At 32.6% G+C, this 115,343-nt stretch carries 100 protein-coding genes (2 of these 100 running past the window's edge); 44 read left to right on the forward strand and 56 right to left on the reverse strand.

Annotated features, from left to right (window positions below; genetic code table 11):
- From hisB to CDH49_RS12215, 16 genes are all read right to left on the reverse strand, one after another.
- Positions 1-230, reverse strand: partial view of a bifunctional histidinol-phosphatase/imidazoleglycerol-phosphate dehydratase HisB gene (hisB, locus tag CDH49_RS12140; RefSeq protein WP_100615800.1) — the start only. It extends 904 nt beyond the left edge of the window; only the first 230 of its 1,134 coding nucleotides appear in the window; the start codon lies at positions 228-230; the stop codon falls past the left edge of the window.
- Between the two features lie 41 nt (positions 231-271).
- Positions 272-592: a GIY-YIG nuclease family protein gene (locus CDH49_RS12145; protein WP_239970652.1), complete on the reverse strand. Its 321-nt coding sequence runs from the start codon at positions 590-592 to the stop codon at positions 272-274.
- A gap of 2 nt (positions 593-594) precedes the next feature.
- Positions 595-1,638: a histidinol-phosphate transaminase gene (hisC, locus tag CDH49_RS12150; protein WP_100615801.1), complete on the reverse strand. Its 1,044-nt coding sequence runs from the start codon at positions 1,636-1,638 to the stop codon at positions 595-597.
- A 110-nt stretch (positions 1,639-1,748) separates the two neighbouring features.
- A complete protein-coding gene (hisD, locus tag CDH49_RS12155) occupies positions 1,749-3,029 on the reverse strand; it encodes a histidinol dehydrogenase (RefSeq protein WP_100615802.1) in 1,281 nt (426 codons plus the stop codon).
- A 2-nt stretch (positions 3,030-3,031) separates the two neighbouring features.
- Positions 3,032-3,466, reverse strand: coding sequence for a GNAT family N-acetyltransferase (locus CDH49_RS12160; RefSeq protein WP_100615925.1), 435 nt, complete (start codon positions 3,464-3,466; stop codon positions 3,032-3,034).
- Between the two features lie 10 nt (positions 3,467-3,476).
- Positions 3,477-4,334, reverse strand: coding sequence for an ATP phosphoribosyltransferase (hisG, locus tag CDH49_RS12165; RefSeq protein ID WP_100615803.1), 858 nt, complete (start codon positions 4,332-4,334; stop codon positions 3,477-3,479).
- A 262-nt stretch (positions 4,335-4,596) separates the two neighbouring features.
- A complete protein-coding gene (locus tag CDH49_RS12170; RefSeq protein ID WP_100615804.1) occupies positions 4,597-5,412 on the reverse strand; it encodes a prohibitin family protein in 816 nt (271 codons plus the stop codon).
- A gap of 11 nt (positions 5,413-5,423) precedes the next feature.
- A complete protein-coding gene (locus tag CDH49_RS12175) occupies positions 5,424-7,457 on the reverse strand; it encodes a vWA domain-containing protein (protein ID WP_100615805.1) in 2,034 nt (677 codons plus the stop codon).
- A gap of 20 nt (positions 7,458-7,477) precedes the next feature.
- Positions 7,478-8,224 carry a 3-oxoacyl-[acyl-carrier-protein] reductase gene (fabG, locus tag CDH49_RS12180; protein ID WP_100615806.1) on the reverse strand — a complete coding sequence of 249 codons (747 nt, stop codon included), beginning with the start codon at positions 8,222-8,224 and terminating at the stop codon, positions 7,478-7,480.
- Positions 8,225-8,329: 105 nt separating this feature from the next.
- Positions 8,330-9,202 carry a succinate--CoA ligase subunit alpha gene (gene sucD, locus CDH49_RS12185; protein WP_100611567.1) on the reverse strand — a complete coding sequence of 291 codons (873 nt, stop codon included), beginning with the start codon at positions 9,200-9,202 and terminating at the stop codon, positions 8,330-8,332.
- A gap of 62 nt (positions 9,203-9,264) precedes the next feature.
- Positions 9,265-10,209 carry a UDP-3-O-(3-hydroxymyristoyl)glucosamine N-acyltransferase gene (locus CDH49_RS12190; protein WP_100615807.1) on the reverse strand — a complete coding sequence of 315 codons (945 nt, stop codon included), beginning with the start codon at positions 10,207-10,209 and terminating at the stop codon, positions 9,265-9,267.
- Between the two features lie 65 nt (positions 10,210-10,274).
- Positions 10,275-10,841: an elongation factor P gene (efp, locus tag CDH49_RS12195; protein WP_100615808.1), complete on the reverse strand. Its 567-nt coding sequence runs from the start codon at positions 10,839-10,841 to the stop codon at positions 10,275-10,277.
- Between the two features lie 4 nt (positions 10,842-10,845).
- A complete protein-coding gene (gene lpxA / locus CDH49_RS12200; protein ID WP_100615809.1) occupies positions 10,846-11,631 on the reverse strand; it encodes an acyl-ACP--UDP-N-acetylglucosamine O-acyltransferase in 786 nt (261 codons plus the stop codon).
- 51 nt (positions 11,632-11,682) lie between these two features.
- Entirely contained in the window at positions 11,683-13,089 is a 1,407-nt protein-coding gene (locus tag CDH49_RS12205) for a bifunctional UDP-3-O-[3-hydroxymyristoyl] N-acetylglucosamine deacetylase/3-hydroxyacyl-ACP dehydratase (protein WP_100615810.1), read from the reverse strand.
- Positions 13,076-14,104 carry a UDP-3-O-(3-hydroxymyristoyl)glucosamine N-acyltransferase gene (gene lpxD, locus CDH49_RS12210; RefSeq protein ID WP_100615811.1) on the reverse strand — a complete coding sequence of 343 codons (1,029 nt, stop codon included), beginning with the start codon at positions 14,102-14,104 and terminating at the stop codon, positions 13,076-13,078. The genes CDH49_RS12205 and lpxD overlap by 14 nt, the downstream gene beginning before the upstream one ends.
- A gap of 58 nt (positions 14,105-14,162) precedes the next feature.
- Complete coding sequence (locus CDH49_RS12215) at positions 14,163-15,389, reverse strand: HD domain-containing protein (RefSeq protein ID WP_100615812.1); 1,227 nt, start codon at positions 15,387-15,389, stop codon at positions 14,163-14,165.
- A gap of 36 nt (positions 15,390-15,425) precedes the next feature.
- Here CDH49_RS12215 and porX point away from each other — a divergent pair, with 36 nt between their 5' ends.
- The 3 genes from porX (at position 15,426) to CDH49_RS12230 (ending at position 18,289) form a co-directional block, all read left to right on the forward strand.
- Positions 15,426-16,979 carry a T9SS response regulator signal transducer PorX gene (gene porX, locus CDH49_RS12220; protein WP_100615813.1) on the forward strand — a complete coding sequence of 518 codons (1,554 nt, stop codon included), beginning with the start codon at positions 15,426-15,428 and terminating at the stop codon, positions 16,977-16,979.
- A gap of 90 nt (positions 16,980-17,069) precedes the next feature.
- A complete protein-coding gene (gene tsaE, locus CDH49_RS12225) occupies positions 17,070-17,519 on the forward strand; it encodes a tRNA (adenosine(37)-N6)-threonylcarbamoyltransferase complex ATPase subunit type 1 TsaE (RefSeq protein ID WP_100615814.1) in 450 nt (149 codons plus the stop codon).
- A 236-nt stretch (positions 17,520-17,755) separates the two neighbouring features.
- On the forward strand, positions 17,756-18,289 hold the full coding sequence (locus tag CDH49_RS12230; protein WP_239970654.1) for a hypothetical protein: 534 nt from the start codon (positions 17,756-17,758) through the stop codon (positions 18,287-18,289).
- Here the strand turns inward: CDH49_RS12230 and CDH49_RS12235 are convergent.
- Positions 18,286-20,724 carry an outer membrane beta-barrel family protein gene (locus CDH49_RS12235; RefSeq protein ID WP_100615815.1) on the reverse strand — a complete coding sequence of 813 codons (2,439 nt, stop codon included), beginning with the start codon at positions 20,722-20,724 and terminating at the stop codon, positions 18,286-18,288. The two genes, CDH49_RS12230 and CDH49_RS12235, sit on opposite strands and share 4 nt — an antisense overlap.
- Positions 20,725-20,894: 170 nt before the next feature.
- On the opposite strand from CDH49_RS12235, the gene CDH49_RS12240 reads away from it, so the two are divergent.
- Genes CDH49_RS12240 through CDH49_RS12250 form a run of 3 tightly spaced genes read left to right on the forward strand, consistent with a single transcriptional unit; the run spans position 20,895 to position 23,087 of the window.
- Positions 20,895-22,094 (forward strand): alanine dehydrogenase, encoded by a 1,200-nt coding sequence (locus CDH49_RS12240; RefSeq protein WP_100615816.1) that lies wholly within the window; start codon positions 20,895-20,897, stop codon positions 22,092-22,094.
- A 28-nt stretch (positions 22,095-22,122) separates the two neighbouring features.
- Positions 22,123-22,497, forward strand: coding sequence for a DUF4258 domain-containing protein (locus tag CDH49_RS12245; protein WP_100615817.1), 375 nt, complete (start codon positions 22,123-22,125; stop codon positions 22,495-22,497).
- Positions 22,494-23,087, forward strand: a complete 594-nt coding sequence (locus CDH49_RS12250; protein WP_100615818.1) for a sugar transferase — start codon at positions 22,494-22,496, stop codon at positions 23,085-23,087. The genes CDH49_RS12245 and CDH49_RS12250 overlap by 4 nt, the downstream gene beginning before the upstream one ends.
- A 6-nt stretch (positions 23,088-23,093) precedes the next feature.
- Here CDH49_RS12250 and CDH49_RS12255 read toward each other — a convergent pair whose 3' ends face one another.
- Positions 23,094-24,272, reverse strand: coding sequence for a proline dehydrogenase family protein (locus CDH49_RS12255; protein ID WP_100615819.1), 1,179 nt, complete (start codon positions 24,270-24,272; stop codon positions 23,094-23,096).
- Positions 24,273-24,406: 134 nt separating this feature from the next.
- Between CDH49_RS12255 and aroB the strand changes: the two genes are divergently transcribed.
- Together aroB and CDH49_RS12265 are read left to right on the forward strand one after the other, a co-directional pair.
- Complete coding sequence (gene aroB / locus CDH49_RS12260) at positions 24,407-25,474, forward strand: 3-dehydroquinate synthase (protein WP_100615820.1); 1,068 nt, start codon at positions 24,407-24,409, stop codon at positions 25,472-25,474.
- Between the two features lie 163 nt (positions 25,475-25,637).
- Positions 25,638-26,384, forward strand: coding sequence for a tyrosine-protein phosphatase (locus CDH49_RS12265; protein ID WP_100615821.1), 747 nt, complete (start codon positions 25,638-25,640; stop codon positions 26,382-26,384).
- On the opposite strand, the gene CDH49_RS12270 is transcribed toward CDH49_RS12265, so the two are convergent.
- From CDH49_RS12270 to CDH49_RS12290, 5 genes are all read right to left on the reverse strand, one after another.
- Positions 26,381-28,792 (reverse strand): GumC family protein, encoded by a 2,412-nt coding sequence (locus CDH49_RS12270; protein ID WP_100615822.1) that lies wholly within the window; start codon positions 28,790-28,792, stop codon positions 26,381-26,383. The two genes, CDH49_RS12265 and CDH49_RS12270, sit on opposite strands and share 4 nt — an antisense overlap.
- 13 nt (positions 28,793-28,805) lie before the next feature.
- Positions 28,806-29,585, reverse strand: a complete 780-nt coding sequence (locus CDH49_RS12275; protein ID WP_100615823.1) for a polysaccharide biosynthesis/export family protein — start codon at positions 29,583-29,585, stop codon at positions 28,806-28,808.
- Positions 29,586-29,625: 40 nt separating this feature from the next.
- Positions 29,626-31,569 (reverse strand): nucleoside-diphosphate sugar epimerase/dehydratase, encoded by a 1,944-nt coding sequence (locus CDH49_RS12280; RefSeq protein WP_100615824.1) that lies wholly within the window; start codon positions 31,567-31,569, stop codon positions 29,626-29,628.
- Positions 31,566-32,696, reverse strand: a complete 1,131-nt coding sequence (locus tag CDH49_RS12285) for an aminotransferase class I/II-fold pyridoxal phosphate-dependent enzyme (protein WP_100615825.1) — start codon at positions 32,694-32,696, stop codon at positions 31,566-31,568. Before CDH49_RS12285 ends, CDH49_RS12280 begins: the two co-directional genes overlap by 4 nt.
- Positions 32,697-33,250: 554 nt before the next feature.
- Positions 33,251-34,765, reverse strand: a complete 1,515-nt coding sequence (locus tag CDH49_RS12290) for a hypothetical protein (protein ID WP_157805310.1) — start codon at positions 34,763-34,765, stop codon at positions 33,251-33,253.
- Positions 34,766-35,313: 548 nt separating this feature from the next.
- Here CDH49_RS12290 and CDH49_RS12295 point away from each other — a divergent pair.
- The 16 genes from CDH49_RS12295 (at position 35,314) to CDH49_RS12370 (ending at position 55,022) form a co-directional block, all read left to right on the forward strand.
- Complete coding sequence (locus CDH49_RS12295; protein WP_100615827.1) at positions 35,314-36,333, forward strand: NAD-dependent epimerase; 1,020 nt, start codon at positions 35,314-35,316, stop codon at positions 36,331-36,333.
- 1,080 nt (positions 36,334-37,413) lie between these two features.
- Positions 37,414-38,409, forward strand: a complete 996-nt coding sequence (locus CDH49_RS12300; protein ID WP_100615828.1) for an SDR family oxidoreductase — start codon at positions 37,414-37,416, stop codon at positions 38,407-38,409.
- Positions 38,410-38,415: 6 nt separating this feature from the next.
- A complete protein-coding gene (locus CDH49_RS12305) occupies positions 38,416-39,795 on the forward strand; it encodes a nucleotide sugar dehydrogenase (RefSeq protein WP_100615829.1) in 1,380 nt (459 codons plus the stop codon).
- A gap of 7 nt (positions 39,796-39,802) precedes the next feature.
- On the forward strand, positions 39,803-41,083 hold the full coding sequence (locus CDH49_RS12310; protein WP_100615830.1) for a nucleotide sugar dehydrogenase: 1,281 nt from the start codon (positions 39,803-39,805) through the stop codon (positions 41,081-41,083).
- A 91-nt stretch (positions 41,084-41,174) separates the two neighbouring features.
- Positions 41,175-42,725 carry a lipopolysaccharide biosynthesis protein gene (locus tag CDH49_RS12315; RefSeq protein WP_100615831.1) on the forward strand — a complete coding sequence of 517 codons (1,551 nt, stop codon included), beginning with the start codon at positions 41,175-41,177 and terminating at the stop codon, positions 42,723-42,725.
- Positions 42,726-42,736: 11 nt separating this feature from the next.
- Entirely contained in the window at positions 42,737-43,840 is a 1,104-nt protein-coding gene (locus CDH49_RS12320) for a glycosyltransferase family 4 protein (RefSeq protein ID WP_100615832.1), read from the forward strand.
- Positions 43,841-43,848: 8 nt separating this feature from the next.
- Positions 43,849-44,943: an O-antigen ligase family protein gene (locus CDH49_RS12325; RefSeq protein ID WP_100615833.1), complete on the forward strand. Its 1,095-nt coding sequence runs from the start codon at positions 43,849-43,851 to the stop codon at positions 44,941-44,943.
- An 8-nt stretch (positions 44,944-44,951) separates the two neighbouring features.
- Entirely contained in the window at positions 44,952-45,533 is a 582-nt protein-coding gene (locus tag CDH49_RS12330) for a serine O-acetyltransferase (protein ID WP_100615834.1), read from the forward strand.
- Complete coding sequence (locus CDH49_RS12335; RefSeq protein ID WP_100615835.1) at positions 45,526-46,467, forward strand: ATP-grasp fold amidoligase family protein; 942 nt, start codon at positions 45,526-45,528, stop codon at positions 46,465-46,467. Before CDH49_RS12330 ends, CDH49_RS12335 begins: the two co-directional genes overlap by 8 nt.
- 27 nt (positions 46,468-46,494) lie before the next feature.
- Positions 46,495-47,577: a glycosyltransferase gene (locus tag CDH49_RS12340; RefSeq protein ID WP_100615836.1), complete on the forward strand. Its 1,083-nt coding sequence runs from the start codon at positions 46,495-46,497 to the stop codon at positions 47,575-47,577.
- A gap of 20 nt (positions 47,578-47,597) precedes the next feature.
- Complete coding sequence (locus CDH49_RS12345; protein ID WP_100615837.1) at positions 47,598-48,746, forward strand: glycosyltransferase; 1,149 nt, start codon at positions 47,598-47,600, stop codon at positions 48,744-48,746.
- Positions 48,747-48,748: 2 nt separating this feature from the next.
- On the forward strand, positions 48,749-50,653 hold the full coding sequence (gene asnB / locus CDH49_RS12350; protein WP_100615838.1) for an asparagine synthase (glutamine-hydrolyzing): 1,905 nt from the start codon (positions 48,749-48,751) through the stop codon (positions 50,651-50,653).
- 1 nt (position 50,654) lies between these two features.
- On the forward strand, positions 50,655-51,791 hold the full coding sequence (locus tag CDH49_RS12355) for a glycosyltransferase family 4 protein (protein WP_100615839.1): 1,137 nt from the start codon (positions 50,655-50,657) through the stop codon (positions 51,789-51,791).
- Positions 51,792-52,106: 315 nt separating this feature from the next.
- The gene (locus CDH49_RS12360) at positions 52,107-52,721 is read left to right on the forward strand and encodes a sugar transferase (RefSeq protein ID WP_100615840.1); all 615 of its coding nucleotides are present in this window, start codon (positions 52,107-52,109) and stop codon (positions 52,719-52,721) included.
- Complete coding sequence (locus CDH49_RS12365) at positions 52,714-53,784, forward strand: hypothetical protein (RefSeq protein WP_100615841.1); 1,071 nt, start codon at positions 52,714-52,716, stop codon at positions 53,782-53,784. The genes CDH49_RS12360 and CDH49_RS12365 overlap by 8 nt, the downstream gene beginning before the upstream one ends.
- Positions 53,781-55,022: a GNAT family N-acetyltransferase gene (locus tag CDH49_RS12370; RefSeq protein WP_100615842.1), complete on the forward strand. Its 1,242-nt coding sequence runs from the start codon at positions 53,781-53,783 to the stop codon at positions 55,020-55,022. Before CDH49_RS12365 ends, CDH49_RS12370 begins: the two co-directional genes overlap by 4 nt.
- A gap of 34 nt (positions 55,023-55,056) precedes the next feature.
- Here the strand turns inward: CDH49_RS12370 and CDH49_RS12375 are convergent, their stop codons facing one another.
- From CDH49_RS12375 to CDH49_RS12405, 7 genes are all read right to left on the reverse strand, one after another.
- Positions 55,057-56,148 (reverse strand): GNAT family N-acetyltransferase, encoded by a 1,092-nt coding sequence (locus tag CDH49_RS12375; RefSeq protein ID WP_100615843.1) that lies wholly within the window; start codon positions 56,146-56,148, stop codon positions 55,057-55,059.
- 19 nt (positions 56,149-56,167) lie between these two features.
- The gene (locus CDH49_RS12380; RefSeq protein WP_157805311.1) at positions 56,168-56,836 is read right to left on the reverse strand and encodes an HAD family hydrolase; all 669 of its coding nucleotides are present in this window, start codon (positions 56,834-56,836) and stop codon (positions 56,168-56,170) included.
- Positions 56,808-57,791, reverse strand: coding sequence for an ATP-grasp domain-containing protein (locus CDH49_RS12385; RefSeq protein ID WP_100615845.1), 984 nt, complete (start codon positions 57,789-57,791; stop codon positions 56,808-56,810). The genes CDH49_RS12380 and CDH49_RS12385 overlap by 29 nt, the downstream gene beginning before the upstream one ends.
- A 62-nt stretch (positions 57,792-57,853) precedes the next feature.
- Positions 57,854-58,813 (reverse strand): hypothetical protein, encoded by a 960-nt coding sequence (locus CDH49_RS12390; protein ID WP_100615846.1) that lies wholly within the window; start codon positions 58,811-58,813, stop codon positions 57,854-57,856.
- Positions 58,814-58,818: 5 nt separating this feature from the next.
- A complete protein-coding gene (locus CDH49_RS12395; RefSeq protein ID WP_100615847.1) occupies positions 58,819-60,270 on the reverse strand; it encodes an MBOAT family O-acyltransferase in 1,452 nt (483 codons plus the stop codon).
- 176 nt (positions 60,271-60,446) lie between these two features.
- The gene (locus CDH49_RS12400) at positions 60,447-60,926 is read right to left on the reverse strand and encodes an Lrp/AsnC family transcriptional regulator (RefSeq protein WP_100611527.1); all 480 of its coding nucleotides are present in this window, start codon (positions 60,924-60,926) and stop codon (positions 60,447-60,449) included.
- Positions 60,927-60,996: 70 nt separating this feature from the next.
- Positions 60,997-62,148, reverse strand: a complete 1,152-nt coding sequence (locus tag CDH49_RS12405) for a M14 family metallopeptidase (protein ID WP_100615848.1) — start codon at positions 62,146-62,148, stop codon at positions 60,997-60,999.
- A gap of 290 nt (positions 62,149-62,438) precedes the next feature.
- On the opposite strand from CDH49_RS12405, the gene CDH49_RS12410 reads away from it, so the two are divergent.
- Both CDH49_RS12410 and CDH49_RS12415 read left to right on the forward strand, forming a co-directional pair.
- The gene (locus tag CDH49_RS12410) at positions 62,439-62,813 is read left to right on the forward strand and encodes a helix-turn-helix domain-containing protein (RefSeq protein ID WP_100615849.1); all 375 of its coding nucleotides are present in this window, start codon (positions 62,439-62,441) and stop codon (positions 62,811-62,813) included.
- A 43-nt stretch (positions 62,814-62,856) separates the two neighbouring features.
- Entirely contained in the window at positions 62,857-63,228 is a 372-nt protein-coding gene (locus CDH49_RS12415) for a DNA topoisomerase IV (RefSeq protein ID WP_100615850.1), read from the forward strand.
- Here the strand turns inward: CDH49_RS12415 and CDH49_RS12420 are convergent.
- Positions 63,225-63,725, reverse strand: coding sequence for a hydrolase (locus CDH49_RS12420; RefSeq protein ID WP_100615851.1), 501 nt, complete (start codon positions 63,723-63,725; stop codon positions 63,225-63,227). The genes CDH49_RS12415 and CDH49_RS12420 overlap by 4 nt on opposite strands.
- A 9-nt stretch (positions 63,726-63,734) precedes the next feature.
- A complete protein-coding gene (locus CDH49_RS12425; RefSeq protein WP_100615852.1) occupies positions 63,735-64,496 on the reverse strand; it encodes an MBL fold metallo-hydrolase in 762 nt (253 codons plus the stop codon).
- Positions 64,497-64,703: 207 nt separating this feature from the next.
- Here CDH49_RS12425 and CDH49_RS12430 point away from each other — a divergent pair, with 207 nt between their 5' ends.
- A complete protein-coding gene (locus tag CDH49_RS12430) occupies positions 64,704-66,182 on the forward strand; it encodes a nicotinate-nucleotide adenylyltransferase (protein ID WP_100615853.1) in 1,479 nt (492 codons plus the stop codon).
- A gap of 29 nt (positions 66,183-66,211) precedes the next feature.
- Here the strand turns inward: CDH49_RS12430 and bcp are convergent, their stop codons facing one another.
- Complete coding sequence (bcp, locus tag CDH49_RS12435) at positions 66,212-66,664, reverse strand: thioredoxin-dependent thiol peroxidase (protein ID WP_100615854.1); 453 nt, start codon at positions 66,662-66,664, stop codon at positions 66,212-66,214.
- 35 nt (positions 66,665-66,699) lie between these two features.
- Between bcp and CDH49_RS12440 the strand changes: the two genes are divergently transcribed.
- On the forward strand, positions 66,700-67,380 hold the full coding sequence (locus CDH49_RS12440; protein WP_100615855.1) for an endonuclease III domain-containing protein: 681 nt from the start codon (positions 66,700-66,702) through the stop codon (positions 67,378-67,380).
- Positions 67,381-67,411: 31 nt separating this feature from the next.
- On the opposite strand, the gene CDH49_RS15750 is transcribed toward CDH49_RS12440, so the two are convergent.
- Together CDH49_RS15750 and CDH49_RS12445 are read right to left on the reverse strand one after the other, a co-directional pair.
- Entirely contained in the window at positions 67,412-67,558 is a 147-nt protein-coding gene (locus tag CDH49_RS15750; RefSeq protein ID WP_193434736.1) for a hypothetical protein, read from the reverse strand.
- 63 nt (positions 67,559-67,621) lie between these two features.
- On the reverse strand, positions 67,622-68,206 hold the full coding sequence (locus CDH49_RS12445; protein ID WP_100615856.1) for an RNA polymerase sigma factor: 585 nt from the start codon (positions 68,204-68,206) through the stop codon (positions 67,622-67,624).
- Between the two features lie 239 nt (positions 68,207-68,445).
- On the opposite strand from CDH49_RS12445, the gene uvrA reads away from it, so the two are divergent.
- Positions 68,446-71,232, forward strand: a complete 2,787-nt coding sequence (gene uvrA / locus CDH49_RS12450; RefSeq protein ID WP_100615857.1) for an excinuclease ABC subunit UvrA — start codon at positions 68,446-68,448, stop codon at positions 71,230-71,232.
- A gap of 5 nt (positions 71,233-71,237) precedes the next feature.
- Here the strand turns inward: uvrA and CDH49_RS12455 are convergent, their stop codons facing one another.
- From CDH49_RS12455 to CDH49_RS12465, 3 genes are all read right to left on the reverse strand, one after another.
- Positions 71,238-72,263: a DUF3667 domain-containing protein gene (locus CDH49_RS12455; protein ID WP_100615858.1), complete on the reverse strand. Its 1,026-nt coding sequence runs from the start codon at positions 72,261-72,263 to the stop codon at positions 71,238-71,240.
- 191 nt (positions 72,264-72,454) lie between these two features.
- Positions 72,455-73,531 carry an SMP-30/gluconolactonase/LRE family protein gene (locus tag CDH49_RS12460; protein WP_100615859.1) on the reverse strand — a complete coding sequence of 359 codons (1,077 nt, stop codon included), beginning with the start codon at positions 73,529-73,531 and terminating at the stop codon, positions 72,455-72,457.
- 467 nt (positions 73,532-73,998) lie between these two features.
- The gene (locus CDH49_RS12465) at positions 73,999-75,468 is read right to left on the reverse strand and encodes a potassium/proton antiporter (protein WP_100615860.1); all 1,470 of its coding nucleotides are present in this window, start codon (positions 75,466-75,468) and stop codon (positions 73,999-74,001) included.
- A 301-nt stretch (positions 75,469-75,769) separates the two neighbouring features.
- Here CDH49_RS12465 and CDH49_RS12470 point away from each other — a divergent pair, with 301 nt between their 5' ends.
- A complete protein-coding gene (locus CDH49_RS12470) occupies positions 75,770-77,017 on the forward strand; it encodes a hypothetical protein (RefSeq protein WP_100615861.1) in 1,248 nt (415 codons plus the stop codon).
- Between the two features lie 71 nt (positions 77,018-77,088).
- Here CDH49_RS12470 and CDH49_RS12475 read toward each other — a convergent pair whose 3' ends face one another.
- The 4 genes from CDH49_RS12475 to CDH49_RS12490 form a co-directional block, all read right to left on the reverse strand.
- Positions 77,089-78,549 (reverse strand): MATE family efflux transporter, encoded by a 1,461-nt coding sequence (locus tag CDH49_RS12475; RefSeq protein ID WP_100615862.1) that lies wholly within the window; start codon positions 78,547-78,549, stop codon positions 77,089-77,091.
- 2 nt (positions 78,550-78,551) lie between these two features.
- Entirely contained in the window at positions 78,552-79,841 is a 1,290-nt protein-coding gene (locus CDH49_RS12480; RefSeq protein ID WP_100615863.1) for a glycosyltransferase family 4 protein, read from the reverse strand.
- A gap of 61 nt (positions 79,842-79,902) precedes the next feature.
- Entirely contained in the window at positions 79,903-82,311 is a 2,409-nt protein-coding gene (locus CDH49_RS12485; protein WP_100615864.1) for a YfhO family protein, read from the reverse strand.
- Positions 82,312-82,339: 28 nt separating this feature from the next.
- Positions 82,340-82,621, reverse strand: a complete 282-nt coding sequence (locus tag CDH49_RS12490) for a DUF4834 family protein (RefSeq protein ID WP_100615927.1) — start codon at positions 82,619-82,621, stop codon at positions 82,340-82,342.
- Between the two features lie 144 nt (positions 82,622-82,765).
- Here CDH49_RS12490 and CDH49_RS12495 point away from each other — a divergent pair, with 144 nt between their 5' ends.
- The gene (locus CDH49_RS12495; RefSeq protein WP_100615865.1) at positions 82,766-83,821 is read left to right on the forward strand and encodes a transporter; all 1,056 of its coding nucleotides are present in this window, start codon (positions 82,766-82,768) and stop codon (positions 83,819-83,821) included.
- Between the two features lie 20 nt (positions 83,822-83,841).
- Entirely contained in the window at positions 83,842-84,960 is a 1,119-nt protein-coding gene (locus CDH49_RS12500) for a GTP cyclohydrolase (protein WP_100615866.1), read from the forward strand.
- Positions 84,961-85,006: 46 nt separating this feature from the next.
- Here the strand turns inward: CDH49_RS12500 and CDH49_RS12505 are convergent, their stop codons facing one another.
- The 3 genes from CDH49_RS12505 to CDH49_RS12515 form a co-directional block, all read right to left on the reverse strand.
- The gene (locus CDH49_RS12505; protein WP_100615867.1) at positions 85,007-86,266 is read right to left on the reverse strand and encodes an aminotransferase class I/II-fold pyridoxal phosphate-dependent enzyme; all 1,260 of its coding nucleotides are present in this window, start codon (positions 86,264-86,266) and stop codon (positions 85,007-85,009) included.
- 217 nt (positions 86,267-86,483) lie between these two features.
- Positions 86,484-87,524, reverse strand: coding sequence for a PLP-dependent cysteine synthase family protein (locus tag CDH49_RS12510; protein WP_100615868.1), 1,041 nt, complete (start codon positions 87,522-87,524; stop codon positions 86,484-86,486).
- An 80-nt stretch (positions 87,525-87,604) separates the two neighbouring features.
- Positions 87,605-89,665, reverse strand: coding sequence for a S9 family peptidase (locus CDH49_RS12515; RefSeq protein ID WP_100615869.1), 2,061 nt, complete (start codon positions 89,663-89,665; stop codon positions 87,605-87,607).
- An 85-nt stretch (positions 89,666-89,750) separates the two neighbouring features.
- Here CDH49_RS12515 and CDH49_RS12520 point away from each other — a divergent pair, with 85 nt between their 5' ends.
- Both CDH49_RS12520 and CDH49_RS12525 read left to right on the forward strand, forming a co-directional pair.
- Positions 89,751-90,074, forward strand: coding sequence for a YbaB/EbfC family nucleoid-associated protein (locus CDH49_RS12520; RefSeq protein ID WP_100615870.1), 324 nt, complete (start codon positions 89,751-89,753; stop codon positions 90,072-90,074).
- A gap of 190 nt (positions 90,075-90,264) precedes the next feature.
- Positions 90,265-92,784 (forward strand): TonB-dependent receptor domain-containing protein, encoded by a 2,520-nt coding sequence (locus CDH49_RS12525; RefSeq protein ID WP_100615871.1) that lies wholly within the window; start codon positions 90,265-90,267, stop codon positions 92,782-92,784.
- Between the two features lie 78 nt (positions 92,785-92,862).
- Here CDH49_RS12525 and CDH49_RS15755 read toward each other — a convergent pair whose 3' ends face one another.
- On the reverse strand, positions 92,863-93,036 hold the full coding sequence (locus tag CDH49_RS15755; RefSeq protein WP_193434737.1) for a hypothetical protein: 174 nt from the start codon (positions 93,034-93,036) through the stop codon (positions 92,863-92,865).
- A gap of 98 nt (positions 93,037-93,134) precedes the next feature.
- Positions 93,135-93,776 (reverse strand): peroxiredoxin, encoded by a 642-nt coding sequence (locus CDH49_RS12530; RefSeq protein ID WP_100615872.1) that lies wholly within the window; start codon positions 93,774-93,776, stop codon positions 93,135-93,137.
- A gap of 208 nt (positions 93,777-93,984) precedes the next feature.
- Between CDH49_RS12530 and fumC the strand changes: the two genes are divergently transcribed.
- Positions 93,985-95,382 (forward strand): class II fumarate hydratase, encoded by a 1,398-nt coding sequence (gene fumC, locus CDH49_RS12535; RefSeq protein ID WP_100615873.1) that lies wholly within the window; start codon positions 93,985-93,987, stop codon positions 95,380-95,382.
- 140 nt (positions 95,383-95,522) lie between these two features.
- Here the strand turns inward: fumC and CDH49_RS12540 are convergent, their stop codons facing one another.
- The 4 genes from CDH49_RS12540 to gyrA all read right to left on the reverse strand — a co-directional run bounded on the left by CDH49_RS12540 (position 95,523) and on the right by gyrA (position 101,163).
- Positions 95,523-96,098: a Crp/Fnr family transcriptional regulator gene (locus CDH49_RS12540; protein WP_157805312.1), complete on the reverse strand. Its 576-nt coding sequence runs from the start codon at positions 96,096-96,098 to the stop codon at positions 95,523-95,525.
- Positions 96,099-96,247: 149 nt separating this feature from the next.
- Positions 96,248-97,132, reverse strand: a complete 885-nt coding sequence (locus CDH49_RS12545) for a chromosome partitioning protein ParA (protein ID WP_100615875.1) — start codon at positions 97,130-97,132, stop codon at positions 96,248-96,250.
- A gap of 204 nt (positions 97,133-97,336) precedes the next feature.
- Positions 97,337-98,587: a tetratricopeptide repeat protein gene (locus CDH49_RS12550; RefSeq protein ID WP_100615876.1), complete on the reverse strand. Its 1,251-nt coding sequence runs from the start codon at positions 98,585-98,587 to the stop codon at positions 97,337-97,339.
- A gap of 20 nt (positions 98,588-98,607) precedes the next feature.
- On the reverse strand, positions 98,608-101,163 hold the full coding sequence (gyrA, locus tag CDH49_RS12555; protein ID WP_100615877.1) for a DNA gyrase subunit A: 2,556 nt from the start codon (positions 101,161-101,163) through the stop codon (positions 98,608-98,610).
- Positions 101,164-101,423: 260 nt separating this feature from the next.
- Here gyrA and CDH49_RS12560 point away from each other — a divergent pair, with 260 nt between their 5' ends.
- From CDH49_RS12560 to CDH49_RS12585, 6 genes are all read left to right on the forward strand, one after another.
- On the forward strand, positions 101,424-103,973 hold the full coding sequence (locus tag CDH49_RS12560) for an ATP-dependent Clp protease ATP-binding subunit (protein ID WP_100615878.1): 2,550 nt from the start codon (positions 101,424-101,426) through the stop codon (positions 103,971-103,973).
- A 119-nt stretch (positions 103,974-104,092) separates the two neighbouring features.
- Positions 104,093-104,668, forward strand: coding sequence for an RNA polymerase sigma factor (locus tag CDH49_RS12565; protein ID WP_100615879.1), 576 nt, complete (start codon positions 104,093-104,095; stop codon positions 104,666-104,668).
- Positions 104,655-105,227 (forward strand): hypothetical protein, encoded by a 573-nt coding sequence (locus CDH49_RS12570; protein ID WP_239970656.1) that lies wholly within the window; start codon positions 104,655-104,657, stop codon positions 105,225-105,227. Before CDH49_RS12565 ends, CDH49_RS12570 begins: the two co-directional genes overlap by 14 nt.
- Positions 105,205-106,290, forward strand: a complete 1,086-nt coding sequence (locus CDH49_RS12575; protein ID WP_100615880.1) for a hypothetical protein — start codon at positions 105,205-105,207, stop codon at positions 106,288-106,290. The genes CDH49_RS12570 and CDH49_RS12575 overlap by 23 nt, the downstream gene beginning before the upstream one ends.
- A gap of 33 nt (positions 106,291-106,323) precedes the next feature.
- A complete protein-coding gene (locus CDH49_RS12580) occupies positions 106,324-107,061 on the forward strand; it encodes a head GIN domain-containing protein (RefSeq protein WP_100615881.1) in 738 nt (245 codons plus the stop codon).
- A gap of 11 nt (positions 107,062-107,072) precedes the next feature.
- On the forward strand, positions 107,073-108,107 hold the full coding sequence (locus CDH49_RS12585) for a DUF2268 domain-containing putative Zn-dependent protease (RefSeq protein ID WP_204524825.1): 1,035 nt from the start codon (positions 107,073-107,075) through the stop codon (positions 108,105-108,107).
- Between the two features lie 111 nt (positions 108,108-108,218).
- On the opposite strand, the gene CDH49_RS12590 is transcribed toward CDH49_RS12585, so the two are convergent.
- Complete coding sequence (locus CDH49_RS12590) at positions 108,219-109,610, reverse strand: MFS transporter (protein WP_100615882.1); 1,392 nt, start codon at positions 109,608-109,610, stop codon at positions 108,219-108,221.
- A 57-nt stretch (positions 109,611-109,667) separates the two neighbouring features.
- Entirely contained in the window at positions 109,668-110,498 is an 831-nt protein-coding gene (locus CDH49_RS12595; protein ID WP_100615883.1) for a M48 family metallopeptidase, read from the reverse strand.
- Positions 110,499-110,660: 162 nt separating this feature from the next.
- Here CDH49_RS12595 and msrB (CDH49_RS12600) point away from each other — a divergent pair, with 162 nt between their 5' ends.
- Positions 110,661-111,137, forward strand: coding sequence for a peptide-methionine (R)-S-oxide reductase MsrB (gene msrB / locus CDH49_RS12600; protein WP_100615884.1), 477 nt, complete (start codon positions 110,661-110,663; stop codon positions 111,135-111,137).
- Positions 111,134-111,535, forward strand: a complete 402-nt coding sequence (gene msrB, locus CDH49_RS12605) for a peptide-methionine (R)-S-oxide reductase MsrB (protein WP_100615885.1) — start codon at positions 111,134-111,136, stop codon at positions 111,533-111,535. Before msrB (CDH49_RS12600) ends, msrB (CDH49_RS12605) begins: the two co-directional genes overlap by 4 nt.
- Positions 111,536-111,546: 11 nt before the next feature.
- Here msrB (CDH49_RS12605) and CDH49_RS12610 read toward each other — a convergent pair whose 3' ends face one another.
- Positions 111,547-112,830, reverse strand: a complete 1,284-nt coding sequence (locus CDH49_RS12610; RefSeq protein ID WP_100615886.1) for an NAD(P)/FAD-dependent oxidoreductase — start codon at positions 112,828-112,830, stop codon at positions 111,547-111,549.
- A 106-nt stretch (positions 112,831-112,936) separates the two neighbouring features.
- On the opposite strand from CDH49_RS12610, the gene lpdA reads away from it, so the two are divergent.
- Entirely contained in the window at positions 112,937-114,313 is a 1,377-nt protein-coding gene (gene lpdA / locus CDH49_RS12615; RefSeq protein ID WP_100615887.1) for a dihydrolipoyl dehydrogenase, read from the forward strand.
- A 144-nt stretch (positions 114,314-114,457) separates the two neighbouring features.
- Here lpdA and aroQ read toward each other — a convergent pair whose 3' ends face one another.
- Both aroQ and CDH49_RS12625 read right to left on the reverse strand, forming a co-directional pair.
- A complete protein-coding gene (gene aroQ / locus CDH49_RS12620) occupies positions 114,458-114,874 on the reverse strand; it encodes a type II 3-dehydroquinate dehydratase (RefSeq protein ID WP_100615888.1) in 417 nt (138 codons plus the stop codon).
- A gap of 79 nt (positions 114,875-114,953) precedes the next feature.
- On the reverse strand, positions 114,954-115,343 hold the 3' portion of the coding sequence (locus tag CDH49_RS12625; protein ID WP_100615889.1) for a porin family protein. It continues 168 nt past the right edge of the window; the window shows 390 of its 558 coding nt (coding positions 169-558); its start codon lies off the right edge, out of view — the gene reads right to left on this strand; the stop codon is at positions 114,954-114,956.

Genomic DNA, 115,343 nt, shown 5'->3' on the forward strand with positions numbered 1-115,343 from the left:
TTTATGATGAAATTATGAACGGGCCAAAATGTATTTTCAGGAAAAGAAGAAGTTCCCAAACCATCTTGATTGGTAATCATAACAATCTCGTAGTCTAGTTCCTTAGCGATTTTGCCTAAATATTGAAATACTTTAGGGTAAAATTCCAATTTTTCGAAAGAGTCGATTTGCTCATCGCCTGGCTCTTTGATGATGGTGCCATCTCTGTCTATAAACAATACTTTTTTCATATAACTTTAGTTATATGTCCTGAATTTATTTCAGGACCTTTTTAATTTAATATTAATGTCTCTAATTTAGGATTGGTTTCTTTAACTAAATTCCATTTCCAGTCCTTATGCCAATTTTTTAATTGCTTTTCACGAGATTTAGCAACTTTCATTTCTTCAAATTCCTCATAATAAACTAAATCAACTACATTGTACTTTTTGGTAAATACCGCTCCTGTTCCTTTTTGGTGTTGGCTAATTCTTTTCTGCAAATTATCAGTATAGCCAATGTATAATACACTTCTATTTTTATTTGTTAATATGTAACAATAACATTTTTTCATTGATAATAATTCTTCTTTAATTAGAAGTTCCTGAAACAAGTTCAGGATTTCGAAATTAATAAAAGGGTTTTTATTAATTTCTCATTTTCTTCAGATGTACCCACTGTAAAACGTAAACAGTTTTCACAACCTACTTGCGTCGTTCTATTTCTAATCACAATTCCTTTTTCAATAAGCTGATTATAACGTTTGTTGGCATCATCTACTTTTGCCAAAATGAAATTGGCATCCGAAGGATATATTTTTGAAACAAACGTAATGCTTTTTAACTCAGTCATTAATTTAGTTCGTTCCTTTAAAATATCATGGATTTGATTGGAAGCTAAATCCTTTATACTTAGCAATTCAATGGCTTTTTTCTGAGTTAGCTCATTAATATTATAAGGCGGTTTAATCGTATTCAAAACAGTAATGATTTCTGCCGAAGCATAACAAATACCTAAGCGAATCCCGGCCATGGCATAGGCTTTCGATAAGGTTTGCGTGACGACTAAATTCGGAAATTCATCCAATCTGCTAAGCCAACTGGCTTCATTTGAAAAATCAATATAAGCTTCATCAATAACCACCAATCCTTTAAATTCGGTAATAAGCTTTTCTATTTTAGAACTTTCAAAACTATTAGCAGTTGGATTGTTTGGCGAACACAGAAATAGAATTTTACTTTTTGCATTGGCTGCATTTAAAATCTGATTGACTTTCGGCTGAAATGTGTCATCCAAATCAACTTTAACAATATCTATCGCATTCAAATTTGCCAAAACTTCATACATACCATACGTTGGCGGCAAAATGATGACGTTATCTTGATTTGGCTCACAAAATGCCCTGAAAATCAAATCTAAAACTTCGTCGCTGCCGTTTCCTAAAAGGATGTTTTTAGCAGAAATATTTTTTATTTTTGAAAGAATATCTTTTAATTTTCCTTGTTGTGGATCTGGGTAACGATTGACGCCGTTTTCAAACGGATTTTCATTGGCATCTAAAAATACCATATCAGCAGGCACGCCTTGAAATTCATCCCGCGCAGATGAATAAGGTTTTAGTGCTTTAATTGTTGGCCGTATTAAGTCTTGTATGTTCATTTTTTTTTGTCACACTGAATTCATTTCAGTGTCTCATTAATTTTTATTTGTGATGCTGAAACAACCCTTCGACTGCGCTCAGGGTGACATCTTCGGCATTAAAAGTTACTTTATAAATCCTTCAATCGTATCGTTACCGCATTTTTGTGTGCTTGTAAGCCTTCTGCTTCAGCCATCAACTCAATAGCATTTCCTATATTCTTTAATCCTTCTTTTGATATTTTCTGAAACGTCATGCTCTTTAAAAAGCTATCTAAGTTCACTCCAGAATAGGCTTTTGAAAATCCATTGGTTGGTAAGGTATGATTGGTTCCAGAGGCATAATCACCAGCACTTTCTGGGGTATAATTACCTATAAAAATAGACCCTGCGTTAGCAATACCATTCACATAAAAATCATCATTTTTTGTACAGATGATAAAATGTTCTGGACCGTATTCGTTTATCAATTCCAAAGCGATATCCTCACTTTCAACATAAATCAGTTTAGAATTCGCTATAGATTTCTCAGCAATCGCTTTACGCGGAAGCAATTCCAATTGTTTTTCAATTTCTTGTGAAACATTTTTGATGACACCCATAGAGGTTGAAACCAAAATAACCTGACTATCAGTACCATGCTCGGCTTGGCTTAATAAATCGGAAGCCACATAAGCTGCGTTGGCGGTTTCATCAGCAACGACTAACAACTCACTAGGGCCTGCAGGCATATCGATAGCGACGCCATATTTTGTTGCCAATTGTTTTGCAACCGTAACAAATTGATTGCCCGGACCGAAAATTTTATAGACTTTAGGAATCGATTCCGTGCCAAAAGTCAGTGCTGCAATTGCCTGAATACCTCCAACTTTAATAATTTTAGTAACCCCACAAAGTTGTGCCGTATATAAAATTTCTGGAGCAATGTTACCCTGTTTATTTGGTGGTGAGCATAATACAATCTCTTTACAGCCTGCAATTTGTGCGGGAACAGCTAACATCAACACCGTAGAAAATAACGGTGCTGTACCTCCTGGAATGTATAAACCGACCTTTTCAATAGGACGTTTTTCTTGCCAACAGCTAACACCTTCAGTAGTTTCTAAGGAAATTCTAGTTGTTTTTTGAGCTGCATGAAAGGCTACAATATTCAACTTTGCTAAGTCTATGGCATTCTTCAACGCATCTGAAACCAAAGTTGACGCTTCTTGAAGTTCTTCAGGAGTCACTAAATTGGAATCTAACTTTACGCCATCAAAACGTTCAGTGTATTTTTTAACGGCTAAATCCCCATCTGAACGCACTTCATTAAAAACAACATTGACCGTAGCTTCAATATCATCTACTGTTTGTGTTGGTCGTTTTAATATGTCGGTCCAAGTTGTTTTACTCGGATTATCAATTATTTGCATCTTTAAAATTTTTTAATCATGTGATGTCCTAAAGCATTAAAGCCTTGCGATTCCCAAAACATCTTGCCTTTTATATTTTTTGCATAGCAATTTACTTCTAAGCCCTCACAGCCAATCTGTTTAGCGTAGTCAAATAACCATTGCATCATTAGATTACCAATGCCCTTACTACGGTATTCGGGTTTAACATAAACATTGTCTGGTTCTAAATGCTTTCCTGCATAAAGTTTATTTAATAACCAAAATCCGCAGATTCCTAGTAATTCATTTTCACGATAGACCCCGATACATTGGTAATTACCCATAGATAACATATCATCAAGGCGTTCTTTCAAGATTTGATATTCAAATCTTCCTTCATTAAGTAAAACCACGAGAGGAAGAATAGTTTCCATTTTTTCATAAGAAATCAACTCTATTTCAAACTCTGCTTTCACTAAACAACTATTACAAAACCATTTTTTCAATAGGACACACCAAAATGCCTTGAGCCCCATTCTTTTTTAACTCGTCTATCACGTTCCAGAATTCATTTTTACTGATTACGGAATGTACAGAACTCCACCCTGCTTCCGCTAATGGCAAAACCGTTGGACTTTTCATACCCGGCAATACATTAATAATGTCTTGTATTCTGTCATTAGGCGCATTCAACAATATGTATTTAGATTGGCGTCCTTTTAAAACGGATTGAATCCTGAACTGAATCGTGTCTAAAATAGCTTGTTTTTCTTCACTTAATACTGGTGAAACGGCCAATACGGCTTCAGATTTTAAAATGGTTTCAACTTCTTTTAAATTGTTTTTGAATAAGGTGCTTCCGCTTGAAACGATATCGCAAATGGCATCCGCTAGCCCAATATTAGGAGCAATTTCAACAGAACCATTAATGATATGAAGCTGAGCGTTAATCCCATTGTTATCTAAATAATTTTGAACGGTATTTGGATATGATGTTGCAATACGTTTTCCATCCAAATCCTTGATACTATTATATTTCATAGACTTTGGAACTGCAATACAAACCTTGCATGAAGAAAACCCTAATTTTTCGGCGATTGTGATACCTTCCCCTTTTTCTATTAAAATATTTTCTCCAATTATGGCCGCATCAACTACACCGTCTTTTAAATATTGAGGAATGTCGCCATTTCTCAAATAAAACACTTCTACAGGAAACCCCTTGGCAGATGCTTTCAATTGATCTTTTCCATTATCGATATACACACCGATATCTTTTAAAATATCCATAGATTCGTCGTGTAAACGACCCGCTTTTTGAACTGCAATTCTTAATTTACTCATTGTCTTGTTTTTATGAGTTTGAAACAATCTAGTTGGCAATAAAATTAAAAAACCCGCTTGATTGTCTCAAACGGGTTTAAAAAATATGTTGAATTTATTCAATACATCTTCAGTTCGCTTGAGTGCAAATTTGAAAATGATGGTGATGTGCTTGAATAAATGTCATGTTTTATTAATTATGTGCAAATATCTATAAATTAAGTTTAAAATTCCAAATAATTTCAACAAAACTTAATTATGGAAACTATTTAAGTCTAAAAAACTATTGATTTCCTAAAATAATAGGCAACCCGCTATCGCCCGAACCTATTACAATGACTTTACTATTGGGAGATTCCGCTAATTTCATGGTGGCATCAATACCTTTATCTTGTAAAATTTTATCCGTTAAAGAGGCACTTAATATTCTGTTGGATTCTGCTTTTCCTTGAGCTTCAATAATTACTTTTTCTGCTTCTTTAGCCGCTGTTACCAATCTAAACTCATATTCCAATGATTCCTGTTCTTGTTTTAATTTGCGTTCAATGGCATCTTTAATTGTTGGAGGTAACGTCACATCTCGAACTAAAACTTCATTTAATTGGATATATTGATCCTCAACTATTTTCTTTGTTTCTTCAAATATTTCTTGCTGGATGGCATCTCTTTTACTGGAATACAATTGTTCGGGCGTATAACGACCAACAACGCTACGGGCGGCAGAACGTATAGCTGGAAGCAGTACACGTTCTTTATACATTTCGCTCTTTTCTTGATGTAATTTCCCTAAATTCTTAAAATCCGGTTGAAACCAAACAGATGCTTCCAATTTTATATCCAGTCCATTTGATGACAACACATTCATCTTCTCAAGTATTTCTTGTTGGCGCACTTCATAAACAATAACTTTATTCCAAGGTGCTACAATATGAAATCCTTCACCTAAAGGTGGTTTATCCGTTACAACACCATTGTCAAAAGTTTTATAAAGTACCCCGGCTTCACCAGAACCTATGGTTACTGCTGATTTTGCCAATACTATGATAAGTATGATTATAGTGATTATTACAGGTATGGTCACTTTAGGTAATTTTTCCATTATATTTTAGTTTAAATTAATCCGTTATATTTCCTTAAAAACCATTCGATAGTCAGAGTTAAGGCTATTAGAAGGAGTAGATATTTCCAATCTATCAAAGGTATGGTATTTTTATTGCTTTTTTGGATTGCTACAAAACGATTATCGTTTAATAAATCATTTACCAAGGTATTGGTATCATCAATAAAATAACTTTTTCCGTCACTATTATTGGCTAAACGTTGCAGTTTCGTTACATCGGCATTTAAGAATTGCTGCTCAACATCGTATTCTAAAATTTGAAAACTCCCTGATTGTGATATGTTTTCATTTTTCGCATATACTTTAAAGGTGTATTCTGAAGGAGATAAATTACTTAAATCGACTTGGTAATTATTATTTTTTAAAATTAAAGGAAAACTTTTTTCTTTATTTGAAATAGTGTCTTTTACTGAAATGGTAAGTGTTTCACGAGCATCAAATTCAAAGTTTTTGTCAAAGAATTGCGCTTTGATAATAATATTTCCTGTGCCATTATAGAAGGATTCGTAATCTACATTAAGTCTGTTTCTCTTTTTATTCGAAGCTAAATATTGAACCAGCTTTCCAATAAAATTATCAAAGTCATTAAAGGATTTCGCATTGATATAACTCTGTGCCCTCCATTGCCAAATATTTTCACCAAACAAAATGCCTTCTCTTTTTCCATTGGTTTCAAAAGTTGCCAATAATGGTTCTTTAGTAGAAATATTGTTGACTTTTTTAAAAAGAATGGTTTCAAAGGGTATTGAAAACGTCACGTCACCGTAATTTGATTTTAAGGGTGGAAATGATTCAAAGTCAATATCGTCAATTATGAAGGGAGCAAAATTTAGATTCATTTCAGATTGATAATCTTCGAACTGACCTGTTATTTGTTGGTTATAATTTTTATCAGTAGTATTTAAAAAATCAATGTCGGTTTTTGTTCCAACAATGATCATTTTATTTTTGTTTTCATTATCTAAAGCCTCAAATAACTGTTTAAACTTATTATTTGGTTGATACAATATAAATAATTGAAAATCATTTATTTGATTAATTATATCATTTGGTTTTATGAATACAGCTTCCCGTTGTTCATTGCTTTCGATACTCTTTTTAAGCACGCCTAAATCTGGATGCAAAAAGTCGCTTACAAGGGCTACTTTTGTCTTTTGATCAATGACTTCTACCGCAAAATTTTTGGTATTATTTACAATGTTTTTTTCATTGTTCAATGGCTCAAGTGTCGCTTTGTACGCGCTTACCCCTACGCTGTTTGCAGGCAATGTAAAATTGACAATCTTGGAGTTGTTACTTTTTGAAAACGTAATGGGCTGTGAATAAACTATATTATTTCCACTAGTGACAGTGAATTGGGAATTGATATTGCTGCTCCCGTTATAAATTAAAAATACTTCAATAGGAAAACTGTTTTTTAGAAAAGCATATTTGTTAACGTTTAACTGTTGAATTTTTAAATCAGTATAGTTAACGGTATCCCCTAAAATGATGGGATAGATAGATTGTTTATATGAATTTGAACTGAATTCGTAATCACTACCATAAGTTTGATTCCCATCAGTAATTAATACCGTTGGTGAAATGGATTCTTTATAAATTTGGGATAATTGGTTGATGGCGTTGCTAATATTGGTTTGCTGCTTGGTAAAATTTAAAGAATCTTCAGAATTTAAATTATCACCAAAAGAATATAACTCAATATTAAATTTATTGGTTAAATCTGAGTTATTGGTTAAGGATTCAACAATTTTTAAAGAATTACTATCTTGATTTAAATGCTTAATCGAACTAGAATTATCAACAGCTATAATTAGATTAGGTTTTTCAGTATAAACTTCGAGATGTTCAAACTTAGGGTTGATGATAAGTAGTAGAATCGCAAAAAGCGTAAGAAATCTTAAAAAAATGAATGTCCAATATAGTTTGGAATGTCCTTTTGATTTGTTCCAATATTGAAAAAGCGCTAATAATAGCGCTAATAATCCTGCAAGTATGATAAAAACAAGAGTTATGGAACTCATTAAAATTTTACTTTCAAATATTAAGTTAACATCCCGCCATCAACATTCAATGTTTGCCCAGTAATATAAGAACTCATATCGCTAGCTAAAAACACACAAGCATTGGCTACATCTTCAGGAGTTCCACCACGTTTTAATGGAATACCGTCTCTCCAACCTTTAACCACATTCTCGTCCAGTTTGGCTGTCATCTCAGTTTCAATAAAACCCGGCGCAATTACGTTGCTTCTTATATTTCTAGACCCCAGTTCTAAAGCCACAGATTTTGAAAATCCGATGATTCCCGCTTTTGATGCCGCATAATTGGTTTGTCCTGCATTTCCTTTAACACCAACCACGGAACTCATGTTAATGATAGAACCTTTACGTTGTTTCAACATCGTTTTTTGCACAGCTTTGGTCATATTGAAAACCGATTTTAAATTGACCTCAATAACAGTGTCAAAATCAGCCTCACTAATCCGCATTAACAAATTATCTTTGGTAATACCTGCATTATTAACCAAAATATCGATACTACCAAACTCGGCAGCTACATCGTCTGCTAATTTTTGAGCGTCGTTGAAACTCGCTGCATTACTTTTATAACCTTTGGCTTTAACTCCTAAGGCATTTAATTCGTTTTCTAATTCATTAGCAGCTTCTACAGAAGAACTGTATGTAAAAGCAACATTAGCACCTTGTTCTGCAAATACTTGAGCGATTCCTCTTCCTATACCTCTACTAGCACCCGTTATAATTGCTGTTTTTCCTTCTAATAATTTCATTTAATTTTTATAAAAAAGTTGATTTTCAAATATAGTAATTACAAACTGTATCAAATAAAAAAACCTCACAAAATCTTGCGAGGTCCTTATAATTTATATGTTTTATTATGCTAAAACTTCAGCTACTTTTTTACCTATTTCAGCAGGGGAATCCACTACATGAATACCACATTCTCTCATGATTTTCTTTTTAGCCTGAGCCGTATCGTCACTGCCACCAACAATAGCACCAGCGTGTCCCATGGTACGTCCAGCAGGAGCTGTTTCACCAGCTATAAAACCAACAATTGGTTTTTTACTGCCACTAGCTTTATACCAAAATGCAGCATCAGCTTCTAACTGACCTCCAATTTCTCCAATCATGACCACAGCTTTCGTTTCTGGGTCATTAATTAATAATTCAACAGCTTGTTTTGTAGTTGTTCCAATAATGGGGTCACCACCAATACCAATAGCTGTAGTAATTCCAAGACCTTGTTTTACAACTTGGTCCGCCGCTTCATAAGTCAATGTCCCTGATTTAGAAACAATACCTACATTCCCTTTTTTGAATACGAAACCTGGCATGATACCCACTTTAGCTTCTCCTGGCGTAATAACCCCTGGACAATTAGGACCTATCAAACGACAATCTTTACCTTTTATATATTCAGCAGCTGTAATCATGTCCGCTACAGGAATACCTTCTGTAATAGTAATAATCACTTTAATCCCAGCATCCGCAGCTTCCATAATGGCATCTGCAGCAAAGGCTGGTGGAACAAAAATAATAGTAGTATCTGCACCCGCTTTTTGAACAGCTTCTAAAACCGTATCAAAAACAGGTCGGTCTAAATGTGTTTGACCACCTTTGCCAGGCGTAACGCCACCCACAACATTGGTTCCATACTCAATCATTTGACTTGCATGGAATGTTCCTTCACTACCTGTAAATCCTTGTACTATTATTTTTGAATCTTTGTTTACTAAAACACTCATTTTGTATTGTTTTTTTTTAAATAAAGCAGTGCAAAAATACTTTATTGTGGTTAGTTTTCTGTTTAAATTTTGTTATTTTTTTTAATTTGATTTAAAATGTCCGGTATCTGTTTGATGGATGCCATTTCTTTTAACTCTGTTCGCGCTTCTTGTGCTGGCGTTCCCCAATAGGTTTTATTTCCTTCCAATGATTTGCTGATGCCAGACTGTGCATGAACAACGGCTTTTTTTCCGATAGTGATACCACTAGTACAACCTACTTGCCCCCAAATAGTAACTTCATCTTCAACAACGACGCACCCAGCTATGCCGACTTGCGAGGCAATTAAACATTTTTTTCCAATGACTGTATCGTGACCTATTTGTATTAGATTATCTAATTTAGAACCTTCACCAATGATGGTATCACCAGTAACTCCTCTGTCTATGGTACAAGAAGCACCAATATCAACATTGTTTTCAATCACAACTCTTCCTCCTGATAATAACCTATCAAATCCTTCAGTCCGTTTTTTATAATAAAAAGCATTAGCTCCTAAAACTGTATTAGCATGAATGGTTACATTATTTCCAATGACTGCATCATCATAAATACTGACGTTGGAATGAATCATGCAATTTTCTCCAATGACAACGTCATGACCTATAAAACAATTAGGTTGTATTACGGTGTTTTTTCCAATGATGGCAGATTCTGAAATGGATTTATTCGCTGATTGAAAAGGCTTAAAGTGATTGGTGAGTTTGTTAAAATCCCTAAACGGGTCATCACTAATAAGAAGTGCCTTCCCTTCTGGACATTCCACTTGTTTATTGATTAAAATAATGGTTGCTTTTGAATTTAAGGCTTTATCATAATACTTAGGATGATCTACAAATACGATATCCCCAGATTCAACAACATGGATTTCGTTCATGCCGAAAACCGAAAAATCTTCATTGCCAATAAATTCACAATCAATTAATTGTGCTATTTGTTTTAGGGTATGTGGTTTTGGAAACTTCATTTATAATGTTTAATCGTTGAATCGTTGAACAGTTTAAACAAATAAACAAATCAACGATTAAACTTTTACTCTTTTACGCGTTCTTTATAAGTTCCTTTTTCGGTTTCAACCTTAATTTTATCACCTTCATTGATAAACAAAGGCACATTTATGATGGCGCCAGTTTCAACAGTCGCTGGCTTGGTGGCGTTTGTAGCCGTGTTGCCTTTAACACCAGGTTCGGTAGCGGTGACTTCCAAAATAACGCTGGCAGGCATTTCTACTGAAAGGGGCATATTATCCTCAGTATTAATAATGACGGTGACTACTTCTCCTTCTTTCATGAGCTGGGGATTATCAAGCGCAGATTCACGTAATTGAATTTGACTAAAATCCTCTGTATTCATAAAATGATAGTATTCGCCATCGTTATATAAAAATTGGAATTTATGGGTCTCTACACGAACATCTTCCAATTTATGCCCTGCAGAAAAGGTATTGTCCAATACTTTTCCATTAGTTACACTTCGCATTTTTGTTCTTACAAACGCTGGTCCTTTACCTGGTTTTACGTGTAAAAATTCAATTATTTTATATATATCATTGTTGTAGCGGATGCATAATCCGTTTCTAATATCACTAGTAGTTGCCATATAATTAATTTGATTTAAAATATCCTTTCATAATACCGCGATGCGAATTTTTGATGAATTGAAGAATTTCATCACGCTCTGGTGTTGCCTCCATTTCGGCTTCAATAATTTCTGAAGCTTGGGTGTTGTTATAATGTTTTTGGTAGAGAATTCTGTATATATTTTGAATCTCCCTTATTTTTTCTGTGCTATAACCACGTCTTCTCAACCCAACAGAGTTGATACCAACATAAGATAATGGCTCGCGTGCTGCTTTTACATAAGGAGGCACATCCTTCCTTACCAACGATCCGCCAGTTACAAAGGCATGATTACCAACGGAACAAAATTGATGTACGGCCACCATACCCGCTAAAACAACATAATCGCCTATAGTGATGTGTCCTGCCAATGTAGTATTATTTGAAAAAATGCAATTGTTTCCAACGATACAATCATGAGCAATATGGCAATACGCCATAATCAAACAATTATCGCCAATAACGGTTTTCATTCTATCGGAAGTTCCTCTGTTAATGGTGACGCATTCCCGAATGGTTACATTGTCACCTATTTCAACGGTGGTGTCTTCATCGTTATATTTTAAATCCTGAGGTATCGCAGAAATGATAGCACCTGGGAAAATATTACAATTTTTTCCAATTCTAGCACCTTCCATAATAGTTACATTACTACCAATCCAAGTGCCTTCTTCAATTTTTACATTATTATGAATGGTCGTAAAAGGTTCTATAACAACATTTTTTGCAATTTTTGCACCTGGGTGCACATATGCTAGAGGTTGATTCATTTCTTATTTTTTATTTTATTTAAGTGTGAAATGTTAGCAAACATATAATAATTATTTCACTTTAGAAATTTGTGCCATTAGTTCCGCTTCCGCACATAATTTTCCATTTGCATAGGCATACCCTTGCATATGGCAAATACCACGACGTATGGGGGTGATTAAACTGCATTTAAATATTAAAACATCACCTGGAACCACTTTTTGTTTAAACTTAACATTATCCATTTTCATAAAAAACGTTAAATAATTTTCTGGATCTGGCACGGTGTTTAATACTAAAATACCACCCGTTTGAGCCATGGCTTCCACAATTAAAACACCTGGCATTACTGGAGCTCCTGGAAAATGGCCTGCGAAAAACGATTCGTTCATGGTCACATTTTTTTGAGCTATCACGTGATTATCGGTCAGCTCAAAAACTTTGTCTATTAACAAAAATGGTTGTCTGTGCGGCAACATGGCCATAATTTGAATGACATCCATTAATGGGGGCTGGTTCAAATCTATATTAGGAACATTATTGCGTTTTTCATTTTTTATGATTTTTGAAAGTTTTTTTGCAAACTGTGTATTAACAAAATGTCCTGGCTTGTTAGCAATAACTTTACCTCTAATTCGAGTACCTACAAGTGCTAAATCCCCTAAAACATCCAGTAATTTATGTCTTGCTGCCTCATTTGGATAATGCAATGTGAGATTATCTAAAATACCATTTGGCTTCACTGCTATGGAGTCTTTTTTAAAAGCTACTTTAAGTTTTTCCATGGTTTCAGGAGATAAAGGTTTATCTACATAAACAATGGCATTATTTAAATCACCCCCTTTTATTAAACCATTTTGCAATAACATTTCAATTTCATGCAAAAAGCTAAAGGTTCTGGAATCAGAAATATCATTTTTAAAATCAGAAATCTGATTTAATGTAGCGTTTTGTGTTCCTAACACTTTTGTCCCAAAATCCACCATGGTGGTGATTTGATATTCTTTTGAAGGCATTACCAAAATTTCGCTTCCAGTGTCTTCGTCTGTATAAGAAACAACTTCTGTAACAACATATTCTTCCCTAAAATCATCTTGTTCTACAATGCCTGCCTTTTCAATAGCTTCAACAAAAAATTTGGAAGATCCATCCATAATAGGAGGTTCAGAAGCATTTAATTCAATAATAGCATTATCAATATCTAGACCCACCAAAGCGGCAAGGACGTGTTCTGATGTTTGAATGGTAACGCCATTTTTTTCTAAGCATGTGCCTCGTTGGGTATTTGTTACATAGGTTGCATCTGCTTCAATGATTGGAGATCCTTCTAAATCAACTCGTTTAAAAGCGAGTCCAAAGTTGGCTGGAGCTGGCTTGAAAGTTAATGTTACATTTTTACCGGTATGCAAGCCAACACCTGTTAAGGATGTTTCTTTAGATATTGTTTTCTGTTTTATTTCTGTACTAACTATTCCCATTTATCTTTTTTTCTAAATCATCAATATTTTTAACAATCTTAGGTAAATTTTTAAAATGCACATAGGATTTATTATAATCACTAAGAGAAAATGCTGGACTTCCTTGTATCATCTCATTATTTTTTATGTTTTTTCCAATGCCCGATTGTGCTTGAATTTTCACATTGTTGCCAATAGTAATATGACCAGCAATACCAACTTGCCCACCAATTAGGCAATTCTCTCCGATTTTGGCAGAACCCGCTATTCCAGTCTGGGCAGCGATAACGGTATTTTTGCCAATTTCTACATTGTGGGCTATATGAATTTGATTGTCTAACTTAACACCTTGCCTTATAATAGTAGAACCCAAAGTCGCTCGATCTATAGTTGTTGTTGCTCCAATATCAACATAATCTTCAATGATTACATTACCTATCTGAGGAATTTTACTGTAGCTTCCATCATCATTTGGTGCAAATCCGAACCCATCGGCCCCTATAATAACGCCAGAATTTATAACACAATGATTCCCAATAACTGTATCTGCATAAATTTTCGCTCCAGAAAAAACAATGGTATTATTTCCAATAGTAACATGATCCCCTATATAGGAGTTTGGAAATATTTTCACATTATCTCCTAAAGAAACATTTTCACCAATATATGAAAATGCACCAACATATATATTCTTTCCATGGGTTGAGGAGCTTGATATAAATGAAGGCTGTTCCACCCCGTTTTTATTTAGCTTTACTGAATTGTAATATTCTAACACCTTTGAAAACGCCATGTAAGCATCATCAACTTTTATTAGTGTCGTTTTAATCCCGTTTTCTGGAACAAATGTTCTGTTAACGATGGTTATTGACGCGTTGGTAGAATATATATAGTGCTTATATTTTGGATTGGACAGAAAGGTGAGAGAGCCCTCTATACCTTCTTCTATTTTTGATAATTTAGAAACTTCAACATCTGGGTTTCCTACGACATCACCTTCTAAAATCCCCGCTATTTGTTGTGCTGTAAATTTCACAAGCTTAATCTTTATTTTTTTTCGTTATAATGAATCTCGCAAAAATAGGAAAAATGTACTAAAGTTTTTCTTTAGGATAACATATATAATATTTTGTAATAGGTTTAGCCAAAGCTTTTACATTTAATTGATCGGATGCCTTTACAATATCTTCTATTTTTCCTGATTTATGTAATATGTTAATTTTGTGATGATTGAGTTGATAGGCTTGGTTGGAAATTTCCCCGGTGAACACAAAATATTTGGCCTCGCTTTCAGATATATTGTATATATTTATTAGGTGTTGAAGGTGTATTTTTAAATCTTCTTCCTTTATTTTTTTGTTCTTAAGTTTAATTTTTAACAAATTTCTATTGATTATCATTTCAGATAAATGACTTAAAACAAAGTCATGATGATGTTGCCATTCCTTTAATGCCGAAATAACATCATAATCATCTAGACCAGAAAATATATTCAATGTCTCTTCATTAAAATTTTCAAAAGAAATCTCATTATCCAAAAAATACTGTAGCGTTCTACTGGTATTCAGTTTTTCAACTTTATTCAGTTCTTTGGCGCGCTGTAAAGCTCTAATCAACAATTGTTCTGCGGCTATTCCTGTTTTATGAAGATACACTTGCCAATACATAAAGCGTCTAGCGTTAATAAATTTCTCAACACTGTAAATGCCTTTTTCTTCAATGACCAGTTTATCGCCAACCACGTTTAACATGGTAATTAGCCGCTCGCTATTGATATTACCTTCTGCAACACCTGTATAAAAACTATCGCGTTTTAAATAATCTGCCCTATCCATATCCAATTGTCCAGAAATAAGTTCGCACATAAATGGTCTAGGATATTCACCTTTAAAAATCTGGATAGCAAGCGTTAAACTTGAGTTAAATTCAGTATTCAATTGCTCCATAAATAAGAGGGAAATCTGCTCGTGAGATACATTATTTACAATACTATGTTCCATAGCATGGGAAAAAGGTCCATGTCCAATATCGTGCAACAATATAGCCGCATAAAGTGCCCCTTCTTCTTCTTCTGAAATGCTAACTCCTTTAAAGCGAAGTATATTAACAACTTGTTGCATCAAATGAACACACCCAATGGCATGATGGAAACGTGTGTGGTGAGCCCCAGGATATACCAAATACGACATTCCCATTTGGGTAATTCGTCGTAAGCGTTGAAAATACTTATGTTGAATTAAATCAAAGATTAGAGAATTTGGAATGGTAATAAATCCGTAAATTGGGTCGTTTAATATTTTGAGTTTGTTATTAGTCGGCAAACTTTAATTTTTAATTAATTATACAAACAAATATACATGAATAACATAAATATACTTTGGGTTGATGATGAAATTGATTTGCTAAAACCACACATTTTGTTTCTAGAGAAAAAAAACTATACCGTAACAACTTGTAAAAGTGGTACCGAGGCCATAGATATTCTGGAGGATACGAATTTCGATATTGTTTTTTTAGATGAAAATATGCCTGGTTTAACAGGTTTGGAGACTTTAAATGAAATTAAAGAACGAAGGGACAACTTGCCTGTTGTTATGATTACAAAAAGTGAAGAAGAATATATTATGGAAGAAGCTATTGGCAATAAAATAGCTGATTACCTCATAAAGCCCGTAAACCCAAATCAGATTCTATTAAGTTTAAAAAAGAATTTGGATCATTCTAGATTGGTTTCCGAGAAAACCACCTCCAACTATCAGCAGGAATTTAGAAAAATAGCTATGGAATTGTCTATGGTAAATACCTTTGAAGAATGGGTTAATTTGTACCAAAAGCTTATTTATTGGGAAATTCAGCTTGAAGATATTGAAGACGTTGGCATGGCTGAAATTTTAGAATCCCAAAAAACCGAGGCTAATACGCAATTTGGCAAATATATAGAGAAAAATTATTTCAAATGGTTTGAAGGAAAAGCTGATGCACCGGTGATGTCCCATACTCTTTTTAAAGAAAAAGTAGTTCCTGAACTCAGCAAAAAACAACCAACGCTTTTAGTAATAGTAGATAATTTACGATACGACCAATGGAAAGTTTTTGAACCTATCATCAATAACTATTACAAAAAAGAAAAGGAAGATGCTTTTTTCAGCATTTTACCAACGGCGACCCAATATGCCAGAAATGCTATTTTTTCAGGTTTGATGCCGAGTGATATGGAAAAATTATTTCCTAAATATTGGAGAAATGATCCAGATGAAGGTGGTAAAAACCTCTTTGAAGCCGAATTTTTAGAAACTCAAATGAAGCGACTTGGTTTAAATCATCTAACCCATGAATATCATAAAATAACCAATTTAAAGTCAGGAAAGAAATTACTGGAAAATTTCAAATCTTTAAAAAACAATGATTTAACAGTTGTCGTTTATAATTTTGTTGATATGCTTTCTCACTCAAAAACAGAAATGGAGGTTGTGAAAGAATTAGCCGCAAATGATAAAGCTTATCGTTCATTGACCCTTAGTTGGTTTAAAAATTCACCATTATTAGAGATGATCCATCAAGCCCAACTGTTAGGGTTTAAACTTATACTGACTACCGATCATGGCACCATCAATGTCAAAAATCCATCAAAAGTTATTGGGGATAGGGATACCAGCTTAAATCTTCGATACAAAACGGGCAGGAGCTTGAGCTATGAATCAAAAGACGTTCTTGTTGCAAAAGACCCGAAAAGTATTCATTTACCTTCAATTACCATGAGCAGTTCCTTTATTTTTGCAAAAAATGATATGTTTTTGGCATATCAAAATAACTATAACCATTATGTAAGTTATTATAGAAACACCTACCAACATGGTGGTATTTCTTTGGAAGAAATGATTATTCCTTTTGTTGTATTCAGTCCAAAATAATCCATGTAACGCAAAAAACATCGATAAAATACACCTTCTGTTAGTTTTATTTAAATTTTATTTATAATATTGTATTCAAATTATATAACATTGGAAATAATTTATAAAATTGAAAATATTAATGAGGTAGCACAACAACTCATCGCCAACGTAACAACCAAGACCTTATTGTTTTATGGTAATATGGGTGTTGGCAAAACAACATTGATCAAAGCAATTGTTAAATTACTAGGTAGTGATGATGATGTGAGTAGCCCCACATTTTCAATAGTTAATGAATATGAAGCTTACAACACATTAATCTATCATTTCGATTTATATAGAATAAAAGATGTTGAAGAACTTTATAATGTCGGAATTGAAGATTATTTGTTTTCAGATAATTGGTCCATTATAGAATGGCCAGAGAAAATTGAAAATATAGTATCAACAGATTATGATAGAATTGAATTGGAATTAAATTCTGATAATTCCAGAACATTAAAATTGAAACCAAAAAACGAATTTAACCTAAAAAATATGCAGAGCGGTAACCAATAAACACTATTATGTCTTTAGATTTTGTGGCTTTTACGGAAAACCCACAACTAAAATTTTAAAAATCAATGTTTTTAACATAATTTTAACATTTTAGAGCAAACAGCGATAGGGTCTTTATTTACATTTGGGTATTAATTAATTAATCCCTTAACAAATGAAAACAAAAAAGTATTTAATCGCAATCGCAATCTTAGGAGGCTTATTGTTTACAGCTCAAGCAGTAAATGCTAGCCAAGATGGAGCTAAAATCGACAAAAACCAAATCCAGGTTCCAAAAAACGGATAAAAAAAGTTTGGTAATAGGAAGTATTGTTGCAACAGCAATAGCAGCTACTCCTTATCTATTTTATTTATATGAAAGTGTTCCAAATACTAAAGTTTGGAACACTTTTTTATTTAGTTATGAAAGTCGAGGCTATGAAAGCGTCTTCGTTTTAGCTTGGACACTTACAGGAAAATTAATTCCTCTAATATTATTGTTTATTTGGTTTTTTACCTGTAAACATTGGTGGTATCATGTTCTATTGATACCAATATCTATGTATACCTATCAAGCCATTTCTGTAATTAATGAAGATTCAGGAAATATTGACACAAACCAAATTATTTACTTAGTGCCAATTATTGCTATTATTGTGCCATCTATTTATTTAATAAGAGCCCAACTTTTTAATAGAATAAATACTATCAATAAGACTATGGAAGAATTAGAAGAAGAGTTTAAACTATCGCCAAAAAACTTTTGGGAAAAGATAAAACAGTATTTTTAAATATTGGATTCTTTTTCAAGTCTTTCCAATTCATCTAACTCGATTTGTCGTGCATTGGTTTTTAATACTGTGTTGCCAAACTTATAGTTAAATCCAAACACAAACAGCCTATTCTCCATATTGGATTTAAATAGAACATCTTGATTTAAGTATTTAGTTATGGTATGAAAATTTTGTGTGTTAAAAATATCTTCAACACCTATATTTAGAGATGCCCTATTATTCCACAACGTTTTTTTAAGATTTAGGTTAAGCCCAGAACGTTCACTAATAATCCTAGCACCTTCTGCTATAGGAGAAATATAATTATATGACACATCAAACGTGAGGCTTTCATCCTTTAAAAAGCTAAAATAATTGTTTATTTGGGCATATAAAGACCACCTGTCGTTTGAAACCAATTCATTATTACTTTCAATTGCAAAAAACTTGTTATCATAATAAAAAACAGATGTTAGGGCATACAAGTACCAATGTGGTGCTATTTTTGTATAGGTTGTAAAATCCAGTCCGTAGGAAATGCTATGATCAATATTCGTGTTTACATACTTTATAACATTATCTTGATTATCTTGATATAAAATTTCTAGAGTTGGGTTATCTTCATACCGATAGTACAACTCAAATGTGTAATTTTTGTTAAATGTATAACCTAAAGTAAAAACATCATCAATTTGAGGTTTCAAATTGGGGTCTCCAGTCATATAAGTATTATCATTTAAAAAATATTTAAAAGGGTTTAATTCATTATAACGTGGCCTATAAATACGCTTTTTATAATTGAAATAAATACTATTGTTTTCATTAATATGATTTAAAATATAAATGGACGGAAATAATTTAACATAATCATTTCTGTTCAATTCATTATTCCATAATGAAGAACCTGTTAAATTGGTGTACTCTGCCCTCAAACCTGTTTGTAAGCTCCAATGTTCCCAATCTTTTGAATACGCTGCATAGGCAGCATAATTCATCTCATCATATAAAAACGTATCAGAATTTTGTAAATCTTCTATACTTTCGCCATTTTCAAAATTGAACTGATTTAAAACACTTTCAGAATCAATACTTGATAGTTTACCTCCTACTTCTAATTTAGAAGATTCGCCAATGGGCAACTCATAATCCATCTGTCCTGTGTATAATTTTATATACTGACTGGAAAATGTTTGAAATCTATTATCCCTAAATGATGATGCCATATTTGGAAAGAAGTAACCAGTATCTACATTCTGGAAATCGGAATAATCATAGTTGGTGTGATGAGCACTTAAAGAAAGCTTTTCGCCTTCTCTTTTAAATTTATGGACATAATCTAATGTAAATGCAAAATTAAGTACCTCTGTAACAGATAGTTTATCGGTTATAAACAATGAATCCAATACTTTATTAGGACCAAAAACATCAGTAATGGAGTTAGCATTAAATTTAGTGCTTTTTCTCGGAGAAACGAGAATATTTGTTGAAAAGCCCAAACTGTTAAATTCATTAAAATCATAATCAATATTAGCATTCAAATTATGGTCAGAGGATTTTTTTATTCTATCATAGTCCGTTTCCCAACTAGATGTATTTATGTTATTTGAATCAAAAAAATTAACAAATTCATCATTATGTCTAAAATCCTTTCGGGGGCTCACATTGTAATTTATATAGGTATTTAATTTTTCGGTTTTAAAAAAATGACTAGTTCCAACTGCATACTTAGGGTATTGAAACCCTTGCCTATAATTTCCGAAAATACTACCATTATAACCAGAAATAATATTTTTACTGATTACTATATTAATAACGGCCCCACCTTCAGCTTCATATTTAGCAGGCGGATTTGTTATGACTTCTATGGATTTTATATTGGCTGCAGAAGTGCCTTCTAAAAGCTGTTGAACTTCGCTTGAAGATAAATGTATTCTTCTATCGTTTATATAAATTATAGGCTCGCTGTTTTTTACTGTAATCTTTCCATCATTAACAAAAACCCCTGGTGAAAACTTTAAAACATCCAGCACATTATTGTTGGAAAGCGTGGAATTTTCAACATCAAAAACCAATCTATCGACCAATCGTTTTACGGTAGGTCGTTTTGCAACTACCATGACGCCATCTAGTTCTTCGGTAGATTCTTCTAATATAATTGTATTAAGATTTGTATTTGTATTTAGATTAATGTTTTGAGTGTATGTCTTAAAACCTAAATAGGTTATTTTAAGTTGATATTGTCCACTCTTTAGGTTTTCTATTTTAAAAAAACCAGTATCATCTGTTGTAGAGCCAGTTAATGACGTAGCATCTTCATTTAATGATAGTACAACATTTGTATATGCAATAGGAATGTTATTTACGTCTATTACTTTTCCACTTAAAGTTAGGTCTTGAGCAACCAAAGAGAAAGAAAAAATATAAAACAAATAAACTATTGATTTTAAGTGCATAAATAGGTTTATAATTACAAACTTATGACAATTTATTTAAAAAGCTGTACCATAATAGCACATCATAATGAAACTTTTTCCTATCATATTATTTTGTTGAAATATTTCTTTATTTGAGTTGATTTTACAAAAAAAATATTCGTAATTTCATTTTCCTTAAAATAAAAAAAATGTCGGATTTACCATCTCCTTTTACCAAGCAGCAATTGTTGCCTCAAGAAGAAAAACTTGAAATATTAAAACGCAAAGGAGATCTATATATAGGTATTCCTAAAGAGACGGCATTTCAAGAAAAAAGGGTGTGTTTGACACCCGACGCTGTTTTTGCACTCATTAGCAATGGACATAAGGTATTGATGGAATCTGGTGCTGGTGATGGTGCCAGTTTTACGGATAGGGATTACAGTGAAGCCGGTGCAGAAATAACCAAAGATACCGCTAAAGTATTTGGCTGTCCCATGGTGCTTAAAGTTGAGCCACCAAGTTTGGAACAAATTGACCTTTTGAATCCGCAGGCCATACTAATATCTGCACTACAGATTAAAATACAAACTAAAAAATATTTTGAAGCTTTGGCCTCAAAGCGCATTACGGCACTTGCTTTTGAATTTATTCGAGATAGCGATGGCTCTTACCCTGCCATAAGATCGTTAAGTGAAATTGCCGGAACTGCATCTATTTTAATTGCTGCGCAATTATTATCTAATGATATCGAAGGAAATGGGTTAATGTTTGGTAACATTAGTGGTGTACCTCCCGTTGAAGTCGTTATTTTAGGAGCTGGAACCGTTGGTGAATTTGCCGCAAGAAGTGCCATTGGATTAGGGGCTAACGTGAAAATATTTGATAATTCCATCACCAAGTTACGGAGCATACAAACACATTTAGGTAGGCCTCTTTATACCTCCACAATCCAACCAAAAAACTTAACAAAAGCTTTAAAGCGTTGCGATGTAGTTATAGGTGCCATGAGGGGCAATAATAGATCTCCCATTATAGTATCTGATGAGCTTGTTCAATCCATGAAAAAAAGATCCATAATCATTGATGTGAGTATTGACACGGGTGGATGCTTTGAAACAAGTGAAGTAACTACACATAAAAACCCGACATTTGTAAAACATGGTGTTATACATTATTGTGTACCCAATATTCCTGCAAGGTATTCACGTACGGCTTCCATATCCATAAGCAATATTTTCACGCCCTATCTATTGAAAATTGCGGAAGATGGTGGTATTGAAAATTCTCTTCGATTTGATAAAGGTTTAAAAAATGGATTGTATTTTTACCACGGTATTTTAACCAGTAAATCTGTTGGCGAATGGTTTGATTTAAAATATAGCGACATTAATCTGCTCGTATTTTAAACCATCATAGCCGATTTAAACACATTAAATGACATTATTACAGCGTATTGGGTATTATCTGGGTGGATTTTCCATAGGATTAATCATTTTAGCATTCTTTTTAAACGGAAAAAAAGTATCATGTAGTTATGGACCTGATGCTCGCGTTCTTAAAAACATCAAGTCAAAAAAAATAGTTTATAGTGATGCTATTCAATTATATATGAATGAACATCAAATAGATACTTCCATTGTAAATTATGTTCTTAAAAAAGGGGATATCAATTTTTCCAATAGTGACACAAGACAGAAGCCCTGTGCGCTGTATAGCATTGAAGGTGATTATAATGAAAGAGACTTCATTTTGTCCGTTGAAAACTGCGATAGCATCGCAACTCTTTTAAATTTATCGATCAAAGAATGATAAAACGCAGTTTTGACGTTGTTTTTTCAATAGTGGCCTTAATCACCCTTTCCCCTATTCTATTCGTCATTGCTATTTTAATCAAAATGGATTCCAAAGGGCCTGTTCTTTTTGTACAAGAACGTGTTGGAAAAAACAATAAGGATTTCAACATTTATAAATTTAGGACCATGTATGAGGCTTCCCAAACCAAAGGCCTACTCACTTTAGGAAACCACGATTCCAGGATTACAAAAATCGGTTATTTTTTACGTCGCCATAAAATTGACGAGTTCCCACAGCTTATAAATATTTTAATTGGTGATATGAGTTTTGTGGGCCCAAGACCAGAATTAAGGCATTATGTGAATTTTTATAACGAAGAAGATCATATTATTTTTTCTGTGAGGCCAGGAATAACAAGCCTAGCGTCATTAAAATACCGAAATGAAGTAGAACTTCTAAAAGCTGCGGAAGATCCTGAAAGCTTTTTTATAAACACTATTATTCCAGATAAATTAAAATTCAATAAGGAGTATATTGAAAAGCAAAGTTTATTATTGGACTTAAAGCTTATCCTCATCACCATAGCCAAAGTTTGGACGAAATAAAGCTGACTAATTATTTAGTTTTCTGCGTTGTTTCTCTTTTCCTATTAAATTTAATTCCCTTCCGGTTTGGCCTGCTACAGAAGTGTTTTCTTCTGCTCTCCTAATTAAATAAGGCATCACATCTTTTACCGGGCCAAAAGGCATGTATTTTGCAACATTGTAACCTCGATGCGCTAAGTTGAAACTTATATTGTCACTCATACCATACAATTGTCCGAACCAAACACGTTCATCGTTATGTTCTAATGCATGATCTTTCATTAAGGTCATTAAAAAATATGAGCTTTCTTCATTATGTGTTCCTGCAAAAAGCGATATGGTATCAATGCTTTTTATGATATATTCCAAACCGTCATTAAAATTTTTATCAGTTTCAGCTTTATTGGCACAAATTGGTGTTTTATAATTGTTATCGGCGGCTCTATCGTTTTCTTTTTCCAGGTATGCGCCACGGACTAATTTATATCCCAGATAAAACCCTTTTGATTTAGCCAACTCATGCTGATTCTTTAAAAAGTCAAGTCTGTCATGCCTATACATTTGCAAGGTGTTAAAAACGATGGGCTTCTCTGTGTTATATTTTTGCATCATATCTGTAACCAAGGCATCAGCTGCATCTTGCATCCAACTTTCTTCGGCATCAATTAAAACGGCGATGTCATATTGTTTGGCTTTACTACAAATAGCATCATACCTAGATACAATAGTATTCCATTCCTCTTGTTCTTTTTTAGTTAGTGCTTCACCACTACCCTTTTTTTCATACAAGTGCAATCGTCCAAGTCCAGACGGTTTAAAAACAGCGATTGGGATGGCCTTTATTTCTTTTGAAAAATCCATTATTTTTAAAATGGTCTGCATGGCCAGATCGAATTCTGTTTCATTCTCTTTTCCTTCAACGGAATAATCCAACACAGAACTTACCCCTTTTTCAAACATTCTTTGAATAATAGGCAAGCAATCTTCCTCATTAACACCCCCACAAAAATGATCGAAAACTGTGGAGCGGATAAGTCCTTCAATAGGTAAATGGGCTTTCAGTGCAAAGTTTGTTGCGGCTGTGCCAATCCTAACCAAGGGTTCGATGGATATCATTTTAAAAAGGAAATAAGCACGCTCCAATTGTGTGTCGCTTTTTAGTGAAAAAGCGATTTCAGTATTATCAAAAATTCTTTCAGAAGTCATTTTGGGAAATTTACACAAAGATAATTATTCGTAGTATCATTTTATTTAAAAATCCTTAATTTCGCTCTTTATGATGATAGATTTATTTCATTAGGCATCATGATTAATATTAATATTATTGATAGTTTTTAAAGATGGATTCCATTACCGCAAATGATTGTATTATTCATTTTAATGAATTATGCTATATATCACTAAATGAGCATATTAAAATTAATAATTTTTCTAAAATATTTATTTTAGTCGACACCAATACCCATACCTATTGCTTACCCCTTTTTCTTGAAAAACTGGAGACGACTTCTGTTATAGAAATCATAGAAATTGAAGAAGGGGAAATTAACAAAAACATTGACACGTGTGTGGGCGTTTGGAATTCGCTTTCTGAATTGGATGCTGATAGAAAAAGCTTGCTGATAAATGTTGGAGGTGGCGTTGTAACCGATTTAGGCGGTTTTGTAGCATCTACATTTAAACGTGGCATTGCTTACATTAATGTACCAACGTCTTTATTAGCGATGGTTGATGCTTCAGTTGGCGGAAAAACGGGGGTGGATTTGGGCAATTTGAAAAATCAAATTGGCGTTATTAGTAATCCGAATATGGTATTAATCGATACTTTGTTTTTACAAACCTTACCACAAAATCAAATGCGATCTGGCTTAGCCGAAATGTTAAAACATGGATTGATTATTAGTGAAGACTATTGGAATAAATTTAAAGATTTGTCACAACTAAAACTTGATGATCTGGATGGTTTAATTTATGAATCCGTTTTAATTAAAAAAGTCGTTGTAGATCAAGATCCTTTTGAAAATGGCTTGAGAAAAACCTTGAATTACGGCCATACCTTAGGCCATGCCATAGAATCCTACTTTTTAACCAATCCGTATAAACCATCACTTTTGCATGGAGAAGCGATTGCCATAGGCATTGTTTTGGCGAGTTATATATCAACTCAATTAGTTGGCTTTCCAGAAGACACCACTAATAACATAAAATACTTATTTGGTGGTTATTATGGTAAAGTTGAGATAAAAGAAAGCGATTATTCACCAATAATTGAGTTACTTAAATACGATAAGAAAAATAACCATGGTAATATTAATTTTGTTTTGCTAGAAGCTATTGGCAAACCAAAAATTGATTGTTTGGTTGATGAAGCTATTATTATTGACTCGTTTAAATATTATTCTTCATAGTGTATAATACTTGATTAATATTATAGTTTTAAATTGAATCCGTAAAATAAAATCATTTGTTAGTTTATCTAGGAGATGCTGAAACAATCCCGATAGCTATCGGGACAGCATGACATTTTAGTTTACTTGTTACTAACATTAAATAATAATTAATTTCTTTATAATGCTTAGTATCTTTTCAAAAAAATATTTTATTAAAGATTTGTTGGATGGGTTTGTTGACATCCATAACCACATACTTCCCGGTATAGATGATGGCGCTAAAGACACTCAGGAGTCTTTGGATTTGATTGAGAAACTAATGGGGTTAGGTATTAAACAATTTATGCCTACGCCCCATATCATGCAGGATTTTTATCCTAATACTTTTGAGACTATTGGAGATGCTTATCAAAAATTATTGGATGCCCTACCTCGTAAAATACTTAAGGACATCACTATTAATCCAGCAGCAGAATATATGTTGGATAATCATTTTGACATTTTATTGGAAACCGAAAACTTATACCCTCTAAAGGACAAATATGTTTTAGTTGAAATGTCTTATTTTCAAGCTCCCATACATTTTGAGGACATCATGTTTAAATTAAAAACAAAAGGTTATACCCCTATTTTGGCACATCCAGAGCGTTATCCTTTTTATCACAATAAGTTAGAATATTATAAAGAATTAAAAAAACTTGGGTGCCTTTTTCAACTTAACTTGTTATCATTAGGCGATCATTATGGAAAAAATGTTCAGAAAACAGCGCTCCATTTGCTTAATGATCAATTAATTGATTTTGTTGGCAGTGATGTCCATAATGAGAATCACATAAAAAAAATAACAGAACTACATGTAAATGAAAGCCATTTGAAAAAACTTAAAACAGTTATTCAAAATACAAATACTACCTTCACAGTTATCTAGCTTTTTTTGCTGAAAAATCCTTTTTTGGCAGGAGCTCCATAATAACCATACTTGGCGCCATAACCAAAATTAGCTTGTTTCACATCATTTACAACCATCATCATACCGTTCAGCTTTTTGTCTGCATGTAGTTCTTTGGCATAATTAAGTATGTGTTTTTCAGTATAATCAGCTCTTGTTACATAAATGGTATGTCCTGCATATTGGCTTATTAGTAAGGTATCGGTAACCAACATCGAAGGGGCTGTATCAACAATTACAAAATCATAATGATTGGAAGCATAATCGAATAACTCCTGAACCCTATCGCCCATCAACAATTCAGCTGGGTTTGGTGGCACTTTTCCAGAAAGGAGAATATCTATTTTTATATCATTAATAAGATACGTGTCTATAATTTGTCCTGCTAAAATTGATTTATCAGCTAAAAATTCTGTCAATCCCACTTTAGCTTTACTTTTTTCCATTTGATTCTTAATGGCTGGATGTATTTGTGGGTTCCTAATATCACCTTCAATCAATAAAACCCTTTTATCCGTATTTGCAATGGTAAGTGCCATATTTAAACTAAACACCGATTTTCCTTCACCATTAATAGTAGATGTTACAAACATCACATTTTCATAATTATCTATCTTTCTTCCCCGTCTTATGTAATCGAAATTTGTTCTTATAATTCTAAAAGATTCAGAAAAAACAGATCTATCATTCTTTTCAATCAATAAGCCTTTACCACTTTTAGAACTATCTTTCATTTTTGGAATTTCACCTAATACAGAAATATTTTTTATTTCGCGTTCTAAATCTTCTTTATTATGAATTTTAGTATCTAATAATTTAGATGTGTAAATAGCGCCAAACGGTATACTAAGTCCAATAATTATTGCTGCCAAAAATACAATAGTAGGTTTTGGTGAAACAGGCAATCCCGTACTATAGGCCTCATCAATCACTCTGGCGCTTGGAGAGGTAGATGTTAATGAAATGGTGGCCTCTTCCCTTTTTTGAAGCAAATAAAGATATAATGATTCCTTAATGCCTTGTTCACGCTCTATATCCCTAGATTCCCTTACTTGGCCGGGTACTTGATAAATTTTTGAATTAATGGATGATGCCCTGTTTTGTAAACTATTTATTTGGAAAGAAATTGTTTGTGATGAATTAGACAAACTTTGTATTAAATTTTGTTTTAAACCGGATAGCTGTTGATCTAAGTTTACAATAATAGGATTCTTTTCCTTGGTAGACCCTTTTAAAAGTGCGTTACGTTCCCTTAATAATTCGTTGTATTTCGACGTCACCTCATTTATTGATCCGTCCGACAAACCAACATTTGAGGGAATGGGCTCAAAAGATAAGGATTCATCATCCACATAGTTCTTCATATAATTTACAAGGTTTAATTGGCTCCTTGCCTTTGAAATTTCTTCTTCAGTTTGAGAGCTTGTATTTAAATATAAAGACGCTTCAGACGTGATATCGGTCAGTCTATTGCCTGTTTTAAAATTTTCAATTTTATCGTCTACGCTTGATAAATCCTTGGAAATTAAATTAATACGTTCATTAATAAAGTTTGCAGCATTCAATGACATTTGGTTTTTCTCTGCAATGGAAATTCTATTGTACTCTTCAATAAGCGTATTTAAAATGTCTTTTGAACGATTTAAAACAACATCATTAAGTGATAAATTGATAACTTTGGAAAACTCCACAGTTTGACCTACTAGTATTACATTTTTATAGTATTCGGCCATTTGAGTAACTGGAACAATGTTTACATAAATAGTTTCCCCGGCTAACTCTGAAATATCATCTATAGTTGGTAAAATAATGATATCACCCATAGGTGTTGTTATATTTTTACCAAAAGCAGATTTAACACTTACTAGTTCCTTCAACTCATTCTCAACTACAAAATCAAAAGCAGTCTCAGACAGTATGTTTATTGAAAAACTAAATTTCGAACTCGCAACAATCGAATCGGACACCGTAAAATTAATTTTTACAGGCGAATTTTTATATAATGGTGTTTCATGTACTCTGCCTTTTTTGCTATATTGAATGTTTAATGATAACTTTTTAACAACAGATTCCATGATGTGTCTTGAACGCAATGCTTCAATCTCATCCTCAGTTTTTTTTCCTTCAGTTTCAGAAAAACGTCTTAAATCTTTAAGGATGTCATTACTTGGGACTGAAGATGTGCCATCGTCTACAAACATTATTTTAGCATATGCACTATATTCTTGTGGTGTATATCTTAAGTATAGCAGAGCTACCACAATACATAAAATACAGCTAAAAACAAACCATTTCCAATGCCTAGTATAAGTAAGTAATGTTTTCTTTAAATTAACTTCTTCTGGCATATTATTTTTAGATTGATTTTGTTGACTATTTGAAACCATATGATAATAAATTTTAGCGACGGGTTAGTAAAATAACGGTCGATGTAATAAGAATGGATGCAATGGATATGGCTACCGAAACCCTTGTATCGAATGATGAAGCACTAATGGCCGATTTATTAGGCTCAATATAAACAACATCATTTTGGGTTAGGAAATATACAGGGGAATTAAAGGCTTCCTTGGTTGTTAAATCAATTCTCGTGTACGTTTTTGTTCCATTAAAATCCCTAATCACCATGACATTATCGCGTCTACCTTTTATGGTTAAATCACCAGCTAATCCAATGGCCTCAAGAATACTGCTTCGTTCTCCCGATACAGCATACGTACCTGGTTTTCCTACTTCACCTAAAATAGTGACCCTAAAATTGAGAATTCTAATGTTAATGATGGGATCGCTAAGGTAATCGTTCAGTTTTTCCTTGAACAATAGCTTAGCCTCTTCTACGGTTAAACCCAACAATTTAATTTTACCTAAAACAGGATAATCTATATTGCCTTCGTTATCTATTAAATAATCGAGTTCTTCCACCCTTCCATTTTCACTCCCTGCATTTTTAATTAAATTAAATGGCTTCACTGCATCTAGATTAAACGTAGAAACATTGATGGAAACAATATCGTTTATTTTAAATCTCGGGGCGAATGTATCGGTATTAACGATCGTTTCAAAATCTTTGGCATTTTGAAAATAAACAACCTCCCTTTTGGATGCACAAGACGTTAATAATAATGTTAAAGCAATAATTGTACAAACGTGCGACGTTTTTAATGAATTTAAAATTCTCATTTTTAAGATTATTTGGGGAAAGTAATAAAAATTACAGATATTATGATAGGTTTCTAACAGGTTTCTTTGTTTGATCGTCCGAAAGGCCTTGAGTTTTTTTATAAATTTGAACTCTTTTATCAAATCTTTCGTAATCAGAATTATTTGATTTGTATTCGGGTATCAAGTCTTTCATTTTCATAACAATATTGTTATTTTGAAAACGATTGGTGATGCATAAGGCTTCAATTTGAGATTTTACACTGGCATAATCCAGTTCCCTTGTCTTACTGATCAATATTTTTTTATGGTATGTAGATAAGGTATTTTCGCCGTTCGCCAATAATTCTTCGTAAAGCTTTTCTCCAGGGCGTAAACCTGTAATTTTAATCTCCATCTCTTCAGGATATTTAAACCCAGATAATTTAATCATATTCTTGGCCAGGTCATAAATCTTAACAGACTCACCCATGTCAAAAATAAATATCTCACCACCTTTGCCCATAGTTCCAGCTTCTAAAACTAACTGGGATGCTTCTGGAATGGTCATAAAATATCTAGTAATATCTTTGTGTGTTAATGTTATTGGACCACCTTTCTCTATCTGTTTTTTGAATAACGGAATGACAGAACCATTGGAGCCTAAAACATTACCAAATCTCGTAATGATGAATTTGGTATTACTTTCTTTTTGTAAACAGCTAATATACATTTCAGCAATTCTTTTTGTAGCACCCATAACACTGGTTGGGTTTACAGCTTTATCTGTTGATACAAAAACAAATTTCTTAACATTGTAGCGCGATGCAGTATCTGCTAAAAGTTTGGTGCCATGGATATTAATCTTGATGGACTCATATGGAGAATCTTCCATTAATGGTACGTGCTTATAAGCTGCAGCATGAAACACCATAGTAGGCTTATATTCTTGAAAAATACCGTCCAATCTCAAACCATCCCTTATATCCGCAACAATGGAGACGATGTTGAATTTATTGTTTTGTTTCAAGTCCTGTTGCAAATCATATAATGGTGATTCCGCTTGGTCAACCAAAATCAATCGATTCACATCAAAATTAGATAGTTGTTTAACAAGTTCACTACCAATAGATCCAGCAGCTCCTGTTACTAATATCGTTTCGCCCCTAAATTCATTCAGCAGGTTTGGATTATCAATTTGAATGGGTTCACGTCCTAAAAGATCTTCTATTTGAACTTGCTTTATTTGTCCAACATTCAACTCACCATTGATCCATTTTTCAATAGCTGGCACTTTATTTATTTTTACATTCAAACCAACTAAACCGATTAATCTATCTTTGACTAGATTTTCAGAGGTAACCATAATTTCATCAATACGATGAGTATCTATAAAATGTTGATCAATTTTACTTTTATGTAAAATAGTGATGCCATTGATAGACTTCCCGTTCTTACTAAAATTATCATCAACAAAACCAATAACTTTATATCTTTCTCTAACATTATTTATCAAGGCATTGTAGGTCACAATACCAGCGTCACCAGCACCATAAATTAGTATATTTTTGGATGTTACATACTTACATTTTATATGGTTATAGCTCATTTTGAAAAGGAGTCTACTCAAACTTAAAAAAACAAAACTAAAAAAAGCATGTATCACTATAATGGAAAGCGGTATGGTAAACCCTGGCATGATACTTAATTCCCTATTTACAATCACACACAAAACACTAATAACGGTGATTATGGATACCGATTTGAAAAGATTCACAATATCAGTGAAGCCAGTGTGTCTTATAACACTTTTAAAAGACCCAATAGCCATAAAACTAATGGCTGATATAACTAATAGAAAAGGTATTTGTAATAAAAACTGATTTAAATCAAAATTTAAGGTTAAATTAAACCTTATAAAATAGGCCATAAAGAAACTAACCAAAATTATTGCTAAATCAATAGCAAAAACGAGCCATTTGGAAGCGTATTTTTGGGAATAATAGGTAAAATAATTATTGATCATAGGTTTAGGGTTTTTGTAATACTATTTAAAATTCTAAATAAATCATCTTGTACTAAATTAGAGCCACTGGGTAAACATAAACCTTTCTCAAAAAGGTTTTCAGAGGTTCCATCAGTAAAATGCAAACAATCTTTAAAAATGGGTTGCATATGCATGGGCTTCCATAAAGGTCTAGACTCAATATCGTCTTGTTGTAATTCTAACCTTATTTGTTCCCTTAACTTAAAAGAATCCGTTTTTATACAGGTAATCCATCTATTTGAAAAGGATCCTTCTGGTTCTTCCAAAAATGATATGGATTCGTATTTTGATAAATGCTTTTTATAAAACTCAAAATTCTGCCTTCTAGCCGCTACCCTGTCATCAAGCACTTCCATTTGTCCGCGTCCAATCCCAGCCAACACATTACTCATTCTATAGTTATATCCAATGGCGGAGTGCTCATAGTGGGGCGCGTTATCTCTGGCTTGTGTAGACAAGAACACGGCTTTGTTTTTTAAGGCTTCGGTATGGGCAATTAAAGCACCTCCGCCCGATGTTGTAATTATTTTATTGCCGTTAAACGATAGGATGCCTATATCAGATAATGCGCCACAAGCCATACCATGATACGTGCTTCCCAAAGCTTCAGCACTATCTTCAACTACGGGAATATCATATTTTTTTGCAATGGCGTTAATCTCGTTCACTTTATAGGGCATGCCGTATAAATGAACCGCTATAATGGCTTTTGGTTTTTTATGTTTTTCAATACGATCCTTTATGGCAATCTCCAGTAATTCGGGCGACATATTCCAAGTGTCCGGCTCACTGTCAATAAATACAGGTGTGGCACCAAGGTACACAATAGGATTTGCCGAGGCAGAAAATGTAAAACTTTGGCATAAAACTTCGTCTCCATTAGATACGCCTAGTAATTGCAATGCTAAATGTAGGGCAGCCGTTCCTGAACTCAATACAGCTACATGCGTTTGGTCTCCTAAGTAATTTTGGATATCTTTTTCAAAACCATCTACATTGGGTCCCAAAGGCGCGATCCAATTGGTGTCAAAGGCAGCGTTAACAAATTTTTGCTCTGAACCGCCCATGTGAGGTGATGATAAATATATTTTAGTTTTAGTCAACATCTACTATTTGTATTAAATACTTTTAAATTTAGGACACAAGAAGATACCCATGGGATATACATACCCATGTATTTTAAAACAAAAAACTCGTTCAGCTTGTACTCTCTCTCTTGTGCGTTTATAAAACAAAATCAACATACTACTTATTATTAGCTTAATGAATCCGTAATTAAATGTTATATCTTCTATCTGTTATTGGGAATTAGATAAAAATAGAGAGTTTGTATGTAACATTTAATACAGTTAAATTAATGTTGCTATTAATCAATTCAATTTTGTATTAGTGAGACAAATTTAAGTATAGTTTTCATGTAAACAGAGAAGTTCTTTGTTATTTCGCTAAAAGCATATTTATATTCGGTTAAATACCTATTGCGTAATTTCAATGATTATACTGATAGATATTATTAGCAGATGGTCGATTTTTTATATTTTACTTTGAGAAAAAGCCTTTTAATTAGTGAACTGTTTAAATAAAAAAACCAATAACTGATGTTATTGGTTTTATAATTATGTACTTAAAAATTTAATCCTTATAATTTCAAACAATCATTTTATTTATCTACTTGATTTAGGAATTCTTCTAAATCGGTATAGCCATCACCGTCTAAGTCGCCTTTACCATCTCTACTTAAATCACCAAAAGTTGCTCTTTCCCATACATCAGGCATTCCGTCACCATCGGTGTCATAGCTTCCGCTTCTTGAGTTTTTGGGAAGTATTGGTAATGTCCATGACTTATTATAAGGGTTTGAACTGATATTGTTTTTTACATTATTTATTTTAGTGGTATCAAAACTATCTAAGTAAGTGCCATAAGTGCCATCTGCATTTAAGTATTTATTAGTGCCGACATCAGCTAATACATCTATGTAGGCTTGTAATGCGGATTTAATTTGAAAATTTTCTCCTATTATATTGAATGGAATAGTTCTAAATAAACTTGAAGATATGAGATTTGAAGTAGAAAAATTAGTCCATAAATCTTGGTCGTTTAAAATTGGTGTTGTGTGTAAGTTTGAATGATAATTATAAGCACTATAAATTAAAGGTTTGGCTGACGTATCTACTTTATTAATTGCGGTTGTGCCATTAGAAGTGTTTTTGCCCATCTTCATATAGTTTCCTATAAAATTAACATCAGCTGTATGTGTTGAGCTTATTCTCGTTAATCTTGAAATCCAATTAAAGTAAACATTGTTTATTATATCTACTTGCTTCGTTGTTGATATATTTGGGGTTCTATGGCTTTGGTCAACAAACAAATTATGAATGGATGTAAAATTACCGGATTCAAAGGCGTCTAGTTCAACTATACCAAAAATTATTCCCGTCGCATTTTCAGAAAATACAGAATTTTGAATAGTAATATTTATCAAATTACCTGTACTTGCTCTCATTGCTATTGCTTGATTGTCATTAAAAGAAAAACTGCAATGGTCTAAAATAAGGCCATCTGTTCCTGACGAAACAAAACCATTATGAAAATAAACATCGGGTTCTCCTGTATAGCTTCCGTTTCTAAATCGTATATAACGCCAAATAGCATTGTTACACGGTTGACTTGGTCTAAAATGACCTCCTCCCATACGTATAGGATTTCCAGCTATAGTAATGCCTCCTTCTGGAGCGGTTTGACCAGCAACAGTAAAGTTTGAATTTTCCTCAATTAATTCAATAGTAGTTGTTAATGTTATTGTACCACTTACATCAAAAACGATGGTCCTTGTGCCTGAAGCCAACAAAGCTGCCCTTAAACTCCCTGCGCCACTGTCATTTAAATTTGTAACATGAATAACTTTACCTCCTCTGCCACCAGTGGTATTTTCGCCACCACCATAAGCACTAGGAAAGGCTTTAAGCATAGTAGCAATATCATCTTCAGGGGCATCTTCAGGTGTGTTCGTTAGTAAAGGATCCTTTTTTTTGTCTATTACTATCTCTTCTTCAGGGAGCAGAGCCTCTTCTACAAACAACTCTTCTCTATTACAAGAAGAAAAAATTAGGAATAATAAGTAGCAAGTTATCATGGTGTACGTTGAGGACGTAAACTTAAAAATAATATTCATAAATAGCTAGTATTAGATTTGGGAACTAATAATAGGTCAATAGTACTATTTAACTTTTAAGTAGATCAACAATTACATACTTTTTCGATAAACTGCAGCATATTTTTTTAAAATAAATCGCCAAAATACATCTAAAGCAGATAAATTACACAAAATATTTATTTTTGTAAGTAAATATTGTATTTAATGCAATAAATTATTTCACAGAAAAAAAGGAAAAATAAAGACTTCGGAGTATTAAATAATATGGTATTGTTAGTAGCTAATACTATATCAAAATACGCGGTAAGCTTAAAAAGCATTCCTTTTTAAACGTATCATGATTGTTGTTATTATGCAAGTATTAAAAAAATTTACAAACTAATTAGTTCACTTGAAATTCTTCATAGATGAAACGCCATCGATGGCATTTTATATATAAATATGTTTTTTTTCTTAAATACTTTTTTAATCTTTGACGGCGTTTATTAACGATTAGTAATTATAACGAACAATTATTAATCAATAATCAATTATTTAAACGATAACTTTATACAAATATTAAAAAAATGAAAGTATTAGTTACAGGTGCAGCAGGATTTATAGGTTTTTATGTCTCCAAAGTATTATTGGATAAAGGGCATGAGGTGGTTGGTTTAGATAACATCAATGATTATTACGATGTGAACCTAAAATATGCCCGATTGCAAGAATTGGGTATTGGTAAAAATGAAGCTTCAAAATTCAATAATATATGTAAAAGCTCTTCCAACCATTTCAGATTCATAAAAATGAATTTAGAAGATCGCTTACAACTTCCTAAACTATTCGAAGCAGAAGCATTTGATGTGGTTTGTAATTTAGCTGCACAGGCGGGTGTTCGCTACAGTTTAGAGAATCCTGAAACCTATGTGGATTCCAACATGGTTGGCTTTCTTAATATTTTGGAGTGTTGCAGACATTATGACGTCAAGCATTTGGTGTATGCCAGTAGCTCCAGCGTATATGGATTGAATAAAAAAATACCGTTTTCCACAGATGATGCCGTAGATCACCCCATTAGTTTATACGCCGCCACCAAAAAGAGTAATGAGTTAATGGCCTATACGTATAGCCATTTATTTAAAATCCCCACTACAGGCTTACGGTTCTTTACCGTTTACGGACCTTGGGGCCGCCCCGATATGGCCATGTTTTTATTTACAGATGCCATTTTAAAACACAAACCTATTAAGGTGTTCAATCATGGCAACATGGAACGCGATTTCACCTATATAGACGATATTGTTGAAGGGGTTGTGCGCATTATCGAAAAACCAACTACCGAACGGACTGAAAAAAATGCCTTGTACAAACTATATAATATAGGTAATAATAATTCCGTTAAGTTGTTGGATTTTATCAAGGAAATAGAAGCCAATTTAAAAATGGAAGCGAAAAAGGATATGATGCCTATGCAACCTGGTGATGTGGAACGCACATGGGCCAATGTAGACGCACTTATCAAAGATTATGGTTATAAACCCAACACACCCATAAAAGAAGGGGTAAAACATTTTATTGATTGGTTTAAAATGTATTACAACTAACCCGTTGGGTGTAATTACTTTTTAGTGCTATTATATATTTATTGTCACTTGGTGCCGATAACTATAGGTACTGGAGAAATGTTTTTTTGTGATGTCTTCGACAAGCTAACTAACCATAAACACAAATAAACAATCTAGATGTCACTTCGATACTCCATAGCTATCGGGAGTATCTAGAAGCCATACAACCTAAGTTCTCGATACAAAATACCTCGTTCCTCAGTATTTTACTCGAACTGACAACCTGACTAGGTTTAATTGATATTATCACCCTAGATGTCACTTCGAGTGATTTTCGAAGCATGAGAAAATTGTATCGAGAAGCTATACATCTAAGGTACTCGATACCAAATCCCTGTCACTCGGTATTCAACTCGAACTGACACAGGCTGACTAACTATAATACAATTAACACGTTAGATGTCACTTCGAGTGATTTTCGAAGTATGAGAAAATTGTATCGAGAAGCCATAAAACCTAAGTTCTCGATACAAAATTCTGAAAAAGAATTTCACTCGAACTGACAAGTCTAACACACATATACATTTAACAATCTAAATGTCACTGGTATTCGATTTTTGTCAGACTGAGCGCAGTCGAAGTCAGAAAAAATAGTAACGAACACTTTATTTAGTTGTAGTTCTCAATACTAATTTCAGTCATTCCCTTGCCGAATTCGAACTTTTTGTTATTCCGTCCCAATAACTATCGGGATTATTTCGGAATCTTATAGTATATAATAACAGCTATAGGTATGAGAACCAGAAACATCCCGATAACTATCGGGACAAGTTGACAATGGATGATTTATTAATTGCTTTATCATTCAATCCCGATAACTATTGGGATTCATGTGAAATTCGCTTTTGATTTTTGGTATATTAGGTACATGAATCCAAATAAATGATAAAAGTTCCATTTAAAACGAAAGAATTATAAAACAGCTCATCTGAAATATAGCTAGTTTATCCAACAAATGTGCATTCATCGTTAAAAAGTCCTACTTGGCATAATAATAGTCATAGGTTACATTAATTTTTTACATATTTGTGCTGGCTTAAAAATTAAAACCCAAATTTAATGACTATTGACCAATTAAAAACGCTACAAGACAAAACGATTCTTGTTACAGGTGGCGCGGGCTTTATAGGTTCAAATCTATGTGAAACACTGCTAAACAACCATATAAAAACCGTTTGCCTAGACAATTTTTCTACAGGTAAACGAGAGAATATAGCCCCTTTTTTAGAAAATAACTTATTTAAACTCATTGAAGGCGATATTAGACATCTTGAAGATTGTCATCAGGCCTGCAAGAGTGTTGATTATATTCTTCATGAAGCCGCCTTAGGTTCGGTCCCAAGATCTATTAATGACCCTATCACAACCAATGATGTTAATGTTTCTGGATTTTTAAACATGCTTGTAGCGGCAAGGGACGCTAAAGTAAAACGGTTTGTGTATGCCGCTAGCTCTTCAACCTATGGAGATCACGAAGCACTTCCAAAAGTTGAGGATACTATAGGAAAACCTTTATCTCCATATGCCATTACGAAATATGTGAATGAATTATATGCCGATATTTTTTATAAAACCTATCAATTGGACACTATTGGATTACGCTATTTTAACGTGTTTGGAAAAAGGCAAGACCCAGACGGTGCTTATGCCGCTGTGATTCCAAAATTTGTAAAACAATTGATGAGTCATGAATCGCCCATCATCAATGGTGATGGTAGTTACTCAAGGGATTTTACCTATATTGACAATGTGGTGCAGATGAATATTCTAGCGTTGACCACTCCCAATGAAAACGCATTGAATACAGTTTATAATGTTGCCTATGGTGATAGAACCACGCTATTGGAACTAACCAACTTATTAAAAACACATTTATCGGCTTATGACGCCTCCATCAGCAACATAGAAATTAAACATAGAGATACTAGAATTGGAGATATTCCCCACTCCTTAGCATCTATAAATAAAGCAGAACAATTATTAAATTACAAACCTAAATTTAATATCAATGACGGCATAAAAGAAGCGGTACAGTGGTATTGGAAACATTTATAATAAAATATGAAAATAACAAAAATTTGTTGTATTGGTGCTGGCTATGTAGGTGGTCCTACCATGGCAGTGATTGCGAAAAATAATCCGCATATAAAAATAACCATCGTTGATATCAATGCCGAACGTATTGCGGCATGGAATGATGCCGATGTATCCAAACTACCGGTTTATGAACCGGGCTTGGCAGAGATCGTAAAGGAAACAAGGAATAAAAACCTGTTTTTTTCAACAGACATCAATACCGCCATTGATGAATCTGAAATGATTTTTATATCCGTAAATACCCCAACCAAAACCTTTGGTAAAGGAAAAGGCATGGCAGCCGATTTAAAATATGTAGAACTTTGCGCCAGGAATATTGCAGACATAGCAACAACGGATAAAATAGTGGTTGAAAAATCCACATTGCCTGTTAGAACGGCCCAAGCCATTAAAAGCATCCTTGAAAACACAGGAAACGGTGTTACATTCGATATCTTATCTAACCCTGAGTTCCTTGCGGAAGGTACGGCTATTGAGGATTTATTACATCCGGATAGGATATTGATTGGAGGCGAATCGGAAGAAGCCATAGACAGTCTAGCGTCTATTTATGGTAGCTGGGTGCCTCAGGAGAACATATTAAGAACCAATGTGTGGTCTTCAGAACTTTCCAAATTAACGGCAAATGCTTTTTTAGCGCAACGCATATCGTCTATCAATGCCATTTCGGAACTTTGCGAACATACCGAGGCCAATGTGAATGAAGTGGCTAAAGCTATTGGCATGGATTCCAGAATTGGTTCTAAATTTTTAAAGGCTTCGGTTGGATTTGGTGGTTCTTGCTTCCAAAAGGATATCTTGAACTTGGTTTACATCGCTAGAAGCTACGGTTTAAATGAAGTTGCTAATTATTGGGAACAGGTGATCATTATGAACGACCACCAAAAAAGACGCTTCTCCGATAGATTGATAAAAACATTATACAACACGGTATCCGGAAAAAAAATAGGCTTATTAGGGTGGGCTTTTAAAAAAGACACCAATGATACCAGGGAGTCTGCTGCTATCTATGTGACCGATCATTTAGTAAGTGAACAAGCCCATATTGCTGTTTATGACCCTAAAGTATCTGCCGTTAAAATTCAAACAGACTTAAATTACCTAAACACGCGCACGGAAGCAGAAAACCTAAAGTATGTTGCATCTGTTGAAAACCCATACGAAGCCTTAAAGAACGCCCATGCGGTAGCCATTATGACCGAGTGGGATGAGTTCAAAACGTACGACTGGAAACAAATATATACCGATATGAAAAAACCAGCGTTTATCTTTGATGGCAGAAATATTTTAGATAAATCGAATATGGAAGCCATAGGCTTTGAATATTATTCCATAGGACAATAAAAAAATTATGAATAAAGAAAACATAGCGATCATTGGTTTGGGATATGTGGGGTTGCCCCTCGCCCGCCTTTTTGCAACTAAATATGCCGTTGTTGGCTTTGATATCAATACAAAGCGTATTGCTGAATTGCAGCAAGGTAAGGACGCTACCTTAGAAGTGGAAGAAGCTCTTTTAAAATCGGTTTTAAAAGACTCTCCAAAAGATGGAATAGGTTTATATTGTTCAACAAACATTGACGACATTAAAGATTGTAACTATTATATAGTTACCGTTCCTACCCCTATTGACAAAAACAACCGTCCAGATTTGACCCCTCTATACAAATCGAGTGAAACCGTGGGTCGTGTTTTGAAGAAAGGTGATATTGTTATTTATGAATCAACCGTCTATCCGGGTGTTACAGAAGATGAATGTGTACCGATCCTAGAGAAAATGAGCGGACTGGTATTTAACAAGGATTTTTTTGCAGGTTATTCACCAGAACGCATCAATCCCGGGGATAAAGAACACACTGTTGAAAAAATTTTAAAAGTCACTTCGGGATCTACAACAGAAATTGGCGAAAAAGTCAATGCATTATATGCCAGTGTGATTACTGCTGGTACGCACCTTGCTCCTAGCATTAAGGTAGCAGAAGCTGCCAAGGTTATTGAGAATTCCCAACGTGATATCAATATTGCTTTCGTGAACGAATTGGCGAAAATATTCAATCTTTTGGATATTGATACCCATGCCGTATTGGAGGCTGCTGGTACCAAATGGAATTTTTTACCGTTTAAACCAGGGCTGGTAGGTGGTCATTGTATTGGCGTGGATCCTTATTACTTGGCACAAAAGGCACAAGAAGTGGGCTATCATCCCGAAATTATTTTAGCGGGCCGCCGTGTGAATGACAGTATGGGTCAATACATTGCCAGTGAAGTGGTGAAAATGATGTTAAAAAATGATATTAAGGTCAATGGTGCCAAACTGTTGATGTTGGGCATCACGTTTAAGGAAAACTGCCCCGATGTAAGGAATACGAAAATAGTGGATGTCATTAAACATTTAAAGGAATACGGTCTCGATATCACCATCTACGATCCTTGGGCAAATCCAATGGAAGTACAACATGAATATCATTTAACGACTATTGCTGAACTTCCAAAAAATCAATTCGACACCATCGTGTTAGGCGTTGCACATAAAGAGTTTCTTAATCTTAATTTTAAGGAGTTGTTAAATTCCAAAGGGTTGATTTATGATGTAAAAGGGGTTTTAAAAGACAAAACAAATAAGTGCTTATAATTTATATAAACATAATTTATTTTAGTATAAATAAAACTAATTCAAATATCTTCTTACAATTATAAGAAATGAACACTAAAAAAGTATTGAAATGTCAAGAGTCTCCAAATCTATAAAAAATGCTAAGGTTGGTGTATTTTTTTTCTTGATATCAATTGTTGTGCAATTCTTTTCAAGAAAAATATTTCTGGATCATTTAGGCGATGAGTTTATTGGTTTGGAGACTACAATAAGAAGTATACTTGGTTTTTTAAATTTAGCAGAATTAGGTATTGGAACTGCTATTGGTTTTGCTCTATATAAACCCATTTTTGATGAAGATCAAAATGAAATAAATAAAATAATAGCATTACTAGGGTTTCTTTATAAAAGAATTGGCTTCATTCTAATTGGAGTGGGTTTAATCACCTCTTTATTTTTTCCTTTAATATTTAATGATGCCCCTTTTTCTCTTTTATTAATATATTTCATATTTTATGCTTTATTATCATCTTCCCTATTAAGCTATTTTGTTAATTATCATTTAAGTTTATTAGGAGCAGACCAAAAGGGTTATATAATTCAAAGTTATTTTCAAATATTTAATACAACACGGGTAATTATACAATGTTTTGTTGCTATTTATCTTCAAAATTTCTATTTATGGATTGCTCTTGAATTAGTTTTTAGTGTAATATATAGCATTACATTAAGAATTAAAGTAAAAGAACACTATCCATGGCTTATTATAAATTCATCCCAGAATGCTGCAATTATAAAAGAATATCCAGAATTAATAAAAAAAATAAAGCAGGTCTTTATTCATAAAATTAGTGTTTTTATTAAAGGGGGAACTGATAATATACTTGTTTACGCCTTAGTAAGTTTACAAAGCGTTGCATACTTTGGAAACTATCAATTAATTTTCATAAAACTTGGTGGTTTAGTAAAAATGACATTTGCTGGTACGGGTTCTGCTATTGGTAATTTAGTAGCAGAAAATGATAAAGAAAATATAAACAAAATTTTTTGGGAATTAATAGCTGTCCAATTTTTTATAGCTGGGTTTTTTAGCATAATAATTTATTATGTTATGGGACCTTTTATACAATTATGGCTTGGTGCAGAATATATAATGGCAAATAGTGTTTTATTATTAATGATAGCCAATTTTTTTATTTTAGAGATAAGCTCACCTATAGAACGCTATAAAAATGCCTATGGTTTGTATTCTGATACTTGGGCCCCCGCAACAGAAGCTATTATAAATCTTACTATTTCATTTTTTTTTGGGAGAATATGGGGTATTGAAGGAATTTTGCTCGGAACATTAGTTAGTGCTATACTAATTGTAATAATATGGAAACCTTATTTTTTATATAAAAATGGTTTTAAAAAAAACGTTTGGCATTATTGGAAAGGCATTATACCCGTGATAATAATTTTTTCTATTTCTGCCTTATTAATAAGTTATATAATCAGCCATTTTCCATATGATAAAAGTTCTTCTAATCTAATTAATTGGACTATTTACTCATTTAAAGTAACATCGATAGTAACCCTAGTCTATGGTGTTTTATTATTTACATTTATAAAAGGTTTTAAGGTTTTTTGTTTAAGAATGAAAAAATTGATACTAAGTAAATTATTTAAGAAAAAATAATATTTTTAATTATGAACAATATAAAAAAGAGAGTTGGTTTTGTAATTGGCTCACTCACCGCTGGAGGTGCCGAGCGTGTTGTATCGAATTTAAGTAATGAGTTAATTGATAAATATGATATTGTTATCATTGCATTTGTGAAAGTCCCTCCTTTTTATAGTCTCAATGAAAAAATAAAAGTCATAGCATGTAAAGAAACCATATCTACCCCTACTTCAATTTTCCAATCATTAAGACTTAATTTAGAGCTACTAAAAGGAGTTTCTAAAGCTATAAAATCTGAAAAAATAGACATTATAATTGGCTTTATAACCTCTGCTAATATTGTGGCAACACTAGCTGCCAAATTAAATAAAATACCAAGTATAATTAGTGAGAGAAATAATCCAATGATAACAGAGGTTCCTAAATTTTGGGTGTTACTTAGGAATTTAGTTTATCCAAAGGCAGATAAATTGATTCTTCAAACTGAGGGTGTTAAAAAGTTTTATAAAGATAGGATTAAATCTAATAAAATAGTTATACTTCCAAATCCAATCTCCAAAGATTTATCGTTGCTAAGAGATGACAAAGTTAAAAAAGAAAATATCATTCTTACTGTAGGCAGATTAGATAAAAATAAATGCCATGATTTAATTATCAATGCTTTCAAAAGAGTTAAAACAAACGATTGGAAACTTTTAATTGCAGGAGTTGGATCAAAAGAAAGTGATCTAAAAGAATTAATTAGAATTAGTCATTTACAAGATTCGGTTGAACTTTTAGGGAAAGTAAAAGATATTCACAAGTATTACAATCGTGCTGGGGTTTTTGTTTTTGCTTCTAGAACAGAAGGATTTCCTAATGCACTATTAGAAGCTATGCATTTTGGTATTCCTACTATTTCTACAGATTGTAATTTTGGGCCATCCGAAATTATAGAAAATGGTGAAAATGGCTATTTAATTCCTGTGGGAGATCAGGAAATGTTAGAAAAAAGATTAAAAACTCTTATTGATGACGAAGAACTTAGAGTAAAATTTTCAAAAAATGCAAAGCTAACAACAGAGCGCTTTCACAGTGATGCTGTGGTTAAAAAATGGGATGAAGTAATTGACTCATTGATTTATAATTAATGTAAAAAATGAAAATATTAAAATTTATAATTGCCGCATTAGTTTTACTAAACTTACCATCCATTTTACTAGTTAATACTACACCCGTAATTGGTAGTTTGCTTAGCTACGCTACAATTATATTTTTAGTTGCTTACTACGTTCTAGAAAAAAAAACGGAGCCAAACGCTTGGATGATTATTTTAGCCTTATTTTATTTTATAATTTCTAGTTTTCAATATTACGGTACCGATAGTGTTTTCATTCTTACTTGTATTAAGTATTTTATTGTGATTGTTTGTGGCTTTGAACTTATAAAAAACATGAGTAAATTAGATATGTTTTTTGTTTTGCTAATTGGAGGATTGAGTATAGGCATTGAAGCACTGTTTTTTCCAAGCAAATTTGGGCGTTACTCTGGTTTTTACATAAACCCAAATACAGCTGGTTTTATTTGTATTTATGCATTTGCACTAACTTATGGTTTAAAAAGTCAAGCACTTAAACTTATAGGACAATTTGTTTTTACTTTAATGGGACTATTAACATTTTCTAGAACTTTTATTGTAATATGGATTTTATTAAACTTAATGTCACTTAGAATTAGTGTTAAAAATATTAGAATGCTAGGACTAGGTTTCTTAATTATTAGTACACTTTTTTTAATTGATGAAATTGTAGGACTAAGTAACCCCAGATTTCAACAACTTAAAAACATAGTCACAAATGAAAAGGTCTCAACTAGAGAAATTAGTGAAGACTCTAGAACTGAAACCTGGGCATTATTTTATGACCAAATATTAGAATCTCCTATTGTTGGAAACGGATGGGGCACCTTATCTGGTATGTCCACTATGGGAGTTCATAATTCTTTTCTAATGGTTCTTGGAGAGGCTGGATTTTTACCATTCTTTATTATGCTAGCAATGTTCTTTGTGATGTTTAGGCGGGGATATATTTATTTCAAACTTGCTCCTCATTTAATTATGCAAACAATTGCATTGTTTATGTTTTTATTAGCAAATCATAATTTTTTTAATTTTTATTATATTACTTTTTGTACCATGTGGATACAATATCAACTATTAGTACTAAAGAATAACAAATTATATAATCTTCAATAAATGACATCATGATAAAGTCTAAAACAGATTATTTTGAATACTTAAAACAAGATGAAATTGCTAATGATTTTAAATCATCTGGTTTTTTACAAACCATAATTAGCATTATATCACCAAACCCTATTAATATTTTCTTAAAAAGATTAAGAAAGGCTGAATATTATAAAAACACTAAGTCTGATATATTTAGCAAAACTTATTATTTATACATTCGATATTTATTACACAAATCTTCAATTAAGTTAGGTTTTATTATACCAGAAAATGTTTTTGGCCCCGGTTTAGCTTTGGTTCATTATGGTACTATTGTCGTCAATTCTAAATGTAAAATAGGAAAAAATTGTAGAATACATGTTGATGTAAATATAGGAGCTTCCAGTGGTGAAAAAGAAGCTCCTCAATTAGGTGATAATGTATATATAGCCCCTGGTGCTAAAATCTATGGCAATATACGTATACCCAATAATACAGCTATTGGTGCAAATGCTGTTGTTAACAAATCATTTGAAGAAGAAAACACAATAATCGCAGGAATACCTGCAAAAGTCATCGGAAATGTTGACATAAAAAAAATTATAAAACATGTATAATCAAGAGGGAAAAAGTATAAGAAGTAGAGTCTCTGATTTTTATCGAAAATCAGATAGTGGATATTTCATTTTAAGACCTTTTTATAAATTATATGAATTTGGACTTATGCTAATTCCTGACAAACTAATTATTCAGAGTAGTTTTAAAAAACATATGGGATATTCGCTTGATTTAGATAACCCTAAAACTTTAAATGAAAAAATTAATTGGTTAAAACTATACGATAGAAACGATTTACACACTATAATTGCTGATAAGTTTAAAGTTAGAGACTATGTGGAAAAAAAAATTGGAAAAAAATATTTAATACCGCTGTTATATCATACTAAAAATCCAAATGATTTAAAACCAGAAAACCTACCCAGTACCGGTAATTATATAATTAAAACAAACCATGATAGTTCAGGAGGGGTTATTGTTAGGGATCCACTAGTGATTAATTGGAATTATATAAGAAAAAGATTTAAACATTTACTAAAAGAGAATCACTATTATAGTACAATAGAATGGCAATATAAAAATATAGAACCGAGAATTGTAGTTGAACAATTATTGACATATGATGACGGAAGCATTCCTGACGACTACAAGTTTCATTGTTTTAATGGTAAATTGGCTTTTGTAATGGTAGACTTTGATAGACATTCAAATATACGCACTAGAAACTTATATGATACAGATTGGAATCTGTTACCTTGTAATTGGGGAAGACCAAATGGTAAGGAACTCAATAAACCAGAAAATTTTGAAGAAATGAAAATGCTTGCAGAAACTCTAGCAAAAGATTTCAAATATGTAAGAATAGATTTTTACTTGGTAAATGCTAAAATTTATTTTGGTGAAATAACTCTGCATCATGCATCAGGATTTCAAAAATTTTATCAAAAAGAATGTGACGAGAAATATGGTAGTATGCTAAACTTAAAATCTTAATATATAAATCAAATTATACTGAACTTAATGAATAAGACCAAAATATTTTTTATAATACCAACTCTTTTTGCAGGTGGAGCTGAGAGGGTTATGTCTTTTGTTTCCCAAAATTTAAAAAAGGAAAAATTTGATGTCACACTTGTTGTTATAGGTTTTGAAAAAGATAGTAAATATCAAATTTCTGGAATAAAAGTCAGATACTTAAATAAAACCAGAGTTCTGAATTCAATATTTGATATAATTAAACTTATAAAAAAAGAAAAACCTCACATTGTAGTTAGTGCATTATCCCATTTAAATATAGCAATGGGATATATATCATTGTTGTTCCCTAAAATCAAATTTATTGGAAGGCATACTATAGTTAGTAAAGTAGCAGAAAAATATAAAGCTAAAAATAGGAATAAATTAAATTTAATAATAAGTCATTTTAGTTCAGGGTATAAGTATTTGGATATAATACTATGCCAATCAAAAGATATGTATAATGATATAAAAGATAATTTTAACGTAGATGTACAAAGACTAAGAATAATAAATAATCCTATAACTGATAATTTTAATCTTAAAACTGTAAAAAACAATCCAAATGAGGTTGTTAAATTTGTTACTGTAGCAAGATTAAAAAAGTTAAAAGGGCATGAAAGAATTATAAATGCTATTTCAAAATTAAATTTCCCCTATCAATATATAATTATTGGTGATGGACCGGAAAGGGAAAACATATTCAACAAAATTAAAACTCTGGGAATTGAAGATAAAGTAATACACATTCCTTACACATCTGAGGTTTCAAAGTATTTATCAGAAAGTGATTATTATTTGATGGGGTCTTATGCCGAAGGATTTCCTAATTGCTTGATAGAAAGCTGTTCTGTAGGAACTCCCATTATTGCATTTAAAGCGCCTGGAGGCCTAGATGAAATAATTGATGAAGGTGTAAATGGATTCATGTCTGAAAGTGAAGAAGAATTCGTTGGTAATATTATGAAATCAGTAAAAAATCATAAGTGGGATATAAATGAAATTAGTGATTCTGTTCTTAAAAAGTTTAATAAAGAAAAAATCATTATTCAGTACGAAAATTTATTTATGGATATTCTAAAGTAAAAGACCATAACCTATTTATAATGTTAAACCCAAAACAAAATTTAAGTATCCTAAGTATAACACTTGGAAGAGGTGGTGCTGAGAAGGTTATCAGTTTATTATTAAAAGAGTTGATAAATGATTATCATGTCACTTTAGTATTATTATACAATGAGATTCATTTTCAAATCCCAAAAGAAGTTAATGTTGTAATATTAAATAATAAAGAATCAGCACAACCTTTTTATTTAAAAATTTTTGATGGAATCAGGGTGTTTATTAAATACTCTGCATTTTTAAGAAAGAATAATATTAATTATTCTGTTTCATTTTTAGCCTTTCCTAACCTCATTAATGGCATGGTGGCTATTTTTAACAAAAAAGTTAAAACCATTATAAGTGAGCGGGGGTTTCCATCAGATAATACTACAAGCAAATTATCGCTTTATATATCAAAGGTGTTTTACCCCATAATTTATAATAGGTGCAACAAATTGTTCTCTAATTCTGTTTATATAAATGAGGATTTAAAAGATAATTTTGGAATTAAAATTCCTATGGACGTTATATATAATCCTATTGAATTACCAAATGACACTATAGAACCAAGTAAACTGAATTTTAAAACACATATCCTAAAAGTTATTACAGCTGGAACTTTAAATACTAGAAAAAATCAAATTATGATTATAAAAGCTATTGAAAGTTCCAATAAAAAATATGAACTTTCCATTTTGGGAGGTGGGCATTTAGATGGGTTTTTAAACCATGAGGTAAAAAATAGACATTTACAGGATCAGATTTTTCTTAAAGGCTCGGTTAAAAATGTAAATGAATTTTTGCTTGAGAGCAACTGTTTTGTATTGTCTTCTTTTACAGAAGGTTTTCCAAATGCCTTATTGGAAGCTATGGCCATAGGATTACCCTGTATATCAACAAATTGTTTATCGGGCCCGTTAGAACTACTTAACGATAATCAACCTATTATTATAAAAAAGGGGATGTTTTTTAAGGCTCAGTATGGCATTCTGATTAATAATGATGACCATATAGCTTTAAAAGAAGCTTTAGATTTTTTTCATACCCATCCAGAGGAACGAGAAAAATACAGTAAATTAAGTTTAGAAAGATCGAGAAAATATCAATTAAAAAGTGTTTATAAAGAGCTTAATCAATTTATAAAAAACTAACAATGTGCGGAATTAACGGAATACTATATAAAAAGTCCAGTAGTGAAATTGAAATTACTACTGTTTTAACTAAAATGAATAATCTTATTATTCACAGAGGCCCGGATGATGATGGTTTTTTCAAAACCGTTCAGGATTCTTATTCATTGGGGATGAGCATGAGGCGATTGGCTATTATTGATTTGGCATCAGGGAAACAGCCGATGTATTCCAATGATAAAAAAATAGTCATTGTATTTAATGGTGAAATTTATAATTACAAAGTACTAAAATCTAAATTAGAAAGCGAGGGCATATCTTTTAAAACCTCTAGTGATACCGAAGTGATATTGAAGCTTTATGAAACCTATGGAACCAATTCTTTTAAATGGTTAGACGGTATGTATGGATTTAGCATCTATGATGAACATAAAAACAAGTTATTCATTGCTCGTGATTTTTTTGGTGAAAAGCCTTTGTATTATGTCAATACAGGAACACAATTTCTATGGGCATCAGAATTAAAATCTATTATCAATATTCTGGACTATAAACCAGAAATTTCCAAGAAAGGTCTTAATTTATTTTTTAGGTTAACTTATATACCGGCACCACATACTATTTACGAGAATATATTTAAGTTAGAGGCTAATCATTTTATTGAATATGATTTGTCCACCCATCACATCTCTTTTAATAAAATTAATGAAGAACCCTTACCTAAAGAAACTTCTATAAGCTTTGAAGATGCAAAAAAGACAGTTAAAGAGTTGGTTTATGATAGTGTAAACACCCGATCGATTTCCGATGTTCCATTGGGTACTTTTCTATCTGGGGGTGTTGATTCATCGATAATCTCTTTATGCTTGTCTCAAACAACCAATACTAAAATTAACACATTCGCCATAGGTTTTAAAAAAGGATCTGATGAAACTGATAAATCGCGACTTGTTGCTAAAATAATTAATAGCGACCATCATGAATTTCTCATTGACGAAGATGACTTAAAACATGATATTCATGATATTCTAATAAATTTTGATGAACCTTTTTCTGATACGGCTGCCTTGCCCACCTATTTGGTTTCTAACCGAACACGCCAACATGCAACGGTGGCATTAACTGGTGATGGCGGAGATGAAGTGTTTGGTGGCTATAACAAATATTATATTGGTAAAATGAACCAGCGATACTCTGATATAATCCCACAAAATATACATAATTACATTCTTAAATGGTCCAAACCCTTTTTAACCATTAAAGATGACAATAGAGGTTACCGTTTTAAAATTAAAAAATTACTACATGCTGTTAATTATGATGGCGATTTTTATTGGGATATTATTTCTTTGGCCAATACCAGAAAACAACTATCTGAAATTCTGGTTCCCTCCTATTTGGAAGATCATTTGTTTGAAGAATACAAAGAGATTTTAAATATGGAAAAAGCCGAATCTTTGACCGATTTTAGACTTGTAGACAAAATACTAAGCCTTGAAGGAGGTATGCTTCCAAAAGTTGATAGAACAAGCATGATGAATTCCTTGGAATGTAGAGCGCCTTTCTTAAATAGAAATTTATGGGAATTTGCCAATACATTGCCTGAAAATTATTTAATGAAAGGCTGGAATAAAAAACATATCTTAAAAGAAGCCTTTAGAGATCAATTTCCTGATGATTTTCTCGAAAAAAAGAAAAAGGGATTTGGTTCTCCAACAGGAAATTGGTTAAGACAAAGCTTAAGAAAGGAACTTGAAAGTTATATTGAGCCTAAAATGCTTGAAAAGCAAGGGATATTTAATAAAGATTTTATAATCAATTTAGTTCAAAACCATTTGGATAATAAACAAGATAATACGTTTAGAGTATGGTCTTATTTCTGTTTTCAAAAATGGTATAAATACACGTATCAAAAATCTAGTTCATAGAATGATAAAAAAAAGAATTCTAATGGTAGCCTCTTCAGATAATTCATTAATATCTTTTAGAGGCGATTTTATTAAAAGCATGATAGCACATGGCTTTGAAGTGTTTGCAGCGGCTCCAGACTTCGAAGATGATATTTTTCAAAAAGTTATCGATTATGGTGCGACTCCCGTAAAATTTAATCTGCAAAGAACTGGAATGAATCCGTTCAAAGACTTTAAATCTGTTTTGGAGTTGAAACATATTATAAGGCAAAACAACATTGATTTAGTGTTTCCTTATACGGTTAAGCCAGTAATTTATAGTTCAATAGCAGCTAACTTTTGCAACGTTCCCGTTATATCATTAATCACCGGTTTGGGTTTTACATTTACAGGTTTAACTGCAAAAGCAAGAGCCTTGCAGACCCTGAATGAGTTTTTATATAAGCTATCCATTCGTAAAAATAAAGTCATTGTTTTTCAAAATTCCGATGATTGCCAGTTGTTTATCGATAGAAACATAATTTCCAAAAACCATCCTGTTGGCTTTGTGAGTGGCTCGGGGGTAAACCTAAATTTGTATAAGTATCGAGTAAACGACAATACCACTAAAAAGATACGGTTTCTTTTAGTTGCCCGATTAATTAAGGAAAAAGGTATCGCTTTATACATTGATGCAGCAACGGTTTTGAAAAAGACTTACCCTGAAGCCGAATTCCACATCATTGGACATGCTGGTAATTCACCCTCTGCAATGAAAGAAGATTTGCTAAATGAATTACATGATCAAGGTATTATTGTGCATCATGGCCCCCAAAACAATGTTCAGGACCATTTATACAAAAGCGATGTGTTTGTATTGCCAACGTATTATAGAGAGGGGGTCCCACGCTCCATTCTGGAGGCCTTATCGGTTGGATTGCCTATAATAACAACCAATACACCGGGCTGTAAAGAAACGGTAATACAAAACGAGAACGGTTTTTTAATCGAGCCTCAAAATTTAGAGGCCTTAATAAACGCCATGGAATATTTTCTCATCAATCCATCTAAAATAAAGGATATGGGTATTAATAGTAGAAAATATGCTGAAGAAAAATTTGATGTTAACATCATCAATTCCAACTTAATAAACATTATAAATAGCGTTTTAAAATAATAACGAGCATGAAGTTATATCACCAACTGCAAGCTTTTGATAAATATTCCATACATGAATAATGTATCGAGAATTAAATTTTTAATTTTGAATAGTTCTCGATACAAAATACCTCGTGCCTTGGTATTTCACTCGAACTGACAAGCAAACTAACTAAAATACAATTAATAACCTAAATGTCACTTCGAGTGATTTTCGAAGCATGAAAAAATTATATAGAGAAGCTCATTTACCAAAGTTCTCGATACAAAATTCCGAATAATATTTTCACTCGAACATATATTCAACAATAATAATAGTTTAAAAATGCTCAACATGTTATATAAAAATGTTATTAAAAGAATCATGGATTTGGTTATTGCTTTCATAGCGTTAATCTTATTGTTTCCCATTTTTTTAATCGTGTTTATTGCTCTAACCATTTCCAATAGTGGTAAGCCCTTCTTTTTTCAAATCCGTCCGGGCAAGAACGAAAAGTTATTTAAAATCATTAAATTCAAAACCATGAATGATAAGAAGGATGCCCAGGGGAATTTTTTGGATTTTGATAAACGGGTAACAAAGTTGGGAAAATTTGCAAGGAAGTATTCCCTTGATGAAATCCCTCAGTTATTCAACGTGCTTAAAGGCGATATGAGCTTGATTGGTCCAAGGCCCTTAATGGTTGAATATTTACCTTTGTACAACGACACACAAAAACGGCGACATGAAGTAAAACCCGGCATTACGGGTTGGGCACAGGTAAATGGCAGAAACGCCATTCTGTGGGTTAAAAAGTTTGAGTATGATGTTTGGTATGTTGATAATGTATCTTTGATGCTTGATATTAAAATACTGCTATTAACCATAAAAAAAGTGATTGTTAAAGATGGGGTTAATAGTTCGGAAAATTTAAATATGACTACGTTTACTGGTGGCGATAATGAGTGAGAACATGGTAAGAAAAGAAGGCATTGGGTCGTATTTTCATTTTGAAAAACAGAAGCGTTTTAAGGATGTCTCGGTTCCGTTGGATTTGAATTATACCCTATTTTACACCGGTAGGCATGCCCTTTTGTATATTCTAAATGAGATTAATCATTCTGGAAACCTCTCTAAAATTTGGTTTCCCAATTATTATTGCCAACATACCTTAGGTTGGATAAAAAAGTCGTACCCCAATATTCATATTTACGACATCAATCCCTTTGAGTTTTCATCTGATGTGGTAAATGTTAATGAATTCGCCACTAAAAACGATGTGGTTTTAATTAATAATTATTGGGGATTGAGCAGTATGAAAACTAATGCCGATGATGATGGCCCTACTATTATTGAAGATCATTCCCATGGTTGGTTAAGTGATGCTGGTTTACATAGTACAGCCGATTATTGTTTTGTATCCTTACGAAAGTCCTTGCCCATTCCGTTAGGAGGCATGTATTGGAAACCCAACGATGCAAGACCTAAACTTGGTTTAAATTTTAAAACAGATCCACATTTTTACAAGATATGGGACACCATGTTACATGCCATGACATTGAAATCGGACTTTATTGCTGGCGACACTCATAGTAATAGCTCCACATATTTGCCCTTATTTTATGAAGTTGAGGAAGCTTTAAATGTATATACTGATTTTGTAGAGTTAACAGAAGAGCACAATCATTTTATTGAATCCTACTTACATTTTAACACCAGGAAAATAAAAGAAACCCATCTGGATTATTTATATACAAAATTACAGGATACGGCATATTTTAAAGTTATTAAAAGATCTGGTTTTACTGCATTCGGGTTCCTCTTGCTTTTTAAGGAAGCCACGGATTATAATGATTTAAAGCAATTCTTAGTGGCTAACAAGGTGTATCCGTCATCCTTATGGCCTGATAACCATCTAGATGTAGAATGGCGTTATTTTTTAAATATCCATATTGATTATAGATATACTTTAACAGATATGGATAGCATTATTTCTTTAATACACACCTGGTTAAAACATAAAATGGCATGAAAAACAACCCGTTTCTTTCCAACATATTTGTGTCTACTTGGTTAAAACATTTTAACGATTCCAAACCCGCATTTACCTTTAAGTTTATAAAAGAGGTTGCTTTTGTTAAAAACAAACACCTCCCTTTATATGTAAACGTTGGTAAAAACCTAACCAATGGCATTGGCTATACATTGGACGAAAACGAAACCGACTTTAAAAGCAAGGTTTTCTTTATTTATGATATTCCAGAATACTTTGAGGTTCACAATCAGCTTCATGGCTCTTTAAAGTTGAAAACCGTAAGGCAATATGTGGGCTACTTGGCAAACCTAAACACCTATAAAAGCATTGAAGATTATTTGAGTGATCAGTTCAGTACTAATAGCCGATGGAAAATAAAAAAATCCAAACGGCGATTGGAAGCTTGCTTCAATATACGATATGGTGTTCTATATGGACAAGACACACTTAAAGATGACTTTGATTTCGCTTTTGGTTATTTCCATAAACTTTTGGTAAAAAGATTCACTGAAAAACAAATAAACAACCATTATTTATCCCAAAAAAAATGGACGTATTTACAGGATGTTATCTATCATATGATTTTGGAAAACAAGGCCGCGCTCTTTGTGATTTATAATGATAATATACCCATTTCGGTATATTTAAATTATGCATCCCCTACTATTTTATATTCTGCTTTACCTGTATTTGATCCAGATTACTCGAAATTTAATATTGGTTATATAGATAATATAAAACATATAGAATGGTGCATTGAAAATAAGATTGATATTTTCGACTTTTCCAAAGGTGATTACGATTATAAAAAACGCTTGGGAAATAAGGCGTATCATTTTGATTATCACATATTATATGATTCCAAATCCATACTAGCGACAGTCATTGCACAATTTATTTTTCTATATTTTAAGGGCAAGCAATATTTAAGGGATTTAAATATCAATGTCTTATTCCATAAAGCCATCTATTTTATAAAAGGCAAAAAAAATACCATAATCCCTTTAGATTATGACAGTATTGAAATAGACAAGCTGCCCCCTGAGGATACCTTAATTAAAAGGGATTTCAGCAGTATTTCTAATGAAGCCATGAAGAAATTTTTAATAGATTTCTTATATAAAAAATCTGAGTCTATTAATACCATCTCCATATTTGAGGTTAAAAACGCAACCCATACGTATATTGTTCAGACGAAAGATGGTATCGAAAAAATTAGATGCCATAGTAAATAGCTTAAGCCCTTAGTAAAAAAAATATGCTTTTTTATTATTGCTTATTCCTAATTCTATAAGCGGGGAAGAATTTAATTTTCTCTTGCTTTATTTCTATATTACTATCGTCAAGGATAATATTTGCATTCATTATTTTAACCAATCTTTTGTATATTTTTTTATTCACTATTTTTCTTCCAGTGTAATAAATAATATCATTGTCGTTTGGAAAAAAAGATTTTTTATAATGATACAGGCTATCATAATCTACGCGACCACCTCCCAATAAATAATATTTATAATTATTGGCCCTAGCCCACTTCATGACTTCAATTTTCAGAAAATCATTTGGTCTTAAATCAAAATAGTCCGCTAAAGTCCCCCCCAAATAGGAATAGAGTGTATTACCAGAAATTAATATCAATTCTGTAGATATCGCCACATCGTCTTTAAAAACAAATGCTATTAAAAAATTCTCCTTACTAAGCTTGATGATATTTTTAAAATAATCGATATCGTAAAAATAGTCGGTATCGGCCCCTATCCTACTCATTGTTTTTATGTAAATATCATAAAACGTCTCTATTTCATAATTAGTGATATCCTTGCTTACAAATTTTGCTATTAAATTATTACTGACACTTTTCCTGTAATTATTTCTAACTTTAGATTTAAAATTATTCCATTGTGCCTCTTTTTCTATTAGTTCGCCTTTAACATTGATTAAAGTAGGAACTAAAACCCCAGAATAAAATTGATGATTATGGTCTAAACTAAACCTTATAAACTCAGAAATAACATTATTTTGTTTATACCAAGCATCTACTTCATCCCAAAACTCAATGAGATAGCCTCTAGACATATCTTCATTAAATAAGGGCCCGCTATATCCATATGGGGAAATGACATCAAAATACGTTTCGCTTTGATCTTTGTAAGGAACCTTTCTTAATATAAAGGGCATTAAAATTAAAACTTCTTCCGAATCACTGAGAAACGTGAAATATCTTAATTTGTCATTGATAACATCATTAAGATTGGAGCCTAAAATTTTATAAAATGGATTGATTACATCAAATGATTCTACGATTTTTAAATAAGATTCAAAATCGCTTTCATTCAAAATTTTATTAACTACTAATGTCATTATTTAATCGTTGGTTGGTTTAATTCAATATGGTTTCAATCTCGTTTAGGTTATTAATAACATACTTGGGTTTGTTAGTAATATCAACATCAAATGATTGTTTATGGATGTTTTTACCATCATCCATAAGGCATATAGTACACCATTTTAACTGGTTTGGAGCTATGAAATCCTTTTTAGTATTATCACCTATATAAATATACCTAAAAGAATCGCCATATTTGTTTATAAAAAATTTAAAATTGTTAATATTAGGTTTTTCTGAACCAAATTCCTCTGAAATGATCATATCGTCAAAATAGCCAGATAGCCCCAACGCATCAATTTTATTGCGTTGTTGTATACTTCTTCCATCGGTAATCAATCCTACTTTGAAAACGTTCTGCTTTAATTTAGCAAGTAATTCCATACGTTCCTGAGATAAACAAATTTGGGGTTTATGATTGCGGTACATATGTATTAAATCTTTTGCGCTAACATGGCTTATGGTATACTTTTCCAATATACTATCGAATACATTCAATCCGCTTTCATAGTAATGGATCATTTCCGATAAGATGATTTCCGAAGGCTTATTATTTATACTTGAAAGAAACCTTGCAATGTCATTAAAAGCCGATTTTAAAAAATCAATTTCTTTGTAAAGCGTATCATCCAAATCAAATACCAGTACTATATCTCTTTTCATTTTCATGAACCAATACTTCGTTATCGTAACGTAACATTAATAATTGATCTTCCCAGCCATCATAAAAATCTATTTCTTGATTAAGTAGATACTCTTGAAGTATCCATTTAGGGAAATTGGCACCAGCAAAATAAGATAATGGATACCCACCGCCAAACCTGGCATTGATTTCAATTCCATAAATCTCTTGAGTCTCGATATTCTTAAAAAATTGTGCCGTTAAGCAACCTATGGCTCCTTCTATATGACTTAAGCGGGCCTTAATGTAATCTAACAACAAATTTTTATCTGTAAGCCCTTTGTTTACCTCCCCATCCCTAACCTCTATACGTTTTCTCGGAACAACACATTTTAAATCGCCCTTTTTATCGTAATATAAATCGCAGGTAAACTCTTCAAAACAATTATGATCTAAATATTCTAAAAACATGAGTTCATTGTTTTTAAAGTGGTACTCTGTTAAATCTTCCTGTTTTTTAACAATGAAATTATCTACACTTCTACTTCCATTTATTGGCTTAATAAATAAAGGCAATTTGTACTTGTATTTTGAATATTCCTTTGCCGCATTGATATTATTTTCAACAAAAAAAGCATGGGTCTCTCTTTTATCCCTTGTAATATTTATGAATTTTGGTGATGATATTATTGGAATAATACCCTTTTTTATAAAAACATCTCTATTGTTGGCTAACAATAATAGTTCTGTATCTATCGTAGGGATGATTATTTTGATATGGTTATCAATACATGTGGTAAGAAGAATATTTATATAATCATGGTCACTGATTAATGGTAACTGAAACGCATTGTCCGACACATGACAGGCAGCAGCCATACGAATGTTAGAATCCGTTGTCATGACTTTTCCTTCTGGAACTAATTTTTTAAGTTCGGTTTGAAATGCTTTAACCAGTGAGACTCTTCTTCCTGCTGATGTTATTAATATATTCATAAAGGGATTTTAAGTTTTAACATAATAAAAGTAGTTAAAAGTATATGACATATTCATTTCTTTTAAATACTTTTCATTTCTTTTACATAATTAGCAATTAATTGGGCTATTATAGTTCTTCCATTATTATTCCAGTGCATATCATAAATTAAAGTAGGTGGCTTTTTAGATGCCTGGAATGCTTTGGAAAAATCGATGTATTTATAATCATATTCATTTAAATGGTTTAAAAAGATGTCAGGGGTTTGTTCTGCATCCAAAAGAAACAGAAATCTTGTTTTATCAAACCCGTATGTATTTACTAAACGTTTAAAGTTTTCTAAATATTTAGTTTCTAATTCTTTAAGTTGTTTGTCTTCTTCGGATTTTGTTAATGGGGCATTTTTCTTTTTTCCATTTGAAAGCAATTTTTGCACCAGATCTTTTGGGGCATCTAAAACCCCTATATTATTTAAATAAACCAATAATTTAATTTGACGTATGGCTTTATATAGAGGGGATTCCAATTGCATCCGTTCCTTAACAATGTTATATTCCGCCCTAGCTAAATCATTTTCAAATTTAATACCTAAAACAACATAATCTATTAATTCAAATTGTTCTTTATATTGACTTATTAAATGCAATTGATCAGCCAAATCATATCCTGCATAGCCATATTCATATACTTCTACACCATGTAACTGATTCTCAATTTTGTTGCCTATGGAATTGTAATAATTCTGATGGAACCCTTCTATAAACGAATCTCCTACCAATGCTATTTCAACTTTATCTTTTGAAGGATTAAATTCCCTGTAAGAATTGTATCCAAAATTATTGATGCGATATTCTGAAAAATTCTGACGCCTATTTCCTGTCACTGAATACCCTTCTTGGTTTGGCATCCACTTCTCTACCCCAAAGGCATCAACATAGCGAACCGGATAATCCTTAGTAAGATGAAAAACCCTTATGTAAACTTCTAATGCTAAAAGTATAAGTACACTATATATGAAAATTTTAAAAAATAACTTTTTCATTCTTTTTAAAATTGAAAATAAATAAATGATCTGTCAACACCACTATCATAAAATAGAAGTAAGCATAAAATTACTATAGTATATACAATAAATCGAACTATTCTAGATTTAAACTTAAACGGAGAACGCTCATCTCTTCTTATTAAGTATTCATATAATACGAAAAAAGCAATCAAAACATAATAATCCAGCATTCGATAACCCATAGGGTGATAGTAAGTTCCGAATGAAAAATCGGTAAAAATCCTATTTATAAATTCAAATGCCCCAGTAATGGACTCCGATCTAAAAAATATCCTTGAAAACGTTACTATGGCAAAAGTCAGTACAACCTGACCCAATTCCGTTAACGATGGGAACATCGTATTTTCAGCAACTACCGAATCTTTATATATGGCATTCCTCCCCATTAAAAATACGGGAATAAAAGCCAAGGCATGAAATGCACCCCAAAAAATAAACGTCCAATTGGCGCCATGCCATAATCCACTTACCAAGAAAATAATAGCTATATTTCTTATTGACATTAATTTACTTCCTCTTGACCCACCTAAAGGAATATATAAATAATGTATAAACCAATTAGATAAAGATGCATGCCAACGCTTCCAATATTCGGCAACATTTCTTGAAAAATTAGGAAATTTGAAATTAGACATTAATTCTACTCCAAAAAGTTTGGCCGTTCCAATAGCTATATCTGAATACCCACTAAAATCACCATAAATTTGAAAGCTGAACAATGTAACACCTAAAATAAGGGTGGATGCTGGATAGGTACTATAATTGGCGAAAATGTCATCTACTATGGGAGCCAACGCATCGGCTATCACGATTTTTTTGAATAAGCCCCAGAGAATGAGCTTCATCCCATCTACCGCCTGCTTATAGTCGAACTGACGCTCCTTTAAAATTTGTGATAACAGATTTGATGCCCTTTCTATAGGACCAGCAACCAATTGGGGAAAAAAGCTAACAAAGGCAGCAAATGATATAAAATCGGTTGTCGGTTTTAGTTTTTTATAATACACATCAAACGAGTAAGACATCGTTTGAAATGTATAGAACGAAATACCTACTGGTAAAATAACTTTTAAGGTCCAGGTACTTTTTATATCATATCCAAGCATGGATACCATGTCTACCCACGAATCAACAAAAAAGTTATAATATTTAAAAAATCCTAAAAGGCCTATATTGAATATGACACTTACCCAAAGCCATAATTTTCTTGTACGCTGATTGTCATTACCATTTATTTGAATAGCCACTAGATAATCGACTATGGTACTAAGTAAAATTAATGACAAAAACCTCCAGTCCCACCATCCATAAAACAGATAGCTAGAAACTAAAATGAGAACATTTTGAGCTCTTAGACTTCTTTTAAAAACAAACCAGTAGAGGAAATAAACAATAAAGAGAAAAATAAAAAACTCAATAGAATTAAATATCATATAAATCTATAAAAATAATTAGGGCTTGATAGCAATTTAATTTGCGGCACAAACTTCATATATTTAATTAACCAAATCAAAATTATTCTTTTAAAAGCCAAAATAAAACTTTAATCTACACTTAAATAAAAAAAAGCCCTTTCAGGGCTTTTAGATATTAATATCTGTTAGGTAAGTTACATTTCATTGAATATGGAATGCATCAAACGCTTTTTATCATTAATGCTTTCTTCAAGAGAAATCATGGTTTCTGTTCTATAAACACCTTCAATATCATCCAATTTAAAGATAATTTCTTTTGCATGTTCCGTGCTTCTGGCTCTTATTTTGCAAAAAATATTGAATTTGCCCGTAGTAATGTGGGCTACTGTAACAAAAGGTATTTCATTAACACGTTCCAATACGAATTTGGTTTGAGAGGTGTTGTTTAAAAATATACCTACATAAGCAATAAATGAATATCCTAACTTTTTGTAGTCTAAAGTTAAAGAAGATCCTTTAATAATACCTGATTCTTCCATTTTTTTCACTCGAACGTGAACTGTTCCGGCAGATATTAAAAGTTTTTTAGCTATGTCTGTAAAAGGAATTCTTGTATTGTCTATTAACATGTCAAGAATTTGGTGGTCGATTTCGTCTAATTTAATTTTCCCCATAATTAATTATTCTTAATTAAAAACCAAAATTACTACATTTTCATCAATAATTATTCATAATTGCATCATTTTATTTCGATAATAATGATGTTTTTTTATTATCCATAATAACGAAATCGTTTTCGTAATTCAGTTTAATGGGTGTTAAATCGGCATCTAACACAAAATGGCCATTGGCATCAATCTCTCTGTGACCATAATACAAATCTAAACGCTCTATTTTATCAATCTTGGGTACAAAAGTAACTTTGCCATCAACCAATCGCTCTTGAAATTGGATACCGATGTCCGTTACATCTGAATTGGAATCTATTTTGGCATTTCTAATAATAACATCCAAAAAGCATGTGCCATTTTCTGGAATATTAAAATAAGACTTGTATAAACTTCCGTCTACATTGACTTTCGAGATATAATCTAAAGAGGTTAAATACGACATGTAAATGTATTTTCTTGTTTGTTCCCGTTCATAATCATTAGCATAATGGCCTGCTTCAAATAGCATGGTTGGCGTATTTTCGCTTTGAAACGTATCGCCCACACAATTCAAATTAAAGGCGTCATCATAAACCCCTACTTGATTCGGGATTACCTGCTGAAGCACATCATTCATTTTGCTAATAACTTCCATTGCAATCTTTCTATTGGATGTTACAGTACAAGCATCATCTTGAGCTGGCGCTAAAAAAGACACGGTGGCTGGTTTATTGGTTTGTCCCGCACTAAAAATGGTTCGTTGTCCGTGAAGGTTGTAGCAAAAATCCGGATTGAAATCTTCAAATACCGCTCTTAAAACCTTGCTTTCCGGCTGTGTTCTTAACTGCGCATCCCTATTCAAATCAACATTATTTGCATTGACTCTGGTAAAAGCATTGGCACCATCTGGATTCAAAATAGGTATGATATATAGGGTGCAGGCTTCCAAGATATGGTTCAGGGAGGCATCTGCAGAAACAAATGTGTTTAAAAGATCAAAAAGAGCTTTTGTGGTGGTAGACTCATTACCGTGCATTTGCGACCACATAAGAATCTTTTTTGTGCCCGAGCCCAATGTAATCGAATAAATGGATTGCTTTAAAACGGATTCGCCAATGATATTAATAGTAACAGAATCTTCTAAGTTTTTTAAAAGCGGTTCTATATGATTATTGGTGATATATCTGTGGTATAACTTGCCCTCTTTAAACTTAGAAAACAGGCTTTGGATGGCTTCTACTTTCATTGAAAATTATTGATGCACAAATGTAAACAATTACTTTTTTACATTTGTAAACACTAAATGAGAATGTATTTGTTTACATTTATCAACAGAAATTCAATTTAACAACATTGATTAATCAATTAAATACATCTCAAGTATTTTTAAATGTATAATTTTATTATTTTCAGTATTTTACATCTATTTATATAAAGTTATTATTCATATAAATACTGATATATAGGAGATTAATTATGAATTCTAATCATAATTTTTTACATTTGTAAAACCCTAATCTATTTTGATAGTTTACAATGATAAACAACGAGGATTTTGCTAAAAGACTTCAGGAAGTCATTGACTTCTATGGTGAATCCGCCTCTTCTTTTTCGGAGAAAATAGGCGTTCAACGCTCTAGTATTTCCCATATACTTTCTGGAAGAAATAAACCTAGTCTGGATTTTGTTTTAAAAATTTTATCTACCTATCCAGAAGTAGAATTGTATTGGTTGCTAAATGGCAAAGGCACATTCCCTATTTCAAATGCGTTACCTAAAGAAGAAACTAAAAAGGCAGAAGTTCCGTTAGGGCTCCAATCCAAGTTAAAGTTCGATTCCAATGAAGGAAAACAGATAGAACGTATTGTTATTTTTTATTCAGACGGTACTTTTAAAAACTTCCAAAACTAGTATTGTAAACTTAGTTTAGTAATTTTGCATTAAATACCATTTTATGAAAAAGTTTTTATTTATTTTGATGCTTTGTTTTTTTAGTTGTTATACCAGCGAAAGGAATTGTAAAGATTATAAAACGGGTAATTTTTATAGCGAAGTAACTATAGATGGCAAAGTTTATAAATCCACGTTTTCAAGAAATGATCATTTACAGGTGGAAATTTATGATGGAAAAAAGGATTCTTCTCAGGTACGATGGATAAATGATTGTGAAGTCATCTATAAAACCATCAACCCAAAAAATATGGCTGAAAGGAAAGACATTCACTTAAAAATCTTAACCACGACCGATTCTTCATACATATATGAATACTCATATGTTGGAGACACAAAAAAACAAAAAGGAATTGCTTTTAAGATTAAAGACTAATTGAACGGATAAAGAAAAGATTCCACTAAATTAAATTTCAGCTCGTTAGTATCCGTAATTTCATAAGTCAAAAAAAGTTCCCCCCAATATTCTCCATCCGAAAAATCGGCTATAATCCATTTGTGGTTCAATAATTTCACTGTATTAATCATCATGCGTCTTCCCTCACTGGAAGCATAAGGAATGATAGGGTGCTCCCCTTTTGCTTCGTTTAATTTATAAAGCTCATCTTTTATAAGAGGCATTAATTCATCAACCTTATACCCTCGGTTTTCAAAATATGAGATGGCATCCTCATTTCTGTCTAAATTAAAATGGGACAAATCCAATACATCGTCTTGAAGTATGGCAAGTGAATCTTTATAATTTTCTATTTGATTTGCAGTTGTTTCCATTTTTTTATTTTCAACTGCCAATAATCTTTTGGAATTTACATACATAAATAAGGCTAACAACAATGAAAAAACAAACAGATACATAAAAATTCTTTGTTTCATAATACTATTTTAAATGGTGATTTGTAAATTATCGTATGCCAAAAACACATTGTTTGGCAATATTTTTTCCACATCTTCATGAAAACCCATTCTGTGGCTTATATGGGTTAAATACGCTTTTTCAGGGTTTATTCTTTCAATAAATTGTAGAGCTTCTTCAAGATTTAAATGTGAATAATGCGCCTCGATACGCAGGGCATTGACCACTAAAACCTTGAGGTTTTTTAATTTCTCAACCTCTTTATCGTTAATGGTCTTCATATCTGTTAAATAAGCAAAATCGTTGCATCTAAACCCAAAGACCTGAAGTTCGAGATGTTTTAAGTTTATAGGAATGATCTCTTGATTATTAATAATAAAAGGCTTGTTTTTAATAATATGAGGCGATACTGTTGGGGCTCCTGGATACTTGTTCTCAGTTTTAAAAATATAATCAAATCGTTTCTTTAAAGATTTCAAAACACGCTTATGGGCATAAATGGGAATGTTTCCTTGTTTAAAATAAAACGGCCTAATATCATCCAACCCCATAACATGGTCTGAATGCTCATGGGTATATAAAATAGCATCAATTTTTTCACATCCGCAGGCTAACATTTGTTGCCTAAAATCTGGGCCACAATCAATTAAATAGGTGTAACCGTCTAGTTCAATTAAAACAGAAACCCGCAACCGTTTATCTTTTTCATCTTTGCTTAAGCAAACAGGATGATTGCTTCCAATTACTGGAATACCTTGGGATGTACCGGTGCCTAAAAATGTTATTTTCAAAAAAAATTATTATTTTAAATCAAATTAATACTAAGCAATACCCAAATTCATAATTTTTAATCTCCTTTTTTAAAGAAACCATAAAATATTAACTTTCATTTTATCTTCAGTCCAAAACTAAGTATGAGATGAACAAAATTAGACTTAATTTTTTATTTGCCCCCATTATTTGATACCTTTGTTTTTACTAAAGTAACTCAAAATAATATGGAAATAACCATCAAAGGAGATAAAGAGTTTGATGACATTCCCGCTTTAAAGACGAAAGCACTTCGAATAAATTTAAACGAAAACATTTACGGAACATTTGCCGAAATAGGTGCTGGACAAGAAACTTGCAGGCATTTTTTTAGAGCTGGTGGCGCTTCCGGTACCATAGCAAAAGCCATGTCCGCTTATGATAAAGATTTTAGTGATGCCATTTATGGTGTTGAAGATGATGGGCGTTACGTGACTGAGGCTCGCCTCAGGAAAATGCTAACGCATGAAATGGATCTTATTGAAAAACGGCTTACTAGAGATAAAAATCCCAATAAAATATTTTTTACTTATGCCAATACCGTAGCAACTATTGATTTTGCAAAGCAATTTAAAGGGCATGGTTGGGTTGGCATCAAATACCAGATTGAAGCTGGCAAAGAGTACAACGATATTGTTCTGCACGTTCGCTTCAAAGAAACCGATGCTAGATTGCAGCAAGAAACATTGGGCGTTTTGGGGCTAAATCTAATTTATGGGGCATTTTATAAGTATAATGAACCAAAAAAATTATTGCGTTATCTATATGACCATTTAGATAAAGATCAATTGGAAATTGATACTATTAACTTTTCTGGTCCCGCTTTCAAAAATGTTGATAATAGGCTCATGAGCTTACAACTGGTGAAAAATGGGATGACAGATGCCGTAATGTTTGGTCCTGATGGCAAAAACATATTGCCTGCTAAAATTTTATACAAAAAAAATATTTTGGCATTACGCGGTAGTTTCAGACCAGTAACCAAAGTAAATATGGCTATGTATGAGAAATCATATGAAATGTTTATAAATGAAAATAAAGTCAGTAAAGAAAACACTGAGGTTGTATTTGAAATTACTTTATCTAACTTACGTGCTGAAGGAGAAATTGATGAGCAGGATTTTATGGATAGAGCTGATTTATTATGCTCTTTAGGGCAATCGGTAATGATTTCAAATTTTCAAGAATATTATAAAGTTGTTGAATATTTTTCAAATTACACTAAAGCCAGGATGGGACTTGCCATGGGCGTTAATAATTTAGTGGATATTTTTGATGAAAAATATTATCGTCATTTAAGTGGTGGTATTCTTGAAGCTTTCGGAAAATTATTCTTCAAAGATTTAAAAGTGTATTTATACCCAATGCTTGATGCTGATACTGGAGAACTTATAAATAGCGAAAATTTAAAAGTATATCCACGTATGAAAGAATTATACAAATTCTTCAAGTATAATGGAAAAGTCATCGATATTAAAGATTATGATGAAAGCATCATGAACATCTTCTCCCGTCAAATTTTACAAATGATTGATGATGGTGATAGAGGTTGGGAAGATATGGTTCCTGAAGGAACTGCCGATTTAATTAAAGATTATCGTCTTTTTGGTTTTACACGTAAACCATTAAAAGCTTTAAAACCTATTACGCTTAAAAAAAGAAAATAAAAGAAGCCTCAGTAATGAGGCTTCTTTTATTACTCCAATATCTGTGAAGCATGATTTTTTGCTTTCACATCGTCTATAACCTTTATTATACTACCTGTTTCATCTATAACAAAGGTGATGCGATGAATGCCATCAAACGTTCTACCCATAAATTTTTTAGGTCCCCAAACCCCAAAAGCATTAATTACTTCCTTATCTATATCAGCTATTAATGGATATGGAAATTTATATTTCTTTTTAAAATTGGCTTGTGCCTTTTGGCTATCTGCACTTACTCCTATAACTTCGTAACCCTTATCAGTCAATAATTTGTAATTATCACTTAAATTACAAGATTCTACGGTACAAGTGGGTGTATTGGCTTTTGGATAGAAAAAGACAACCAGTTTTTTTCCAATGAAATCACCTAGCGAAATTGAATTTCCTTGTTCATCTAAGGCAGTAAAATTTGGAGCCTTATCTCCTACTTTTAATGTGTTCATATTTTTTAACTTTGTAATTGCTAAAATACAACCGAATGACCAAAGAAGAAAGCGTTACGTTTATTATTAATACATTAAATACGCTTTACCCAGAAATACCCATCCCTTTAGATCATAAAGATCCTTACACACTGCTAATTGCTGTTTTATTATCGGCCCAAAGCACCGATGTCCGGGTTAATAAAATAACACCTTTATTATTTGAAAGAGCAGATAACCCGTATGATATGATAAAACTTTCGGTGGAAGACATTCGGGAAATCATCAAACCTGTTGGGTTGTCGCCCATGAAAAGCAAAGGCATTCATGGATTATCACAAATTCTTATTGAGAAACATAACGGACAGGTACCCCAAAGTTTTGAAGCTTTGGAAGCATTGCCTGCCGTTGGCCATAAAACCGCCAGTGTTGTGATGTCGCAAGCCTTTGGTGTTCCAGCTTTTCCTGTAGACACTCATATTCATAGACTGATGTATCGTTGGAATTTAAGCAATGGCAAAAATGTGGTTCAAACAGAAAGAGATGCTAAACGGTTATTTCCTAGAGAAATTTGGAACGACTTACATTTACAGATTATTTGGTATGGCAGACAGTTTTCGCCAGCAAGAGGCTGGGATTTAGATAAAGATATCATAACCAAAACCATTGGACGAAAATCTGTAATTGATTCCCATCTTCAATCCTTATCAAAAGGAATAAAAATAAAAAAGTCCTAACCGGTATTTAGGTTAGGACTTTTCCAAAGATTTAGTTTAATACTAATTCAAACTTCACCTTATCAGACTTAATAACACTTAAAGCCTTTGAATAATTTAGAAGGAAATTAATGGTTTCCTCTTTGGGTTTTAAATCATTTGTTGTTTCAATGGATGTTTTAGAGTAAATTTTTGCCATTTTAATAAATTATACGTTAATAAATTAATAACGCAGCAAAAATCACTTTATTGTATGTATGTATTAATTTGTTAAAACGATATTATGCTTGTCTATTATTTTTCTCAAATTAATTAAAGCGTAGCGCATACGCCCCAACGCCGTATTGATGCTAACACCTGTTTTATCTGATATTTCCTTAAAACTCAAATCATCATAAATCCGCATCAATAACACTTCTTTTTGGTCATCGGGAAGCTCATCAACCAACCGTCTTACATCAAATTCCACTTGTTCTTTTATAATACTGTTTTCAGCATTTAAGCTAGTATCACTCAATACCGAGAAAATACTGAATTCACCCGCATTATCAAATTTTGGCATTCTGTTACTTTTTCTAAAAAAATCGATTACTAAATTATGGGAGATTCGCATGACCCAAGGTAAAAATTTACCTTCTTCATTATAATTCCCTTTCTTTAGGGTGCGTATGACTTTAATAAAAGTGTCTTGAAAAATATCTTCGGCGACATCTTTATCATAAACTTTTGAATAAATAAAACTATAAACTTTTTGTTTGTGACGCTTTATTAATACTTCTAGGGCGCTTTCATCGCCTTTAATGTAACAACTAACTAGTGTAGCATCTGTTATAAGTTCGTATTGCATAATTATTACTTTTAATGCCTCGAAGTAGCCTTCGTTGCTTGGGGGTTAATAGTTTAAAAGTAATGTTGTGCTATAGGCTAGTATTTATATGATTATGCAATCTACGAATCAAATATAACAACAATCATTCCTAAAAAACAAAATTTAATATATTTTTTTAATATTTCTTTAAGATAAAATCGGCTTTTAAGGTTGATATACTTATGTTATCTTTACAAACTTATTCTCTTATGTATATTATGACTACTAATATTTCGGAAGTAAATCCAAAAGAAAACATCATTATTAAGGGTGCAAAACTGCATAATTTAAAAAATATTGATGTCGTCATCCCACGAAACAAATTAGTGGTAATTACGGGATTATCTGGCTCAGGAAAATCCAGTTTGGCATTTGATACCTTATATGCTGAAGGACAAAGACGTTATGTAGAAAGTTTATCAAGTTATGCCAGACAATTTTTGGGAAGACTGGACAAACCTAAAGTAGATTATATAAAAGGCATTGCGCCCGCCATAGCTATAGAACAAAAAGTAAACTCCACCAATCCACGTTCTACGGTTGGCACCAGCACAGAGATTTATGATTATCTTAAATTATTATTTGCCAGAATTGGCAAAACATATTCACCAATTTCAGGAAATGAAGTTAAAAAAGATACCGTTACAGATGTTTTAGAATATTTAAAATCGTTTCCGGAAGGTGAAAAGTTACTACTGCTCGCACCTATCCATTTGGAAGAAGGACGAACCATGGCGGATAAACTTAAAGCATTACAGCAGCAAGGTTATGCGAGAATAAAAGTTGGCGATGATGTATTAAGAATCGAAGACGTTAAAATCGACAAAGAATCACTTAATAAGACATTCATTGTTGTTGATAGAATAGTTTTAAAAACAGAAGAAGATTTTCTAAACAGATTGGCCGATGCCATTGAAACGGCTTTTTTTGAAGGCAAAGGTGAATGCATCATCGAAACCTTGTCTGATAATAAACAACGTTATTTCAGCAATAAATTTGAATTGGATGGCATTAATTTTTTAGAACCCAACATTCATCTGTTCAGCTTTAACAATCCGTATGGTGCCTGTCCTAAATGTGAAGGTTATGGCGATATTATTGGCATTGATGACGATTTGGTTATCCCAAACACCGCACTTTCCATTTATGAAAATGCTATTTTTCCTTGGCGCGGTGAAAGTATGAGTTGGTACAGGGATCAATTGGTCAATAATTCACATAAATTCGATTTCCCCATACACAAGCCTTATTTTCAGTTGACCGAAGCGCAAAAACAACTTATTTGGGATGGCAACCAATATTTTGAAGGTTTGAATTCCTTTTTTACTGAATTAGAAGCTAAGGCATATAAAATTCAAAACCGGGTGATGTTATCTCGATATCGTGGAAAAACAAAGTGTAAAGCTTGCAACGGTAAACGTTTACGAATTGAAGCCAATTATATTAAAGTCGGTGGAGCCACCATAACCGATTTGGTTGAAATGCCATTAGATAAATTGGCCTTTTTCTTTAATCAATTAGAATTAAATGACTACGATACTCAAATAGCCAATAGGTTATTAAAAGAAATCAACAATCGGTTATCATTCCTTGCAAATGTTGGGTTGGACTATTTAACCTTAAATAGGCGATCGAACACCCTTTCTGGCGGTGAAAGTCAGCGTATCAATTTAGCAACGTCTTTAGGAAGTAGTTTGGTAGGTTCTATGTACATTTTAGACGAACCTAGTATTGGGCTGCATCCAAAAGATACTGAAAGGTTAATATTGGTTTTAAAATCGCTTCGTGATTTGGGAAACACGGTTATTGTGGTAGAACATGACGAGGATATTATGAAATCAGCAGATTATATAATTGATATTGGTCCGGAAGCGGGCACTTTTGGCGGTCATGTTGTTGCACAAGGCACTTATTCAGATATACTGGCATCAAGTTCATTAACCGCACAATATCTAAATGAAACCATGAAGATTGAAGTTCCTAAAAAACGTCGGACTTCAAAATACTATATTGATGTAATAGGTGCTAGAGAAAACAATTTAAAGAACATCGATATCCGTTTTCCTTTAGAAATGCTGACTGTTGTTACTGGTGTTTCTGGCAGTGGAAAGAGCACTTTAGTTAAAAAAATATTATATCCTGCACTTCAAAAAAAATTAACCGATTTTAGCGATAAAGCAGGTCAGTTTACTTCATTAGAAGGAAATTTCAATACCATAAAACATATTGAGTTTGTGGACCAAAATCCTATTGGAAGGTCGTCTCGTTCCAATCCAGTGACCTATATTAAAGCCTATGATGATATTCGAGCGTTGTTCTCCAATCAGAAATTAAGCACGCTTAGAAACTATCAAGCTAAACATTTTTCTTTTAACGTAGATGGCGGACGTTGTGAGACTTGCAAAGGCGAAGGTGAAGTAACAATTGAAATGCAATTTATGGCCGATGTACATTTAGAATGTGAAACATGTAAAGGAAAACGTTTTAAAAAAGAAGTGTTAGAAGTCATGTTTGCAGATAAAAATATTGATGATATTTTAAACCTGACCATTGATGATGCTATTGCTTTCTTTGAAGCTAACAAACAAACTAAAATTAAAACAAAATTGCAACCCCTTCAAGATGTTGGTTTGGGATACGTTACCTTAGGACAAAGCTCTTCCACCCTTTCTGGAGGCGAAGCACAGCGTATTAAATTGGCATCTTTTTTAGGAAAAGGAAGCCATAAAGATAAAGCCCTTTTTATTTTTGATGAGCCTACCACGGGCTTGCATTTTCATGATATTCAAAAACTATTAAAATCGTTTAATGCCTTGATTGAAATCGGACATTCCATAATTGTCGTAGAACATAATATTGACTTAATTAAATGTGCCGATTATATTATTGATTTAGGTCCAAATGGCGGGGAACATGGTGGTTATTTGGTTGCTTCTGGAACCCCTGAAGACATAATAAATTCTAAAGAATCTCAAATTGCTAAGTATTTAAGAGAGAAACTTTGATTAAATCAATAAAATAGAAATGCTATTAAAAACATAATAGCAGCGGCCAAAGGAGCTACAAACAATAAAAAGGTCATGGCTGCTACATTGCTCTTTATAAAACTCAAAAAATACCCTTGACCATAAAACCGTTTTACTGCTAAAAATAAATAGAAAAAGGTTGATAGCATGACTATTAGCTCAATCCAAAATGGTATTTCAAAAACTAAGTCAACAAAAACCAGAAAACTAAAAACCATAAATAAAAAGGCAAAGAAATAAAAGCTGAATACCAAATGGTGTGAAAAACTTCCCTTTTTATAATACAATAGTTTTAAAATAAAAGCGAAAATAGGCAACAATACAAACATGGCTATGGGTATGCTATCATAAAAACCCTGGAGCAAAGAACCGCCATTACGTTGCTTGTAGAATTTAAGCATTTGTGAGTATAGCTTTCTTTCGAAAAAACCAGCATCATCTGACATTCCCATAGATTTTAAAATTTCTGCTTCTGGGGTATTTAATTTAATTAGAGAATCAGCTTTTACTTTGTTAAAATCGAAGCTTATCAAATCTGAATTTAAATCATTGGATTTTTGGGTTTTTAAAATCGAATCCAAATCAGCTATTCCCCTAACCTCAATACCCTCCATCTTTAATCTTTCGCTTATTTTAGTTGAATCATTTGCTGTAATTGGTTTTGAATCTTCATTCAAAACGCTGTTATCCTTCTCTATTTGATCTCTACTTATAAAAGAAAACAGAAAGAAAAAAACCACCGATATAAACAAATACATTTGTGCAGGATGTAAATACAGCAGTCGTTTACCTTGTATGAAGCGTTGTGGCAAATAGCCTGGTTTGGCCATTAAAGGGATGAAACTTTTAAAAAAACGGGCATCAACTGAAAAATAGTTACTTATAGTGTTGTAAAACAAAACACCCAGGGTCAATTTTTCTTTATCATCTTGTCCGCAATACGGACAAAAATTATATTCATCTTTAAATGTGCGTTCACAATTTTTACAGATTGAGTATTTTATGGACATATTGGTTGAATTAGTCTCTATAAAATTAATAAAAATAAAGAATAGAGCCGCATAATTTCAAATGCTAGTAATAATGAAAAAGCACTTTTTGAAAACAAAAGTGCTTTTTTTATTGATTAAAATTTAGCCATATAATTATATTAGGCCATCATTCATGTTTTTTTTAAATGATGACAATAAATTTGAGGGTATTAATACTTCTCTACTCCTTTTACATTCATCTTTATTGAAGAAATAAAAGCTTGTGATGTTATAAATAATTCTTTATTATTTTGTCCAGCAAATACATTGTTGGTAGGTCCACTAACTGGGATTTCAAGGATTTTAATACCATTTGGATTATACGCTCTCACACCTGGCCCTCCACTTACATAAACATTTCCTTCATCATCCATAGACATACCATCCAGGAAATTCAAACCAGGAACAAACGTATTGATATTAGAAAGTGATCCATCAGAATTGATATCAAAAGACCAAATACCGCCGGAACCATTATAAGACCATTGATTTACATATAGTTTTTTACCGTCTGGAGTTCCAACTATACCATTTGGCCAAGAATCGTCATTCCATTCAGGCATAGTTGTCACCCTAACCAATTCTGTAGCTCCCGGTGCTAAATAATAAACGTGGCCGCCTTTACCAGAATCGGCTTGTTCAGAATGGGTTGGCTCCCAAGATTGTGCACGTGGGTCATCAACATCCCAATAATCTCTTGGAAATATGGGGTCTGTAATGTACATACCTCCAGTTACTGGATTAATCCATACATCATTTGGTCCATTTAATAGCTTGCCGTTATAATTATCAATTAGCACCTCGTGGCTACCATCAGGGAAAATTTTCCATAATTCTCCGTGCATATCTGCACAGGCAATCAGATTGCCTTCATTGTCAAAGGCCATTCCATTGGCACGTCCTGTACCTTCTAAAAATAATGATACCACTCCTGTATTTGCAGACCATTTATAAATTCTATCGTTTGGTTGGTCGGTAAAAAACACATTGCCATGCTTGTCTACGGCTGGCCCCTCTGTAAAACTAAAGCCTTCTTGCAAGGCCGTTAATTGCCCATGTGCACTAGGAGAAACAAGTTTAAAGGGGTCATAAATATTAGATGGCTCACTATGCTTTTTCCCATTATTGTGTTTAGCGGAAAGTTGTTCGGATTGAAGTTCCTCTGAAGCATCAATGTTGGTTTTCGAACATGAATAAAGCCCAAGGAAGCATACGGTTCCTAGTGCCAAAAACACTCTTTTTTTCATAAAAATGTAATTTTAAAGTTAATAAAAAACGTTATTAATAAAAATGTATTTAAAAAAATATGGCTTTCTCAAATATAAGAGTAATCTCTTACTTTTCAATATATTCGAAAAATATTTTCATATATAAACAATTGTTTTTCAGTATTATACATTTGTTTTTAAGTGAAATCTCGCTTGAAATATGAGCGTTTATAAGGGTTTTTATTTTTTTTTAAATATTTTATTTTTTTTAAAAATATTTAGGTTCTTAGGAATGTATTTTATTAAAAATCAGAATTATGCATGCATAATACAGCTGTTTTTTAATTAAGAAAGGTCAAAATGTGAGATAGCATAACTATTTAAAAAAGCTTGTGATAAAGATTGATTAAATACCTTTATAGGAAATATTTATATGTAAGGCTTGAATTAGGAACTGGGTTTTTAAGTATCTAGTTAACACACTTCTTTTTAATGGTTTTACTATACTATTCTGGTCTTTTACTTAGGCAGTTGTCTACACGCAGGAAATCTTCTTGGCTGTCGGCAAGAACCATTAATATATCATGAAGTTCAATTAATGTAGAACCACCAGGTCTAATATATTCGCCATGCCTTTTAATCATAATGATAAAAGCAGATTTAGGAAAGTGTAGATCAACAATCCTCCTATTTACTGCATAAGAATCATTTAGTATTTCGAATTCCTTCATTGATGATTTTGGAATATCTAATATAAATTTATCTATTTCAGAAATGGGTTTGACCTTTTCAGGCAAAGCCACATGTAACCATTTAGCAACTATAGATAAGGTTGTACCTTGAATAAGAACCGACGTAACAGAAATAAAAAACACAATATTAAATATGATATTGGCTTTTTCGATTCCTGCAAGTAAAGGATACGTTGCAAACACAATTGGCACAGCACCGCGCAAACCTACCCAGGAAATATAAAAACGCCTTCTTAATTTCATTTTAAAAAACATCAAACTTAAAAACACACTTATTGGTCGCGCAATAATTATTAAGAATAAAGATATGAGTAAGCCAATACCCATATATGGAAAAACTTGAGAAGGGAAAACAAGAAGACCTAATGTAAGGAATAGAACAATTTGCATAATCCAAGCCAAACCATCGTACATTTTCAAAATGGTTTTTTTATGTATTAGATCTTGATTTCCTAAATAAACCGCACAGATATAAATAGCAAGAAACCCATTGCCGCCTAAAAAATCGGTTGCAGAAAACGTAATGAACATTAAGGCTATTACTAAAGCAGGGTAAAGACCTTCAAAATCTAGCTTAATCTTGTTTATAATGAACTTACTGAGTTTGCCAAAGACCAAACCTGCTATAGCTCCCAAAATCATTTGCTGTAAAAACAAAGGAATAATAGAAAATATACTTTGATCTTGATTAATTACTAAAGTTAAGAATGCAATAGTAAGCACATACGCCATTGGGTCGTTACTTCCACTTTCTAATTCTAAAGTAGGTCTTAAGTTTGTTTTAAGAGCGAGGCTTTTTGAACGTAAAATTGAGAATACTGCAGCAGCATCCGTTGAGGACACAATCGATCCCAATAGCATACTTTCATAAATGGTGAAATCGGTAATCAACCATACAAAAGTGCCAAGGGATATTGCAGTCAAGAAAACACCTATGGTAGAAAGCACAATGCCTTCCCTAAGAATCGGTTTTACTGATTTCCAATTAGTATCTAGCCCGCCAGAAAATAAAATAAAATTAAGAGCAACTATGCCTATAAACTGGGCGATTTTTGGGTCGTTAAAGTGGATACCACCAATACCGTCTGAACCCGCCAACATTCCTATAGCTAGGAAAAGCAATAATGTAGGAACACCAAATTTATAAGACGTTTTACCCACAATGATGCTCACAAAAAGTAATAATGAGCCAACTAATAGTATGTTTTCAATTGTTAAATTCACAGTCTTACTTTAATATATGGTTTGTAAAGTTACATTTTTGTGTATTTAGTTTTTAAATAATTTTAATGTCACTCCTGTTTAATAGAAATTTTATACTTAAATAGTTTTGCTTATAATTCTGAGAATATTGACGTTAACATTTTTGAGAATCATAATCCCTATAAGCCACATTGAGTGCAAATTAATTCCTTTTGATAAGAAGAAACATTTTTTATAGATTTTCAACCACTTAAATTGCACTCTATTTTTTTGGCACGCTGTTTGTAAATAAAAAAATGTATCACAATTAATACTCACAATTATGAAAAAGTTTATCTACTTATTAGCCGGTATCGTCCTTACAGGATTAACTGCTAATGCAGCTACAATCAATACAGAAAGTAACGCAACTATTTACAACAGAGGTTACGGTAACTCTTTTATTTTTGTTGAAAATGGTATCGAGTTTTCGGTATTCCCTGACGGGCAATTTGATTTTAATATTTTACGTGGTAATTCAAATTTAAATGTATCTGTTGGTTCACCAAACGTAAACATCAGTTTTAACTCTGGTTACGATTACAATGCTTATGTGCAATATGATGAATATGGAGCTATTATCCAAATAGAGAACACACCAATTTATTACGACTTTTATGGACGTATTTCGCAAGTAGGAAATGTAAATATTAACTATAATAACAATGGTTATGTGTCTCGTCTAGGCGGTTTACGTGTTTACTATAATAATTTTAATGTATTTACGCACTTTACAGGTTTTATTAATGTATATAACAGACATTATGTTTACAGACCTTGGCACAGTTACTATAGCATTCCTGCATACCATTACCGTGTAGTTTACAGTAGGCCTTACAGACAGTATTATAACCCTGTTCGTTATGTTTACAACAGACCGTTCTATAACAATCACAGACCAAGAACTGCCATTTATAACAGACGTGGGGATGAGATAAGTAGAAATAGAAGTTATGCAACCGCTCACAGAAGCTCTAAAAATGTTACTGAAATAAATAGAAATTCAAGAAGGGATTATGATGACAATAGAATGTCTCAAAATAATACCAGAAACAATTCTAATTTGAACAGAAATTCCCAAACAAGAAGTGAAAATTCTAGCAATAACAATTTTAGGAGAGATAATAATAGTGCTTCTAGAAATAATGGAGAAATAAATAGAAATGGTAATGTTATAGGAAATAACAATACTTCCAGAAATAATGCAGAAGCCACTAACAATAATAGAACCCGCGAGTCCGTTAATAAAAAAACGGCCCAAAATGTTAATAATTCGAGAATAGAAAATTCAGGAAATATTAGAAATAATTCATTTAATCGTAAACCAGAAAGTTCAAATACTCGTATATATTCAGAGAAAAGTAATAACAGAAGTACCCCACAAGTAACTTCAAGATCTACTCAAAGCAGTTCCTCCAGAAATGTGCAACAAGCACCTTCTAGACAAACTCAAAGTTCATCTAGAGTTATGGAAAATAGAGGTAATTCTAGTAACAATAATAAACAGTCTAATACTAGAAGAAGACTATAAAATTTTGGTTGGTTAGTTGGAAAGCCCTTCGATATGTTTGCCTCAAAGCAAGATTCGTGGGGTTTTCTCTTTTATTTAAAGTTTTTCAATAAAGTATCTACCAATATCGATACATCGCTAGATAAATTAAAGTTATACACGAAGTATATGTATGTAACACATACTAAAACAGACTTTAATCCAATGTTAATAATTGGATTGAAGGGAAAATCCCAAAAATAAAATACCCCAAAACATATTGATATCAGCACAAATACTTTAACGGTATTAATTGTAAATGGTATCATTTTAAACGAATGACTTACACAGTATATTTTTGAAATATTATATACCAATACGGCTATAAAAGTAGCATAAGCAGCGCCTTCTATGCCATATTTCGGTATAAAAAGTACATTTAATAAAACCATAGATGTCATTAAAAATATACCTAGTAGTAGCGCTATAAAATAATAATTACTATTAAAAAGAATGGCGTTATTATTGCCAAGTAAATTATCCGTAAGCTTAGAAATACTTATGAGAATAACTATCAGTAAACCTCCATTATACTTTTCGGGAATTAAGAGATATAGTTCATTAATATTTAAAACGATTAATAAAAAAATCAGTCCGCTTATAACAAATAAACTTAATGAGCTTTTTTTATATAAACTCTTTAATTCTTCTGTGTTCTTGTCATTCAAAAGTTTAGCAGTAATTGGATTAACTATTTGTTCCATGGCTAATAAAGGCACTCCAATAACACTCGCTATGTAAACAGCAACACCGTAATACGCCACTTTTTCAATATCGAGATAATAACCTAGCATGAACTTATCTACTTCTAAAATGATGTTTGCCACAGATCCTGCAATAACAATTAAAAATGTGTATTTTATTATAGCTCCTAGGCCTTTAAATCTAGCAAATTTTAAAACCGGCAACTTAATATTGAACGCATAAATCATCATTATAAATACCCTTACTACATACACTACCACAACCGCATAAATAAAATCTTCTATGGTTATATATTTAAAATATAGTAAGATCAATAACAATGTGGTACCAACTCTGTGGAACAGCTCTTTCATGAAATTCCCAAAAACACTTTGCATATGTACTTTACTCCAAGCATAGAACACTTCAAAATATGCAAATGCAACACCCGAAACATAGATAAGCCAAATATAATCCTCAATAATCACATTGGTTTTTGTAAGCCAAACACTTATGGAATTATAGAACAAATGACCCAATAAGCCGACTGAAACAACCATAAACAATGGTAAAATCAACATGAACAATAAAAAGCTGTTTTGAGATTGTCTTGTTTTATAAGATGAATAAAACTTAATCATGGTATTGTGCACACCAAATGCCATGAGAGGCATCATAATGTTGGCTGTAGAGAAGATGAAAGTCACTAAACCAAAATACGTGTCACTCATAAAATTAGTGAACAAAAAAAGCACATTTATTCCGCCAACCACAAAACCTAAATACGTTGTTAAAGTGTTTTTTATGGATTGTGAAACAATGGTTCCCATCTTCATTGATGCATTAATAGGTCTGCTAACTGTTTAGTTAAATTTTCTCTACTATATTTTTCTAGTCCAATGGCATGAGATTGCAATGTGTTGTTTTTAAAAGCCTCATAGTGATTCATTAAAGTTGCTTTTAATAAATCATAATCGTCATAATAAAAATAATTTCCTGTATTGGTTTCCTTAATTATTCTTTCAACATCCGATCCTATTGGCCCAATGGAAACTATGGGCCTGTTGGAAGCCATGTATTCAAATAATTTACCAGGAATGATGCATCTGGTATTATCTGAATTTATTTCAATCAATAATAATACCTGAGATTTTTTTTGATAAGCAATAGCTTCTTTATGTGATACATAACCTATATTATTTACATAATTAGTTAAATGGTATTTTTCTATGAATTCCATAATATTATCACTAGCAAAGCCTATAAAATTTAATTGAAAATCGTCTTTAAAACCATTTAATTCTTCCAATAAATCCTGTAGAACATGCCATAAAACTTCCGGATTTCTTTCAGATAATAACGATCCTATATGGGAAATAGAAAATTTAGTATCTAATGAAACTGTACTCACAACTTCATTGTCGTAACCATTGGTAATGACTGAAATTGGTTTATTGGTAATATTTTCAAATTCCGTTTTAGTAACATAACTTGTCACAATTATTTTATCGGCACTATTTAAAACCTGTTTTTCCAAAGCCTTATGCTTTTCTTTTGAAGCTTTGGATAGCTTTAATTTTTTATGATAGCCAATGGTTGTCCACGGATCTCTAAAATCCGCCATCCACTCTACCCCTAGTCTTTCTTTCAGTTTTAAGCCAATTAAATGCAAACTGTGTGGCGGTCCTGTGGTAATGATAGTTTCTATATTATTTTGAGAAATATAGTCTGAAAGAAATAAAACAGAAGGTTTTACCCAACCAATTCGGGCATCAGGAATAAAAAAATTTCCCCTTATATAAATCAATAATTTCTGAATGACACTTTGCTTTCTTTGGATAGGTATAATCCCTTTACTTATGGAGTTTGAAGCTTTTTTTGAAAATAGAGTAGCAAACTTATAAGGTTCTTTAATGGGTTGTTTCAAAATAATTAAGTCTTTAGAAACTTCCGCCTTTAAACCTTCGTCTATGATAGGATAATTGGGATTTTCAGGAATATATATGATGGGTTCAATACTAAACTCTGGTAAATACTTAACAAATTTCAACCAACGTTGTACGCCTGGACCTCCTGCTGGTGGCCAGTAATAGGCAATGATTAAAACGTTTTTCTTATTCATTTTTCATTCCTACGGGTATTGGTAGATGTCTGGAAGAAATCCATTAATGTGTAGTTTGTTTTCACCTAAACTCATAAAATATGCCGACCAATAACAACAATCCGACCAAAATAGAACTCGCTAATGCAATACTGCTTCCTGTTTGTATCACTTCTGGTTCAAACTTAAATTCTATAACATGGTTTCCTGCTGGAACTTCCATACCTCGCAACACATAATTAACCCTAATATGAGAAGCTTCTTTTCCGTCAATAAGTGTTTTCCATCCTTTTGGATAGTATACTTCAGAAAAAACCGCAAAACCATTATTTGAATTTTTTGAAATGTATTTTATATAGTTAGGAGTATATTTCACTGCTTTAATTTCAGCCAAAGAATCGACTTCAAACTCATCCTGAATAACATCAGCAATAAACTGATTTTTATTTAAAACTGCCACATTTTTGTTATCCAAACTATCTAAGGCTTTTATTTCCTCATTTGCTGAATCTACAAGTTTGAAGTTTTTAATAAACCAAGAATTACCATTAGCATCTGGATTGTTATAAGGAAATACATTTCCCTGTTCATCTTGAGCAATAATATATTTTGTATTAAACATATTAAGCATATTGATGTTGTTGTTTGAAATGTAAAAATCGAAAACATCTTGATATCTCTGCAATTTAGCGGCATGATATCCATTTAATGAATTATGAAAATAAGATGCTTTGGCTCCAGAAGAAGTAATATCAAAAACCCTGAAATTTGTGGTATCGGTTAAAATGGCTTTATCAGCTTCGTTAGCTTGATAAGGTTTATTAACTTGAATAGCCGATACGAAATCCTCATTATTCACATAACGTTTATTAACGCCTACCAAATCAAACAAAATAAGGGCTCCAAAAGCAACAATAACCCATTGTTGTTTAAGCTTTTCTTTTAAGAATAAATAGATAGCACCTACGGAAAGCATTACTAAAATCAATGTTCTTATAGTATCAGTAGTGAAAATGGATTTTCTATCGGCTTTAACAGCATCCATGAATTCTTGCCCATAACTTTGACGATAAAAACCATCGTTAACTCCGGAAAAATCAAAAGACGATTTAAATACTAAAAACAGAATGGCTATGCCCCCAGTAATCATAGCAGAATATTTCAAAGCTTTTAGCTTTTCTTCTTTTTTTACTAAACCATCAAATAACTTGACAAGTCCAAATACCGCCAATATAGGAACACACAATTCTAAAATAACCTGAATGGAAGTAACAGCTCTAAACTTATTGTAAAGTGGTACATAATCAATAAAAAAATCAGTTAAAAAACCTAAGTTTTTACCGTAAGACAATAATAATGAGAATATTGTACCGCCAACCAGCCACCATTTCAAACGTCCTTTTACCAAAAACAAGGCAAACACAAATAAAAATAATACTACGGCGCCAACGTATGCCGGTGCTTCAACAATTGGTTGTTCGCCCCAATACATAGGTGCTCGTTTCGATTCTTCTGCTGCTTGCGTTGTAGTAGCGCCTAATTTCCTAAAAGCCTCATAGGTAGCAGAATCTGTTCCAACATCTTCTCCATTGCCTCCTCCCATTAATCTGGGGATATATAGATTAAACGTTTCTAAAATGCCGTAACTATATTCAGTAATATAACCATTATCCAATCCAGATGTTGCTTCCTTAGGTGTTCCATCAGGATTTATAGTGAGTTCTCCTTTACCACGAGTACTTTCTTTAACATATTCTTGAGTCGCTAAAATATTGGTGGCGTTTAATGCAACGGCCAAAATAACGGCGCCTAATAATATACCAACTGATTTAAAGTAATGTGGTAATATGTTTTTTTTGTAAGCATCAACCAAATAAGCGATTCCTAAAATAATTATTAAGAACATCAAATAATAAGTCATTTGAAAATGGTTTGCCACTATTTCCAATCCCATGGCTATAGTTGTCAGCAAAAAACCAATAATGTATCTTTTTTGAAACGTGAGGATAATGCCGCTCAATACCAACGGCATATAGGTAATGGCATGTGCTTTACTGTTATGACCAACACCCAAAATAATGATTAAATAGGTTGAAAACCCAAATGCTAACGACCCTAGAATAGCCAATTTATAATCCACTTTTAAAACCAACAAAAGCACATAAAAGCCTATTAGATAAAGAAATAAATAATCTGCTGGTCTTGGTAAAAAGCGAAGCGTTAAATCTAATTTTTTTATATAGTTATGGGGGTATTTGGCCCCTAATTGATAGGTTGGCATACCTGCAAAAGCACTATTGGTCCAATAGGTTTCTTCACCAGTTGCCTCTCTAAAATCATTTTGTTGCTTACTCATGCCTATATATTGCATGATATCGCTTTGAAATATTTGTTTTCCTGATAAAACTGGACTAAAATATGCTAATGAAATAATGATGAAGCCAACTGTAACTAATATATGGGGAAGGACTTTTTTAATTGAAAATTGCATGAATACAGATTAAAATTGATTGTGAAAATTAATCAATTTCTTCGTAATCCACATATTCACCTACATCTTTATTTGAAGTTTTTGTATTTGGCATTTTATCTATTGTCACTTCACCTTCTTTTTTTGTGGTATCTTGTTGGTGTTTTTGAAACTCACTATGTGGCCCTCCAAAACGTTGGGAAGCTTTCTTGGCAACATATTTTAATAGCAATGGCGCAAATATTCGTGTTATTATTTTCAGTCCATAATAAACCAATATAATAATCAGCAATGTTCTTAGTATACCCGTTGCAGATGCAGTTTGTAGCATAAAAAATATTTTTGGCAAAAATACAATTCTATTCATTTAAAAAACGTTCAAAAGCCTTAAAAAAAGTATAAAATATCTATATTTGATAACCCTTTAGATGTTATTTTGCGAAATTATATTTAGAAAAAATCTAAAATCTTTATTATGAACCAAATCAAATCTACCTTTATTTTTACCTTAATTTTAATAACAACCAACTCTTTTGCCCAATATACCGACGTTATAAATTCCAACAGACCTGGTGTGTCGAGAAGTGCTTTTTCTGTCGGCACAAACGTGGTTCAATTTGAGGTGGGTCCTTATATAATTAAGGAGAAACGAACCCCAGCTTTAAAAACTGAAGTTGATGGATTTGGTGTTGATTTTGCTGCTCGTTATGGATTACTATGGGAACCATTAGAGTTAATTATAGAAGGTACGTATCAAAACGATACTAAAACATATTTTTCAAATATCCCGTTTGATGAAGCCAGAGCTAATTTTAAAACCTTAACTATAGGAGCAAAATATCTGGTATTTGATCCCTACAAAAACGCTGAAGACGATAAGCCTAATCTCTATAGCTGGAAAGCCAACCAAGGCTTTAAGTGGAAAAATTTAATCCCCGCGGTATCAGTTTATCTTGGTGCAAATTACGATACAAAAAACAATCCTTATCTAGCACCAGGGACTGAAGGTTTTAGTCCGAAAGCCATAATCATGACTCAAAATAATTTTTCTGGCGGATGGGTTTTAGTTACAAATTTAGTTTTTGACAGACTTTTTGTGAAATTGGTAGATGATAATGGAAATCCAATTATGCTAGATAATGATACAGAATATAAAGCCTCAGAATTCCAATATATTATAACACTTACACATTCTTTCAATCCTAAGTGGGTAATTTTTGGTGAAACTCAAGGTATTAAAAGTGATTTTTATGCTGATAATCTTTTTAGATTTGGTGGGGCTTACTTGTGGAGTAAAGATTTCCAGTTGGATACAGCAGTAACTTTAAATACCAAAGATACACCGTCGGTTTTCAGTGTTAATTTTGGGATGTCTTACAGATTGGACTTTCATAAGGACAAGGAAATAACCAATGAAGATAACGGTACCTCAGTTATGGAAGAAGCTGATCGAAGATCAAGACGTAACAGGTCCAATAATAACACTCAAGATATTCCAAAACCTAAAAGAGAGGCCTTAGATTTCGACTAATTATCGCACCATTCATACATATGATAGTATTAAAAGAAGTAAAAACTAACAAAGACTTAAAAGCATTTGTAAAGTTTCCGTTCGACTTATATAAAGATTCTAAATATTGGGTACCTCCCATCATTAGAGAAGAACTTAAAACATTCAGTAAAAAAGATAATCCAGTATTTAATGACGCCGAAGCCACCTTATTTCTAGCTTATAAAAACAATAGAATCGTTGGAAGAGTGGCTTGCATTATCAATTGGTTAGAAGTTAAAAACCAGGCTTTAAAAAAAATGAGGTTTGGTTGGTTTGATTTTATTGATGATTTAGAAGTATCTCAAGCCCTTTTCAACAAAATAGAAGCTATAGGGAAGTACCATAATTTAGAATTTGCCGAAGGTCCTGTTGGTTTTTCTAATTTAGATAAAGTCGGCGTTATGACCGAAGGATTTGACTCTATAGCCCCTATGGTAACGTGGTACAATTACCCCTATTATGTAAAACACTATGAAGCTGCTAATTACAAAATAGAAAAATCATATTCAGAAAGTAGATTTCCTTTTAAAAATGTTAAGACAGAATTCTTTTTAAAAGCGCAAGAACTTATAAAAAAACGCTATCAACTAAAGGCTTTAAGTTTTACCAAAACAGAAGAAGTCATGCCTTATGCAGATAAAATGTTCGATTTATTTAATGAAAGTTATGCGTCATTATCATCATTTGTAGCCATAACAGATGTTCAAAAAGAATATTTTAAAAAGAAATTTATAAGCTTTATAAACCCTGAATATATAAAATTTGTTGTAGATAAAGATGACAAACTTATTGGTTTTGCCATTGTAATGCCAGCATTTGCAAAGGCTTTACAAAAAATGAATGGTAAGTTATTTCCCTTAGGTTTCCTACATATTTTGCACGCCAAAAAGCACAGTAAAGATGTTATTTTTTATTTGATAGGCATTCACCCAGATTATCAAAATAAAGGTGTACATGCCGTTATTTTTAATGAGTATTATAACACGTTTACCGAAAAAGGCATAGAAACTTGTTTTAGAACCCCCGAATTAGAAGACAATTATGCCATCCATCAAATTTGGAAACATTTTGATCCAGAAGTTTATAAGAGAAGAAAAACGTTTAGAAAAGAGTTATAAAAAAAAGAGCCGCTAAATTAGCGGCTCTTTTCAAAAATATTATATCTTACTCGCCCATAGCTGCCATGACTGCAGCAGACAGACGTTGATAAGTACCATTTTCAAGTCTACTCCTAATAGCTTCAAAAGCATCTAGTGTGATTTTTATATCTTCTAAAGTATGTGTGGCAGTAGGTATTAAACGCAGTAATATTAATCCTTTAGGAATTACTGGATATACAACAATAGAACAGAAAATTCCGAAATTCTCTCTTAAATCCTTTACCAAAGCCATAGCTTCTGGAATGCTCCCTTTTAAATAAACTGGTGTTACACAACTTTGTGTTGTACCAATATCAAAACCTCGTTCTTTAAGTCCGTTTTGTAATGCATTCGTGTTTTCCCAAAGTTTGTTTTTTAATTCAGGCATGGTTTTAAGCATATCTAAACGCTTTCTAGCACCAACAACCAATTGCATTTGCAACGATTTTGCAAACATTTGAGAACGTAAATTATATTTTAAATAATCTATAATTTCTTTATCCGCCGCAATAAAAGCGCCTGTTCCAGCCATAGATTTAGCAAAAGTTGCAAAATACACATCTATGTCATCTTGAACACCTTGCTCTTCGCCAGTTCCTGCCCCTCTCTCTCCCTGTGTACCAAAACCATGGGCATCATCAACCAAAAATCTGAAATTATATTTTTTCTTTAAGGCAGCTATTTCTTTAAGCCTACCTTGCTCACCACGCATTCCAAAAACACCTTCAGAAATCACTAAAATACCGCCGCCTGTTTGCTCCGCCATTTTAGTAGCTCTATCTAAGTTTTTTTCTAAACTTTCAATATCGTTATGTTTATATGTAAAACGTTTACCCATGTGCAAGCGAACACCGTCAATAATACATGCATGTGCATCTACATCATATACAATAATATCATCTTTTGAAACTAGTGCATCAATTGTGGAAACCATCCCTTGATAGCCAAAATTCAATAAGTAAGCGGCTTCTTTATTCACAAACTCTGCTAATTCGTTTTCTAGAGTTTCATGAAGATCTGTATGACCAGACATCATTCTTGCGCCCATAGGGTAAGCCGAACCATAATCGATTCCTGCTTGTGCATCCACTTTTCTAATCTCTGGATGATTAGCCAATCCTAAATAATCATTAATACTCCAAGTAATAACATCTTTTCCTTGAAACTTCATTCGGTTTGAAATTTGACCTTCCAATTTTGGAAATACAAAATAACCTTCTGCTTGTGATGCCCATTTTCCTAGAGGCCCTTTATCCCTATAAATTTTTTCAAATAAATCTTTCATCTATTATAAATCTTATTGCAATTAATGTTTGATGTGAGCAACTATGAGGCTATGATGCTTAATTTAGGAAAGCTATTCTACGTAGTTAGTCCTTGCAAAATTAAATATTTATATTGTTTGTACATAATTTTTACCATTCAATTATTGACGAAACAAAAAAAGAGATAACTTTTTGTGATTACAACAAAGTTATCTCTTTAAAATATAGGCTTATTTGCTATTTTATATATTGAATGGTTTGAGCAGCCTCAGCATTGATACTATCAAAAAAGCCTTGTTCACTCATCCATTTATCACTATAAATCTTGCTCATATACCGAGAACCGTGATCTGGAAATATAACAACCACGTAGTCATCTTTTTTAAATCTTTTTTCTTCACCAAGTTGCTTAATAGCTTGCATGGCAGCCCCAGAAGTATATCCAACAAATAACCCTTCCGTTTTGGCTATTTCTCTTGCTGTGTGAGCACTCTCCTCGTCTGTTACTTTAACAAACTCATCTATAATATCAAAATCTGTCGCTGTTGGAATTAAATTCTTACCAAGACCTTCAATTCTATATGGGTAAATTTCTTCTTCATCAAACTCTCTTGTTTCATGATATTTTTTTATTACAGAACCAAAAGCATCAACACCTATAATTTTAATATTCGGATTTTGTTCTTTTAAATATTTTGCCGTTCCTGAAATTGTTCCTCCAGTACCACTACATGCAATCAAATGAGTGATTTTACCTTCAGTTTGTTTCCAAATTTCAGGCCCTGTAGATTTATAATGTGCATCAATATTAAGTTCATTAAAATATTGATTTATATAAACTGAGCCTTTAATTTCTTCATGAAGTCTTTTAGCAACTTGATAATAAGATCTTGGGTCATTTGCACTAACATGGGCAGGGCAAACGTAAACTTTTGCACCCATTGTTTTGAGCATATCTATTTTATCCGTGGATGATTTTGAACTAACTGCTAAAACACAGTCGTAACCTTTAATAATGCTCACCATAGCAATACTAAAACCAGTATTACCCGACGTTGTTTCTATAATGGTATCTCCCGGCGATAATATACCTTGCTTTTCAGCCTGTTCAATAATATAAAGCGCTATTCTATCTTTTGAGGAATGTCCTGGATTAAAGGATTCTACTTTTGCATAAAAGCTACCTTTAAATTTGGAAGTTAATTTATTGATTCTAATAAGCGGTGTTTTACCTACTAAATCTAATACATTATCAAAAACCTGATTTCTGTGTTTCATAAATGCTATTTATCAGCTAAGTCAATATTACGAAAAATAATTGTGACCTAAAACCTAACAAAAATAAACATTTTTTTTTATTAACAATGAATTCCTTCCAAATCTAATAAAAAAGCATACTCTAGGGCCACTTCTTTTAGACTTTCAAAACGTCCTGAAGCCCCGCCATGACCCGCATCCATATCGATATGTAATAATAATATATTAGAATCTTTTTTTAAATCCCTTAATTTTGCTACCCACTTTGCTGGTTCCCAATATTGAACTTGAGAATCATGCAGGCCTGTTGTTACCAACATGTTAGGGTATTCGTTTTCTACCACATTATCATAAGGAGAATACGATTTCATGTAATTATAATAGTTAATTTCGTTAGGATTTCCCCATTCATCATATTCACCCGTTGTTAATGGAATGGTATCATCTAACATCGTGGTAACAACATCAACAAATGGAACTGACGATATAATACCATGATATAATTCTGGATTCATATTAACAATAGCTCCCATGAGCATGCCGCCAGCCGATCCTCCATAAGCATATAGGTGCTGATTTGAGGTGTATTTTTCTTCAATAAGATATTTAGAACAGTCTATAAAATCATAAAACGTATTCATTTTAAATAGCAGTTTGCCGTTTTCATACCATGGTCTTCCCAAATATTCACCGCCCCTAACATGTGCAATCGCGTAAATGAAACCTCTATCCAGCAAGCTTAAACGAAGACTTGAAAACGAAGGATCTATAGTAGAGCCATAAGAACCATAACCATATAGTAATAAAGGGCTATTTCCATCTAACTTAGTATCCTTTTTATATACTAATGACATGGGCACTTTTGCTCCATCCCTTGCTGTAGCCCAAATTCGTTTAGAAATATAATTTTCTTTTTTAAACTTCCCTCCCAAGACTTCCTGCTCTTTCATTATTTCACTTTGCTTGGTTTTAAAATTGTAATCTATCACAGCGCTTGGCGATGTCAATGAGTTAAAGCCATATCTTAAAACATCACTATCAAAATCAGGATTATTCCCTATATAAGCCGTGTAGGTTTCACTATCAAAAGGCAAATAATAATCCTCTTTATTATTCCAACCCATAATGCGCAAATTGTTCAATCCGTTTTCACGTTCATTAACAACTAAATAATCTTTAAATATTTCAATATCTTCAATTAAAACATGGTCTCTATGAGGAATCACATCTTTCCAATATTTCTTTTCAGTAAAATTTTCTGGGGTTTTTAATAGCTTAAAATTAGTAGCACCATCGCAGTTGGCTATAATGTAAAAGCAATCATTATAATGGGCAATACTATAATCGAGTTCCCTTTTTCTTTTTTGGAAGATTTTAAAGGGTTCATCAGGCGTATCGGCATTTACAAATCGATATTCTGAAGTCAACGTACTTGAAGAGCCAATAACAATATATTTTTTAGATTTGGTTTTATAAACAAACGTATTGTAGGTTTCGTCTTTTTCATAAAAAACCTCGATATCTTCTTTAGAATCTGTATACAATTTATGCTTGAAAATTTTGAAAGACCTTAAAGTCACTTCCTCTTTAACTGAATAAAACAATGTCTTACTATCATTTGCCCAAGTAGAACCTCCTGTTGTATTTAATATGGCATCCGGATAAACTTCTCCTGTTACTAAATTCTTAATTTGAAGCGTATATTGTCTTCTTCCCAACACATCTGTTGAAAAACTAGCTAGGTTATTATCTGGACTCACGGAAATACTCCCTAAATTAAAATATGCCAAGCCTTTGGCCATTTCATTACAATCAAACAAAAGCTCTTCAGGTGCATCCAATGTTTCCTTTTTCCTTACATGTATTGGATAATCCTTTCCTGTTTCATAACGGGTTATATACCAATAGCCATTAAGCTTATAGGGTACGGTGGTATCATCTTCTTTAATTCTACCTTTCATTTCCTCAAAAAGTTCTTTTTGAAAACCTTCTGTATGCTCCATTATTTGCTTTGTATAAGCGTTTTCAGCATTTAAATAATCAATGACTTCAGGATTTTCTTTATCATTCAGCCAATAATAATTATCGATTCTCACATCATTGTGAATACTAAGTTTTTTTGGCTTTTTATTTGCTATTGGAGGTGAAATTGTCTTTTTCAATGAGGGTATATTAATTCGGATTTATTAAGTGGGCAAAAATATAAAATTTAAATAGTTTTGTAATGAATATAAAAAATATAAAACCATGTTTGGAGATATGATGAATATGATGGGCAAACTTAAAGAAACCCAAAAGAAAATTGAAGACACTAAAAAACGATTGGATACTGTTTTAATTGATGAAAAAAGCAATGATGATTTATTGAAAATTACCATTACAGCAAATAGAAAAATTAAATCAATTAGTATTTCGGACGACTTATTAAACGATAAAGAACAACTTGAAGATTATTTAATACTCACCCTCAATAAGGCTATTGAAAGAGCTACACAAGTAAACGAAACAGAACTTGCCGCTGTTGCCAAAGAAGGCATGCCAAACATTCCTGGCATGGATTTGTTTAAATAATAATTTCACATTAGTTGGATTTATAATCCTCTAATTGGAATGTCCTTTTATTATATAAACTTAGTCTGTCTTAACGTTTTCTTAAAAGAATCATAATACTTCCCAAGTTAATTTTCATTTAACAAACTTTTAACTACAACTAACTAAACCTTGCCCCAATTTTGTTATCTAATAAAACAAAAACCAAAAAATGAACAAAAACCTCATTCTCGCATTTTCGATATTTATTAGTTTATTATCGTTTAAATCGATAGCACAAGCAACCGGGCAAAGAGAAGTTACAATTACCGGAAAAGTCATTGACAAAGAAACAAACCAACCCTTAGAATATGCTACCATTGCATTTTTAAACAAAGCAGAAAATAAAATTGTAACTGGAGGAATCACCGATCCTAGTGGTAATTTTAGTATTCCTGTAGAAACAGGAACTTACGATATAACCATAGAATTCATTTCATTTAAAACCATCACCTTAGCAAATAGAAACATCACTGCTTCTCAAAATATTGGGTCTTTTTCTTTAGAAATAGATGCCCAGGCTCTTGGTGAAGTAGAAGTAATTGCAGAGCGTACAACCGTTGAAATGAAACTTGACAAAAGAATATATAATGTTGGTCAGGATCTTACCGTAAGAGGTGGTACTGTAAGCGACGTTTTAGATAATGTTCCATCTGTCTCAGTGGATGTTGATGGTAATGTTGCTTTACGTGGAAATCAAAACGTTACTATATTAATTAATGGAAAGCCTTCCGGATTGGTAGGATTGAATTCTACGGATGCCTTGCGCCAACTTCCTGCAGACGCTATTGAGCGTGTTGAGGTTATAACCGCTCCTTCTTCTCGTTATGATGCTGAAGGTACTGGAGGTATATTAAATATTATTTTAAGAAGAAGTAAGCTACAAGGAATGAATGGTGCTATAACCGTTAATGCTGGTACACCTACAAACTATGGATTGTCTGGAAACGTAAATTACAGAACTGGTAATTTTAATTTTTTCAATACATCGAGTTACAATTATAGAGAGAATCCAGGAAACGGATTATCTGAAAGAGAAACATTCAACGGTTCTAATCCTAGCACCTTTTTCAATGAATATAGAACTTCTGATAGAACACAAAATGGATTTACAATAAGTAATGGTGTTGAGTGGTACATTAACGATTCTTCTTCATTAACCGCTTCATTTGTATTAAGAAATAGTGATAATGAGAGCGTAACTTCAAACGAAACTTTTCAATTAGACGAAAACAGAGATTTGATAAGACGATTTGTAAGGCTAAGTCCAGAAGTTGAAGATGATAAAACGTTTCAGTATTCTATTAATTTTGATAAACAATTTGGTGATAATTCCCAACATAAATTAACAGCCGACTTTCAATATGAAAATAGTGCCGAAGACGAGTTTGGAATTATTACAAATGACGGAAACCCTTCCCAAAGACTTCAAACTTTAGAAGATCAAAGACGTATATTACTTCAAGCCGATTATGTATTACCAATTGGTGAGGGAAGTCAATTTGAAGCTGGTTATCGAGGTAATTTCAACGTTAATGATACAGATTATAGATTAGAAAATTATATTGATGATGAGTTTGTTGTAAATACAGGATTGACCAACAATCTTATCTATACAGAACATGTTAATGCGGCTTATACCCAATATGGAAGCAAAATAAGTAAATTTTCATATTTAATGGGTTTACGTTTGGAAGAAACAAGAATAACGGTAGATCAAGTAACAACTGGAGACTTTAGTAAGAGAAATTACTTAGGATTGTTTCCAACGCTTAATTTATCATACGAATTCACAGAAAAACAAAGTTTAACGCTTGGTTACAATAGAAGGATAAGCAGACCTCGTTCTCGTTTTATCAATCCATTCCCATCTCAATCAAGTCCTACAACACAGTTTATAGGGAATCCAAATTTAAATCCTAGTTACTCAAACACAGTTGATCTAGGATACCTTAACAATTTTGGAAAATTGACATTAAACTCTTCTATTTATTACCAAAGAGCAACTGAGACCTTTAATTTTATACAACAAGGTACAGGTGATTATTATTTCCCTGAGTTAGACTTTACTATCAATGAAAACGATCCTAACTACGGTGGTCTTGCTGCTCAATATGATGATGAGGTTGAAGTATTACAAAGTACTCCTATAAATTTAGCGTCTAACACCCGTGTAGGTTTCGAATTCACTTTAACCTACAGACCTACTACAAAATGGAATTTAAATGGTAACTTTAATCTATTTAGGTTTGAAAACAGAGGCGAATTTAATGGAACCAATTTTGATGCCGATAATGTGAGTTGGTTTGCAAGAATTAATAACAAATACACCTTACCGGGAGATATAGATTGGCAAACACGTCTTTTTTATCAAGGACCAAGTGAAGATGCACAAAATAAAACCAGAGGTATGGCTTCTGTTGATTTAGCTTTTAGTAAAGATGTATTTGATAATAATATGTCAATAGCATTTAATATTAGTGATGTATTTAATAGCAGAAGAAGAATTTCTGAAACTACAACGCCAACATTTTACACGTATAGTGAAAACCAATGGAGAGTACGTAGTTTCAATGTATCTCTTACATACAGATTTAACCAACAAAAAAGACAACAAAACAGAGAACGTCGAGAAGGCCAAGGTCCTGATGGTGGTGAAGGTGGTGATTTTGATGATATGCAATTTGATTAAGAAAACTGCTGAAATATCAGAAACAAAAAGGGAGCTAATTAAATTAGCTCCCTTTTTTGTATAAAATAAAATTATGATTTAATCCTGTCTTTTAGCTTTTTTTGCTTCTCTAATTTCTTTTAATCTTTCAATTAAAGAACCACCTATCCAATAAGGAATAACAAATGTTAATAAAAAAATCATTAACCAAAAACCTATTGTTAAAATAGTTAAAAATGCTAAAAAACCTAAATATTGATCAAATTCAAACATAATTGTGTGTATCTTTTAAAATTCTAAAGCAAAGATACTATATAGCTTTTTGTTATACAATACTTAAATTAAGATTTATTAACAGTCTTATTATCTGTCTAATTCAAATTAGGTTGTGGTGTCATCCTTAAATAAGGTTTTACTTCCTTAAATCCCTTTGGGAAAATACCAGGGATATCAGCTGTTGCTATAGAAGGTACCACCACGCAATCATCTCCATTTTCCCAATTGGCAGGCGTAGCTACTTTATAATATGCCGTTAATTGTAATGAATCAATTACACGTAAAAGCTCATCAAAATTCCTTCCCGTAGATGCTGGATATACTATAATCAATTTTACCTTTTTATCAGGGCCAACAACAAATACAGAACGCACCGTTAATTTATCATTCGCATTGGGGTGAATCATATCATAGAGTTCTGATACTTTGTGGTCTTCATCTGCAATTATTGGAAAATTAACCGTAGTATGTTGGGTTTCATTAATATCCTTTATCCAACCTTTATGCGATTCCAAACCATCTACACTTAGTGCTACAACTTTTACATTGCGTTTATCAAATTCAGATTTATATTTTGCTACCGTGCCCAACTCAGTGGTACAAACAGGTGTATAATCTGCTGGATGCGAAAATAAAATCCCCCAGCTATCTCCCAACCACTCATGAAAATTAATTGTCCCTTCTGATGATTGAGCTGTAAAATTTGGAGCTTCGTCTCCTAATCTAATTGTTGCCATAATTTTTTAATTTAATTTATTGCTATAAAATGTGATATTTAAATATGAATATTCAATTTGAAGTCTTGCTAAGATACCAATTTTTATCAAATCGGCATTTATGAGAAGCGTTATTTCTGTGTTAAAAAGATGTTTAAAAACTAACAACTATCATATAATTAACCACAAAAACTGCTAACTTTGCAGCTCAAATTAAACCATTACAAAAATGAATTTCAGAATAGAAAAAGATACAATGGGCGAGGTAAAAGTACCTGCTGATAAACTTTGGGGAGCTCAAACAGAACGTTCTAGAAACAATTTTAAAATAGGAGCTCCAGCATCCATGCCTTTAGAAATTATTTATGGTTTTGCTTACTTAAAAAAAGCAGCCGCATATACGAATTGTGAATTGGGTGTATTACCTATTGAAAAGCGCGATTTAATAGCAAAAGTTTGTGATGAAATTTTAGAAGGCAAACATGATAGTGAATTTCCATTGGTTATTTGGCAAACGGGTTCTGGTACTCAAAGCAATATGAATGTGAATGAAGTCATTGCCAATAGAGCTCAACAACTTGCAGGAAAAGAAATTGGTAAAGATGAGGCGGTTATTAAAGCGAATGATGATGTTAATAAGTCACAATCATCAAATGACACCTTCCCTACTGGTATGACCATTGCTGCATATAAGAAGATTGTAGAAACTACACTTCCTGGTGTTAAGCAATTACGCGATACTTTGAAATCTAAGTCTGATGCATTTAAAAATGTGATTAAAATTGGTAGGACACATTTAATGGACGCCACGCCTTTAACCTTAGGTCAAGAACTTTCTGGATATGTATCACAATTAGACCATGGCATGAGAGCCTTAGAAAATACATTGGCCCATTTAAGCGAGCTGGCATTAGGCGGGACAGCTGTAGGTACTGGTTTAAATGCACCAAAAGGATATAGCAAACGCGTTGCAGAATATATTGCCAAATTTACGGAACTACCATTTGTAACAGCTCCAAACAAATTTGAAGCATTAGCTGCCCACGATGCATTGGTTGAAACACATGGCGCCTTAAAACAGTTGGCTGTTTCTTTAAATAAAATTGCCAATGATATAAGAATGATGGCTTCTGGCCCTAGAAGTGGTATTGGAGAAATTATCATTCCTGCCAACGAACCAGGAAGTTCCATCATGCCAGGAAAAGTAAACCCCACGCAATGTGAAGCCTTAACAATGGTGTGCGCCCAAGTAATTGGTAATGATGTGGCTATTAGTTTTGGTGGTGCTCAAGGTCATTATGAATTAAATGTTTTTAAACCCGTTATGGCTGCAAACGTTATTCAATCCGCACAATTAATTGGGGATGCTTGTGTAAGTTTTGATGAAAACTGCGCTATTGGCATTGAACCAAACCATGCTGTTATTAAACAACTTCTTAATAATTCTTTAATGCTAGTTACAGCATTAAATACCAAAATTGGCTATTATAAAGCTGCTGAAATTGCCAATACGGCTCATAAAAATGGTACTACTTTAAAAGAAGAAGCTATAAATTTAGGTTATGTAACAGCAGAGGATTATGATGAATGGGTTAAGCCCGAAGATATGGTAGGAAGCCTTAAATAATTTTACCAAAATGCTAAAATAAAAAAACAGGTATAAAATTTATACCTGTTTTTTTGTGGTTGGTTAGCTATCAATCCTTTGTTTTCAGAGGAAATCATTGTAAAAATATAATTAAGGATTCAATTTTTTATTAACAAATGTTAATGACTATCCATTTTCTTTCTTATCCTACTCAATTGAACTGCCGTAATACCCAAATATGAAGCTATGTGATATTGAGGTATTAAATCATCAACACCAGGAATTTGTTTTCTTAACTCTAAATATCGCTCTCTTGCATCAAGTGAAATTAGTTCAACCAATCTGGTTTCATATTTACTATAGACTTCCTCTAAAACTCTGGTATACAATTTATTAATACTATGGTTCTTATCACACAAATTCATTAATTTTACATAATCCACTTCATAAATTTCACAATCTGATAATGCTTCAAAAGTAAAAATTGACTCATTTTTATGCTTTAAAGCCGTCAAAGCACCCATCACACTAAGGGGCAAATAAAAACTTTTGTTGAATTCTTTTCCAGATTCAGTAGATAAATAACAACGTACCACTCCCGAAACCAATAAATAGACTTTAGATGGAACTTCTCCAAACTTTATTATTTGTTTACCAGCACCTATTTTTTTGAAATTGGAAAGATTTTGAAGCTCTATAAATGCCTCTTCTGAAAAATATGTAAACTGATTAAAAAAAGTAATTATATTATTCAATAGTAAATATTTAAAATGAACATATAAATATACAATAATAACTTAAAGCCCTAAACAAACCATATTAAAATAGCGTGTGGCGCTTTTAAGAAATAAAAAAAACCTGGAAGATAACTCTTCCAGGTTTTTTAAAAATTTATTGACCTTATTTATTGCAGAGTAAATTCTGAAGTAGATACTAAATCCTTTTTATTAAAAACATTTACCGTGTAACGTCCTTTCGCAAAATCACTTGATCCTTTTGATGCAACAAATTCACATACATTAAGGTTGTCATTTTCATAGTTAAATTTACTTATAATACTGTAATTTAATGTTTTGTCACCAAAAGTAATTTGCTCGTTTGATCCTAAAGTATTATTTTTTGGATCTATAACTTGCACGTATAATTCTTGATCTCCCGCTTGTACCAATCTGTTTTTTGCAACTGTAAAGCATACTCTTATTTTATCTGTGCGACTAGCTCTTTCAGTAGGAATTAATTTCCCGGAAGTTCTTTCAATCACACCAAAACCTTTTAAACCAACAGTACCTAACGCAGATGCATTTTCAACAACTTCAGCTAATGCAGTATTTTGGACTAATAATGAATCCGAAAACATACTACGCTCTTCTAAACGAACTCTAGTACTATCTAAAGATGTAGCTAAATAGGAATTGCTCACTTTTAAAGAATCATTTTGTGCCATTAACACATCCATTTCTTTTTGTAACGAAAGGTATTGGCTTTTATATTTCCATAAGCTTTTCACATTGGTTTCAGATATCTTCAAAGAATCTATTAAGCCTTGAATACGAGCTCTAGCTTCAATTAAGTCTTTATTAGCAACTTTGTTCTCGCTTATAGCAACATCATATTGTTTTGCCATAGCATTTAAATCATTCATTACTAATTGCTTTTCTTCTGATAATTCATTCTGAGTTTCTTTACTGTTTTTGTAAAGGTTCATTGTATAAAACCCAGTTGCTAAAAAAAGGACTAAAGCAATGCCTAGACCTACCTTTAATCCCATACTACTTTTGTTGTTTTCCATGATTACTTGTTTTTTGTTGTTCGTGTTTACTTTTATTTTAGTCTGTTATTTTTTTGATTTAGAAGTTTGTATACCTACCACTTCCATTTTCATTATATACGAATAACTTAAAAATATAGATGTTTATAGATTTATTTTTATTTCCTAAAAAAATAAAGGCTCATAATCAATTGATTATAAGCCTTATTTAGATTTTTAAAGTAATTAGTTTTCTGTATTTATAGAGTCTATTTTATCTTTCATCTCTTTAGATTTAGCAGTTTCACCTAATATGCTATATATATTCATCAAGGTTGAAGCAGCACTAATATTTTTAGAATCCAGTGCCAAAGCTTTTTCTAGATAAGGTGTGGCTTCTTTGTAAACATTTTTCCGTACTTCTACTAATTCATCATATTTTTTATTGTCTGCACTAGATGTTCCCAAATTATTCATTTCCTCAATTATACTCTTTTCTTTCTCTAACACCACAGCGGCCATATTTATATATGCATTAACATAGCTAGGATTTAATTGGATCGCTTTATCATAATACTTTTTTGCTGATACTACATCTCCAGCTTCACCAGATAAAACCCCTAAATTATATTGAAGTTCAGCATTATTTGGATCCATTTGTGTGGCTTGTTCTAAAAGTTTTTTAAACTCTTCATTTTTACCCATTTTAAAATAGATATTAGCTTCTGCTAAAATTAAATTAATATCATCAGGGCTTTCTGCTTTAGCGTCTTTGATCGCTGAAATGGCTTTTTCATTGTCTCCTTTTGTTACATAAATAAGCGCAACATTTTTAACAATCTCTGGCTTTTTTGATTCTGTCATACGTTCACCTGGATTTATATGTGTTCCAGATCTTACATATAGGTCTCTAGCGGCTTTATCTAAAATATCTTCTTCTCCCGATTCTTTATTTGTTGCATAAAATTGCTTTTCCACACCCGTATATCCTAAATTTTTAAGTTCTTCATACAAAGTCAAAGCTCTATCATACTCTTGCACGTTCACCGCTGTAACAGCTGCATAATATAAGAATGTCGTGTCTTTTTCACTTAATCTATATGCTTTTTCAAAATATTTGGATGAGGTTGAAAAATCCTGTTTCTCATATAAATCATTTCCTTTAGTTAATATTGAATTAACCATAGTTTGTTTTAATTCGTTACTTTCAGCAACATAAGCACCTTCAACTTTTCCTAAACTTTCAATAGCGGCATCGATATCAACCATTGATCCTGCTCCACCTGCGTACAAGGCTTGAGCGTTTAGGTAATAGTATTCAGCTTTAGTTTTTGCATCCATAGCAGACATTAAACTTTCTGCTTGCTTTAATGCCGACTTAGCTTCAGCATAATTGTTTCCTTTAATAGCTTTTTCTACAGCTTTCAATTCTTTTTTTTGTGCAAATGAAAATGCACTAATTGAAATTGCTAAAGCTATGATAATCTGTTTTTTCATTTTTAATAAATATTAGGTTCTTAATTGTCAATATTATTTTCTTCGATATTATTATCAATAGTTGTGCCACCATCTGTGCTATCAGTATCTACGGGGGTTTCATCTACACTATCTTCATCATGCATCACTTTAGCTACGGCAGCTATAGAGTCATTATTCTTTAAGTTTATAAGTTTAACCCCTTGAGTTGCTCTACCCATTAATCTTAAATCCTGAACAGCCAAACGAATGGCAATACCAGATTTATTGATAATCATTAAATCATCACTATCAGTAACACTTTTTATAGCCACTAAGTTACCTGTTTTTTCTGTAATTGAAATGGTTTTTACGCCTTTTCCTCCTCTATTTGTTATTCTATAAACAGGTTCTCCATCTTCAGGATCGTCAATGTAGGTACGTTTTCCATATCCGTTTTCTGAAACAACCAATACCGATTCCTCTTGCGGGTTTTCAATAGTAATCATTCCAATTACTTCATCTTGGTCGTTAGCAAGGGTAATTCCCCTTACACCTGAAGCACTTCTGCCCATAGGTCTTGTTTTGGCTTCTTCAAACCTAACAGCTTTACCAGATTTAAGTGCTAACATGACTTGGCTATTGCCTGTTGTTAATCTAGCCTCAAGTAAAATATCGTCTTCTTTAATGGTTATGGCATTGATACCATTCGTTCTAGGTCTTGAATATTGCTCCAATAAGGTCTTTTTCACTTGACCCTGTTTGGTTGCCATAATAACATAATGGCTGTTGATATAGGCTTCGTCCTTAAGGTCTTGTGTACAAATGAATGCTTTTACGGCATCATCCTGTTCAATATTAATTAAATTTTGAATCGCTCTACCTTTTGAGGTTTTACTGCCTTCAGGAATTTCATAAACGCGCATCCAAAAACATTTACCTTTTTGGGTAAAGAATAACATATACTGATGGTTTGTGCCAACAAATAAATGTTCTAAGAAATCCTCATTTCTAGTAGTGGATGCTTTTTGACCAACCCCTCCTCTATTTTGCGTTTTGTATTCTGATAAAGAAGTACGCTTGATATAACCTGCATGGGAAATGGTAATAACCACTTTTTCATCGGCAATCATATCTTCAATACTTAAATCGCCACCAGCATATTCAATTGTTGAACGACGTTCATCTCCATATTTTTCCTTTACAACCGCCAGTTCGTCTTTAATAATCTGCATACGACGCTCTTTTTTATCCAAGATATCTTTTAAGTCGATGATGAGTTTCATGATGTCTTCATACTCCGAACGTAATTTGTCTTGTTCTAAACCTGTAAGTTGACGCAAACGCATTTCAACAATGGCTTTGGCCTGTATATCTGAAAGTTCGAAACGTTTTATTAAGTTTTCACGTGCTTCATCAGCATTTGAAGAGGCTCTTATAATAGCAATAACTTCATCTATATTATCAGAAGCAATAATTAAACCCTCTAAAATGTGAGCACGCTCCTCTGCTTTACGCAATTCATAGGTGGTTCGCCTTACAACAACTTCATGTCTATGCTCAACAAAATAATGGATGAGTTCTTTTAAGTTTAACAACTGTGGACGTCCATTTACAAGCGCAATATTATTGACGCTGAAAGAGGATTGCAACGCTGTGTATTTATACAATTTATTTAAAACGATGTTTGGTATAGCATCACGCTTTAAAACATACACAATACGCATTCCATTTCTATCTGATTCATCACGAATGGTAGCAATACCTTCCAACTTTTTTTCATTTACCAAATCAGCAGTTTTTTTAATCATTTCTGCTTTATTGATTTGATAAGGAATTTCGGTGACAATAATACACTCACGCCCTTGAACCTCTTCAATGATGGCTTTACCACGTACCACAATTTTGCCACGACCGGTATGAAATGCTTCCTTAACTCCATCATAACCATAAATGGTTCCTCCCGTTGGGAAATCAGGCGCTTTAACGTGTTTAATTAACTCGTCTATTTCTATATCTGCATTTTCAATATAAGCAATGATGCCATTAACGACTTCTGTTATATTGTGAGGTGGCATGTTTGTAGCCATACCTACTGCAATACCAGAGGCCCCATTAACCAAAAGTCCGGGGATACGTGTTGGCAATACAGTTGGCTCATGCAACGTATCATCAAAATTCAACTTATGATCTACCGTTTCTTTTTCGATATCTGCCAGCATATCCTCAGATATTTTTCGCATACGTGCTTCTGTATAACGCATAGCCGCCGGGCTATCTCCATCTATGGAACCAAAATTCCCTTGACCATCTACTAACATATAACGCAAGCTCCATTCTTGAGCCATTCGCACCATAGCATCGTACACAGAAGTATCACCGTGTGGATGGTATTTACCTAAAACTTCACCAACTATTCTTGCTGACTTCTTATGTGCTGTATTCGATCTAACTCCCAGTTCGTGCATACCAAAAAGCACACGTCTGTGAACAGGTTTTAAACCATCCCTTACATCTGGTAACGCACGTGACACAATGACCGACATTGAGTAATCAATGTAAGCCGATTTCATTTCATCTTCAATGTTAATAGGGATCAATTTCTCTCCTTCTGCCATAGATATTTAATTAAGTTTTTATGAGTATTTCAAAACGTGCTAATATACACATTTCAATAGTTAAATGAGGCGTTTTTACCCTACTTTTTCGTAGTTTTTATTAACAATCAACCACATGTTTTTCGTTGATAAGTATGCTGTTAAAAATTTTGATTTTATAAACTTTTTTTCGTCAATTAGCAACTTACAGTCATTATTAAGGCATAGTTTTTGCCCATAGCAAAATGTTTTAGTATTTTTATTGCAGAAAGAAGGTATTTATGGATGATAATTTTTCCCCAAGAGTAAAAGACGTAATAGCTTATAGCAAAGAAGAAGCACTTCGTTTAGGCCATGATTTTATTGGAACTGAACATTTAATGCTTGGATTATTACGAGACGGTAATGGTAAAGCCATTAATATATTAAATGCCCTTGATATAGACTTGAATCATTTAAGACGTAAAGTAGAAATACTGAGCCCTGCTAACCCAGCTATATCCGTATCTTCTAATCAAAAAAAGAATTTACATCTTACTAGGCAAGCAGAACGCGCTTTAAAAACGACCTTTTTAGAGGCTAAGCTTTTTCAAAGCACTTCAATAAATACAGCACACCTGCTTTTGTGTATTTTAAGAAATGAAAACGACCCAACGACCAAGCTTTTAAATAAGCTTAAAGTTGATTATGATAATGTTAAAGAACAATTCAAGTCCATGATTACAAATGACAATAACTTTATAGAACCAAAATCGGAATCTTTTCAAGATGACGATTCACATAATGATGATGACGCTACAAAAGATAGTTTATTTAATTCCCCTGCCGGAAAAACAAATAAAAAATCCAAAACACCAGTATTAGATAATTTTGGACGTGATTTAACGGCTCAAGCCGAAGAAGGTAAATTAGATCCTGTGGTGGGTAGGGAAAAAGAGATTGAGCGGGTTTCCCAAATATTAAGTAGACGAAAAAAGAACAATCCTCTACTTATTGGTGAGCCTGGGGTAGGTAAATCGGCTATTGCTGAAGGACTTGCTTTAAGAATTGTAAAACGTAAAGTGTCCCGTATTCTTTTCAATAAACGTGTGGTAACCCTCGATTTAGCAAGTTTAGTCGCAGGAACAAAATACCGCGGACAGTTTGAAGAGCGCATGAAAGCTGTTATGAATGAGCTTGAAAAGAATGACGATGTTATCCTCTTTATTGATGAAATCCATACTATTGTGGGCGCTGGCGGTGCGACAGGAAGTTTAGATGCCTCCAATATGTTTAAACCGGCATTGGCAAGGGGCGAAATTCAATGTATTGGTGCTACAACACTTGATGAGTACAGGCAGTATATTGAAAAAGATGGCGCTTTGGAACGTCGTTTTCAGAAAGTTATCGTAGAACCTACAACGGTTGAAGAAACCATTGAAATCCTTAACAACATTAAAAGCAAATATGAAGATCATCATAACGTAGACTATACACCAGAAGCCATCGAGGCTTGTGTGAAACTTACAAATCGTTATATGACTGAACGTTTTTTACCAGACAAAGCTATTGACGCTTTGGATGAAGCGGGTTCACGGGTACACATAATAAACATTGAAGTTCCAAAACAAATCCTTGAGTTGGAAAAACAACTTGAAGAGGTTAAGGAAACCAAGAATTCTGTTGTAAGAAAGCAAAAATATGAGGAGGCCGCCAAACTTCGTGACGATGAAAAGCGGATTGAAAAGGAATTAGCTATAGCCCAAGAAAAATGGGAGGAGGAAACCAAGCAGCACCGTGAAATCGTTACAGAAGACAATGTGGCGGACGTGGTATCTATGATGACCGGAATACCTGTAAATAGAATTGCGCAAACCGAAATCAATAAACTTGCGGAATTACCAAATTTGATAAAAGGAAAAGTAATTGGTCAAGATGATGCAGTTGCCAAAGTGGTAAAAGCGATTCAACGTAATCGTGCGGGCTTAAAAGACCCTAACAAGCCTATTGGCTCATTTATATTTTTAGGTCAAACAGGTGTCGGTAAAACACAGTTAGCCAAAGTTTTATCTAGGGAATTATTTGATAGTGAAGACTCCTTAGTTAGAATTGATATGAGTGAATACATGGAGAAATTCGCCATTTCTAGATTGGTTGGAGCGCCTCCTGGTTATGTTGGTTATGAAGAAGGCGGTCAATTAACGGAAAAAGTAAGACGTAAACCTTACGCTGTTATTCTTTTAGATGAAATTGAAAAAGCCCACCCAGATGTTTTCAATATGCTTTTGCAAGTGCTGGATGATGGTTATTTAACGGATAGTTTAGGAAGAAAAATAGATTTTAGAAATACTATTATCATAATGACTTCCAACATTGGCGCTAGAAAGCTTAAGGATTTTGGTACTGGTATTGGTTTTGGCACTTCCTCGCAAAAAGAACAAGAAGATGCCAATGCAAAAAGTATCATTGAAAATGCCCTCAAAAAATCATTTGCTCCTGAGTTTTTAAATAGAATTGATGATGTGGTTGTGTTTAATCCTTTAGAGAGAGAAGATATCGATAAAATTATTGATATTGAATTAAACAAACTTTTATTAAGAATTAAAGATTTAGGATATATTCTAGAACTTAGTGAAAGTGCTAAAGATTATATTGCTGAAAAAGGTTTTGATAAGCAATATGGCGCCAGACCATTAAAACGTGCCATTCAAAAATATGTTGAAGATGCTTTAGCTGAAGAAATTATCACTTCACATTTACAAGATGGCGATAAGATTTTAATAGATTTAGATAAAGAAAAGGATGAACTTAAAATCAAAGTTGAAAAAGCTGAAAAACCAGCTGAATCTTAATATTTAAATGTCATTTTTTTAAATTTAATTCCCACATTATCATGATGTGGGAATTTTTTTTTTGATAAAACTGTAACAAATAAAACCTCATGTAATCTTTACTATAACAAATTGATTTATTGACGCCAACTGAATTAAATATTGAACAACTTGTAGAGCTTTGTAAATCTGGTAACCAATCAGCGCAATTGGAAATTTATAACAGATATTATAAAGCCATGTATAATACGTCTTTAAGAATTGTTAAAGATTCGTTTGAGGCTGAAGATATTATGCAAGACGCTTTTTTGTTAGCATTTACTAAGTTAGAAAGCCTCATGGATGTGAATACGTTTGGTTCTTGGTTAAAACGGATTGTTGTAAATAATAGCATATATCATTATAAAAAAAACATAAGGATTAAAGAAGTTCTTTTGGATGGTATGATATATAAAATTGAAGACGATTATAATGGTTTTAGTGAAGATTATGAATTTACAAACTTGAAAGCTCAAGAAATATTAAATACAATGAAATTATTAAAAGATAGCTACAGAATTTCTTTAACATTACATCTCATTGAAGGGTATGATTACGAAGAAATAAGTGAAATTATGAATATTAACAATGCAAATTGCAGAACATTAATTTCGAGAGCTAAAGATAGTTTAAGAAGGAAATTAATAATAACATCAGTAAATAATGGAAATGCATAAGGATGATATAGATAAGTTATTTGATGATTTAAAAAATGATTTTGATGTTGAAATACCAAATAGTCAACATACGCAAAAGTTTTTAAATAAGCTGAATAATAAAGGTGGTTTACACTTAAATGAAAGCCGTAAACAAAGGCGTCGTTTGTGGTATAGTTTAAGTGGTATAGCCGCCTCTATTGTATTAATAATATCGCTTTTCACTATGAAACAACAAACTGATTCATCTAGAGATTTGGCAAGTGTGTCCCCACAAATGGCTGAAACACAAGATTTTTTTACAAATACCATCAATCATGAATTGGAGAAAATTAAAAATGAATCCGATCCAGAAGTTCAATTGATAATAAAAGATGCATTTTTCAGAATAAAGAAATTAGAAAAAGATTATGAATCATTGACCTATGATTTACATGTTAGTGGCAACGATAACCGTGTTATTTATGCCATGATATCTAACTTTCAGAGTAGAATAGATATATTAAAAAACACCTTAGAACAGATTAATAACGTAAAACAATTAAAAAACAAAACAAATGAAACGAGTTCTACAATATAAATTACTTGCTATATTTTTATTGCCCTTATTTATTTCAGCTTCTGAAATTCCAGCGGACAAACACACCAAACAAAAAACCATTAAACAGGAATTTTCTGTTGGCACATACGCAACTTTAAAAATTGATAATAGCTACGGAAATTTAAATGTTATTACTTGGGATGAAAACAGAATTGTTATAGAGGTTACTGTTACTACTTCGGGTAATGATGAAGAAAAAGTAATTAATAGATTAAATGATATAACCGTTGATTTTAATGCATCAACAAATTATGTATCAGCCAAAACAAATTTTAGTAGCGATAAATCAAAATCATGGTTTAATTGGGGTAAAAATAATAATGTAAATATGAAAATCGATTACATTATAAAAATGCCTATAACCAACAATGTAGATTTAAATAATGACTATGGAAATATTAATTTAGATAAGCTTAAAGGCTACTCCAAAATAAATTGTGATTATGGAAAGATTACAACTAAAGAGTTGTTGGGTGATAGTAATAAATTGTCGTTTGACTATACTAAGAACAGCTATTTTGAATATATAAAAAATGCTGAAATCCATGCCGATTATAGTAGTTTCACTGTTTCAAAAGCAGTTAATATAGAACTGTATGCTGATTATACGGATTCTAAAATTGAAGAAGTAGAAAACATTAAATACACTTCCGATTATGGAAATATCAAAGTTTCCAAAGCAAATAACGTTACTGGTAAAGGTGATTATTTAACTGTGATAATTGGCGATGTTTACAAGAATATTGAGATTGCCTCCGATTATGGCTCCATTAAAATAAGTCGATTAATGGAAAACGCTGGGAATGTTTCAATAAGAAGCAATTATACAGGAATTAATATAGGATATGCTCCAGATTACCATTTTAGTTTCGACATTAATTTAGAATATGCTTCTTTAAGAAATAGTGATGGTCTTGAATTTCTTAAGAAAAGAATGGAATCAACCACCAATTATTATAGTGGCTTTTACGGAAATGCTAACTCTGGAAACATGATAAAAATAACATCAGAATACGGAAGTGTTTCTTTAATAAAAAATTAATTTATCAAATCATAAACATTTAAAATTATAATCATGAAATCATCAATCAAAAAACAAACAGTATTAATCATTGCAAGCATCTTTTTCATTTCGGCATCCTATGCACAATTGGGGAAAAAAGTAAAAGGGAATGGAAATATGACTACTATTACCAGAACAACTTCGGATTATGAAAGTATAAAATGCGCTGGGTCTTTCGATTATATTTTAGTTGAAGGTAATGAAGGCCAAATCAAAATAGAAGGTGAAGAAAATTTATTGGAATACATTATTACCGAAGTAAAAAATAACGCTTTAATTGTCAAGGTAAAAGATCATGCAAGCATCAGTTCAAGCCAAAATAAAACCATAAAAGTAACCATTCCTTTTAAGGAAGTAAGCGCCATATCACTTGCAGGTTCTGGTGATTTATGGAATGAGGATATCATCACATCTGATAATTTAAATGTTTCTCTTGCAGGTTCTGGTGATATTGTTTTAAATGTGAATACAACTACAATTGAAGGGGCTTTGGCAGGTTCTGGTGATTTAACCTTAAAAGGCACTACAAATAATCTGATTGCTAAAGTGGCTGGTTCTGGTGATTTTCATGGTGCTGATTTAAAATCAAATGATACAGACGTTTCTATTAGTGGCTCTGGAGATGCCAAAGTGTTAAGTTTAGAAAGTTTAAAAGCTAGAGTTGCTGGTTCTGGAGATATCGTGTATTCAGGGAATCCTAGTAAAGAAGATAGCAAAGTAAGTGGCTCCGGAAGTATTCGCAGTAAATAATATCAACAAATATGAAAAAGAGAGGGAAAATATTAATATTCGGACTTTTCATAAGTTTATCATCTTGTAAAGAAACTACAAAACAAAGTGAAAATACAAATCCTGAATCCGAATATATTGAACAAATCAAAAATTTATCGGACAGTATTAATGTACAAGGAATAACTATCAAAAACCTTTTCAAAAGTCAAATTTTAGCACATCAAGGAACAGAATATGATAGTACAATGATTATCGAAAAAGTTTACCGCCCTCACCAAAAACTTTGGGATGACTGCTACGGAATGATTTTCGGAGAGGAGAACAGTCATAAATTCAATACTACGCAAGGAATGGTGAAATGGAACAGAACTCTTTATCCTGAAAACAAATCTTTCTTCGACCAAAGAGCAAAAATGCTTTTAAACATGAATTTAGATTCAGTTTTACAAAAAAATCTCACCAGATTCAATCAATTAGTGCCTCACAAAATAAAATCTACAATAAGTATTTTGTTCACGCCAATTGAAGGCATTTTATTTGGTGGCTGCGAAAATGACAAATTTTGTATTGAATTAAACTATAAAGAAAGTGAGATAGATTACATTATTGAGAAAGGTTTGCCGCACGAATTAAATCACCTAGCATACGAACCTTTTCGGGAAAATGACCCGAAAAAGAAATCTGCGTTAAGACAAACTATCGACGAAGGATTTGCTTGTTATTTTGCCTGGGTGTTTTTTAACGGACAAATTTCAAAATATGAAGCCGTTGAGAATATGACCGAAAGCGACTGGGATTGGTATCAGGCAAATGAAAAAAGACTTTTTAATGAATTAAGACAATACTTTGAAGACGAAAGTGGTGATAATCCATTATTGAGAAATGACAAATTAAAATTATTTAAAGAAGCACCCAAAAGTCTGAACTATTGGTTAGGTTTTCGAATCATAGAAAAGTATGTTGAAAAAAATGGAGCGGATAGCTGGAGAGATATTTATGAATTAAATGTTCAAGATGTTTTGGATAAAAGTGGATATGAAATGTTTATAAATGAGATAAAATAGCTGTTGCTAACACTAGTTTACGTATACTGATAATATAAACTGCCTTTGGCAATGAATGTGTTAACAAAACAATTATAGAAAGACGTTTAATTTAACGTCTTTTTTATTGTATTATAATTCAGGATTCTTACCTGGTACTCTTAATAATAAAATGATTCCTGCTAAAAAGAACAAAAATAAAAATAGAATACCATTTCGCATGCTACCCGTAATTTGGTCGATGGTAGCAAAAATCACCATTCCTATTACAATGCCTATTTTTTCGGCAACATCATAAAAACTAAAATACGAGGTAGTATCTTCTGTTTCTGGTAAAAACTTCGAATATGTTGATCGTGCCAATGCTTGAATCCCTCCCATTACCAAACCTACTATAGATGCCGCTATATAAAATTGAAGAGGCGTTTCCATAAAATAAGCATAAAAGCACAACGACATCCATATCAGATTAACAAAAATCAAAGTTTTTATATTTCCAAATGTAGCCGAAGCCTTTGATGTTAAAATGGCGCCAATTATTGCCACCAATTGAATAATCAATATACTCCCTATAAGTCCTGTTGTTTTTTCTGCATCTCCTCCCCAAGCAATTTCTTCTTCACCAAAATAAACAGCTACTAACATAATGGTTTGAACGGCCATGCTGAATACAAAAAACGCATATAAATAACGTTTCAGTCTTAAATTTTGTTTCAATTCTTTCCAAACCAATCTCAATTCCCTTAATCCATTAAAGACAATTGCTTTAGTAACTTTGTGCCCAGAGGACGTTCCTTTTGGTAACCAATAAAATGAATACTGACTAAATAGTGCCCACCACAACCCTACTGTGATAAAGGAAACCTTCATAGCTTCAAAAGAAGCTGCATTCTTGGCTTTTAGCAAAGCTTCTTGAATTTCTTTATCTGTTGCCGTTTTACTTATTGATTCAGGTATGCTTACATCAAATCCAAAATATTGAGGGAACATCACCATTCCGAGATTTAATATCAATAGAATAACACTCCCAAGATAACCATAAGAAAACCCTTTAGCACTCACTTTATCTTGTTGGTCTTCAAAAGCAATATCAGGCAAATACGAATTATAAAAAACCAAACTACCCCAATAGCCTATCAATCCCATAAAATAGAACAATAGACTTAAATGGATTTTATCCGAAGATATGTCAAACCAATACAATCCAATGCAACCAGCACTTCCAATGTAACAGAAAAATTTCATGAAATTTTTCTTATTACCAACATAATCAGCAATTCCTGACAATATCGGTGATGTAAAAGCAACAACTAAAAAAGTAAAGGCAGTTACAAAAGTTATCAGTGCCGTACTTTTAAATTCAAATCCAAAAGCACTAACAACTTTTAGTTCGTTTAAAAATAATGCTGAATAAAATATTGGGAATATGGACGACGCTATAGTTAACGTATAAACCGAATTTGCCCAATCATAAAAAGCCCAAGCATTTAGTAGCTTTTTGCTTCCTTTTTCTAATACTGCCATAATAAAAAAGCTGCCCGTTAATAAGCAGCTTCTAAAGTAATTAAATATTTTATATAACTAGAATTTTCCTAAAGGCCTATATGTTGTCACCCCAAACTTTTTAGCTTCTTCTTTGGCCAAGGGTGCTAACTTTTTAAGTTCTGCAATACGTGAGTCGTTTGATGGATGTGTACTTAAAAATTCTGGCGGTGCTTGACCCCCACTATTAGCTTTCATACGTACCCATAATGCTGCGGCCTCATCTGGACTATAACCAGCTATAGCCATTAAATATAAACCTATTTTGTCCGCTTCAGACTCATGACTTCTACTAAATGGTAGCATCACTCCTACTTGAGAACCAATACCATAAGCTTGGTTAAACATATTTCTAGTTTGTTCATCTTTAATTGCAACATTACCTGCTACAGCACCTAACTGTTGTAACATACCAGCACTCATACGTTGCTGTCCATGATTAGCCAATGCATGTGCAACCTCGTGACCCATAATGGCAGCTATAGCCGTTTCATTTTCTGCAATAGGCAAAATTCCCGTATAGAAAACTATTTTTCCACCAGGCATACACCAAGCATTCACAGTTTTATCTTCTACCAAATTATATTCCCACTTGTAATCATTAAGATACCCTTGCTGTCCATTAGCATTCATCCAACGCTCCGTAGCAGATTTAATCCGCTCTCCCACTCTAGAAATCATGTCGGACTGTTTTGTGCCTTTAATAACTTTGTTTTCATTTAAAAACTGATCATACTGTGCAAATGCAGTTGGGAACAGTTGTGAATTAGGAACCAACGCTAATGTTGACTTTCCTGTAAACGGATTGGTTGCACAAGAAATAATTATAGCTAAAGCTACAAATCCTAGAAGGGTATTTTTAAGTTTCATTGTTTTGAATGTTTATAAAAAATTTTTATTAAAAGTACAAAAACCGTTCCTTATTGTGTTATATTTAATCTTTTGTTTTTTATAAAATTCAAACATTTAAATTGAATTAATGTGTTATGTTCCGCGTCTATTATCGACATACATGAAACGAATTAAATTACTATGAAAAAAATAATATTATTGTTTACTATGATAGGCTTGATAAGTTGTAATGGTAATGCACAAAAAGAAACTAAAAAAGAATCAAAAACGTATAAGGTAACTAAAACGGAAGCAGAATGGAAATCACAACTTTCAGCTTTAGAGTATCATGTTCTTAGAGAGGAAGGTACCGAAAGAGCTTTTACCAGTCCTTTAAACGCAAACTACAAAGAAGGTATGTATGTGTGTAAAGCTTGTAGTACACCTTTATTTAAAAGTGAAAATAAATTTGATTCCGGTACTGGATGGCCAAGTTTTGACCAAGAAATAAAAGGAAGCGTGGCTTTTTCAAGCGGCTCAGACTATTATGGAAGAGAAGAACACTGCGCAACATGTGGAGGCCATTTAGGTCATGTGTTTAATGATGGCCCTAAAAAAACAACAGGTAAACGCCATTGTATCAATGGTGTTGCTTTAAAATTTATTCCAAATAAATGAGTAAATACAAAATAAGTAAAACAGAAGACGAGTGGCGCAATGAACTCTCGGAAGAGCAATTTAGAATCCTAAGAAAAAAAGGAACTGAAAGACCACATACTGGCACATACAATCTTCATTTTGAAAAGGGCATATATACGTGCGCTGCCTGCAATCAAAAATTATTTGAAAGCGATAGTAAGTTTGATGCGCATTGCGGTTGGCCGAGTTTTGATAAATCCATTAAAGGCACTGTTGAATATGTTCTGGATAAAACTCATGGCATGCTTAGAACCGAAATTGTTTGTTCTAATTGTGGAGGACATTTAGGGCATGTGTTTAATGATGGCCCAACAGAAACTGGCACTAGGTATTGCGTGAATTCATTGAGTATTGATTTTGAAAAAGATGGACAATAGTTTATAAAATATCACCTTTTCAATTTCTTCTTATAGGGTCTAATAATCAACCTAGCTTCTCTATCGAACCTAATATAATTATATACCCAATTAATAAAAACAACCATACGGTTTCTAAAACCTATTAGAAAAAACAAGTGCACATACATCCAAACATACCAAGCAAAAATACCTTGAAATTTAAAGTGTTTTAAATCCACCACTGCTTTGTTTCTACCAATGGTTGCCATAGCGCCTTTATCTTTATAGACAAAAGGCTTCATAGGTTTTTCCTCTATCAATCTAAGCATATTATCGCCTAGTTGTTCGCCTTGCTGAATGGCTGGTTGTGCCATCATGGGTAAGCCATCTGGAAATTCTTCAGTGACCAAGCAAGCAATATCGCCCACTGCAAAAATAGTACTGAACCCTTTAACTTGGTTGAATTCGTTGACCAATAATCTATTGCCACGTGTAACTAGTTCAGCCGCATCCAAGCCTTTTATGGTTGCTCCCATAACGCCAGCAGCCCAAATTAAGGTGGCTGTTTCAAACACTAGGTCTGTATTTGTAGTTACTGTTTTTCCGTCATAATTGGTCACTCTAACATTCTTCCAAATATTAACACCCAATTTTTCTAAAAAATCTTCTGCTTTTTGGGACGCCTTGTCACTCATGCCCTTTAAAATACAATCACTGGATTGAACAATATGGATTTGAGCCAATCGCGTATCTAAATCAGGGTAATCTTTCGGTAAAATGCCTTTTTTGATTTCAGCTAAGGCACCAGCCAATTCAACACCCGTTGGTCCTCCTCCAACAATGACAAAATTCATTAAGGAATTACGTTCATTTAAATCTGAAGTCAATAAAGCTTCCTCAAAATTTTCAAGAATTAAACTTCTCAAATTAAGGGATTGCGGTATGGTTTTCATGGCCATACTATTCGCTTTTATAGTTTCATTGCCAAAATAATTGGTTTTAGAACCCGAAGCAATCACTAAATAATCAAATTTAAGTTCCCCAATATCAGTAATAACTCTGCTATTTAATGTATCAATTTCATCAACATGTGCCAATCTAAAATAAAAGTTCGGAAAATCCTTAAGTATCTTTCTAATTGGGTAAGCTATGGAATCAGGTTCTAATCCGCCTGTAGATACTTGATATAATAAAGGTTGAAATGTATGGTAATTATGTTTATCCAATAAAACAACTTGAACTTCTTGCTTTGATAATTTTTTTGCTAGGGAAATTCCAGCAAAGCCACCTCCGATAATCACTATTCTGGGGTAACTTGTTCTTGGTATGTTCATATATTGATGCTTACAAGACAAAGGTAGCATAAAGATGTAAATTTATGGAGTTCTAAATTCTTTATTAGAATTCGATTTTGTAAATTCGTAACCTAAAATTTAAGTAATGAATAAATACGATATTATAGTTCTTGGAAGTGGTCCGGGTGGATATGTAACAGCTATTAGAGCTTCTCAGTTGGGTTTTAAAACAGCTGTTGTAGAAAAAGAAAATCTTGGTGGTGTATGTTTAAATTGGGGTTGTATTCCTACTAAAGCATTATTAAAATCGGCTCAGGTTTTTGAATATTTAAAACATGCTGGCGATTACGGACTTTCTGTTAAAGATTATGATAAAGATTTTGGTGCCGTTGTAAAACGCAGTCGTGGTGTTGCAGATGGCATGAGTAAAGGTGTGCAGTTTTTAATGAAGAAAAATAAAATTGATGTCATTGAAGGCTACGGAAAATTAAAACCGGGCAAAAAGGTTGATGTTGATGGTACGGAATATAGTGCCGACCATATTATTATAGCCACTGGTGCGCGTTCCCGTGAATTGCCCAGTTTACCACAGGATGGTAAAAAAGTCATTGGTTATAGAGAAGCCATGAGTTTAACTTCGCAACCAAAAAAGATGATTGTTGTGGGTTCTGGTGCCATTGGTGTTGAGTTTGCCTATTTCTACAATTCCATGGGAACGGAAGTGACCATCGTAGAATTTTTACCAAACATTGTTCCTGTTGAAGATGAAGATATTTCTAAACAATTAGAAAAGTCATTCACTAAAAGCGGTATAAAAATTATGACCTCTGCTGAAGTTACTAAAGTCGATACGTCTGGAAATGGCGTAAAAGCGACTGTAAAAACTAGTAAAGGTGAAGAAATTCTTGAAGCGGATATTATTTTATCCGCCGTAGGTATAAAAACCAATATTGAAAACATTGGCTTGGAAGATGTGGGGATTGTGGTTGATAGAGATAAAATTATTGTTGACAAATTCTATAAAACAAACATACCTGGTTATTACGCCATTGGCGATGTAACTCCTGGGCAAGCATTAGCTCACGTGGCATCTGCTGAAGGTATTTTATGTGTTGAAAACATTAAAGGTATGCATGTTGAAGCTTTAGATTATGGTAATATTCCTGGTTGCACCTATTGTTCTCCCGAAATTGCAAGCGTAGGTTTAACTGAAAAACAAGCAAAAGATAAAGGCTTTGATATTAAAGTCGGTAAATTTCCATTCTCAGCATCTGGTAAGGCAAGTGCTAGTGGAAATAAAGATGGTTTTGTAAAAGTTATATTTGATGCTAAATATGGTGAATGGTTAGGTTGCCATATGATAGGTGCTGGCGTTACCGATATGATTGCTGAAGCTGTATTGGGTAGAAAGCTCGAAACGACAGGGCATGATGTTTTAAAAACAGTTCACCCGCACCCTACTATGAGTGAAGCGGTTATGGAAGCTGTGGCAGCTGCTTATGATGAGGTAATTCATCTTTAAGACAACTTAGAAGATTAGATTGTTAGACAAATTAGATTTGACATAAAAAAGTTCCAGTATAATCTGGAACTTTTTGTTTTTATTGAATATATGCTTATCTAAATTTCTAAAAATCTAATTGTGTCTAATATTCTAAGTAGTCTATCACAAAAAACTTTGAATCGCCAATTCATAACTCTGCAAGCCAAAACCTAAAATAACCCCTTTGGCATTTGGAGAAATAAACGAGGTATGCCTAAATTCTTCTCTGCTAAATGTATTGGAAATATGCACTTCTACAACGGGTGTTTTAATCGCTTTTACGGCATCACCAATACCAATAGATGTATGTGTGTAAGCAGCAGCATTTAAAACGATGCCATCATAGGTAAATCCGACTTCTTGTAATTTATCAATAAGTTCACCTTCTATATTGGATTGAAAATAATCAATTTTCACCTTTGGGTACTTATCTTTAATGGTTTCAAGAAATTCAGTAAATGTTAAACTTCCATAAATCTCAGGTTCACGTTTACCCAATAAATTTAAGTTCGGACCGTTAATTATGATTAGTTTTTTCATGCAGCAAATATATTAAATTTTACACATAAAAAAGGGAAGTCTATTAGACTTCCCTTTTTTAATTTCAATTCATTAATGATTAGAAAAAATAACCAACACTTAAGCTAAGTACATTATTCTTTGCATCTACATCCTCAATTATTTCACTAAATCCTAATACATAGCGAGCTTGAAAAAACAAACCTGTTTCCATTTTGTATTGAACTCCAAAAGCGGCACCTAAATCAATACTTTCAGCATCTAAACTTTCAGATTCTCCTTCTGCCTCAACTTTGTCAGTTATATTAAATCCAATTTGTGGTCCAGCTTGAATACTAAAACCTTCAGCAACTGAAAAATCTGCTAAAATTGGCAAATTTATATAATCTAACTTTCCAGTAACATCTACTCCACTTTCAGACACTGTAAAACCTTGTGATGAATATACTAATTCAGGCTGTATTGCAAACTTTTCTGAAATAGCAATATT

Origin of the sequence: Confluentibacter citreus (assembly GCF_002807055.1) — a bacterium.
Lineage (GTDB): Bacteria > Bacteroidota > Bacteroidia > Flavobacteriales > Flavobacteriaceae > Confluentibacter > Confluentibacter citreus.

Bases quoted from the DNA above. Each gene is read 5' to 3' on its own strand.
- uvrA (WP_100615857.1), top strand. From the start codon at position 68,446: ATGACTACTAATATTTCGGAAGTAAATCCAAAAGAAAACATCATTATT.
- CDH49_RS12360 (WP_100615840.1), top strand. From the start codon at position 52,107: ATGTTATATAAAAATGTTATTAAAAGAATCATGGATTTGGTTATTGCT.
- CDH49_RS12485 (WP_100615864.1), bottom strand. From the start codon at position 82,311: ATGCAATTTTCAATTAAAAAAGTCCTTCCCCATATATTAGTTACAGTT.
- CDH49_RS12420 (WP_100615851.1), bottom strand. From the start codon at position 63,725: ATGAAACAAAGAATTTTTATGTATCTGTTTGTTTTTTCATTGTTGTTA.
- CDH49_RS12415 (WP_100615850.1), top strand. From the start codon at position 62,857: ATGAAAAAGTTTTTATTTATTTTGATGCTTTGTTTTTTTAGTTGTTAT.
- CDH49_RS12590 (WP_100615882.1), bottom strand. From the start codon at position 109,610: ATGGCAGTATTAGAAAAAGGAAGCAAAAAGCTACTAAATGCTTGGGCT.
- CDH49_RS12440 (WP_100615855.1), top strand. From the start codon at position 66,700: ATGACCAAAGAAGAAAGCGTTACGTTTATTATTAATACATTAAATACG.
- CDH49_RS12405 (WP_100615848.1), bottom strand. From the start codon at position 62,148: ATGAAAGTAGAAGCCATCCAAAGCCTGTTTTCTAAGTTTAAAGAGGGC.
- msrB (WP_100615884.1), top strand. From the start codon at position 110,661: ATGAAAAAAATAATATTATTGTTTACTATGATAGGCTTGATAAGTTGT.
- CDH49_RS12275 (WP_100615823.1), bottom strand. From the start codon at position 29,585: ATGAGAATTTTAAATTCATTAAAAACGTCGCACGTTTGTACAATTATT.
- hisG (WP_100615803.1), bottom strand. From the start codon at position 4,334: ATGAGTAAATTAAGAATTGCAGTTCAAAAAGCGGGTCGTTTACACGAC.
- CDH49_RS12320 (WP_100615832.1), top strand. From the start codon at position 42,737: ATGAACAATATAAAAAAGAGAGTTGGTTTTGTAATTGGCTCACTCACC.
- CDH49_RS12400 (WP_100611527.1), bottom strand. From the start codon at position 60,926: ATGGGGAAAATTAAATTAGACGAAATCGACCACCAAATTCTTGACATG.
- bcp (WP_100615854.1), bottom strand. From the start codon at position 66,664: ATGAACACATTAAAAGTAGGAGATAAGGCTCCAAATTTTACTGCCTTA.
- CDH49_RS12560 (WP_100615878.1), top strand. From the start codon at position 101,424: ATGGATGATAATTTTTCCCCAAGAGTAAAAGACGTAATAGCTTATAGC.
- CDH49_RS12240 (WP_100615816.1), top strand. From the start codon at position 20,895: ATGTCGGATTTACCATCTCCTTTTACCAAGCAGCAATTGTTGCCTCAA.
- CDH49_RS12290 (WP_157805310.1), bottom strand. From the start codon at position 34,765: ATGAATATTATTTTTAAGTTTACGTCCTCAACGTACACCATGATAACT.
- CDH49_RS12355 (WP_100615839.1), top strand. From the start codon at position 50,655: ATGATAAAAAAAAGAATTCTAATGGTAGCCTCTTCAGATAATTCATTA.
- lpxA (WP_100615809.1), bottom strand. From the start codon at position 11,631: ATGAATCAACCTCTAGCATATGTGCACCCAGGTGCAAAAATTGCAAAA.
- CDH49_RS12285 (WP_100615825.1), bottom strand. From the start codon at position 32,696: ATGTTGACTAAAACTAAAATATATTTATCATCACCTCACATGGGCGGT.
- CDH49_RS15755 (WP_193434737.1), bottom strand. From the start codon at position 93,036: ATGTTTGAATTTGATCAATATTTAGGTTTTTTAGCATTTTTAACTATT.
- CDH49_RS12245 (WP_100615817.1), top strand. From the start codon at position 22,123: ATGACATTATTACAGCGTATTGGGTATTATCTGGGTGGATTTTCCATA.
- CDH49_RS12170 (WP_100615804.1), bottom strand. From the start codon at position 5,412: ATGGAAAAATTACCTAAAGTGACCATACCTGTAATAATCACTATAATC.
- CDH49_RS12570 (WP_239970656.1), top strand. From the start codon at position 104,655: ATGGAAATGCATAAGGATGATATAGATAAGTTATTTGATGATTTAAAA.
- CDH49_RS12380 (WP_157805311.1), bottom strand. From the start codon at position 56,836: ATGAAAAGAGATATAGTACTGGTATTTGATTTGGATGATACGCTTTAC.
- CDH49_RS12595 (WP_100615883.1), bottom strand. From the start codon at position 110,498: ATGAAACTTAAAAATACCCTTCTAGGATTTGTAGCTTTAGCTATAATT.
- aroB (WP_100615820.1), top strand. From the start codon at position 24,407: ATGGATTCCATTACCGCAAATGATTGTATTATTCATTTTAATGAATTA.
- CDH49_RS12340 (WP_100615836.1), top strand. From the start codon at position 46,495: ATGAATAAGACCAAAATATTTTTTATAATACCAACTCTTTTTGCAGGT.
- CDH49_RS12510 (WP_100615868.1), bottom strand. From the start codon at position 87,524: ATGAAACACAGAAATCAGGTTTTTGATAATGTATTAGATTTAGTAGGT.
- CDH49_RS12490 (WP_100615927.1), bottom strand. From the start codon at position 82,621: ATGCTACAAACTGCATCTGCAACGGGTATACTAAGAACATTGCTGATT.
- CDH49_RS12370 (WP_100615842.1), top strand. From the start codon at position 53,781: ATGAAAAACAACCCGTTTCTTTCCAACATATTTGTGTCTACTTGGTTA.
- CDH49_RS12305 (WP_100615829.1), top strand. From the start codon at position 38,416: ATGAAAATAACAAAAATTTGTTGTATTGGTGCTGGCTATGTAGGTGGT.
- fabG (WP_100615806.1), bottom strand. From the start codon at position 8,224: ATGAAATTATTAGAAGGAAAAACAGCAATTATAACGGGTGCTAGTAGA.
- CDH49_RS12270 (WP_100615822.1), bottom strand. From the start codon at position 28,792: ATGGTTTCAAATAGTCAACAAAATCAATCTAAAAATAATATGCCAGAA.
- CDH49_RS12330 (WP_100615834.1), top strand. From the start codon at position 44,952: ATGATAAAGTCTAAAACAGATTATTTTGAATACTTAAAACAAGATGAA.
- CDH49_RS12255 (WP_100615819.1), bottom strand. From the start codon at position 24,272: ATGACTTCTGAAAGAATTTTTGATAATACTGAAATCGCTTTTTCACTA.
- CDH49_RS12430 (WP_100615853.1), top strand. From the start codon at position 64,704: ATGGAAATAACCATCAAAGGAGATAAAGAGTTTGATGACATTCCCGCT.
- CDH49_RS12530 (WP_100615872.1), bottom strand. From the start codon at position 93,776: ATGGCAACAATTAGATTAGGAGACGAAGCTCCAAATTTTACAGCTCAA.
- CDH49_RS12365 (WP_100615841.1), top strand. From the start codon at position 52,714: ATGAGTGAGAACATGGTAAGAAAAGAAGGCATTGGGTCGTATTTTCAT.
- CDH49_RS12295 (WP_100615827.1), top strand. From the start codon at position 35,314: ATGAAAGTATTAGTTACAGGTGCAGCAGGATTTATAGGTTTTTATGTC.
- CDH49_RS12375 (WP_100615843.1), bottom strand. From the start codon at position 56,148: ATGACATTAGTAGTTAATAAAATTTTGAATGAAAGCGATTTTGAATCT.
- fumC (WP_100615873.1), top strand. From the start codon at position 93,985: ATGAATTTCAGAATAGAAAAAGATACAATGGGCGAGGTAAAAGTACCT.
- CDH49_RS12310 (WP_100615830.1), top strand. From the start codon at position 39,803: ATGAATAAAGAAAACATAGCGATCATTGGTTTGGGATATGTGGGGTTG.
- hisD (WP_100615802.1), bottom strand. From the start codon at position 3,029: ATGCAAATAATTGATAATCCGAGTAAAACAACTTGGACCGACATATTA.
- asnB (WP_100615838.1), top strand. From the start codon at position 48,749: ATGTGCGGAATTAACGGAATACTATATAAAAAGTCCAGTAGTGAAATT.
- CDH49_RS12445 (WP_100615856.1), bottom strand. From the start codon at position 68,206: ATGCAATACGAACTTATAACAGATGCTACACTAGTTAGTTGTTACATT.
- CDH49_RS12395 (WP_100615847.1), bottom strand. From the start codon at position 60,270: ATGATATTTAATTCTATTGAGTTTTTTATTTTTCTCTTTATTGTTTAT.
- CDH49_RS12610 (WP_100615886.1), bottom strand. From the start codon at position 112,830: ATGAACATACCAAGAACAAGTTACCCCAGAATAGTGATTATCGGAGGT.
- CDH49_RS12175 (WP_100615805.1), bottom strand. From the start codon at position 7,457: ATGAGTTCCATAACTCTTGTTTTTATCATACTTGCAGGATTATTAGCG.
- CDH49_RS15750 (WP_193434736.1), bottom strand. From the start codon at position 67,558: ATGGCAAAAATTTACTCTAAAACATCCATTGAAACAACAAATGATTTA.
- CDH49_RS12545 (WP_100615875.1), bottom strand. From the start codon at position 97,132: ATGGAAAACAACAAAAGTAGTATGGGATTAAAGGTAGGTCTAGGCATT.
- CDH49_RS12520 (WP_100615870.1), top strand. From the start codon at position 89,751: ATGTTTGGAGATATGATGAATATGATGGGCAAACTTAAAGAAACCCAA.
- aroQ (WP_100615888.1), bottom strand. From the start codon at position 114,874: ATGAAAAAACTAATCATAATTAACGGTCCGAACTTAAATTTATTGGGT.
- CDH49_RS12190 (WP_100615807.1), bottom strand. From the start codon at position 10,209: ATGAAGTTTCCAAAACCACATACCCTAAAACAAATAGCACAATTAATT.
- CDH49_RS12480 (WP_100615863.1), bottom strand. From the start codon at position 79,841: ATGAATAAGAAAAACGTTTTAATCATTGCCTATTACTGGCCACCAGCA.
- CDH49_RS12585 (WP_204524825.1), top strand. From the start codon at position 107,073: ATGAAAAAGAGAGGGAAAATATTAATATTCGGACTTTTCATAAGTTTA.
- CDH49_RS12250 (WP_100615818.1), top strand. From the start codon at position 22,494: ATGATAAAACGCAGTTTTGACGTTGTTTTTTCAATAGTGGCCTTAATC.
- CDH49_RS12390 (WP_100615846.1), bottom strand. From the start codon at position 58,813: ATGAAAAAGTTATTTTTTAAAATTTTCATATATAGTGTACTTATACTT.
- msrB (WP_100615885.1), top strand. From the start codon at position 111,134: ATGAGTAAATACAAAATAAGTAAAACAGAAGACGAGTGGCGCAATGAA.
- CDH49_RS12505 (WP_100615867.1), bottom strand. From the start codon at position 86,266: ATGAAAGATTTATTTGAAAAAATTTATAGGGATAAAGGGCCTCTAGGA.
- efp (WP_100615808.1), bottom strand. From the start codon at position 10,841: ATGGCAACTACTAGTGATATTAGAAACGGATTATGCATCCGCTACAAC.
- CDH49_RS12410 (WP_100615849.1), top strand. From the start codon at position 62,439: ATGATAAACAACGAGGATTTTGCTAAAAGACTTCAGGAAGTCATTGAC.
- gyrA (WP_100615877.1), bottom strand. From the start codon at position 101,163: ATGGCAGAAGGAGAGAAATTGATCCCTATTAACATTGAAGATGAAATG.
- CDH49_RS12345 (WP_100615837.1), top strand. From the start codon at position 47,598: ATGTTAAACCCAAAACAAAATTTAAGTATCCTAAGTATAACACTTGGA.
- CDH49_RS12475 (WP_100615862.1), bottom strand. From the start codon at position 78,549: ATGGGAACCATTGTTTCACAATCCATAAAAAACACTTTAACAACGTAT.
- CDH49_RS12235 (WP_100615815.1), bottom strand. From the start codon at position 20,724: ATGCACTTAAAATCAATAGTTTATTTGTTTTATATTTTTTCTTTCTCT.
- CDH49_RS12580 (WP_100615881.1), top strand. From the start codon at position 106,324: ATGAAATCATCAATCAAAAAACAAACAGTATTAATCATTGCAAGCATC.
- CDH49_RS12335 (WP_100615835.1), top strand. From the start codon at position 45,526: ATGTATAATCAAGAGGGAAAAAGTATAAGAAGTAGAGTCTCTGATTTT.
- hisC (WP_100615801.1), bottom strand. From the start codon at position 1,638: ATGAACATACAAGACTTAATACGGCCAACAATTAAAGCACTAAAACCT.
- CDH49_RS12315 (WP_100615831.1), top strand. From the start codon at position 41,175: ATGTCAAGAGTCTCCAAATCTATAAAAAATGCTAAGGTTGGTGTATTT.
- CDH49_RS12205 (WP_100615810.1), bottom strand. From the start codon at position 13,089: ATGGGAATAGTTAGTACAGAAATAAAACAGAAAACAATATCTAAAGAA.
- CDH49_RS12300 (WP_100615828.1), top strand. From the start codon at position 37,414: ATGACTATTGACCAATTAAAAACGCTACAAGACAAAACGATTCTTGTT.
- CDH49_RS12495 (WP_100615865.1), top strand. From the start codon at position 82,766: ATGAACCAAATCAAATCTACCTTTATTTTTACCTTAATTTTAATAACA.
- CDH49_RS12325 (WP_100615833.1), top strand. From the start codon at position 43,849: ATGAAAATATTAAAATTTATAATTGCCGCATTAGTTTTACTAAACTTA.
- porX (WP_100615813.1), top strand. From the start codon at position 15,426: ATGAATAACATAAATATACTTTGGGTTGATGATGAAATTGATTTGCTA.
- CDH49_RS12455 (WP_100615858.1), bottom strand. From the start codon at position 72,263: ATGTCCATAAAATACTCAATCTGTAAAAATTGTGAACGCACATTTAAA.
- CDH49_RS12265 (WP_100615821.1), top strand. From the start codon at position 25,638: ATGCTTAGTATCTTTTCAAAAAAATATTTTATTAAAGATTTGTTGGAT.
- CDH49_RS12385 (WP_100615845.1), bottom strand. From the start codon at position 57,791: ATGAATATATTAATAACATCAGCAGGAAGAAGAGTCTCACTGGTTAAA.
- CDH49_RS12525 (WP_100615871.1), top strand. From the start codon at position 90,265: ATGAACAAAAACCTCATTCTCGCATTTTCGATATTTATTAGTTTATTA.
- CDH49_RS12470 (WP_100615861.1), top strand. From the start codon at position 75,770: ATGAAAAAGTTTATCTACTTATTAGCCGGTATCGTCCTTACAGGATTA.
- CDH49_RS12230 (WP_239970654.1), top strand. From the start codon at position 17,756: ATGGAGCTAAAATCGACAAAAACCAAATCCAGGTTCCAAAAAACGGAT.
- CDH49_RS12575 (WP_100615880.1), top strand. From the start codon at position 105,205: ATGAAACGAGTTCTACAATATAAATTACTTGCTATATTTTTATTGCCC.
- lpdA (WP_100615887.1), top strand. From the start codon at position 112,937: ATGAATAAATACGATATTATAGTTCTTGGAAGTGGTCCGGGTGGATAT.
- CDH49_RS12460 (WP_100615859.1), bottom strand. From the start codon at position 73,531: ATGAAAAAAAGAGTGTTTTTGGCACTAGGAACCGTATGCTTCCTTGGG.
- sucD (WP_100611567.1), bottom strand. From the start codon at position 9,202: ATGAGTGTTTTAGTAAACAAAGATTCAAAAATAATAGTACAAGGATTT.
- CDH49_RS12500 (WP_100615866.1), top strand. From the start codon at position 83,842: ATGATAGTATTAAAAGAAGTAAAAACTAACAAAGACTTAAAAGCATTT.
- CDH49_RS12280 (WP_100615824.1), bottom strand. From the start codon at position 31,569: ATGATCAATAATTATTTTACCTATTATTCCCAAAAATACGCTTCCAAA.
- CDH49_RS12550 (WP_100615876.1), bottom strand. From the start codon at position 98,587: ATGAAAAAACAGATTATCATAGCTTTAGCAATTTCAATTAGTGCATTT.